Raw genomic sequence first — 111883 nt, forward strand, 5'->3', positions numbered from 1 at the left:
CGCCGGGGCCTCCTGCTGCACGCTCATATCTCCTGCCGTTCCCTGCTCCGAGTGATCCACCCCGGCCACAACTCGAAGCAAGTCGCACGAGCCCTGACGGGTGTTGAACAGTTCGACCTTACAACCGGCTGCTTTCCGATGTTGATGGGTGGGTATTTCCTTGGCGTGAGGGAGTACGCAAGGGTGAAGATCGGACACACCTCTACCGTCTTTGTGATCTAGGGGTTTCAATCACCACCAGCCCAGGTAGGGTCAGGAAGCGTCCAGCTCCCCTTGGAGGAGGTGAGGACCGTGGCAGCCCACGACGACGACATCAACCGCGGCATCCGGCCCGGGCGAGGGTCTGAGGACCCCGCCGGCCAGGTTGCCTATCTCGAGCAGGAAATCGCCGTCCTGCGACGTAAGCTCGCCGACTCTCCGCGGCACGCGAGGATTCTCGAAGAGCGGATCGTCGAGCTCCAGACAAATCTGGCAGGCGTCTCCGCGCAGAACGAACGACTCGCGAATACCCTCCGCGAGGCCCGCGACCAGATCGTGGCCCTCAAGGAGGAAGTCGACCGGCTCGCACAACCGCCGGCCGGCTTCGGTGTCTTCCTCCAGGCGAACGAGGACGGCACCGTCGACATCTTCACCGGCGGCCGCAAGCTCCGCGTGAACGTGAGCCCCAGCGTCGAACCGGAAGGCCTCCGGCGCGGCCAGGAGGTCATGCTCAACGAAGCGCTCAACGTGGTCGAAGCCATGGAATACGAGCGAGCCGGGGACATCGTCACCCTCAAGGAAATCCTCGAGGACGGCGAGCGCGCCCTGGTGGTCGGGCACACCGACGAGGAAAGGGTGGTGAGGCTCGCCGAGCCGCTCCTGGACGTCACCATCCGCCCCGGCGACTCCCTGCTGCTCGAACCCCGCTCCGGCTACGTCTACGAGATCGTCCCCAAGAGCGAGGTCGAAGACCTCACCCTCGAAGAGGTCCCGGACATCGACTACGAGAAGATCGGCGGCCTGGGCGACCAGATCGAGCTGATCCGCGACGCCGTCGAGCTCCCCTACCTCTACCCCGACCTCTTCAAGGAGCACGAACTCCGGCCCCCGAAGGGCATCCTGCTCTACGGCCCCCCCGGCTGCGGCAAGACGCTCATCGCCAAGGCCGTGGCCAACTCCCTTGCCAAGAAGGTCGCCGAGGTGACCGGCCAGCCCGCCGGGAAGTCCTACTTCCTGAACATCAAGGGCCCCGAACTCCTCAACAAGTACGTCGGCGAGACCGAGCGGCACATCCGCCTCGTCTTCCAACGCGCCAGGGAAAAGGCCAGCGAGGGCACCCCCGTCATCGTCTTCTTCGACGAGATGGAATCCCTCTTCCGCACCCGCGGATCCGGCGTCAGCTCGGACGTGGAGAACACCATCGTCCCCCAGCTGCTCGCCGAGATCGACGGCGTGGAAGGCCTGGAGAACGTCATCGTCATCGGCGCCTCCAACCGCGAGGACATGATCGACCCGGCCATCCTGCGCCCCGGCCGGCTCGACGTGAAGATCAAGATCGAGCGCCCCGGCGCCGAGGCGGCCAAGGACATCTTCGCCAAGTACCTCAAGGCCACCCTCCCCCTGCACACGGACGACCTGTCCGAACACCAGGGCTCCACGGCCGAAACCGTCCACAGCATGATCCAGACCGTCGTCGAGCAGATGTACGCCGAAACCGAGGAGAACCGCTTCCTCGAGGTCACGTACGCCAACGGCGACAAGGAAGTCCTCTACTTCAAGGACTTCAACTCCGGCGCGATGATCCAGAACATCGTCGACCGTGCGAAGAAGATGGCCATCAAGGCCTTCCTCGAACAGAACCAGAGGGGCCTGCGCGTCTCCCACCTCCTCCAGGCATGCGTGGACGAGTTCAAGGAGAACGAGGACCTGCCCAACACCACCAACCCCGACGACTGGGCCCGAATCTCCGGCAAGAAGGGCGAGCGGATCGTATTCATCCGCACACTCGTCACCGGAAAGCAAGGCGCGGACACAGGACGCTCCATCGACACGGTGGCGAATACCGGTCAGTACCTCTGACAAAAAGGGGCGGCTGCGGGTGCCCTCACCGGGCATCCGCAGCCGCCCGTTTTACCGCCTGCCCTTTTCGGCCGGTGACAAGGCAAACTCAATGACTGAAATGATCTCCCCACCAGCGCGCAGTGGTTCTAGGCTCTTCCGTACCGCCGGTCGCGCAGTGCGGGGACGGGCACCGCACACGACGCACCGGAGCACCAGCGGTACTTGAGCGCCGCTCCCGAACGGGAGCGCCGCCGGGCAAGGAGGGCCGCATGACCGTACGGCGAGTAATGGGGATCGAGACGGAGTACGGGATCTCCGTTCCGGGACACCCGAACGCCAATGCCATGCTCACCTCGTCCCAGATCGTCAACGCCTACGCGGCGGCGATGCACCGGGCGCGACGCGCCCGCTGGGACTTCGAGGAGGAGAATCCGCTGCGGGACGCCCGCGGCTTCGACCTCGCCCGCGAGGCCGCCGACAACAGCCAGCTGACCGACGAGGACATCGGCCTCGCCAACGTCATCCTCACCAACGGCGCACGGCTCTACGTCGACCACGCGCACCCCGAATACAGCTCACCGGAGATCACCAACCCGCTCGACGCCGTGCTCTGGGACAAAGCCGGCGAACGGATCATGGCCGAAGCCGCCGAACGAGCAGCACAGCTGCCCGGCGCCCAGCCGATCCACCTCTACAAGAACAACACCGACAACAAGGGCGCCTCCTACGGCACGCACGAGAACTACCTGATGAAGCGGGAAACCCCCTTCTCGGAGATCGTGCGCCACCTGACCCCCTTCTTCGTCTCCCGCCAGGTCGTCACCGGCGCCGGCCGCGTCGGCATCGGCCAGGACGGCCGCGAACACGGCTTCCAGATCAGCCAGCGCGCCGACTACTTCGAGGTCGAGGTCGGCCTGGAGACCACCCTCAAGCGCCCCATCATCAACACCCGCGACGAACCCCACTCGGACGCCGAGAAGTACCGCCGCCTCCACGTGATCATCGGCGACGCCAACCTCTCCGAGATCTCCACCTACCTCAAACTCGGCACGACCGCGCTCGTCCTCTCCATGATCGAAGACGGGTTCATCAACGTCGACCTCGCCGTCGACCAGCCCGTCCGCACCCTGCACCACGTCTCCCATGACCCCGACCTCCAGCAGCTCATCACGCTGCGCAGCGGCCGCACCCTGACCGCCGTACAACTCCAGATGGAGTACTTCGAGCTGGCCAGGAAGTACGTGGAGGAGCGGTTCGGCTCCGACGCGGACGACCAGACCAAGGACGTCCTCGCCCGGTGGGAGGACGTGCTGGGTCGGCTGGAGACCGACCCGATGAGCCTGTCGGGGGAGCTGGACTGGATCGCGAAACGGGAGATCCTGGAGGGCTACCGCAGGCGCGACGGGCTGGAGTGGGACGCGGCCCGGCTGCACCTCGTCGACCTGCAGTACTCCGACGTACGGCCCGAGAAGGGCCTCTACAACCGCCTGGTCGCCCGCGGCAAGATGAAGCGGCTCCTGGACGAGCCGGCCGTCGAGCGGGCCGAGAGCAAGCCCCCGGAGGACACCCGGGCCTACTTCCGGGGCCGGTGCCTGGAGCAGTACGCGGACGACGTGGCCGCCGCCTCCTGGGACTCGGTGATCTTCGACCTCCCGGGCCGCGACTCCCTCCAGCGGGTCCCGACCCTGGAACCCCTCCGGGGGACCCGCAACCACGTCAAGGAGCTCCTGGACCGGTGCCGTACGGCCGAGGACCTGGTGCGGGTGCTTTCGGGGCAGTGAAGCGCGCCGAGGGGGCCTGAAATGGCCCCCGGCCGGGAATCATGAAGGAAAGCCGGACGTTGTTCCGGACCACTTGGACAACTACGGGGACGAATTCCGGACCCGCCTTGTAGGGTCCGGCGTAGGGTCTGATCTTGAGAGATCCCGAATCCCGGGGTCTCTCCACGTGAGCGTGCGAACCGAGCGGGGTGAGGTAGTCATGGCGACCAAGGACACCGGCGGCGGACAGCAGAAGGCGACGCGCTCGACCGAGGAGGTCGAGGAGGCCGCGGTCGAGGAATCGACCGACCTCAAGGAGCGCCAGGAAAAGCTCTCCGACGACGTCGACTCCGTACTTGACGAGATTGACGATGTGCTCGAGGAAAATGCCGAGGACTTCGTTCGGAGTTTCGTACAAAAAGGCGGCGAGTAGCCTTCGAATCCAAGGCGGTTCCGCGACTCTCGGTACGTGTCCAACGGAACCAAATGGTGTCGCGGCTGTGACCGTGACGTGCCCCTGAACGGCTTTGCCGCGGACCGTAACCGCGGCGACGGGCTTCAGCCCAGGTGCCGGGAGTGCGTGGCCGCTTACAGCGCTGCGCACTACCGTCGCCGGCAAGCGGCCTTGGGGAAGGTCGTGAAGGAGAGAGTGGAAGTGCCACCGGGGTGGAAGCTCTGCCGTCAGTGTGGTGAGAGCAAGCCGCACAGTGACTGGCACAGGAACGGAACGGCCTCGGATGGCTTGTCGACGCGTTGCAAGGCGTGCAGGGCCATCCAGGGGCGAGCAGGCCACCTCAAGCGGTCCTACGGCATGACCGAGGCCCAACGTGACGAAATGATCGCAGCTCAGGGCGGCCTCTGCCTCATCTGCCTCAAGGCCCCGGCCGTACATGTGGATCATTGCCACTCGACGGGTAGGGTCCGAGGCGTACTGTGCTTCAACTGCAACACGGCCATCGGCAAGTTGGGTGACGATCCCGACGCTGCTCGTCGGGTCGTCTCATACTTGGAGGGACACGAGTGGAAGCCAACAATCGTGGCACAGGGCGTCTACCGGCGGCCTTCCTGACGCCGGGGTCGTCGTCCTTCATGGACTTCCTGGGCGCGCACTCGCCCGACATGCTGCCGGGGAACCGCAAGCTCCCCGATGGTGTCGTCGAGGCGCCGCACGGGACGACCATCGTGGCCACCACCTTCCCCGGCGGGGTCGTCCTCGCCGGTGACCGGCGGGCGACGATGGGGAACATGATCGCGCAGCGGGACATCGAGAAGGTGTTCCCGGCCGACGAGTACTCCGCGGTGGGCATCGCCGGTACGGCCGGCCTGGCCGTGGAGATGGTCAAGCTGTTCCAGCTGGAGCTGGAGCACTTCGAGAAGGTGGAGGGGACGACCCTCTCGCTGGAGGGCAAGGCCAACCGGCTGTCCACCATGATCCGGAGCAATCTGGGCATGGCGATGCAGGGGCTGGCAGTCGTTCCGCTGTTCGCGGGGTACGACGAGGCCAAGGAGAAGGGTCGGATCTTCTCCTACGACGTGACCGGCGGTCGCTCCGAGGAGCACGGTTACGCCGCCACCGGTTCGGGCTCGATCTTCGCCCGCGGTTCCATGAAGAAGCTCTACCGTCCGGACCTGACGGAGGAGCAGGCCACCACGCTGGTCGTGCAGGCGCTGTACGACGCCGCCGACGACGACTCGGCGACCGGTGGGCCGGACCTGTACCGCCACATCTACCCGATCGTCACCGTCATCACGGACGAGGGGTTCCGCAGGTTGACCGACGCCCAGTCGCAGGAACTGGCCCGTACGGTCACCAACCGTCGGCTGGAGCAGCCCGACGGCCCGCGCGCCGCCCTGCTCTGACCATCCGTCGCCCCGTAGGAGCCCAGAAGAAAGGGACGGACAGCCGGTGTCGACTCCGTTCTATGTGTCACCCCAGCAGGCCATGGCCGACCGGGCGGAATACGCCCGGAAGGGCATCGCCCGCGGTCGCAGCCTTGTCGTGCTGCAGTACGCCGACGGCATCGTGTTCGTCGGTGAGAATCCGTCCCGTGCGCTGCACAAGTTCAGCGAGATCTACGACCGGATCGGTTTCGCGGCCGCCGGTAAGTACAACGAGTACGAGAACCTGCGGATCGGTGGTGTGCGGTACGCGGATCTGCGCGGGTACACCTATGACCGTGACGATGTGACGGCCCGTGGGCTGGCGAACGTGTACGCGCAGACGCTCGGCACGATCTTCTCGAGTGCGGGTGAGAAGCCGTACGAGGTGGAGTTGGTCGTCGCGGAGGTGGGTGCGACGGCGGCGGGGGACCAGATCTACCGGTTGCCGCATGACGGTTCGATCGTGGACGAGCACGGTTCGGTCGCGGTCGGTGGCAATGCCGAGCAGATCAGTACGTTCCTCGATCAGCGGCATCGGGACGCGATGACGTTGTCGGAGGCGTTGAAGCTGGCGGTGCAGGCGTTGTCGAGTCAGGCGAACGGTGCCGACAAGGCGATTCCGGCGGAGCGGCTGGAGGTCGCGGTGCTGGACCGGACGCGTGCGCAGCAGCGGAAGTTCAAGCGGATCCGTGGTCGGCAGTTGGCGCGGTTGCTGGAGGCTGATGTTCCGGCGGCGGCGCAGGCGGATGCGGTGTCGAACGACGAGGGGCCGGAGGAGGACGCCGAGTAGGGCGTTCGAGTCGGCTCGGTGGTGCGTGAGCCCCGGTGTGCCCGTGAGGGTGTGCCGGGGCTTCGTCGTGTTCCGGGCTTCGTCGTGTCCCCGGGCTTCGTCGTGTTGCGGGTCTCAGGGGGTGGGGACGGGGCCGGTGGAGTCGCGGACGACGAGGTGGACGGGGAGGTCGGGGGCGGTCCAGGGGGTGCCGTCGAGGACGGCGAGGAGGGCGGTCATGCCGTGTTCTCCGACGTGTTCGGCGGGGAGGGCGACGGTGGTGAGTTCGGGTTCGACGGCGGTGGCGAGGGCGAGGTCGTCGAAGCCGGTGATGGAGAGGTCCTCGGGGATGCGCAGGCCGAGGCGGCGGGCGGCCTTGCAGGCGCCGGCGGCGAGGATGTCGTCGTCGCAGACGATGGCGGTGGGGCGGGGGCCGGGACCGGCGAGAGCGGTTTCGACGGCGCGGCGGCCGCTGTCGACGGTGAGGGGGGCTCTGGTGGTGCGGAGTTCGGCGGTGGGGGTGAGGAGGTCGGCGAGGGCTCGGGCGCGGATGTGGAAGGTCCAGGAGTCGACGGCGGAGGCGAGGTGGAGGAAGCGGCGGTGGCCGTGGTGGAGGAGGTGGTCGGCGATCTGGCGCATGCCGTCGGCCATGGCGAGGTTGACGTGGGCGGCGGCGGGGGAGGCGGGGTCGCTGTCGAGCATGACGAGGGGGAGGTCGTCGCCGCCGATGGCGTCGAGGGCGGCGGCGGCCATGGAGGAGGCGATGACTCCGTCGAGGGCGGCGCGGGCGGAGGCGAAGGGGTCGCGGGCGGGGCCGGTGCCGTCGGGGGAGGGGTAGAGGACGACGCCGAAGCCGTGTTCGGCGGCGATGCGGGCGGCGCCGGTGTAGACGCGGGCGAAGAATTCGTTGGTGAGGGCGGGGACGACGAGGAGGGCGGTGCGGGTGCTGCCGAGGCGGAGGTTGCGGGCGGCGAGGTTGGGGCGGTAGCCGAGGGCGGTGGCGGTTTCGCGGACGAGTGCGGCGGTGCGTTCGGAGACGCGGCCGCGCCATTTGTCGCCGAGGACGAGGGAGACGGTGGCCTGGGAGACCCCGGCGGCGCCGGCGACGTCGCGGCTGGTGGGTCTCGTCACAGGTGGCTCCTGAAGGGCGAGGTGGGAGGGGGTGCGGGGGTCCGTGGGGTGGACCGGGTGACTGCGGCCATGGTACGTATGACCTCGTCAAGTTATACGTATTACTCCGGCGGGGTCCGGGCAGAAGGGGGCGGACATGGCCGCGGGTTACGTGGAGCTGCTCAGGACCCGGCACGCCGCGAGGTTGTTGGTGGGCACGTTGGTGGGGCGGTTGCCGAACGGCATCGCCTCGATCGCGCTGGTGATGTTCGTGCGGGCGGAGGGCGGCAGCTACAGCCTGGCGGGGGCGTTGGCGGCGGCGTACGGGGTGGCGAACGCCGTCGGTCAGCCGTTGCTGGGTCGGGCGGTGGACCTGTACGGGCAGCCGCGGGTGCAGCTGCCGGCGGCGGTGCTGTCGGCGCTGGGCATGGTGTGGCTGGCTTTCGCGGGGATCGGGACGGCGGCCGTGGCGTACGCGGCGGTGGTGGTGGCGGGGTTGTTCACGCCGCCGCTGGAGGGTGGTCTGCGGGCCCTGTGGCCGAGTGTGCTCGGTGGCAAGGAGGAGCGGGTGCACGCCGCGTACGCGATGGACGCGGTGGCACAGGAGGTGATGTTCACGGTCGGGCCGTTGCTGGTGACGGTGTTCGTCTCGTTGTGGTCGCCGGCGGTGGCGTTGGTGGCCCTGAACGTCCTGGGTGTGCTGGGTGCGCTGTCGGTGGTGGTGTCGGAGCCGTCGCGTGCGTGGCGTTCGGCGCCGCGGGAGGCGCACTGGTTGGGCGCGTTGCGTTCGCGGGGTCTGTTGGCGTTGTTGGGCGCGTTCTTCTTCGTGGGTACGGCGTTGGGGTCGATCACGGTGGCGGCGATCGCCTATTCGGACGAGCACGGTGGCGCGGCGGTGTACGGCTGGATGATGGCGGCGCTGGGTCTGGGCGCGTTGGTGGGTGGGGTGACCTATGGCGCGCGGCAGTGGCCGGGGGCTCCGGAGCGGCGGTTGCAGCTGTTGGTGGCGTTGTTGGCCGTGTGTTACCTGCCGCTGATGTTGACGGTGGGGCCGGTGGCGATGACGGCGTTGTCGGCGTTGGCGGGTGTGTTCCTGGCGCCGGCGATCGCGTGTGCGTTCATCGTGGTGGACCGGCATGCTCCGGTGGGCACGGTGACGGAGGCGTTCTCGTGGTTGGTGACGTTCTTCGGGGTGGGTGCGGCGATGGGTACGGCGGCGGCCGGTCCGGCGGTGGAGTCGGGTGGGATCACGGCCGGTTTCGCGGTGGCGGGTGGCGCGGGGTTCGCGGCGTTGTTGGTGTTGACGGCCACTCAGCGGGTGCTGGGGTCGCCCGGGCGCGGTCGTGCGGGTGTGGTGGTGGTGTCGTCGGAGGGGGTCGGCGGGGGTGTCGTGGAGGGGTCCGAGGGGGCTCCTGCCGGGGGTCCGTCGGAGCCGTTCGTGAAAAACTGATCGGAACGCCGCTCTCGAACCCGGTTTCAGAAGAGGGCAGAAGGCGTAATGTTCAGTCATGGACCGCCGCATTTTCGGGCTGGAGAACGAGTACGGCGTCACGTGCACGTTCAGGGGACAGCGCCGACTGTCTCCTGACGAAGTGGCGCGCTACCTCTTCCGCCGTGTTGTGTCATGGGGCCGCAGTAGCAATGTCTTCCTGCGGAACGGCGCCCGTCTGTACCTCGACGTGGGTTCGCATCCGGAATATGCAACACCGGAATGCGACAACCTGATCGAACTGGTCACGCACGACAAGGCAGGCGAGCGCATTCTCGAAGGCCTGCTCGTCGACGCTGAACGTCGCCTGCACGAGGAGGGAATCGCGGGCGACGTCTACCTCTTCAAGAACAACACCGACTCGGCGGGCAATTCGTACGGTTGCCACGAGAACTACCTGGTGGCCCGGCACGGGGAATTCTCCCGCCTGGCGGACATCCTGATTCCGTTCCTCGTCACGCGTCAGCTGATCTGTGGTGCGGGCAAGGTGCTGCAGACTCCTCGGGGCGCGGTGTACTGCGTCAGTCAGCGGGCCGAGCACATCTGGGAGGGTGTCAGTTCCGCCACCACCCGTTCCCGGCCGATCATCAACACCCGTGACGAGCCGCACGCGGATGCCGAGCGTTATCGGCGTCTGCACGTGATCGTCGGGGACTCGAACATGTCCGAGACGACGATGCTCCTCAAGGTCGGTGCCACCGACCTGGTGCTGCGCATGATCGAGGCGGGCACCGTGATGCGGGACCTGACCCTGGAGAACCCGATCCGGGCGATCCGTGAGGTCAGTCATGACATCACCGGTCAGCGCAAGGTGCGGCTGGCGAGTGGTCGGGAGGCTTCGGCGCTGGAGATCCAGCGGGAGTACTACGAGAAGGCGCTGGACTTCGCGGAGCGTCGTGGGATCCGTACCGGGGTCGTGGAGCAGGTCCTGGAGCTGTGGGGTCGTACGCTCGACGCGATCGACGCGGAGGACCTGGATCGGATCGGGACGGAGATCGACTGGGTGATGAAGTACCAGTTGATCGAGCGGTACCGGGCCAAGCACAACATGACCATGTCGAATCCGAGGGTCGCGCAGATAGACCTCGCCTACCACGACATCCATCGGCGGCGGGGTCTGTACTACCTGCTGGAGCGCAAGGGGCAGGCGGCGCGGATCTGCAACGACCTGAAGATCTTCGAGGGCAAGTCGGTGCCTCCGCAGACGACTCGGGCGAGGTTGCGCGGTGACTTCATCCGTCGGGCGCAGGAGCAGCGGCGTGATTTCACGGTCGACTGGGTGCACCTGAAGCTCAATGACCAGGCGCAGCGCACGGTGCTGTGCAAGGACCCGTTCCGTTCGGTCGATGACCGGGTGGAGAAGCTGATCGCCGGGATGTAGCAGAAGTAAAGTGCGACATCTCACTGATCTTGGCCAGGGCCCCGTACGGATCTCGTACGGGGCCCTCGTCACGGCTTAGAGTGGCGGGCGACCGCCAGCCGTCTGAGATCTGAGGAACACGTGCGCCGACTTGCCGGCCTTCTTGTCGTACCGATGCTGCTGCTCACCACGGCGGCCTGCGGGGACGACAGCGGCTCCGACTCCGCCGAGACCAAGAACGGGGTGCCCGCGATCACGAAGGGCGCCAAGTTCGGGGAGACCCCGACCCTGGCCCAGGGCCAGGGCACGCCTCCCAAGGAACTGAAGGTGGAGGTCATCAGCGAGGGCAAGGGCCCGGTGCTGAAGAAGGGTGACATCGCCCAGGTCAACTACTCCGGCCAGGTGTGGGACGGCAAGGAGCCGTTCGACGCCAGCTTCGGCAAGGGCAAGACCTTCGACGTGAACATCGGCGCGGGCGCCGTCATCAAGGGCTGGGACCAGGGCCTGGAGGGTCAGAAGGTCGGCAGCCGCATCGAGCTGGTGATCCCCCCGGAGCTCGGTTACGGGGCCCAGGGCTCGGGCGAGAAGATCAAGCCGAACGCCACGCTGGTGTTCGTCGTGGACATCGTCAAGGGCGCCACCGTTCCGGCCTCGGCCAAGGGCAAGGAAGTCGCGCAGGAGAACAAGGACCTGCCGAAGGTCGGTAGCAACACGGACGGCAAGGAAGTCTCCGTGACCGTCCCGAAGGACACCGAGCCGCCGGCGAAGCTGGTCTCGAACTACGTGATCGAGGGCGACGGTCCGGTGGTCAAGGACACCGACAACGTCGTGGTGAAGTTCAACGGCAAGACGTGGAAGGACGACAAGTCCTTCGAAAGCACGTACGCCACCGACTCGTCGGTGACGTGGCCGATGTCCGAGCTCTCGGTCAAGGGTCTGAAGGAAGGCCTGCTGGGCAAGAAGACCGGCAGCCGGATCCTGCTGGTCATCCCGCCGGCCGACGGCTTCGGCGACAAGGAGCAGGGCACCATCCCGGCCAATTCGACGCTGGTCTTCAGCCTCGACATCCTCGCGGTGATGTAAGACTGTTCCGGTTGACCGGTTCGTACGCATGAGGAGCAGTTCCGTGAGCGACAAGCTCGAAAAGCCCGAGATCGACTTCCCCGAGGGTCCGGTTCCGACCGAACTCGTCATCGAGGACATCTGGGAGGGCGACGGCGCCGAGGCGAAGGCCGGTGCCATGGTCTCGGTCCACTACGTGGGCGTGGCGTTCTCCACCGGTGAGGAGTTCGACGCTTCCTGGAACCGCGGCTCCGCGCTGCAGTTCCCGCTCGGCGCCGGCCGCGTCATCGCCGGCTGGGACCAGGGCATCGCCGGCATGAAGGTCGGTGGCCGTCGCAAGCTGACGATCCCGGCCCACCTCGGCTACGGCGACCGTGGTGCGGGCGCCGCGATCGCGCCGGGCGAAACGTTGATCTTCGTCTGTGACCTGATGGGCGCCTGATCGACCGGTAGCCACGGTGTGGGCCCCCGCCTTCGGGCGGGGGCCCTCGCTTTTGCCCGGGCCCGCCGGGACGGTACGGTCACGGTCACGAGTGCGTGCGCGAAACGGGGGGACGGCATCGATGGCGATCGCCAAGGCCGAGCGGCTGATGAATCTGGCGCTGTGTCTGCTGGGGACCCGTCGTCCCCTCAGCAAGCGCGAGCTGCGCGGCTCCATCGAGGCCTACCTTGAGGCGGGCAACGACGAGTCGTTCAACCGCATGTTCGAGCGGGACAAGGACGATCTGCGTGAACTCGGCCTCGTCATCGAGACGGTGGAGAACATCGAGGGCGAGATCGGTTACCTGGCCCGCCGGGACAGCAACCGGTTGCCGCCCGTCTCCCTGGACGCCGAGGAGGCCGCGGCCCTCGGGCTCGCCGCGAAGGTCTGGCAGCAGGCCCGTCTCGCGGGCGCGGCCAGCGGGGCCCTGCAGAAGTTGCGCGCGGGCGGGATGCCGGAGGCCGGCGACCCGTACGAGGGTCAGCACAGTGCCATCGAACCGCGCATCCCCGTCCACGAGGCGGCCTTCGAGCCGCTGATGCTGGCCTGCCGGGACCGGCGGCCCGTGGTCTTCGAGTACCGCAAGTCCAACGCCGCCCGCCCCGAGCCGCGTCAGGTCGAGCCGTGGGCGCTGGAGTGCTGGCGCGGCCACTGGTACCTGGCCGGCTTCGACCGCGACCGCGGCGCGGAGCGGGTGTTCCGGCTCTCCCGGATCACCGGCAAGGTCCGCTCCCGCGCCGGGAAGTACACCGCCGAGGTGCCCGACGTGGTGACCGTACGGGAGACCGTGGCGAGCTGGGCCGGCGAGGGGGCCGAGCGCTCCGCGCTGATCCGGCTGCGGACCGGCGCCGGATATCCGCTGCGGGCCAAGGCCACCGCGGTGCGCGAGGGCGGGGGCGGGGACGGCTGGGACGAGCTGGAGATCCCCTACGGGCACGGGCTCGACGCCTGGCTCGTGGAGTTCGGACCGGACGTCGTCGTGGTGGAGCCCGCGGACCTGCGCGCCGACGTGGTGGACCGGCTGCGCGCCGTCGCCCGCGCCTGAGCGCGACCGCAGGGTCCCGAGCCCGGAACATCGCTAGCAACGCCCTGAGGGGGAGACGTACCAGCATGGCTGCCAACGCCATCGACCAGACCCGCCGGATGCTGTCCCTGGTGACCTACCTGCGCGAGCGGCCCGGTGCGCACGTCGCCGACGTCGCCCGCGCCTTCGGGATCACCGAGGACGAGCTGATCTCGGACCTCGACGTACTGCCCATGTGCGGGACCAGCTTCCGCGGCGGCGACCTGCTCGACATCGACACCGACGGCGAGCGCATCTGGTGGCGCAACCCCGACGCGTCGGGGGAGTCCACCGCCGAGCCCCTGCGGCTGGCCGCCGACGAGGCGACGGCGCTGCTGGTCGCCGCCCGCGCCGTGGCCACCCTGCCGGGGCTGCGCGAGAGCGACCGGGACGCCCTGCTGCGGGCCACCGCCAAGCTGGAGGCCGCCGCCGGCGAGGCGGCGGGCGCCAGCTCCCGACTGTCGGTGACCTTCGAGTCCGAGGGCGGCGTCTTCGCGGACGTCGACCGGGCCATCGCCGAGCGGCGCCGGCTGTGGCTGCGCTACTACTCGCCGGCGCGCGACGAGCTGACCGAGCGCGTCGTCGACCCGATCCGCCTGTTCGCCGTCGGGCACACCTACCTGGAGGGGTGGTGCCACCTGTCGGAGGCCCGCCGTACCTTCCGGCTGGACCGGGTCGCGGAGATCCGGCTCCTGGACGAACGTTCCGAGCCGCCGGCGATCGAGCCCCGGGACCTGTCGGTGGGGTTGGTGCAACCCGCCGCCGAGGATCCGGAGGTGGTGGTCGACGTCGGCCCCGGCGGTCGTTGGGTCGCCGAGTACTACCCGCACGACAGCGCCGTGGAGCAGCCCGACGGCGGCCTGCGGATCACGCTGCGCAGTCCCGACCCGGCCTCGCTGCGCCGGCTCGCGCTGCGGCTGGGCCGCGACGGGCGGATCGTGTCGCCGGCGGACCTGGCGCACAGCGCCCGCAAGGCCGCGGTGGAGGCACTCGCCGGGTACGGGGAACAGGTCTAGGGAGCGGGGGAGCGATGGCGGCAACATCTGGACCCGTGACCGGATCCCCGACGGGCCGGACCTCCGGTGCGCCGGATCCGGTCGGCGGCGCCGCGGGCGGGCCGGTCACCTTCAAGGCCGCCTGCCCGGAGTGCCGGGCCCGGTTCGAGCTGGCGGCCGGCGCGCTGCGGCTGGCCATCGGCGGCAGCCGGCGCACCACCTTCTATTCCTTCACCTGTCCCGAGTGTGCCGCCCAGGTCCGCAAACCCGCCGGTGAGCGCATCGTGGAGCTGCTGACCGGCGGTGGGGTGAGCACGCTGCGCAGCGTCCGGGGCAGGGGATAGGCTCCTCCCATGCTGTGGCCGATGCTCGCAATTGCCCTGGGCTTCCTCGGGGTGGCCGTCCTGTCCGTACTGGCCGTACGGGTCTTCGTCGAGGTCCGGCGGCTCGCCGGACAGGTGGACGAGGCCAGCCGGCGGATCACCGCGGCCTCGGGGGACCTGGAGCGGGCCGCCGCCGATCTGGCGCGGGCGGGCGGAGCGGCCCGGCCGTAGTCCGGCGGCGGGCGGGCGCCGGGGACCGCACGGGGCCGGCCGATAGGTGGCCGCGCACCCATGGAAAAGGGGCGGTGGGAGCCGTACCGTCTGAGGCGCGCAAATAGCGTGGATACCCCCGGGGATTGCCGGGCGTTAACCCTCGGGGGTTACGATCGATGTCAGAGCGGTAGCGGATCTTGATCCGAAATCCGCCGAGGCCACCACAACCAGCCGTTTCGGTGAGAAGGAAGACACACATGATCGGCAATCTGAAGCCCCTTGAGATCCTTCTGATCATCGCTGTCATCGTGTTGCTGTTCGGCGCCAAGAAGCTCCCCGAGATGGCTCGCTCGCTGGGCAAGTCGGCCCGCATCCTCAAGAGCGAGGCGAAGGCGATGAAGAAGGACGGCGAGGCCGAGGACGCGGCCACCGCCGCCACGGTTGCCGACCCGGCCCCGCAGCCGACCACGGCCCCGCGCACCATCCAGGCCGCCCCCGGTGACGTCACCAGCGCCCGTCCCGTCAGCGAGCCCAACCACACCGCCAAGAGCTGACACCGGCGGTCACCACCGCCGCGCCAGTCATCTGCAACGAGACGAGGGACGTGGGTTGCTCAAGTCTGCCCGCAAGCAGGAGAAAGCGGACAAGGACGCCGAAGGGCGGATGCCTCTTGTCGAGCACCTGCGTGAGCTGAGAAACCGTCTGCTGAAGTCGGTCCTGGCGATCCTCGTGATCACCGTGGTGGCGGCCTTCTTCTACAAGGACCTCATCGACTTCATGCTGAAGCCGATGCTGGATTCCGTCGGCTGTACCGACGGGATCGTCTCGCAGCGCAACGGCCGTCCGTGCGCCGACATGACCGTCAACGGTCTGATCGCGCCGTTCTCGATCGCCCTCAAGGTCTCGCTCATGGCCGGTGTGGTGCTCTCCGCCCCGGTGTGGCTCTACCAGCTGTGGGCGTTCACCGCCCCCGGCCTGCACAGTCACGAGAAGAAGTACGCGATGAGCTTCGTCGCGATCGGCGCGCCGCTGTTCGGCGCCGGCGCGGTCCTCGCGTACCAGGTCCTCCCGCAGACCGCCACGATCCTCCTGGAATTCACCCCCGATCACGCGCGCAACCTGCTGCCGGTCGACGACTACCTCGACCTGGTCACGCGCATGGTCATCGTCTTCGGTCTGGCCTTCGAGCTGCCGCTGCTGCTGATCCTGCTGAACTTCACCGGGGTCCTCACCGGCAAGCGGCTGGCGAGCTGGTGGCGGGCCATGGTCCTCGGCATCACCGTCTTCGCGGCGTTCGCGACCCCGACCGGTGACCCCCTCACCATGCTGTCGCTGGCCGCCCCGATCATCACCCTCTACTTCGTCGCGCTCGCCGTCTGTCTCGTCAACGACCGCCGGCGCGCCCGCAACGACCCCGACGCGGGCCTCGACGACGACGAAGCCGCCGAGCTGGACCTCACGCCGGCGCCGATCGGCGCGATGGAACCCGTCGCCGCCCCGTCCACGCTGCCCGAACAGGCCGTCGGCGGACGCCGCCGGATCAACGGTTACGACGACGCGACCTGACGGGTGGATTCCGTCGGGTGACCGCCGGGATCACCCTCTTCGTCAATCCCACCGCCGGACGCGGCCGGGGCGCGCACGCCGCGCCACCGGCCGCTTCCGCGCCGGCCCGGGCCGTACCGGATCACCCGTCGACGACGGGCCGCCCTTCGAGACCGGGGCCACCATCCGAAGGCGGGCGTCCTCCGGGCCGCCGGGGTCACCCCGGAGGCGGCCGGACCCGGCGCGTACGCGGACGGCGAACCATTCGGAGGCCTTCCGGTGAGCGCCGAGTTTGTCCGCGCGGCCCCGCTCCTGCTCGCGTAAATGATCGCGACTGTTGTCGGAGGCGACGGGTAGGCTCGATACCAAGATGACCGAAGAACTCTCTCCCGCCGAGCGGTACGCCGCTGCCCGGATCCGCGCCGCCGAAGAGGCCACCTCACTGGCACCCTTCCGCGAGATGTACGAATTCGACCTGGATCCGTACCAGGTCGAGGCCTGCAAGGCATTGGAGGCGGGCAAGGGCGTCCTGGTGGCCGCCCCGACCGGCTCGGGCAAGACCATCGTCGGCGAGTTCGCCGTGCACCTGGCGCTCCAACAGGGCCGCAAGTGCTTCTACACGACGCCCATCAAGGCGCTGTCGAACCAGAAGTACGCCGACCTCGTCAAGCGTTACGGCGCCGCCAAGGTGGGCCTGCTGACGGGTGACAACAGCGTCAACTCCGACGCCCCCGTGGTCGTGATGACCACCGAGGTGCTCCGCAACATGCTGTACGCGGGCTCGAAGTCGCTGCTGGGCCTGGGCTACGTCGTGATGGACGAGGTGCACTACCTCTCCGACCGGTTCCGCGGCGCCGTCTGGGAGGAAGTGATCATCCACCTCCCCGAGTCGGTGACCCTCGTCTCGCTGTCCGCGACCGTCTCCAACGCCGAGGAGTTCGGCGACTGGCTCGACACCGTGCGCGGGGACACCGAGGTCATCGTCTCCGAGGAGCGGCCCGTACCGCTGTGGCAGCACGTCATGGCCGGCCGCCGGGTCTACGACCTCTTCGAGGAGGAGTCCGACCACGGAGGCCGCGGCTCCGCCCGCCGCGAGGTCAACCCCGACCTGCTGCGGATGGCCCGCGAGGAGAACAGCCGTACCTACAGCCCCAAGGACCGGCGGCGCGGCAAGATGGTCCGCGAGGCCGATCGCGAGCGCGAGCGCCGTTCCCGCAGCCGGATCTGGACGCCCGCCCGCCCCGAGGTGATCGGCCGGCTGGAGAACGACAACCTGCTGCCCGCCATCAACTTCATCTTCAGCAGGGCCGGCTGTGAGGCCGCCGTCCAGCAGTGCCTGTACGCGGGGCTGCGGCTCAACGACGACTCCGCGCGACTGAAGGTCCGTCAGATCGTCGAGGAGCGGACCGCCTCCATCCCCACCGAGGACCTGCACGTCCTCGGCTACTACGAGTGGCTCGAAGGCCTGGAGCGGGGCATCGCCGCGCACCACGCGGGCATGCTGCCCACCTTCAAGGAGGTCGTCGAGGAGCTGTTCGTCCGCGGCCTCGTCAAGGCCGTGTTCGCCACCGAGACGCTCGCGCTGGGCATCAACATGCCCGCGCGCACGGTCATCCTGGAGAAGCTCGTCAAGTGGAACGGCGAGCAGCACGCCGACATCACCCCCGGCGAGTACACGCAGCTGACCGGCCGGGCCGGCCGGCGCGGCATCGACGTCGAGGGCCACGCGGTGGTGCTGTGGCAGCGCGGCATGGACCCGGTGGCGCTGGCGGGCCTCGCCGGTACCCGTACGTATCCGCTGCGCTCCAGCTTCAAGCCCTCCTACAACATGGCCGTCAACCTGGTCAGCCAGTTCGGCCGGCACCGCTCGCGCGAGCTGCTGGAAACCTCCTTCGCGCAGTTCCAGGCCGACCGTTCCGTCGTGGGCATCTCCAAGCAGGTGCAGCGCAACGAGGAGGGCCTGGAGGGCTACCAGCAGGGCATGACCTGCCACCTGGGCGACTTCGAGGAGTACGCGGGGCTGCGCCGCGGCCTCAAGGACCGCGAGAACGACCTGGCCAAGCAGGGCGCGGCGCAGCGCCGGGTGCAGGCGGCCGGTTCGCTGGAGCGGCTCAAGCCGGGCGACGTCATCCACGTGCCGACCGGCAAGTTCGCCGGGCTGGCGCTCGTCCTGGACCCGGGCGTGCCGGCCGGGCGGGTCAACGGGCACCGCGGGTACGAGTACACCGAGGGTCCGCGCCCGCTCGTCCTCACCGTCGAGCGGCAGGTCAAGCGGCTCGCCGCGATCGACTTCCCGGTCCCGGTCGAGGCCATCGACCGGATGCGGATCCCCAAGACGTTCAACCCCCGGTCGCCGCAGTCCCGCCGGGACCTGGCGTCCGCGCTGCGCGCCAAGGCCGGCCACCACACGCCCGAACGGCACCGGCCGGGTCGGGCCGCGGCGGCCGACGACCGGGAGATCACCCGACTGCGCGCCGCGCTGCGGGCCCACCCCTGCCACGGCTGCGACGAGCGTGAGGACCACGCCCGTTGGGCGGAGCGCTACCACCGGCTCCAGCGCGACACCCAGCAGCTGGAACGGCGCATCGAGGGCCGGACGAACACCATCGCCCGCACCTTCGACCGGATCCACGCGCTGCTCACCGAGCTGGACTACCTGCGCGAGGACGAGGTCACGGTGCACGGCAAGCGGCTCGCCCGGCTCTACGGCGAGCTCGACCTGCTGGCCTCGGAGTGCTTGCGCGAAGGGGTGTGGGAAGGCCTGAGCCCGGCCGAACTGGCCGCCTGCGTATCGGCGTTGGTCTTCGAGTCGCGGCAGTCCGACGACGCGGTGGCGCCGAAGGTGCCGGGCGGCGCGGCGAAGGCGGCGCTGGGCGAGATGGTCCGCATCTGGGGCCGGCTCGACGCGCTGGAGGAGGAGCACCGCATCAACCAGACGGAGGGTGTGGGCCAGCGCGAGCCGGACCTCGGCTTCGCCTGGGCGGCGTACCAGTGGGCCTCCGACAAGAGCCTGGACGAGGTGCTGCGCGAGGCGGAGATGCCGGCCGGTGACTTCGTCCGCTGGTGCAAGCAGGTCATCGACGTGCTGGGGCAGATCGCGGCGGCGGCGCCGTCGTCCTCGGCTCCGCCGTCCTCGGCGGGCGGGAGCACGGTGGCGCGAAATGCCCGTAAGGCCGTGGACGGGCTACTTCGGGGTGTAGTGGCCTACAGCTCGGTCGGCTAGCCGCTTTTGGGGCTTCCTCCTAGACCCGTCCTGGCCGGATCTCATCTCTTGCCATGATCGATTCGCCGTGTCCTGTGCGACGATCGGCGCATGAGTGCGGGAGCGGACGAAGGACCGAGACGGGTCGGTCGGCCACGTGCCGACCAGCTGAGACCGGATACCGGCCGGCCGCCGCGCGAGGAACTCCTGTGCGCGGCGGCCGAGCTGTTCACGGCGCGCGGGTACGGGGCCACCACCACGCGGGCGGTGGCCGAACGGGCCGGGATGCGTCAGGCGACGATGTACCACTACTTCAGTGGCAAGGAGGAACTCCTCGCCGAACTGCTGGAGTCCACGGTCGCACCCTCGCTGGTGCTGTCCCGGCGGCTGCTGGCCGAGACCGGCCGGCCGGCCGCGCGGCGGCTGTGGGAGCTGTGCCGCTCCGACGTCCTGCTGCTGTGCGGCGGCCCGTACAACCTGGGCGCCCTCTACCTGCTGCCCGAACTGCGGGGTTCGCGCTTCGCGCAGTTCCGGCGGATGCGGGCCGAACTGCGCGACACCTACCGGACCTTGCTCAAGGGAACGTCCGTCGGCGCCGAGCTGGCGGGGGACAAGGCCGGACTGACGCTTCGCAACGACCTCGTCTTCGGTCTGATCGAGGGCGTCATGCTGATCCACCGCTCCGACCCGGCCCGCCAGCCCGCCGCGTTCGCCGAGGCCGCGGCCGACGCCGCGCTGCGCATCGCGGGCGTGGCGGAGCCGACCTAGGTCGGCTCCGTCGGGAGCGTCGGTCCCGTTTCCCAGCCGGGTCGGTCGTCCCAGGCCTGGAGGGTGAGGCCGCTCTCCAGGTGGTGGACGAGGCCCGTCACCGGGTCGGTGAAGGCGAGGGTGCGGGCCAGCAGCTGGAGCGGGCGGCGGTGGTCGGTCGGGTCGGCCGGTTCGGCGACCACCGGGTAGACCGGGTCGCCGAGGATGGGCAGGCCGAGGGAGTTCATGTGCACCCGCAGCTGGTGGGTGCGGCCGGTGTGCGGGGTGAGCCGGTAGCGGCCCAGACCGTCGCGGACGTCGGTCAGCTCGACCAGGCTCTCGGCGTTGGGCTCCGCCCCGGGGACCTCGCCGGCGGCCATGACGCCGCGGACCTTCTCGATGTGGCTGCGGACCGTACGGGGCAGTTCGACCGCCGGGTCGTGGACCGCGAGGGCCTCGTACTCCTTGCGGACCAGCCGGTCCTGGAACAGCGACTGGTAGGCGCCGCGGTCCTCCGGGCGGATGCTGAACATGACCAGGCCCGCCGTCATCCGGTCCAGCCGGTGCGCGGGGCTCAGGGTCGGCAGGTCCAGTTCCCGGCGCAGTCGGGCCAGGGCCGTCTGGAAGACGTGGCTGCCGCGCGGGGTGGTCGCCAGGAAGTGCGGCTTGTCCACCACCAACAGGTGCCGGTCCCGGTGGACCACGCCGATCGGGAAGGGCACGGGCGGTTCCGCCGGCATGTCCCGGTGGTAGAAGATCCAGCCACCCGGCTCGTACGCGTCCTGCGGGCGCAGCACGCGGCCGCCCGGGCCCACGACCCGGCCCGCCGACAGCAGCCGCGCCATCGACTCGGCGCCGCGGGTGCCGGCGTAGCGCTCGGTCAGGTACGCGCCGAGGGTCGGCCACTTCTCCTGCGGATCGGGAGGCAGCCGCAGCCGGACCGGGTCGATGCCGGAGAGCTGGGGCAGGGGCGAGGGCGGTACGTGGGATCTGCGGGTCATCAGGGACCAGGGTAGGCGGCTACTCCTGGGTGAAGGTGCCCAGGTGGTTCTCGTCCAGGTACTCCACGCGGACGGTGCCGTCGGCGAAGGTGACCCCGGTGCGGCCGACCGCGTTCTCGCCGGAGGTCACGAAGCTGAAGGTGTCCCCGTCGTAGTGGGTCAGCGGGAAGCGCTTCGGTCCGGGGCCGAGCGAGAGGGTCAGGCTCGTGCCGTCGCCCCGGTCCTCGCCGTCGGCGGTGACGGTGAGCGGGCCGTAGAACGGGTTGGTGTACGTGCCGGTGTAGGCGTTGTCGTCGCGGGCGGGGCGGGCGCCGGCCGGCGCCTTCGCGTAGTCGGTGGGGGAGCGGTTCGCGTTCTCCGCCCGCGCGTACAGGGAGGAGGTCAGCGCCAACCAGTCGGTGGTCGGCCCGCCGTGTTCGGCGGTGTCGAAGAAGTCCAGGGCGACGGCGTCGGCGAGGCCCACGGGGGCGCCGTTGGTCAGGACGACGATGCCGAGCTGTTCCCGGGGCAGCAGGGTGACGTTGGAGTTGGCGCCGAGGGCGAAGGCCCCGGAGTGGCTCAGGCGCAACCGGCCGGCCTGGTCGTAGCCGACGTTCCAGCCGAGGCCGTAGAACTGCGGGGTGCCCTGGGGGGTCTCGGCCTGGGCGACGATCTCGGGCAGGTGGGTGCGGGCGAGGGTGTCGGCGGGGATGACGCGCTTGCCGTCGAGGGTGCCGCCGGAGAGTTGGAGGCGCAGCCAGCGGGCCATGTCGCGGGCCGTGGAACTGACCCCGCCGGCCGGGGCCTGGGCGTCGGCGTCCCGGACGAAGCGGGGGCTCCAGGTGCCGTCGGGGTTCTTGACGTGCCCGTACGCGCGGTCGGGGGCGTTCGCGTAGGCGGCGAACTCGGTGCTGGTGCGGGTCATCCCGGCGGGCCGGAACAGGGTGTCCTCGCTGAGCTTCCGCCAGCTGGTGCCGCGGTCGCGGGCGATGGCCTCGGCGGCGGCGGTGAGACCGAAGTTGGTGTAGGCGTAGCTCGCGCGGAACGGGGTCAGGGGCTCGAAGCGGAGGTGGTCAAGGATGTACGGCCGCTCGTAGCCGAGGTCCTCCAGGAGGTCCCCGGCGTGGTCGGGGAGGCCGGTGCGGTGCGCGAACAGGTCGGCGGTGGTGACGTGGGCGCTGACCCAGGGGTCCTTGAGGGCGAAGCCGGGCAGGGTCGCGCCGAGGGGCCGGTCCCAGGCGTCGGCGGAGGCGAGGGCGCCGGCGACGACGGTGGAGGAGATCGGCTTGGAGAGGGAGGCGAGCTGGAAGACGGTGTCGGGGTCGACGCCCGCCGTCGCGCCGGTCCTGCGGACGCCGTAGCCCTGGAGGTGGACCACCTTGTCGCGGTGGACCACGACCACCGAGACGCCGGGCACGCCGGTGCTCCGCATGCCGTCCCGGACCGTCCGCTCGAGGCGGGCCAGCGCGGTCGAGACGTCGGCGTCGGTGAGGAGCGGCTTGGGGGGCGGGGGTGGTGTCGGGGCCGCCCGCGCCGCCGCCGCGGAACCCGTCGCGACGAGGAGCAACGCGGCCCCGGCCAGCCCGGCCGCGCGGAGCGTACGCATGGGGACATTGTCCCGCCGAACGGGTGACCCCGCCCTCCGGCGGCTGTGGGGGCAGGGTCGGGTGCGTTCGTTCGTGGGCGGGGAAAGGTTCCCTCAGGCGGCGGCGCGGGGGCGGAGGTCCTGTTCGGCCTCCACGCCGGCGTTCCAGTCCCGCTTGATCGCGCGCCAGCCCTCGTCCGTCTCGCCCAGGCGCCAGTAGCCCGAGATCGACAGGCGCTCCCGGGGGACGCCCCGGTCCAGGCGCAGGTGACGGCGGAGTTCCTTCACGAAGCCCGCCTCGCCGTGGACGAAGGCGTGCACGTCGTCGGAGGGGAACGCGAAGGAGGAGATCGCCTCCACCAGGGCGGCGCCCACCGGGCGGTCGCCGCGGTGCAGCCAGACCGGCACGACCCCGTCCGGGGTGGCGAACTTCTGCTCGTCGGCCGGGCCGTCGATCTCCACGAAGGCGTGCACCCGCGCGCCCACCGGCATCCGCTCCATCGCGGCCGCGATGGCCGGCAGGGCGCTCTCGTCACCGGCCAGCAGGTGCCAACCGGCCGTCGGGTCGGGTGCGTACGCGCCGCCGGGACCGAGGAAGTGAACCGGTTCGCCGGGCTGGACGCGGGCCGCCCACGGACCGGCCAGGCCCTCGTCGCCGTGGACGACGAAATCCAGGGTCAGCTCCCGGTGGGCGGGGTCCCAGTGACGGACCGTGTACGCGCGCTGGCGCGGCCAGTACTCGCGGTGGTGCGTGGAGCGGATCCGTTCGAGGTCCCAGGGTTCCGCGTAGCGCACGCCCTCGGGCGCGAACAGCAGCTTCACGTAGTGGTCGGTGTACACACCCGCGTCGAAGCCCGACAGTCCGTCACCGCCCAGCACGATCCTGACCATGTGCGGCGTGAGCCGCTCGGTGCGTACGACCACTGCGGTGCCGACAGTGCGGGCGCGTCCTTCTGCCACGGCGTCTCCCTGAACTCCCCTGAAACTTAGGATTACCTAAGTTAGCACCTCACGCGAGCAGTGCGCTGCTCAGGCGCGAGACGGCTCCGCCGAGACCCCACCGATGGGCGAGTGCGTCGACCACCTCGGGCTGCGCCGGAACCCTTGGCAGCGCCGGGTCGAAGGGCGGAAGCGGGACGTCCGAGGCCACCTGGACGACCTTCGGGGCCACCGCCAGGTACGGCCGGGATTCATCGAGCCGCCTACGCTGTGTGGGGGTCAGTTTCGACTTCGGGTCGTCGATCGCGGCGATGATGCCGGCCAGGTCCCCGTAGGCGTCCAGCAGCTTGGCGGCGGTCTTCTCACCGACTCCGGGAACGCCCGGCAGGCCGTCGCTCGGGTCGCCGCGCAGCAGGGCCAGGTCCGCGTAACCGGCGCCGTCCACGCCGTACTTCTCGCGCAGCCAGGCCTCGTCCGTCAGCTGGAGCATCCCCACGCCCTTGAGCGGGTACAGGACGCGGCGCTGCCGTGCGTCGTCGACCAGCTGGTAGAGGTCCCGGTCGCCGGTGACGATGTCCACCGGGCCGCTCGCGCGGGCGGTGAGCGTGCCGATCACGTCGTCCGCCTCGTACCCGGCGACGCCCACGCGGGCGATGCCGAACGCGTCGAGCGCCGCCTCGATGATCGGCACCTGGGGGGCGAGGGTGTCCGGGGTCTCCTCCACGTCGGGCCCGGATTCCGTCTCCCGGGCGACCCGGTGCGCCTTGTAGGAGGGGATCAGCTCCACCCGCCAGTGGGGCCGCCAGTCGGCGTCCATGCAGGCCACCAGGTCATCGGGGTGGTGGTCGTGGACGAGCCGCCCGATGAAGTCGAGCAGTCCGCGGACGGCGTTGACCGGGGTGCCGTCGGGGGCCTTCACGGAGTCCGGAACGCCGAAGTAGGCGCGGTAGTAGAGGGAAGCGGTGTCGAGGAGCATCAGGCGTCGTGTCGTCACGCTAACGATGATGCCGCACCCGGCCCGGCGGCCCGCGGGTCACCCGCGGTGATCGTTTCGTCACTCCAACAGGTGGCCCGCCGCGCGCATCCGCGATCTTTCCCGGAGGGTGTGACCACTGGCGGGACGTTCTGCCCGCCCGGCCCCCCGGCCGCCCGCCCGTCCGTCGCGCCGGGGCGTGCTCGTCGACGGCGACCGCGTGCTGTGGCGGGCCCCGGCGGCCGCCCCGAGTGACCCGGAGGATACGCGATGTCGCCCGGGGCGGGGTCCGGTACGCCCTTGCACGCGAATCCGGAGGCGGTTGCTGCGTAAGGTGCTTACAGCACACCGATGTGCGACGAGGACAGGGGAGGGCAGCCCCGAAATGAACGGCAAGGAAGACGCAAACATCGCGGACGGCACGGGCGGCAGGGACTGCGGGAACGGTCCCGCCGCCGGAAGCGACAAGGAGAAGGACTCCAAGGAACCGCTGCGGGTGGGAGTGGCCGTCCGCAAGCGGCGCCGTGCCCTGCACCTGACCCTCGCCGCCGTGTCGGCGCGCAGCGGTCTGTCGGTGCCCTTCCTGAGCCAGATAGAGAACGAGCGCGCCCGCCCCAGCATGCGGTCCCTGGAACGGGTCGCCGACGCCCTGGAGACCACCGCGGTCGAGCTGCTGGCCGCCTCCGACACCGCGCGCACCGTGGACCTCGTACGGGCCGGCGACGAGTCCGACCTCACGCCGGTGCCCGGCGTCCGCGCGCTGGTGCGCGGCCACCACCAGCTGCACGCGCTGGAGTTCACCGGGGAGCAGGACGCCGGCCGTGAGTACCAGCACCGCAACGACGAGCTGATGTACGTGGTCTCCGGCGCCTGCCAGGTGGAGGCCGAGGGGCGGGCGTACCGACTGGAGAGCGGCGACGCCCTCTTCCTGTCCGGCGGGGTGCGCCACCGCTGGCGGGCCACCGGTGAGGACACCCGGATCCTGGTCGTCGCGGTCGGTGACCACATCCACGCCACGTCCGAGCCCCCGTCGCCGGGGCACTGAGCCCGTGCGCGTCGTCTCGCTCGTGCCCTCGCTGACCGAGGCGGTCGCGGTGAGTGCCCCCGGTCTGCTGGTCGGCGTCACCGACTGGTGCACGCACCCGGCGGACCTCGGGGACGCCGTACGGATCGGGGGGACGAAGAACCCGGACGTACGGGCCGTGCTGGAGCTGCGCCCGGACCTGGTCATCGCCAACGAGGAGGAGAACCGGGCCCCCGACCTGGCGGCGCTGCGCGCGGCCGGGGTGGAGGTGCTGGTCACGGAGGTACGGGACCTCCCGCAGGCGCTGTCCGAACTGGACCGGGTCCTGGTGGGGGCGTTGGGGCTGGAGCGGCCCGGGTGGTTGGCGGACGCCGAGGAGGCCTGGGCGCGGGCGGAGCCGGTGGGGGAACTCACCGCGTTCGTGCCGATCTGGCGGCGACCCTGGATGGTGCTGGGCCGGGACACCTTCGCCGGGGACCTGCTGGCCCGCCTCGGGGTGCGCAACGCGTACGCCGGGCACCCGGAGCGGTACCCGAGGGTGGCCGCGGCGGAGGCGGCCGGGCTCGGCTGCGACCTGGTGGTGCTGCCCGACGAGCCCTACCGGTTCACCGCCGGGGACGGGCCCGAGGCCTTCCCCGGACTGCCCGCCGCGCTGGTCAGCGGCCGTCACCTGACCTGGTACGGGCCCTCGTTGGTTGAGGCTCCGGCGGTCCTGGCGGCGGCGCTGCGGGCGGCCCTGCGCTGAGCGCCGGCCCACGTCGTACGGAGCGGGGTCAGCGCGGGGCGGCGAGCAGGCGGCCGCCGAACAGGCCGCGCAGGGTGTGCGCGGCGGCGAGCAGCCAGGCGACGAGCAGGCCGACGAAGAGGGCCGCGGCCAGCCAGGAGAACGCGGTCAGGCCGGTGTGGCGGGCCAGTCCGGCGGCGCCGGTGACGCAGGTCCCGACGGGGAAGGTCAGCGCCCACCAGGTCATCGCGAAGGGCATCCCGGCGCGGGCGGCGCGCACCAGCATCGCCGATGCCAGGGCCAGCCACAGCAGGGCGAAGCCCATGACGGGGACCCCGTAGACGACCGCGAAGGCACCGAACGCCCCGGCGTACGGGGCCTGGACGGCGCCCGGAGCCACGTCGGCGAGCTGGTTGACGGCGGTGGCGGACTGGCCGAGGGGACCCAGGACCAGGAACAGGGTGGGGGTCAGCGCCAGCGGCAGCGGGCCGCTGACGATGAGCCGGCCGAGGATCAGGGGGAGCAGCATCAGGGTCGCCAGCAGGCTGACGCCGAACATGGCGTAGCAGGCGAGCAGCATCGCCTCGCGGAGCTGACCGGCGGGCAGGTGGGGTATCAGCAGCGGGCCCACGGCGGCGGAGACCATCGGGGCGACCACGGGCAGCAGCCAGACGGGCGTGGCCTGGGACGCCCGGACCTCGTGGCGGACCACCATCAGGTAGGGCACGACCACGGCCATGACCAGGGCGATCACGGTGCCGGTGGAGAACAGCACGACGTCGGCGGCGAGGGCGGCACGGTCCCCGATCAGGTCCTTGCCGACGATCATCGTGCCCGCGCCGACGGCCAGCAGGGCCATCGACAAACAGCCGTAGAAGGGCGCGACGGCCGGGTCGAGCAGATGGGCCCGGGCCTGGTCGCGGTGGTGGAGCCAGTGCCCGGCGCGGGCGAGGAGCAGGACGAGCAGGGCGACGGCCGACAGTGCCCACACCAGCTGACAGGCCGTGCGCTGGCCGGGCAGCTGGTACGGGAGGGTCGCGCCGGCGTTGGCGATGATGGCCGTACCCATGACGCAGGCGTACCAGTTCGGGCCGAGGTGGCGCAGCGCCGGGGCCCTGTGGGCCCGGGGTGCGGTCGTGGTGCGGGTGCCGGGGGCGGCGGTGGTGGTGCGGGTGGCGCGGGTCGGCGCGAGGGTGGTGGCCATGGGTCCAGCCTGGTCCCGGGGGCCGGGGGTGGGCAGAGGTCGCATCCCTATGAGGCCATAAACTGATGTTATGGGTAATGGCGAGTGGGTTCCGCTGGCGCACCGCGTGCCGGATCTCGGCGCGCTGGAACTGCTGCTCGCGGTCGCCCGCGTCGGCAGCCTGAGCGGCGCGGCACGGCGGATGGGCATCACCCAGCCCGCCGCGAGCAGCCGGATCCGGGCCATGGAGACCCGGCTGGGCGTGGCCCTCGTCGACCGGTCCCCGCGCGGGTCGACCCTGACGGCCGAGGGTGCGCTGGTCACGGACTGGGCCCGACGGGTGGTGGAGGCGGCCGAGGCGCTCGACGCGGGCGCGCAGGCGCTACGGGGCCGTCGCGACTCGCGGCTGCGGGTGGCGGCCAGCATGACCATCGCGGAGTACCTGTTGCCAGGGTGGCTGATCGCCCTGCGCGGGGACCGGCCCGGTACGGCGGTGTCCCTGCACGCGGGGAACTCGGCGGACGTCGCCACGCGGGTCCTCGCGCACGACGCGGACCTGGGCTTCGTGGAGGGGCTGTCCGTGCCGGAGGGGCTGGACTCGGCGGTCATCGCCCAGGACCGGCTCGTCGTCGCGGTGGCGCCCTCGCACCCCTGGGCGCGGCGCACCCGGGCGGTGGCGGCGGCCGAGCTGGCGCGGACCCCGCTGATCCTGCGGGAGCGGGGTTCGGGCACCCGGCAGGTGCTCGACGCGGCGCTGGCGGGGTGCGGGGGACTGGCGGAGCCCCTGCTGGAGCTGGCGTCGACCACGGCCGTGAAGGCGGCGGCCGTCAGCGGCGCCGGGCCCTGCGTGCTGTCGGAGCTCGCGCTGGGGGACGAGCTGGCCGGGCGGCGGCTGGTGGCCGTCCCCGTCGCGGGCGCCGACCTGGCCCGGGCCCTGCGCGCGGTGTGGCCCACCGGCAACCGCCCGGCCGGCCCGGCTCGCGACCTGCTGTCCCTGACGCGGGGCCGGCCGTAGTCGGCGGTGGCCAGGCGGGTGGCCGGGCGGGCCCGGCCGGGGCGGCGGGTCCGGGGTCAGCCGGTCGTGGCGGTCGTGAGGGTGCGCGGGGTCCCGTACGGGGAGCGGACGCCCGCCGCTTCGATCAGGGCCGCCATCACGCGGGTGTCCTTGTCGCGTTCCGGGTGCCACTGGACGCCGACCACCCACGGCGCCGGGTCGGGGAGTTCGATCGCCTCCACCGTGCCGTCCAGGGCGTACGCCGAGACGACCAGGTCCCGGCCCAGCCGGTCCACCGCCTGGTGGTGGTAGGTGGGCACCTCGGCCTCCTCGGGGACGAGCGCCGCGTACCGGGTGCCGGCGACCGGCCGTACCGGATGCCGACCGGCGATCCCCGGGGTGTCGGCGTGGCCGTCGATGTGTTGGACCAGGGTCCCGCCCAGGACGACGTTCAGGGCCTGCATGCCCCGGCAGATGCCCAGCACCGGCGTACCGGAGTCCAGGGCCGCCGCGAGCAGCGCCAGCTCCCACGCGTCGCGGACCGTCGCCGGGGCGCCGGTGCGCGGGTCGCGCTCGGCCCCGTAGTGGACCGGGTCCACGTCGGGTCCGCCCGCCACGACCAGGCCGTCCACCCGCTCCAGCACCTCCGCCGCCCGCCCCGGTTCGTCCGGCGGCAGCAGCACGGCCGCGCCGCCCGCCGCCTGGACGAGCGCGTGGTAGTCGGCGGGGACGAGGGACGTGGGCAGGTCCCACACGCCGTAGCGGGTGGACGCCTCCACGTACGTGGTGATGCCGATGAGCGGCCTGGGCACGGGTGTACCTCCGGTGGTGGTGCCGAACGGTGGTGCTCGGTGAGCGGGCGGGCGGGACGGATCGGGAGCCGTCGGGGCCCAGGGTTTCAGTCCCGGGTCAACTCCGCCTCGGCTTCCGCGAGCGCGGCGAACTCCTCCTCGGGCGCCGAGGCGACCAGCCGGCGCCGGCTGTAGACGGCGAAGTAGGCGAGGGCGACGGCGTAGACGCCGAGCGCGATGAACGCCGCGTCCTTGTCCACCAGGAAGGTCGCGACCAGTGCCGACAGGGCCAGCACGAACGCGACGGACGAGGTCAGCACGCCGCCCGGGGTCCGGTACGGGCGCTCCAGGCCCGGCTCCCGGCGGCGCAGCACGATGTGCGACAGGGCCATCAGGGCGTACGAGATCGTCGCGCCGAACACCGCGATGTTCAGCATCCGGGCGCCGTTGCCGGTGGCCGCCGCGAGGGCGAAGCCGATCGCGCCCGGGATCACCAGACCGAGGTACGGGGCCTTGCGCTTCGAGGTCAGCGACAGGAAGCGCGGCAGGTACCCGGCCCGGGAGAGGGCGAACAGCTGGCGCGAACCGGCGTAGATGAGCGAGAAGAACGAGGCGACCAGGCCCGCCAGCCCCGCGTAGTTGACGAACCGGCTCAGCGCGGTCGGCCCGCCGTCCCCCTCCAGCGCCACGACGAGCGGGTTGCCGGCGCTCCGTACCGCGTCGGCGCCCTGGGCGCCGGTGGCGGCGAAGAAGGTGATCAGGGCGAGCAGGGTCAGGACGCCCATCGAGATGGCGAGGGCCTTCGGCATCGAGCGGACCGGGTCCTTCGCCTCCTCGGCGGCCAGCGGCACGCCCTCGACGCCGAGGAAGAACCACATGCCGAACGGGAAGGCCGCCCAGATGCCGAGGACACCGAACGGCAGCCACGAGCTCGCTCCGAACGCGCTCGTGTCCACCGCGATGTCGTCGAGCGAGGACGCGTCGAACTCGGTGAACGCGCCGACCGCGAAGATCAGCAGCGCGGCCACGGCGATGGCGGTGACGACGAGGCTGAAGCGCAGCGCCTCGCCCACGCCCCACAGGTGGACGCCGATGAAGACGACGAAGCAGCCGAGGTAGACCGGCCAACTGGAGGTCAGGCCGAAGAGGCCCAGTGACTCGACGTAGTCGCCGATGAAGATGACGATCGCCGCCGGGGCCAGGATGTACTCGATCAGGATGGCCGTGCCGGTCAGGAAGCCGCCCCAGGGGCCCAGCGCCCGCCGGGCGAAGCCGTAGCCGCCGCCCGCCGTCGGCAGGATCGTGGACAGCTCGGCGAGGGAGAACACCAGGCAGGCGTACATGACGCCCATCAGGACGGTCGCGATGGCCAGGCCGCCGAAGCCGCCCTTGTCGAGGCCGACGTTCCAGCCGGAGAAGTCCCCGGAGACGACGTACGCGACGCCGAGTCCGGTCAGCAGCAGCCAACCGGCGCTGCCGCGCCGCAGGGTACGTCGGCGCAGGTACTCGGCCTCCGCGCCGCCGGGGGAGCCGCCGCCGGGGGAGCCCGACCCGGCTGGTGTCTTCGCGGTCACGGGTGCGATGTCGTCGGCCATGTGCGCTCCTGCCTAGGGCAATGGTTGTGAGGCGTACCTTTGCGGCAGGGGAGTGGAGCGCGCAAGACCCTTGCGTTAAACAGGGGTTACGAAACCCTCCCGGTCACGACCCGTCACCATCCGTCACGACCCAGCGCCACCGGGCGCTCCTGGTCGCGCCGCTCGCACGCGGCTCGCCCCGCCCCGCGTGTCGTCGCTCCGGCCCCGCCTCACGCGAGGAACCCGCGCAGCAGGGCCGCCGTACCGCAGCAGTGCTCCCGCATGGTCTCGCGCGCCCCGTCGGCGTCGCCCTCCTGGACCGCCTCGACCAGGGCCGAGTGCTGCTGCTGCGAGTGCTCCAGGTTGCGCACCAGCAGCGGTATGCAGTCCAGCAGGTCGTTCACGCTCGCCCGGACGGCCGCGTACTGGGCCGTCAGCGTGGCGGAGCCGGCCAACTCGCACAGGGTCAGGTGGAAGAGGGTGTCCTGGCGGCGGTAGTCGGTGAGCGGGGCGTCGTGGGTGGCGGCCAGGGCGCGCAGCAGCCGTTCGGAGCCCTCCTCGGTCAGCCCCTGCGAGGCGCACAACCCCGCCGCGCCGACCTCCAGCACCTCGCGGAAGCGCAGCGCGTCCTCGATGTCCACCCCGGCGACGCGTCGCCGCAGCTCCTCCTCGGCGCCGCCCGCCGGGGTGTCGGGGCGGGCCAGGACGAAGGTTCCGCCGTACCGGCCGCGCCGCGCCTCGACCAGGCCCTGGTCCTGGAGCACCTTCAGGACCTCGCGCAGGGTGACCCGGCTGATCCCCATCCGCTCCGCGAGTTCCCGCTCCGGCGGGAGCCGTTCGCCCCCCGGCACCAGGCCCAGCCGGACCACCTGGAGGATCTGTTCGAGGGCCTCCTCGAAACCGTTGCCCGCCCGGACCTGCCGCAGCACCGGATTCAGTCGTGCGATCGAGCCACCCTCGCTCGTCGTGTCGGTCATCTCGGCCCCTCCCCTTCCCAAGCAATGGTTCTATTCAATACCTTAGGCCTCCTCGGCTCACCGAAGGAGAGATTCCAGTGGTAGACCGCAAGCCGCCGCTCGCGCCCGAGGAGCTCCGCGCCCTCGTCGCCAGCGGTGAGATCGACACCGTCGTCCTGGCCTTCCCCGACATGCAGGGACGCCTCCAGGGCAAGCGGTTCGCCGCACAGTTCTTCCTCGACGAGGTCCTCGCCCACGGCACCGAGGGCTGCAACTACCTCCTCGCCGTCGACACCGACATGAACACCGTCGACGGCTACGAGATGTCCTCCTGGGACCGGGGCTACGGCGACTTCGCCATGCACCCCGACCTCGACACGCTGCGCCGCATCCCCTGGAACCCCGGCAGCGCCTTCGTCCTCGCCGACCTCGCCTGGAGCGACGGCACGCCCGTCGTCGCCGCGCCCCGACAGATCCTGCGCCACCAGTTGGAGCGGCTCGGCGAACTGGGGTACACCGCGATGGTCGGCACGGAACTGGAGTTCATGGTCTTCCAGGACACCTACGAACAGGCCTGGAACGCCAACTACCGCGGCCTGACCCCCGCCAACCAGTACAACATCGACTACTCCGTCCTCGGCACCGGCCGCGTCGAGCCCCTGTTGCGCCGCATCCGAAACGAGATGCAGGCCGCCGGACTCGTCGTCGAGTCCGCCAAGGGCGAGTGCAACCTCGGCCAGCACGAGATCGTCTTCCGCTACGACGAGGCGCTCACCACCTGCGACCAGCACGCCGTCTACAAGACCGGCGCGAAGGAGATCGCCGCCCAGGAGGGCGTCTCGCTCACCTTCATGGCCAAGTACGACGAGCGCGAGGGCAACTCCTGCCACATCCACCTCTCCCTGGCCGACACCGACGGGCACAACGCGATGGCCGGTGACGGACAAGACGCCGAACACGGAATGTCACCCGTGATGCGGCACTTCCTGGCCGGCCAGCTGGCCGCGCTGCGCGACTTCTCCCTTCTCTACGCCCCGAACATCAACTCGTACAAGCGTTTCCGCCCGGGATCCTTCGCCCCGACCGCCGTCGCCTGGGGCGTGGACAACCGGACCTGCGCCCTGCGCGTGGTCGGTCACGGCCGCTCCATGCGCTTCGAGAACCGCCTCCCCGGCGGCGACGTCAACCCCTACCTCGCCGTCGCCGGCCTGGTCGCGGCCGGGCTGTACGGCATCGAGAACCGCCTGGAACTCCCCGACTCCTGTCCGGGCAACGCCTACACCGCCGACTACGCGCACGTCCCCACGACCCTGCGGGAGGCGGCGGAACTCTGGGAGAACAGCGAGATCGCCAAGGCGGCGTTCGGCCCCGAAGTCGTCGCGCACTACCGGAACATGGCCCGCGTCGAACTCGACGCCCACGACTCCGCCGTCACCGACTGGGAACTGCGCCGCTCCTTCGAACGCCTGTAACCGGCCGCGGCGCACCCGCACGCATCGCACACCGCACCACCCGCCCCGAAGAACCTGAGAGGCACCACGTGTCCGAAGTGCTGGACCCTGTCCGGTTGACAGTGCTGAACCCGGCCACCGAGGAAGTCGTCGCCACCGTCCCGACCGCCACACGGGACGACGTCGACGCCGCCGTCGTACGAGCCGCCGCCGCCCAGCGCGGCTGGGCCGCCGCCGCCCCCGCGGACCGGGCCCGACTCCTGCGCCGCTTCGCCGCGATCGTCGACGCGCACGTCGAGGAACTCGCCCTCCTGGAGGTCCGTGAGGCCGGCCACACCCTCGGCAACGCCCGCTGGGAAGCGGGCAACGTACGCGACCTGCTCGACTTCGCCGCCGGCGGCGTCGAACGCCTCTCCGGCCGACAGATCCCGGTCGCCGGCGGCATCGACGTCACCTTCCTCGAACCCCTCGGCGTCATCGGCGTGATCGCCCCCTGGAACTTCCCGATGCCGATCGCCGCCTGGGGCCTGGCCCCCGCCCTGGCCGCGGGCAACGCCGTCCTCCTCAAACCCGCGGAGACCACCCCGCTCACCGCCCTGCGCCTGGCCGAACTCGCCCTCGAAGCCGGGATCCCCGAGCACCTCTTCCAGGTGCTCCCCGGCCACGGGTCCGTCACCGGCGAAGCGCTCGTCGAACACCCCGGGGTCGCCAAGATCGTCTTCACCGGCTCCACCGGCGTCGGCAAGCGCATCATGGCCAAGTGCGCCGACCGGGTGAAACGGGTCACCCTCGAACTCGGCGGCAAGAGCCCCAACATCGTCTTCGCCGACGCCGACCTCGAAGCCGCCGCGGCCGCCGCCCCCATGGCCTTCCTCGACAACACCGGCCAGGACTGCTGCGCCCGCACCCGGATCCTCGTCCAGCGCTCCGTGTACGACCGGTTCCTCGCCCTCGTCACCCCCGGCATCGAATCGGTCGTCGTCGGCGACCCGCTCGACGAGAAGACGCAGATGGGCCCGCTCATCTCCCGCGCCCAGCTCGACCGCGTCCGCTCCTACGTCACCGACGACCTCACCGCCGTCCGCGGCTCCGCCCCCGAGGGCCCCGGCTTCTGGTACCCGCCCACCCTCGTCACCGACGCCGCCGCCACCGCGCCCGTCGCCGTCGAGGAGGTCTTCGGGCCGGTCGCCGTCGTCCTGCCCTTCGAGGACGAGGAGGACGCCGTACGCCTGGCCAACGCGACCGAGTACGGCCTCTCCGGCTCCCTGTGGACCCGCGACGTCGGCCGCGCCCTGCGGGTCTCGCGCGCCGTCGCCGCGGGCAACCTCTCCGTCAACTCGCACAGCAGCGTCCGCTACTGGACCCCCTTCGGCGGCTACAAACAGTCCGGACTCGGCCGCGAACTCGGCCCGGACGCCCTCACCGCCTTCACCGAAACCAAGAACGTCTTCATCAGCACGGAGGCCTGACCACCATGACCAGCCAGACCAACGAAGAGATCGTCTGCCGCCGCCTGGTCGGCCGCACCGCCGTCATCACCGGGGCCGGCAGCGGCATCGGCCTGGCCACCGCCCGTCGCCTCGCCTCCGAAGGCGCCAACGTCGTCTGCGCCGACATCGACCCGGTCGCCGGCAAGGCCGCCGCCGAAGAGGTCGGCGGCACCTTCGTCCAGGTCGACGTCACCGACAAGGAACAGGTCGACGCCCTGTTCAAGACGGCCCACGACACCTACGGCTCCGTCGACATCGCCTTCAACAACGCCGGCATCTCGCCCCCGGACGACGACTCCATCCTCACCACCGAGCTCGACGCCTGGCGCCGCGTCCAGGACGTCAACCTCACCTCCGTCTACCTCTGCTGCAAGGCCGCCCTGCCCTACATGCGGGCCCAGGGTCGCGGCTCCATCATCAACACCGCCTCCTTCGTGGCCATCATGGGCGCCGCCACCTCCCAGATCTCCTACACCGCCTCCAAGGGCGGCGTCCTCGCCATGACCCGCGAACTCGGCGTCCAGTTCGCCCGCGAGGGCATCCGCGTCAACGCCCTGTGCCCCGGGCCGGTCAACACCCCGCTGCTCCAGGAACTGTTCGCCAAGGACCCCGAGCGCGCCGCCCGCCGCCTCGTGCACATCCCGCTCGGCCGGTTCGCCGAGCCCACCGAGATCGCCGCCGCCGTGGCCTTCCTCGCCAGCGACGACTCCTCCTTCGTCAACGCCACCGACTTCCTCGTCGACGGCGGCATCGCCGGCGCGTACGTCACCCCCCTGTAGCCGACCGGGACGCCGCGCACGTCCACCCGTACCGCACCCTCCCGACAGCCGGGCGTCGCACGACGCCCGGCTGTCGTGTTCCCCGTCCCCCGGGCCCGTGTCCCCCCGGCCCCCGTCCCGACGACCTTCGACCGACCTTCGGAAGACCTTCACCGGAATCAGGAGCGTCCACCCAGTGACCCGAACCGGTACCACCCGGCGCCTGCGGGCCTGCCTCGCCGCCGGTACCGCCGTCTGCGGCCTCCTCGCCGCCGGACCCGCCGCCCACGCGGCCCGCCCCGCAGCGCACTGCGTCACCCCGAAGCTCGCGGCCGGCTGGTACGGGGACAACCGCGCCCGCCTCCAGGAACTCATCGACCGCCACGGCGACTGCGACCCGTACCGCCCCGGCCGCACCAAGCCCGTCGCCGTCTTCGACTGGGACAACACCGTCGTCAAGAACGACGTCGGCGACGCCACCCTGTTCTGGCTGCTGCGCAACGGGAAGATCCGCCAGCCCGCCCGCGGCGACTGGTCCACCACCAGCCGCCACCTCACCCCCGCCGCCGCCCGAGCCCTCGCCGACGCCTGCGGTCCCCTCGCCCGCCCCGGCGACCCCCTGCCCACCGCCGCCGCCCGCGGCGCGGCCTGCGCCGACGAGGTCAAGGCCGTCTACGGCACCTCCGCGACCCGCACCGGCGTCGCCGCCTTCGCGGGCTGGGACCGCCGCACCACCGAACCCGCCTACGCCTGGCTGCCCCAGCTCATGCAGGGCTGGACCGCCCGAGAGGTACGCGGCTTCGCGGCCGCCGCCCGCACCGAGAACCTCGCCGCGCCCATCGGCGCCGAACAACGGGTCGGCACCGGCACGGCCACCGGCTGGGTCCGCTACTACGAGCAGCAGAAGGACCTCATCGCGACGCTGCGCCGGGCCGGCTTCGACGTCTGGATCAGCTCGGCCTCCCCGCAACCCGTCGTCGAGGTCTGGGCTCGGGGCGTCGGCATACCCGCCGACCACGTCATCGGCATCCGCAACACCACCACCCGCGACGGCCGCCTCACCCCGCACCTCCAGGGCTGCGGATCCGTACGCGACGGAGCCGACACGATGATCACCTACATCGACGGCAAGCGCTGCTGGATCAACCAGGAGGTCCTCGGGATCCGCGGCCCGGCCGCCGAACAGGTCCAACCGGCCGCCCGCCGCCAGGTCTTCGCCGCCGGGGACTCCGACACCGACATCTCCTTCCTGCGCGACGCGACCGCCCTGCGCCTGGTGGTCAACCGCAACAAGAACGAGGTCATGTGCCGGGCCTACGACAACAGCGACGGCAAGTGGATCGTGAACCCGATGTTCATCGAACCCAAGCCCCGCAGGAGCGGCCCCTACCCCTGCTCCACCACCGGCTGGACCGGGCCCGACGGAACCCCCGGACCCGTCCGGCGGGGCGACGCGAGCGTCATCCCCGACCAGCCGGACACGGTCTTCCGGCCCTGACCGGCCGCCCCGCGCGCTACAGGAAGGTGCGGCCCTCGCCCCGGTACGTCGGGGCGGTGGCCGTCACCCGGTCGCCCTCGACCAGGTGCAGGGCGTCGAACCGCTCGCACAGCTCACCGGCCTTCGCGTGCCGGAACCACACCCGGTCCCCGATCAACAGGTCGTCCGCCGGACTCCCCAGCAGCGGCGTCTGCACCTCGCCCGCCCCCTCCTGCGGGTCGTAGCGCAACCCCTCCGGCAGGTACGGCACGGGCAGCCGGTCCGCACCCGGCGCACCCGACGCCGGATAGCCCCCGCCGAGGACCGTCACCACGCCCACCCCGGGCCGGCGCACCACCGGCTGCGCGAACAGGGCCGCGGGCCGGCCGCGGAACGAGGTGTAGTTGTCGAAGAGCCGCGGTACGTAGAGCCCCGACCCGGCGGCGATCTCCGTCACCGCGTCCTCGGCGGCCGTCTGCTGCACGCTGCCGGTGCCACCGCCGTTGACGAACTCCAGATCCGGCACCACCGCGCGGACCGCCCGCACCGCCTCGGCCCGCCGGGCCGCCAGCTCCTTGCGGGCCGCGCCCTGCATCAGCCGGATCATCCGCGAGCGCACCGGCCTCCCGGCCAACGCGTCCCCGACACCGGCGACGTGCCCCTCGTAGCCCATCAGCCCCACCACCCGGAACCCCGGCCGCGCCGCCACCGCCCGCGCCAGCGCGGCCAGTTGCTCCGGCTCCCGCAGCGGCGAACGCCGCGCCCCGACCCGTACCCGGCCGCCGAGCAGGTGCAGCGCGGTGTCCAACTCCAGGCAGACGCGGACCTCCTGCGTCCCGCCGTCCCGCGCCCGGTCGATCAGCTCCAGCTGCGCCGGATCGTCCACCATCACCGTCACGGCCTCGGCCAGCTTCGGATCCCCGGCGAGCTCCGCGAAGGCGGCCCGGTCCGCGGACGGGTAGGCGAGCAGGACGTCCTCGAACCCCGAGCGGGCCAACCACAGCGACTCGGCGAGCGTGTACGACATGATCCCGGCGAACCCGGGCCGCGCCAGGACCCGTTCGAGCAGCGCCCGACACCGTACGGACTTGCTGGCGACCCGGACCGGCTTGCCGCCGGCCCGGCGCACGAGATCGTCGGCGTTGGCGTCGAACGCGTCGAGGTCCACGATGGCCAGCGGCGCTTCGAGGTGCGCGGTCGCCCGGTCGTACCGGGCCCGGTCGGAAGTCATGCCCGGCAGCTTGCCAGATGGCCCTACCCGTGGGTAGGCCCCGGAGCGGGCCGCTCCGAGTGCCCCGGCGCGGGGGCGCCGCTCGCGGGCGCGCGCCCGACCCGCGTGCTCCGGGGCGGACGGCCCCGCGCCGGTCACGGCCCCCGCGACCCCGTCCCCACCGGGGCGCGGGCCCCGTAGAGTACGGGGCAGGCAGCCGTACGGAAGCGGGGGGCGGAGCCGCCGGATGACCACGTCGACACCACGGACCGCTCACCTCGGTGAGCCCGTTCCCCCCGCGCCCACCGAACGGCCCGCCCCCGACGGTCGGGCGCCGCGCCGCGCCGGCCGGACCGCCGCCGCCGTCCTGAGCGCCCTCCTCGGCGCCGGCCTGCTCGCCGGGGCCGCCGCCACCGCCTGGAGCGAACACCGCGACGCGCGGCGCCCGTTGCCGCCGGACGCCGCCTACCGGCAGGCCGCCTCGCTCTGGCGGTCCGCCCCCGTGGACAGCCTGCTGCCACCGCAGGTGGACGCCGCCGGGGCCGGCCCCGGCGGAGCCGACCGCAACTGGACCCGGACCGCGCTCGCGCCCGACGCGGACTGCGCCGCCGCCCTCACCGCCGACTGGCGGGCCGCGCTCGCCGCCACCGGCTGCACCCGCGTGCTCCGCGCCACCTACACCGACGCCACCCGCAGCTCGCTGGTCACCGTCGGCCTGGTCTTCACCCCCGCCGACTCCGTCACCATGGACGGGCTCCGCGGCAGGCTGCCCGCCCCGCCCGCCTACGCGTACGCCGACACCCGCCGGGCCGCCTGGAGCACGAGCGTCGTCGCCGGGGCCCCCGTCCTCGTCTACACCGTCTCCGCCTTCGCCGACGGGCGCGCCATGGACGCACCCGCCCCCGCCGAGGAGGCGGCCCACCCGAGCGCCACCGGAGTCGTCACCGAAGCGGGCCTGGGCCACGACGCCACATCCCTCGCCGCCCGCTTCGAACGTGCCCTGTCCACCCTCGCCGCCCCACCCACGGCCTCGGCGCCCCCGCCCACGGAGCCCACCCGATGACCGACCCCCGCCCCGCCGCCGGCCACCCCCGCGCCCGGGGTCGCCGCGAGCGGCCCGCGCGGATCGTCGGAGCCGTCGCGCTGGCCGCCCTGGTCACCCTCACCGCCGTGCACCCCGTCGCCGCCGACACCATCCGCGACCGGCAGTGGGGGCTGCTGACCCTGCGCGCCGAGGAGGCCTGGGGCACCACACAGGGCGACGGGGTCACCGTCGCCGTCCTCGACACCGGCGTCGACGCCGGCCACCCCGACCTCGCCGGACAGGTCCTGGAGGGCAGCGACCTCGTCGGCATGGGCGCCGGCCGCGGCGACCGCTCCTGGGGCCGCCACGGCACCGCGATGGCGAGCATCATCGCGGGCCGCGGCCACGGCCCCCACCGCGGCCAGGGCGTCCTCGGCGTCGCGCCCCAGGCGAAGATCCTGCCGGTCCGGGTGATCCTGGAGGAGGGCGACCCCGGCCGCGACGAGGCCCGCGACGCCAAGTCCGGCGCTCTCGCCGAAGGCATCCGCTGGGCCGCCGACCACGGCGCCGACGTCATCAACCTGTCGCTCGGCGACGACAGCGACTCCGCCCACCACGAGGCCGCCGAGGACGAAGCCGTCCAGTACGCCCTCGGCAAGGGCGTGGTCGTCGTCGCCTCCGCCGGCAACGGCGGCGAACGCGGCGACCGCACCTCCTACCCCGCCGCCTACCCCGGGGTGATCGCCGTCGCGGCCGTCGACCGGCAGGGCCGTAAGGCCCCCTTCTCCACCCAGCACTGGTACGCCACCGTCAGCGCCCCCGGCGTCGACGTCGTCATCGCCGACCCCGACCGCTCCTACTACGAGGGCTGGGGCACCAGCGCCGCCGCCGCCTTCGTGTCCGGAGCCGTCGCCCTCGTCAAGGCCGCCCACCCGGACCTGTCCCCGGCCCAGGTCAAGAAGCTGTTGGAGGACACCGCCGCCGACGGCCCGGTGGGCGGTCGCGACGACGCCCGCGGCCACGGCACCGTCGATCCCGTCGCCGCCCTCCAGGCAGCCGGCGCGCTGCGCCCCGAGGCGCCCGTGCCGTCCCCCGTCCCGGCTGCCGGCCGGTACTTCGGGCCCGGACCCGAACCGGTCCGCCCCACCGAGCGGCCCGCCCGCCTCGGCGCGCCGGCCGCGGCCGTCGCGGGGCTCGCCCTGCTCGGGGTGGCGGGCGTCCTGGCCCGGCGTCCGCGCACCGCACGGCGGGATAGGCTCGGGTAATTGTGGCGACCAAGAACATTCCCGATCCCGGTTTCTCCGACGACGACGGCACCGCCGATCCCCGGCTGAGCGCGGCCCTGGCCGCCTGGGCCGCGGACCGCGCGGCCGAGCCGCAGGTGCTCGCGGCCCTGAAGGACGCCCGCCTGCTGGTGCCCGTCGTGGCGATGCTCGGCGAGGTCGAGACCGACCCCGGGACCGGCCTCCAGCGTGAGAAGACCAGCGACATGGCCGTCCCCACCCTGACGGCCGGCGACCGGCGGGCCCTGCCGGCCTTCACCTCGATCGCCTCGCTCGCCCTGTGGGACCCGGCCGCCCGACCGGTCGCCGTCCCCCTGCACCAGGCCCTCGCCGCCGCCGCGCACGAGAAGGCCGACACGATCGTCGTCGACCTGGCCGGTCCCGTCCCCTACCAGCTCACCGGCTCCGCGCTGCTCGCGCTGGCCGAGGGCCGCACCGAAGCCGGCCCGCTGGCCGACCCCGCCGTACGGGAGGCCGTACGGGCCGTCGTGGCGGCGGACCCCGCCGTGCTCCGCGCCCACCTGGTCCGCTCCGGCGCCGGCTCCGACGGCACCCTCGCCGTGGTGCTCTCCGACGAGGCCGGCCGGGCACCCGAGGCCGCCGCCCGCCGGGTCGCCGAGGCGCTGGCCGCGGACGAGACCCTGCGCGCCAGGCTCGTACGGGGTCTGGACCTGGCGCTGCTCCCGCCGCAGGGCCCGGTCCCGCCGGGGGAGCCCCTCTTCAGCCGCTGACCGGAGCCCGGCCCGGACACGAACGCCGGACACGAACGCCCGACACGAACGCCGGACACGAGCGTCGCGAGCGCGGCGCACGATTGAGGGCCCGGCCCCCTGGAACCTTCCAGGGGGCCGGGCCCTCAATCGTGCGCCGCGCCGGATCAGGCGTAGACGGGACCGGTGAACTTCTCGCCCGGACCCTGTCCCGGCTCGTCCGGCACGATCGAGGCCTCGCGGAAGGCCAGCTGGAGCGACTTCAGGCCGTCGCGCAGCGGGGCCGCGTGGAAGGAGCTGATCTCGGTGGCGCTCGCCGTGACCAGGCCCGCGAGGGCGGTGATCAGCTTGCGGGCCTCGTCGAGGTCCTTGTGCTCCGAGTCCGGCTTGTCCAGGCCCAGGTTGACCGCCGCGGCGCTCAGCAGGTGGACGGCCACCGTCGTGATGACCTCGACGGCGGGGACGTCCGCGATGTCACGGGTCATCTCGTCGTAGTCGGGGGCGCCGGCGGCGTCGGAGGGGCCGGCGGCGGCAGAAGTGGAATCGGAGGGCGTCGCGTCAGTCATACGCCCCACGATATGCCGTGCGGCGGGCTTGCAACGCGGGTGCTAGTATGTACTTCGACCGGCCGGACACCTGTGTGCCCGGCCCACAAGTGGAGGCTCCCTCCCACCTGACCACCCTTCGGGGAGGCAGGTCTTCCGGTCAGGCGGTATCCATCGTTCCGTACGGACGATGGAAAGCTGCCCGAGTTTGCGCCCCGCGGTTCGCACGCGGCGGTGCTCCGGTTGTTTTGGAGCCCCTGCCTGTGCCCGGCGGGGCTTTTTGTTTGTCCGCCGCGGTAGGTCGGACGACAAATGACGTCAGCGGCTGTCTGCCAGGCAGTCGTGTGGTGCTACCTAGGAGGATCCATCAGCACCGAGCCCCGCATCAACGACCGGATTCGCGTTCCCGAGGTTCGACTCGTCGGTCCCAGCGGCGAGCAGGTCGGCATCGTGCCGCTTGCCAAGGCGCTTGAACTGGCGCAGGAGTACGACCTCGACCTGGTCGAGGTCGCGGCGTCCGCACGCCCGCCGGTCTGCAAGCTCATGGACTACGGCAAGTTCAAGTACGAGTCGGCCATGAAGGCCCGTGAGGCGCGCAAGAACCAGGCGCACACGGTCATCAAGGAAATGAAGCTCCGGCCGAAGATCGACCCGCACGACTATGACACCAAGAAGGGTCACGTCGTTCGGTTCCTCAAGCAGGGCGACAAGGTCAAGATCACGATCATGTTCCGTGGTCGCGAGCAGTCCCGGCCGGAACTCGGCTACCGACTGCTGCAGCGGCTGGCTTCGGACGTCGAGGACCTCGGGTTCATCGAGTCGAACCCGAAGCAGGACGGCCGAAACATGATCATGGTTCTCGGTCCGCACAAGAAGAAGACCGAGGCGATGGCCGAAGCCCGCGAGGCGCAGGCCGCCCGCAAGGCCGAGCGCCAGGGTGTCGTCGCAGGCGACGAGGAGGCTCCTTCCGAGGAGACCGCCCCCGTCGAGGCGGAGACCACCGAGGTCGCCTCCGACGAGGCTCCCTCTGCCGAGGCGAACGCCGACGCGAACGCCGAGGCCTGATTCCGGGGCAGCCCGTCCCGGATCACCGACACAACATGACGCTCCCGCAAGCCGGTCCGCGAGGACCGGTGGGAGCGTTACCGACGAGGAGATAACGGCGCTATGCCGAAGAACAAGACGCACAGCGGTTCCAAGAAGCGCTTCAAGATCACCGGCTCCGGCAAGGTGCTCCGTGAGCGCGCCGGCAAGCGCCACCTGCTCGAGCACAAGTCGTCCCGTGTCACCCGGCGCCTGACCGGCACCGCGGAGATGGCCCCCGGCGACGCCGCGAAGATCAAGAAGCTTCTCGGCAAGTGACGTTCGCCGCCCCCTTCCGGGAGCGGAACGTCAAGACCGGGACCCCATCGAATTCGGGCCGTGTGAAGACAACCACGGCCCCGCTACAAGGAGTTAAAAAGTGGCACGCGTCAAGCGGGCAGTAAACGCCCACAAGAAGCGCCGGGCGATCCTCGAGGCGGCCTCCGGCTACCGCGGTCAGCGTTCGCGCCTGTACCGCAAGGCCAAGGAGCAGGTCACCCACTCGCTGGTCTACAACTTCAACGACCGCAAGAAGCGCAAGGGCGACTTCCGTCAGCTGTGGATCCAGCGCATCAACGCCGCTGCCCGCCAGAACGGCATGACGTACAACCGCCTCATCCAGGGTCTGAAGGCCGCCAACATCGAGGTGGACCGCAAGATCCTCGCGGAGCTGGCCGTCAACGACGCCAACGCGTTCGCCGCCCTCGTCGAGGTCGCGCAGAAGGCCCTCCCGGCCGACGTCAACGCGCCGAAGGCCGCTGCCTAAAGCCTCGCCGGCCGCGTCACGCGGCCGGCAACCGCGGACCCGCAGGCTTCTCGCCTGCGGGTCCGCGTGCTTTCCCCGCCCGGACCCCGTAGAGAGAACCGCTGAGACCCATGGGCTACCCCGACGAGCCGATCTCCCCCCGATCCCCGCGGGTGGCCGCGGCCAGGCGCCTGGCGCGGCGCAACTTCCGCACCAAGGAACGCCGGTTCATCGCCGAAGGCCCGCAGGCCGTCCGTGAGGCCGTCGAGCACCGCGGCGCCCAGGGGCCGACCCTGATCGAGCTGTTCGTCACCGTCGAGGCCGCCGAGCGCCACGCCGACATCGTCGAGGCCGCCCTGCTCTCCGGGGCCCGCGTGCACCGCGCCCCCGACGAGGTCCTCGCCGAGGTGTCCCAGACCGTCACCCCGCAGGGCCTCGTCGGCGTCTGCCACTTCCTCGACTCGCCCTTCGAGGAGATCCTCAAGGCCGGACCCAAGCTGGTGGCCGTCCTCGCGCACGTCCGCGACCCCGGCAACGCCGGTACGGTGCTGCGCTGCGCCGACGCCGCCGGGGCCGACGCGGTGGTCCTCACCGACGCCTCCGTGGACCTGTACAACCCCAAGTCCGTACGCGCCTCCGTCGGCTCCCTCTTCCACCTCCCGGTGGCGGTCGGCGTTCCCGTCGAGCAGGCCGTGGACGGACTGCGGGCGGCCGGCGTACGGATCCTCGCGGCCGACGGGGCCGGCGAGGACGACCTCGACGCCGAACTGGACGCGGGCACCATGGGCGGCCCCTCCGCCTGGGTCTTCGGCAACGAGGCCTGGGGCCTGCCGGAGGAGACCCGCGCGCTTGCGGACGCCGTGGTGCGGGTACCGATCCACGGCAAGGCGGAGAGCCTGAACCTCGCGACGGCCGCCGCCGTGTGTCTCTACGCGTCCGCGCGAGCACAGCGGGCGCCCGGAGGGTGCCGCTCCGTGACCCCCAGCTAGTAATGTGACGGCCCGGGGGCCCACTGCGGTACTCGGAGATGTGGGGTACGGGGACATGACCGTCGGTACGAACAGCCTGCCGGGAGCCGCGGCCGGAGCCGGGCAGCGGCCCGGGGACGCCCCCGGCCCGGCCGCCGTCGCCCCCGACGGCCTGCCCGGCGTACCGCACCAGGCGGGCGCCCCGGGGGCCGGCGGCGGCGCCGGGTACGGCCTCGACCCCGACGAACTGCCCGACGGGCTCGTCGTCGCCGACCACGCGGGTCGGGTCATCTGCTTCAACCGGGCCGCCGGCCGGATGACCGCCACCGATCCCCGCCAGGCCCTCGGCAGCCGCATCGACCGCGCGCTGCCCCTGGAGGACCTCGAAGGCCGCCGCTGGTGGGCCCTGACCGACCCCTACGGCGGCCTCGCCACCCGGCGCGGACAGCCCGAACGCAACCTGCTGCTGCCCGGCGGCCGCGAGGTGCTGGTGTCCGCCCGGTACGTGCGCACCCACCCGACCGGCCCGGTCAGCCGCCTCGTCGTCACCCTGCGCGGCACCGAGGCCCGCCGCCGCACCGAGCGCAGCCACGCCGAGCTGATCGCCACCGTCGCCCACGAACTGCGCTCCCCGCTGACCTCCGTGAAGGGGTTCACCGCGACCCTGCTCGCCAAGTGGGAGCGGTTCACCGACGACCAGAAGCGGCTCATGCTGGAGACCGTCGACGCCGACGCCAACCGCGTGACCCGGCTGATCGCCGAGCTCCTCGACATCTCCCGCATCGACTCCGGCCGCCTCGAAGTGCGCCGCCAGCCCGTCGACCTCGCCGCCGCGGTGGGCCGGCACGTCCAGGCCCTCATCGCGAACGGCCAGACCCCCGAGCGGTTCCTCGTGCGGGTCAGCCGTCCCCTGCCCGACCTGTGGGCCGATCCCGACAAGATCGACCAGATCCTCGGCAACCTGCTCGAAAATGCGGTGCGCCACGGTGACGGAACCGTCACCATCGACGTGTCGCCGCACGAGAAGGGAACCGCCGTCACCGTGACCGACGAGGGCCCCGGCATCCCCGAGGAATCGATGGGCCGCGTCTTCACCCGCTTCTGGCGGGGGAGCAAGCGCGGCGGCACCGGCCTGGGCCTGTACATCGTCAAGGGCATCGTGGAGGCCCACGGCGGCACCATCACCGTCGGCCGCGGGCCCGGCGGCGGCGCCCGGTTCCGATTTATCCTGCCCGTCGCCGCACCGGCCTACCTCACGCAGTAATACCGCGCGGGATCTCGCCAGGCGGCCCGCGGGCGCCTCACACCCCCGACGACCTTTAGACTCGTCCTTTGGCACCTTTGTGTCCACGTGCCGATCGCGGCGAGACGTTTCGATCGAGTCGTGCGGGGACCACCAGCCAGCCATCGGAAGTACGGGAAGAGATGTCGGCACCGAACAAGTCGTACGACCCTGTCGAGGTCGAGGCACTGAAACCGGAAGAGATCGAGCGCATGCGGGACGAGGCGCTCGCCGCCTTCGCGTCCGCCGGCGACCTCGACGAGCTCCGCGAGGCGAAGACCGCGCACATGGGCGATCGCTCGCCCCTGGCGCTCGCCAACCGCGAGATCGGCGCCCTGCCGCCCCAGGCCAAGGCCGAGGCGGGCAAGCGCGTCGGTCAGGCCCGTGGCGCCGTGAACAAGGCCTTCGGGGCCCGCACGGTCGAGCTGGAGGCCGAGCGCGACGAGCGGGTGCTGGTCGAGGAGGCGGTGGACGTCACGCTGCCCCACGACCGGATCCCCTCCGGCGCCCGGCACCCCCTGACCACGCTGATGGACCGCATCGCGGACATCTTCGTGGCCATGGGGTACGAGGTCGCCGAGGGCCCCGAGGTCGAGGCGGAGTGGTTCAACTTCGACGCCCTCAACTTCACGCCCGACCACCCCGCGCGCCAGATGCAGGACACCTTCTTCGTCCGGGGGCCGGAAGGCACCGAGGGCGACGAGTCGGGCGTCGTGCTGCGCACCCACACCTCCCCGGTGCAGGCGCGCTCGCTGCTGGAGCGCAAGCCCCCCGTCTACATCGTCTGCCCCGGTCGCGTGTACCGGACCGACGAGCTCGACGCGACGCACACCCCGGTGTTCCACCAGGTCGAGCTGCTCGCCGTCGACGAGGGCCTGACCATGGCGGACCTCAAGGGCACCATGGACCACATGGTCCAGGAGCTGTTCGGCGAGGGCACCACCACGCGCCTGCGCCCGCACTTCTTCCCCTTCACCGAGCCGTCCGCCGAGATGGACATGCAGTGCTACGTGTGTCGCGGCGCGTCGGTGGGCAACCCCGACCGCCCGTGCCGCACCTGCTCCAGCGAGGGCTGGATCGAGCTCGGCGGCTGCGGCATGGTCAACCCCAAGGTGCTGACCGCCTGCGGCGTGGACCCGGAGAAGTACAGCGGGTTCGCCTTCGGGTTCGGCATCGAGCGGATGCTGATGTTCCGTCACAACGTGGAAGACATGCGAGACATGGTCGAGGGCGACGTTCGCTTCACCCGACCGTTCGGGAGTGAGATCTGATGCGCGTCCCGCTTTCCTGGCTGCGGGAGTACGTCGACCTCCCCGCAGGTGCGACCGGCCGCGACGTGGCCGCCAAGCTCGTCGACGCCGGCCTTGAGGTCGAGACCGTCGAGCAGCTCGGCGGCGGCCTCAAGGGCCCCCTCGTCGTCGGCAAGGTCCTGACGATCGAGGAGCTCGAAGGCTTCCGCAAGCCGATCCGGTTCTGCACCGTCGACGTCGGCACCGCCAACGGCACCGGCGCGCCGCAGGAGATCGTCTGCGGTGCCCGGAACTTCGCCGTCGGCGACAAGGTCGTCGTGGTCCTGCCCGGCGCCGTCCTGCCCGGGGACTTCGCGATCGCCTCGCGCAAGACCTACGGCAAGACCTCGCACGGCATGATCTGCTCCGGCGACGAGCTGGGCATGGGCGACGACGGCACGCACGGCATCATCGTGCTGCCGCCCGAGTACGAGGTCGGCACCGACGCGATCGAGCTGCTCCAGCTCGTCGACGAGGTCCTCGACATCGACATCACCCCGGACCGCGGCTACTGCATGTCGATGCGCGGTGTGGCCCGCGAGGCCGCCACCGCCTACGGCCTGCCGCTGCGCGACCCGGCGCTGCTCGACGTCCCGGCGCCCAACTCCTACGGCTACCTGGTCAAGATCGACGACCCGGCCGGCTGCGACCGCTTCACCGCCCGCACGGTGACCGGTCTCGACCCCGAGGCCCGGTCCCCGATCTGGCTCACGCGCCGCCTCCAGAAGGCGGGCATGCGCCCGATCTCGCTCGCCGTCGACGTCACCAACTACGTCATGCTGGAGCTCGGTCAGCCGCTGCACGCCTACGACCGCTCCCGTCTCGACGGCGCCATCGGCGTCCGCCGCGCGGAGCAGGGCGAGAAGTTCACCACCCTCGACGGCGTCAAGCGCACCCTCGACGCCGAGGACCTGGTGATCACCGACAACAGCGGGCCGATCGGGCTCGCCGGCGTCATGGGCGGCGCCAACACCGAGATCGCCGACTCCGTCACCGACCCCGAGACCGGACAGGTCACGGGCACCACGGACGTCGTCATCGAGGCCGCGCACTTCGACGCCATCACGATCTCGCGCACCGCCCGCCGGATGAAGCTCTCCTCGGAGGCCTCCAAGCGCTTCGAGCGGGGCGTCGACCCGCAGGCCGCCGCCGCGGCCGCCCAGCGGACCGTCGACCTGCTCGTGCTCCTCGCGGGCGGCACCGCCGAGGCCGGGGTCACCGAGCTCACCGCACCGGGCGCCCCGCGCACCGTCGCGATGAGCGCCGACCACCCCGACCGCGTCGCGGGCATGGACTACGGCCGCGAGACCGTCGTCCGTCGCCTCCAGGAGATCGGCTGCGACGTCTACGGCCAGGACGAGCTCGTCGTCACGGTCCCCTCGTGGCGGCCCGACCTCGCCGAGCCCAACGACCTCGCCGAGGAGGTCATCCGGCTGGAGGGCTACGGGAACCTCCCGTCCACCCTCCCGCAGGTGCCCTCCGGCCGCGGTCTGACCGCCCGGCAGCAGCTGCACCGCCGGGTCGGCCGCGCGCTGGCCGGCTCCGGCTACGTCGAGGCCCTGAGCTACCCGTTCATCGGCGAGCAGGTCCTGGACCAGCTCCAGTTCCCGGCCCACGACGTCACCCGTCAGGTCGTCAAGCTGGTCAACCCGATCTCCGACGAGGAGCCGGCGCTGCGCACCACGCTGCTGCCGGGTCTGCTCGGCGCGCTGCGCCGCAACGACAGCCGGGGCAGCCACGACCTCGCGCTCTTCGAGACCGGCTCGGTCTTCCGGGCCGACGCGCAGCCGGGCGTCGCCGTGCGACTGCCCGTCGACCGGCGTCCCACCGACGAGGAGATCGAGACCCTGAACGCGGCCCTGCCCGCGCAGCCGCGGTTCGCCGCGGTCGTGCTGGCCGGTGGCCGCGAGCAGGCCGGCTGGTGGGGCAAGGGCCGCCCGGCCGACTGGGCGGACGCGGTCCAGGCCGCCCGGGAGCTGGCCGTCGAGGCCGGCACCGAACTGGTCGTCCGTCAGGGCCGGTACGGCCCGTGGCACCCCGGCCGGTGCGCCGAGCTCGTCGTCACCCTGGACGGGGTGGAGACGGTCATCGGTCACGCCGGCGAGCTGCACCCCCGGGTCGTCAAGGCGATGGGCCTGCCGGCCCGTACCAGCGCCATGGAGCTGGACCTCGACCGCCTCGCGGCGGCCGGTGGCGAGGCCCTCCGGGCGCCCAGGATCTCCACCTTCCCGGTGGCGACCCAGGACGTCGCGCTGATCGTCGACGCGTCCGTGCCGGCCGCCTCCGTGGAGGCCGCGCTGCGCAAGGGCGCGGGTGAACTCCTGGAGTCCCTGCGGCTGTTCGACGTGTTCACCGGCGAGCAGGTCGGCGAGGGCAAGAAGTCGCTGGCCTACGCGCTGCGTTTCCGCGCGCCCGACCGCACGCTGACGGCCGAGGAGTCCACGGCCGCCCGCGACGCGGCGGTGGCGCTGGCCGCGGAGCGGACCGGAGCGGTGCTGCGCGGCGCGTGAGCGCGCCGACGTAGGGGGAACAGGCAGGCAGGGGCACGTCCGGGACACCGGACGTGCCCCTGCGGCTTTCCCGGCGCCTGCGCCTCAGCTCACTCGTTCGGGTGAGAAGCCCGGAGGCCCGTGTCCGGTACGTCTGGAGGTCGACACAATCGTTCCGGCCGCAGGGCCGGAGGGGAGCGACCTACGGATGATCACGCGCGGGAACACGCCCCTGCCCTGCGGGGCGGGCGTCGCGGTGTGCGTCGCGCCCGGGGGTCCGGTCGGGCCCCTCGCGCGGGCGCCGGCGCTCACGCCCGCGCGGCTGGTCGCGGGCGTGCACGCCGCGCCGGCGCGCGACACCGGTGGGCGGCTCGGCGACGACGTCGCCCGGCCGGCGCCGCGCAACGACCGTGACTGAGCGACCCGGCCGTGCCCATCCCCGCCGGCGGGACCGGACCCCGACTTCGCACCGGACCGTTCGCCACCGGCACCGGTGGTGCCGCTCCGCACCGGGCCGGTGGACGGGCCCGGTGCGGATACGGCCCGGCTGCCGGGGCCCGGCGACCAACCGGGGCCCGGAGCAGCCGTGGCGCGCCGCCCGCCTGCCATGGAGTGTCGGGCAGACAGCAAGGCGGGCGGCGCGGTGCCGGGTCGTCGCACTGTACGAGGGGGAGCCGACGACCCGAGCGGCCTCATTGGCGAGGCTCTTCAGTGAAGCGCGCCGGGCCCCCCGCGCGGCAGGGTGCGGATCGCATTTATGCGCGTACTCGATTCGCACCCCGTGTGAATTCGACGCACCGTGCCCCGCGTGAAGTACCCACCCGCTAGCCTGAATTCCGACGAGCCCCTGGAGGGCCCATGCAGCCCAACGCCCTGCTCGATGCCCTCCTCGCCGAGGCGGGCATGTCCCACGCCGGACTCGCCGCGCACGTGAACCAGGCGGGCCGGACCCGGGGACTCGCGCTGCGCTACGAACACACCGCTGTCTCCCGGTGGTTGAAGGGGCAGCGGCCCCGAGGTCAGGTGCCCGACCTGATCTGCGAGGTCCTCGGGGGACGCCTGCACCGCCCGGTGGCGCTCGACGACATCGGACTCGGCCTGCCCGGCCGGCCGGCCCCGCACACGGCCGGACTCAGCGGTTTCGTGGACCGTGCCACCGCCCTGTGGCGCTCCGACGAACCGGGCCGGCCCGGCCGGCTCACCGCCGAGGCGATCACCGGCACCTCGGCCGTGATCCCGGTGTGGGAGTGGGAGAACCCGCCGGAGGACGCGGACGTGTCCCGGCAGGGGCCGCACCGGATCGGCCCCGAGCACATCGAGATCCTGCGCGCCGCCCGCGCGCACTACGAGCTGATGTACCGGCGGGCCGGCGGTGTCGCCACCCGGGACCGGATCGTGCGCTTCCTCGGCAACGAGACGGCTCCGATGCTGCGCGGCGGCTACCCCGACCCGGTCGGACGCCTGTTGTACCGGGCCACCGGCTCCCTGGTGGCGGTGGCGGGGATCTGCGCGTACGACTCCGACGCCCACGGGCTCGCCCAGCGCTACTTCCACCAGGCGCTGCGCCTGGCGAAGGCCAGCGGGGACCGCGGGCTCGGCGCGTACGTGATCGCCCTGCTGGTCAACCAGTCCCTGCACCTGCGCGACCACCGGCAGGCCGTCGCCTTCGCCGAGGCCGCCTTGCGGGCCGCCGGTCGGCACACCACCCCGGCCCTGGCCGCCGACCTGTACGCGATGCAGGCCAAGGCGTACGCCCGACTCGGCGAGACGGCGGCGGCGTTGTCCTGCATCCGGCGCGCCGAGGCCGCGGCGGGCCGGATCCGGCCCGGTACCGAGCCGGACGAGACCGGGTACGTGCAGCCCGGGTTGGTGAACGTACAGGTCGCCGAGGCGCTGCTCAGCCTGGGCGACCTGCGCGCGGCGCACGCGCAGGCGGTCGAGGCCGTGGGCACCCCGGCGCACGATCGGGGCCGGGTGCACCGGTTGGCGATGCTGTGCGAGATCCAGTTGCGGCAGGGCGAGGCGGACGGGGCGGTGGCGGCAGCGGTCGAAATGGCCGAGCGGGCCAAGGGGATGGAGTCGCTGCGGCTGCGGGACCGGCTGCGGACGGTCCGCGCACAGCTGTTGACCAGCGGTTCGGCGGGTGCGGAGGAGACGGCCCAGTTGATCGACGAGGCGTTGCGCGTTCCCCTGTGAGGACGTGAACTGCTGCGATGTTGCCACCAACCGAACCGAAAGGTGGCAAGACCGTGCAGTGGACGAACCTGAGTGAGCAGACCGTGTACAAGAACCGCTGGTTCGACGTGAACCTCGCCGACGTGGAACTCCCCGACGGCCGGCACCTGGACCACTTCGTCATCAGGCTGCGGCCGGTCGCCGTCGCCACCGCTGTCAACGAGGCCAACGAGGTGCTGCTGCTGTGGCGGCACCGGTTCATCACCGACAGCTGGGGCTGGGAACTGCCGGCCGGGGTCGTCGAGGACGGCGAGGACATCGCGTGCGCGGCGGCCCGGGAGATGGAGGAGGAGTCGGGCTGGCGGCCGGGCCCGCTGCGGCACCTGATGACCGTCGAGCCGTCCAACGGCCTGACCGACGCCCGCCACCACCTCTACTGGTCGGACGGCGCGACCTGGACCGGAGACCCGCAGGACGCGTTCGAGTCCTCGCGCCGCGAGTGGGTCCCGCTGAAGCTGGTGCCGGACATGATCGCGCGCGGGGAGATCCCGGCCGCCAACATGGCGGCCGGGCTGCTCCTGCTGCACCACCTGCGGCCGGGGCGCCCGTAGGGAGGGGCGCCGGTCCCGCGCGGGCCGGCCGTCCCGTCCGCCCTAGCCGTACGGGTAGAAGCCCGAGCCGGTCTTGCGGCCGAGCCGGCCGGCGTCGACCATGCGCTGGAGCAGCGGGGGAGCGGCGTACAGCGGCTCCTTGTACTCGGCGTACATCGAGTCGGCGATCGAGGCGATGGTGTCCAGGCCGATCAGGTCGGACAGCTTGAGCGGGCCCATCGGGTGGGCACAGCCCAGTTCCATGCCGTTGTCGATGTCCTCGCGGCTCGCGATGCCGGACTCGAACATCCGGATCGCGGAGAGCAGGTACGGCACGAGCAGCGCGTTGACGACGAAGCCGGAACGGTCCTGGGCGCGGACCGCGTGCTTGCCGAGCACGTCCCGCACCAGGGCCTCGGCCCGTTTGACGGTCTCCTCGCCGGTGGTCAGCGCGGGGATCAGCTCGACGAGCTTCTGCACCGGCGCCGGGTTGAAGAAGTGGATGCCGATGACCTGGTCCGGACGCGAGGTCGCGACGGCCAGCTTCACCAGCGGGATGGAAGAGGTGTTGGAGGCGAGGATCGCGTCCGGGCGGGTGATCACCTGGTCGAGGACCTGGAAGATCTCCGTCTTGACCTGCTCGTTCTCGACGACCGCCTCGATGACGAGGTCGCGGTCGGCGAACTCGCCGAGGTCCGTGGTGAAGCTGAGGCGGGCCAGGGTGTCGTCCCGCTCCTGCTCGCTGATCTTGCCGCGTTCGGCGGCCTTGGTCAGGGAGTTGTGCAGCCTGGTCCGCCCGATCTCCAGCGCCTCGCCGGTGGTCTCGGCGACCATCACCTCAAGACCGCTGCGGGCGCACACCTCGGCGATGCCCGCGCCCATCTGGCCACAGCCCACCACGCCGACCCGGGTGATGTCGGTCGGGAGGGTAGAGAGGTCCGTCACGTCGTGCCTTTCGCTGCTCATCCATCGCGGGTCCCCCGTACTCGACAGTGGTAACTGCGTTCCGACGCCCGCCACGCCCCCCGACGTTACCCCCGACGTTGAGCGATGTGGCGGGCCGGGGCGGGCATGCTGGGCGCACGCAACGCATTGTCACGCAACGGAACGGAGTCGTCACATGACGTACATCGGACGGCGGAAGCTACTGGCCGGAGCGGCGGGGGCGCTGGCCTCCACGGCGGTGGCCGGCCCGGCGGCCGCGGTGCGCGGCAGCGCGACGCCGGCGGAACGGGTGGTGGCGCCCGCGGAGCGGGTGGGGGCGGAAGGGGCGGCGGCCCGGGGGCCGGCCCGCGAGTTCCGCGGCATGTGGATCGCCTCCGTGGAGAACGTGGACTGGCCCTCCAGGAGCGGGCTGTCGGCCACGGCTCAGCGCGCGGAGTTGCTCTCGCTGCTGGACACCGCCGTCGAGCGCCGGCTCAACGCGGTGATCCTCCAGGTCCGGCCCACGGCCGACGCGATGTGGCCCTCGACGCGGGAGCCCTGGTCGCAGTGGTTGACCGGGCAGCAGGGCCGCGACCCGGGCTGGGACCCGCTGGGCACCGCGGTCACCGAGGCGCACGCGCGCGGGCTGGAGCTGCACGCCTGGTTCAACCCGTACCGCGTCGCCAACCACACCGACCCCGGCCGGCTGGTCGCCGCGCACCCCGCGCGCCGCAACCCCGGCTGGACCGTCCCGTACGGCGGCAAGCTCTACTACAACCCCGGGCTGCCGCAGGTGCGTGACTTCGTGCAGCGGGCGATGCTCGAAGCCGTCGAACGCTACCCGGTCGACGGGGTGCACTGGGACGACTACTTCTACCCGTACCCGGTCGCCGGTCAGTACTTCGACGACGACGACGCCTTCGCGCGGTACGGCTCCGGCTTCGCCTCGCGCGCCGACTGGCGGCGGAACAACACCGACACCCTCGTGCGCGAGATGGCGCAGAAGGTGCGCGCCGTACGGCCCGCCGCCCGCTTCGGGGTCAGCCCGTTCGCGGTCTGGCGCAACTCCGACCGGGACCCCCTGGGTTCGCCGACCCGGGCGGGGGTGGCGACGTACGACGACCTCTACGCGGACACCCGCAAGTGGGTCACCGAGGGCTGGCTCCACTACATCGCCCCTCAGGTGTACTGGCACATCGGCCACCCGACCGCCGACTACGCCGCGCTCGTGCCGTGGTGGGCGGAGACCGTCCGCGGCACGGGGGTGGACCTGTACGTGGGGGAGGCGCTGTACCGCTGCGACGCCCGCAGCGCCACGCCGGCCTGGCGGGACCCGGCGGAGCTGTCCCGGCACGTACGGCTGGCCCGGAACCACGCGGAGGTCCGCGGCCACGTCTACTTCTCGGCGAAGCAGGTGGTCGCGGACCCCAACGGAGCGATGGCCGAGGTCATCGCCGACCATTACCCGACGGCCGTGCCGCCGCGCTGAAGCCGGTGCCGCCCGTCAGTGGGCGGGGTCGGCGGGGTGGCGGACCACGCAGTCGGGTCCGGGAGCCATGAGCGCTTCGTGGCCGTCCTGGAAGCGGACCCGGTAGGGCGGGGTTCCGTTCTCCCCCAGGATCTGGGTGATCTCGCCGACCTTGTCGTTCTGTCCGACCACCCTGCCGTGCTGCACGATCTGGTCGCCCTCGGTGGCGTGCATAGTGACCTCCTCGACGGTGGTCCGATCCGATCCGGTGATAGCAGTTTAGGGCGGTTCGGGGCTATTTGACCCGCTGGGTCGCGGTGATGCAGACGAGCACGGCGCAGGCGGCCAGCGGAGTGGCGGGGGACATTTCCTCGCCCAGCAGGACCACCGACCACAGCAGGGTCAGCAGCGGCTGGGCGAGCTGGAGCTGGCTGGCGCGCGGGGCGCCGATCGCGGCCATCCCGCGGTACCAGACGTACAGACCGAGGAAGGTGGACCCGGCCGCCGCCCACACCAGCCCGATCAGCCCGTGGCCGGTGAGGTGCACCGGCTCGTACGCGAGACCGAGCACGGATCCGGCCGCGCTGAGCGGCAGGCACAGCACCAGGGCCCAACCGATGACCTGCCAGCCCGGCAGCGTCCGCGCGAGCCGGGCGCCCTCGGTGTACCCGGCGGCGCACACCAGCAGCGCCCCGAAGAGGTAGGCGTCCCCGACCGATGCGCTGCCGCCGCTCTGGGCGAGGGTGAAGCCCAGCACGATCGCGGCGCCGGCGACGGCCGCCACCCAGAACCGCCGCGAGGGGCGGGCGCCGGTGCGCACGGCGGACAGCGCGGCGGTGGTCAGCGGCAGCAGCCCGACGACGACGGCGGCGTGCGACGTGGTCGAGGTCTGCAGGGCCAGGGTGGTCAGCAGCGGGAAGCCGACCACCACGCCGCCCGCCACGACGGCGAGCCCGACCCAGTGCGCACGGGCGGGCGGCCGGACCCGGCCGGCGAGCAGGAAGACCCCGGCGATGGCCGCGGCGAGGAGACTGCGCAGCGCGACGAGCGACCAGGGGCCGAAGCTCTCCAGGCCCCAGGCGGTGGCGGGGAAGGTCAGCGAGAACGCGACGACTCCGAGCAGGGCGAGCAGCGTGCCCGAGCGGCTGCCGGCGGGGCCGGTGGCGGTGCCGGTCGCGCTCCCCGGGCCGGTGGCGGTGCCGCTTCCCGGGCCGGTGCCGGTCGCGCTCCCCGGGCCGGTGGCGGTGCCGCTCCCCGCGCCCGTCTTCGCGCCGCTTCTCGTGGCCGTACCCGCGTCGGCGCCGGTTCCGGCGGCCCGGCCGGGGCCGGTGGTGGGGCGGACCGCTATCGAGGTGGGGTGAGTAGCGCTATTCTGTGCTGTCATGTACGAGCGTAGCAGTGTGGCGGAACTCGCGGAAAGCTTGAAATCCGAGCTGGACCGCTACCCGGTGGGTGGAAAGCTGCCGTCGAGCCGGGCCCTGGTGGAACGGTTTCGGGTCAGCCCCGTCACGGTGACCCGGGCGCTGGCCCAGCTCGCCGCCGAGGGCTTGGTCGTCACCCGCCCCGGCGCCGGGGCGTTCCGGTCCCGGCCCCGTACGACGGCGCCCGCGCCGGCCGACACCTCCTGGCAGGAGGTCGCCCTGAGCGCCGAGGGCGCGGGGGACGTCGTCCCGCGTTCGGTGGACGCCTCCGGGGTGATGATCTCGCTCGTCACGCCGCCGCCCGGGGTCATCGAGCTCAACGGCGGCTACCTGCACCCCTCGATGCAGCCCGAGCGGGCCATGGCGGCGGCCCTGGCCCGGGCCGGACGCCGGCCCGGGGCGTGGGGGCGCCCGCCGGTGGAGGGGCTGCCGGAGTTGCGCGACTGGTTCGCGCGGGAGATCGGCGGCGCCGCCGGGTCGGTGCGCGCCGCCGACGTGCTGGTCTCGGCGGGCGGGCAGAGCGCCCTCACCACCGCCCTGCGGGCGCTGGCCCCGCCCGGCAGTCCGGTGCTGGTCGAGTCGCCCACCTACCCCGGGTTGCTGGCCATCGCCCGCTCCTCGGGCTGCCGGCCCGTACCGGTCCCGGTCGACGCCGACGGGGTCCGGCCGGAGCTGTTGGCCGCCGCCTTCGAGGCGACGGGCGCGCGGGTCTTCGTGTGCCAGCCGGTGTTCCAGAACCCGACGGGGGCGGTGCTGTCCGCCGCGCGGCGGCCCGAGGTGCTGCGGATCGCGCGCGCCGCCGGTGCCTTCGTGGTGGAGGACGACTACGCCCGCTACCTGGCCCACGACGACAGCGGCCCGCTGCCCGCCACCCTCGCCTCGGAGGACCCGGACGCCGTGGTGGTGCACGTCCGCTCCCTGACGAAGCCGACCTCACCCAGCCTGCGGGTCGGGGCCATCGCCGCCCGCGGCCCCGTACTGGACCGGCTGCGAGCCATTCAGGTCGTGGACAACTTCTTCGTGTCGCGGCCCCTACAGGAAGCCGCCCTCGAACTGGTCGGGGCGCCCGCCTGGCCCCGCCACCTGCGCGCCGTCGCCGCGGAACTGCGGCATCGGCGGGACGTGCTCGCCGGGGCCCTGCGCCGTGAACTGCCCGCCGTCGAGGTGCCCCATCTGCCGTCCGGCGGCTACCAGTTGTGGGCCCGGCCCGGTGGGCCCGGCGACGACGCGGAGTTCGCGGCGACGGCCCTGCGCGCCGGGGTCGCGGTCGCCCCGGGCCGCCCCTACTTCTGCGCGGAGCCGCCGGCCCCGTACGTCCGCCTCAGCTTCTCCGGCGTCCCGGGTTCCGGCGAACTCGTGGAGGCCGTACGGCGGTTGCGGACCGCCCTGGACCGGGGGGCGGGCCCCGCCGATCGCGTCGGTTGAGGTGCCCGGGGCGCTGTCCTGGCCGGAGCGCACGACGTACGACCCGACGGTGACGAGGCGGCGGCCCGGGCCGTCGCGGTCGGCTGGTTTGAACGCGTTCAGTCGAACGGGTTCATTGATGCGGACGGGCGTCCGGGGCGAGGGGGCGGCCGTGGGGGTCGGAGCGGTGACGGGCGGGGGAGCGCACGCCGGATTCGGCCGCGGTGCCCGCCACTGGGCCCACCCGTGGCAGTACGCCCTCGCCGTGTGCGCGCTGCTGTCACCCGTGCCGCCGGCGCTCGAATTCGACCGCTTCGTGGACGGACCCGGTTACATGGTGCTCTGCGCCGGGGTGGCCGGCCTCGTCGCGCTCCCGCTGCTTCTGGGCCGGCGTCGGGTCCCGTTCGTGCGGGCGGCGGGCGTCGTCGGGGCTGTCCTGGTTCCCTGGTCGGTGATCGGCGCCCTCGGCGGGATGATGGTCTTCCTCATGTCGGCCCCGCTGCTGTGCTTGGCCGCCGTCGCCGACCCCCACCGCGACCCGTGGGCGCGGTCGTCGCGGCCGGGGCGGGGGTGTTGCTGGTCGTGGCGATGGTGACCGTTCCCGACTTCTGGTGGCGGCGGGGCTGAGCGGGCGGTGGACGCCCGGCGCCGGTCGGCCGGCGACGGCGTCGAGGTGTTCCCCGGCCTCCATGCGGCGCCGGCGGCGCGCCCCGAACGGGCCCGCCCCGAACGGGGCTGAACCGGCCCGGTCGTGAGCCCGCGCCGGCCCGTCGGCCGGGCCGTCCGCCGTCCGGGCCGGAGGTCCCCCGTCCGCCGCTTCGGCTCAGCCGGCCGGGTCGGGAGCCGGGGCCAGGCCGTCCGCCACCAGGCCGGCGAGGACCGCCCGGCCCAACGTCTGCACGGCGGACTGCGGGCGGACCAAGACGGTGAACTCCTTGATCCGGCCGTCCTCGTCGAACTGGAGGAGGTCGATGCCGTGGATCTGCTTGCCGTCCACCAGGGCCCGGAAGGGCAGGATCACCGACGGGGCCTCCCGTCCGTCCGCGCTCGTCTCGGCGGCGCCGTCCAGGCGCCCGAGGTAGCGCAGTTCCTCGAAGGTGCGCAGCAGGACCCCGAAGAGCCCAAGGACCATCGGCTTGCCCTCGAAGGGCTTGAACTTCACCGGGCTGTAGAGCCGGATGTCGTCCGTGAACAGATCGTCCAGGGCGCCCGGATCACCCTTCTCGACGGCGGCGCGGAAGCGTTCGGCAGTCTCCATGACCCCTCCTCCTACTCATGAATATGACTAATCACTTTCTTGAGTATCATGCGGCTGACGGACCGGAGAAGGGAAGGGGCTGATCCTCGATGGCCTTGCGGCATGCCGTACTCGCGGCACTGCTGGACGACGAGTACAGCGGCTACGAACTGGCGAAGGAGTTCGGCGTCGGCGTGGCCAACTTCTGGCACGCCCTGCCCCAGCAGGTGTACGCCGAGCTCGGCAAGCTGGAGAAGGCCGGCCTCGTCACGGGCCGGGAGGTGGTCCAGGAATCCCGGCCCAACAAGCGCCTGTTCAAGGTCACCGGGGCCGGTCGCGCCGAGCTGGAGGCGTTCGCCGTGGCCGAGGTGAAGAGCTCGGTCATCCGTGACGACCTCCTCGTCAAGGTCCAGGCGTCCGACAGCATCGGGGCCGCCGCGGTGATCGCCCAGTTGGAGGAGCGGGCGGTGGCCGCCGACCGCAAGATCGAGTTCCTCGGCAAACTGCTGCGCAACCTGCGCGGGCAGAGCACCGAGGAGGAGTACCTGCGTACGGGCCCCCGGGCCGGCGCCTATCTGACCTGCCTGCGCGGTCTGGCCTTCGAGCAGGGCCACCGCGACTGGTGCCTGCGGGCGGCTTCCGTCCTGCGGCTGCGTGAAGGGGGAACCACCCGTGCCGAGGACTGAGACCGGGTACGCGCGTTACGTCGCCCTCGGCGACAGCCAGACCGAGGGCGTCGGCGACGGGGACGACGTCGTGGGCCTGCGCGGCTTCGCCGACCGGCTCGCGGAACACCTCGCGGTCGCCAACCCCGGCCTGCTGTACGCCAACCTCGCCGTCCGGGGCCGGCTCGCCGGACAGGTCGTCGCCGAGCAGGTGGAGCAGGCTTTGGCGCTGCGCCCCGATCTGGTGACCGTCATAGCGGGGGTCAACGACCTGCTGCGGCCCGGGTTCGACGCCGCGCGGGTGGCGGGGCAGGTCGAGGAGGCCTTCGCCGCCCTCTCCGCCGCCGGGGCGCAGGTCGCCACCGCGACCTTCCCCGACATCGGGCGGATCGCCCCCGCGGCCCGACCACTGCGGCCCCGCGTGCTCGCGTTCAACGCCCACATCCGGGAGGCCGCCGCCCGGCACGGGGTCGTGGTCGCCGAGACCGCCCTGTCCGACGTGGCCGCCGACCCGCGGTTGTGGGCGGTCGACCGGCTCCACGCGGGCCCGCTGGGCCACGCCAGGATCGCCGCCGCGCTGGCCGAGGCGCTCGGGGTGCCGGGCAGCGACGACAGCTGGTCCCACCCGCTGCCGGCGCGCCCCGATCCGTCCGCCCTGAGGCTCGTCTCGACCGAGGTGGCCTGGGCGGCCGGGTTCCTCGGCCCCTGGCTCGGACGCCGCCTGCGCGGCCGCTCCTCGGGCGACGGCCGCAGCGCGAAGCGCCCCGAACTGCTGCCGGTGCTCCCGGTGGGGGCGGAGTCGGTGCCGCCCGGTGCCGGGGCCGCCGGCCGGGTCGCCGGCGGGCCTGCGGAGCCGGGAGCCTCGTAGGGCGTGGCTCCGGCGCAAGAATGGACGTCCGCCCCCGCCGGTCACCGCTCGGAGGAACGCCTGACCCCACCACCGGCTGACACAACCCGCTGACACAGGCCGCGACGCCACCGCACCGGACCAGGCCCACACCACACCCACCCCCTCCCGGGCTTTGCTTTGCATAAAACTGCGGGGCTACGTATAGTCATGCCATCGATGAGGAGGATCCGATGGTGGTACGTGTAGCGGTGGCCGGTGCGAGCGGATACGCGGGCGGTGAGGTCCTGCGCCTGCTCCTGTCGCACCCCGAGGTGCGGATCGGCGCGCTGACCGGCAACTCCAACGCCGGACAGCCCCTCGGCCTGCTCCAGCCGCACCTCGCGCCGCTCGCCGACCGGATCCTGGAGGCGACGACGCCCGAGGTCCTCGCGGGCCACGACGTGGTGTTCCTCGCGCTGCCGCACGGCCAGTCCGCCGCCGTCGCCGCCCAGCTCGGCGAGGAGGTACTCGTCATCGACATGGGGGCCGACCACCGGCTCAAGGACTCCGCCGACTGGGACGCCTTCTACGGAGCCCCGCACGCCGGAACCTGGCCCTACGGCCTGCCCGAACTCCCCGGCTGCCGCGCCGCCCTGGCGGGCGTCAAGCGCATCGCGGTGCCCGGCTGCTTCCCCACGGCCGTCTCCCTCGCCCTGTACCCCGCCTACCAGGCCGGCCTCGCCGAACCCGAGGCCGTGATCGTCGCCGCCACCGGCACCTCCGGCGCGGGCAAGGCGCTCAAGGCGAACCTGCTCGGCTCCGAGGTCATGGGCACCGCGACCCCGTACGGCGTGGGCGGCGTGCACCGGCACACGCCCGAGATGGTGCAGAACCTCTCGCCGCTGGCCGGACAGCGCGTCAGCGTCTCCTTCACCCCGAACCTCGTGCCCATGCCGCGCGGCATCCTCGCCACCTGCTCGGCCAAGGCCCTCCCCGGCACCACCGCCGAATCGCTGCGCGCCGCCTACGAGAAGGCCTTCGCCGACGAGCCGTTCGTCCGGCTGCTCCCCGAGGGCGGCTGGCCGACCACCAAGGCCGTCACCGGCTCCAACGCCGTCCAGGTCCAGGTCGCCCTCGACGCGTCCGCCGGACGGATCATCGCCATCAGCGCGATCGACAACCTCACGAAGGGCACCGCCGGCGGCGCGGTGCAGAGCATGAACATCGCCCTCGGCCTGCCCGAGGCACTGGGACTTTCCGCCGTCGGAGTCGCACCGTGAGCCACGCCCGCACGGCCGGCCCGACGGGCGACAGCGACACCAGCCGCAGCGGCGGCGGAGCGAACAAGGAGATGCAGTGAGCGTCACGGCAGCACAGGGATTCACGGCGGCGGGCATCGCCGCCGGGATCAAGGCGAACGGCAACCCCGACCTGGCCCTCGTGGTCAACCACGGGCCGCGACTGGCCGCCGCGGGCGTCTTCACCTCCAACCGCGTCAAGGCCGCTCCCGTGCACTGGTCCGAGCAGGTCCTGCGCGGCGGCGCCGTCAGCGCCGTCATCCTCAACTCCGGCGGCGCCAACGCCTGCACCGGCCCCAAGGGCTTCCAGGACACCCACGCCACCGCGGAGAAGACCGCCGAGGTCCTCAACGCCCGGGGGCTCGGCGCCGAGTTCAACGCCGGTGAGATCGCGGTCGCCTCGACCGGCCTGATCGGCGTACTGCTCCCCATGGACAAGCTGCTGCCCGGCATCGACGCGGCCGCGGCCGCCCTCGACGCCGACGGCGGCGAGGCCGCCGCCGTCGCCATCAAGACCACCGACACCGTGCACAAGACGGCCACCGCCGGCCAGGACGGCTGGACCGTCGGCGGCATGGCCAAGGGCGCCGGCATGCTCGCCCCGGGCCTGGCCACCATGCTCGTGGTGCTCACCACCGACGCGGACCTCGACAGCGCCGCCCTGGACGGGGCCCTGCGCGACGCGACCCGCACCACCTTCGACCGGATCGACTCCGACGGTTGCATGTCGACCAACGACACCGTGCTGCTGCTCGCCTCCGGCGCCTCCGGCCTGACCCCCGCCGCCGCGGACTTCGCCCGCGCCGTACGGACCGTCTGCGACGACCTCGCCCGCCAGCTGATCGGGGACGCCGAGGGGGCCAGCAAGGACATCCGCATCGAGGTCGTCGGCGCGGCCACCGAGGACGACGCGGTCGAGGTCGGCCGGTCCATCGCCCGCAACAACCTGCTCAAGTGCGCCATCCACGGCGAGGACCCCAACTGGGGCCGGGTGCTCTCCGCCATCGGCACCACCAAGGCGGCCTTCGACCCGGACCGGCTGAACGTGGCCATCAACGACGTCTGGGTCTGCAAGAACGGCTCCGTCGGCGAGGACCGCGACCTGGTCTCGATGAAGGGCCGCGAGGTCCGCATCACCGCCGACCTGTCCACCGGCACCGAATCCGCGGTCATCTGGGCCAACGACCTGACGGCCGAGTACGTCCACGAGAACAGCGCGTACTCCTCATGAGCGGCGCCACCGGAAGTGCCCGCAAGCACACGGCCCTGCCCAAGGCGGAGATCCTCATCGAGGCCCTGCCCTGGCTCACCCGGCACAACGGCAAGATCGTCGTGATCAAGTTCGGCGGCAACGCCATGATCGACGAGGAGCTGAAGGCCGCCTTCGCCACGGACGTCGTCTTCCTGCGGCAGGCCGGCCTGCGGCCCGTCGTCGTGCACGGCGGGGGCCCCCAGATCAACGCCCAGCTCGACAAGCAGGGCCTGGTCAGCGAGTTCAAGGCGGGCCTGCGCGTCACGACGCCCGAGGCCATGGACGTCGTACGGATGGTGCTGGCCGGTCAGGTCCAGCGCGAGCTGGTCGGGCTGCTCAACCAGCACGGGCCGCTCGCCGTCGGCATGACCGGCGAGGACGCCCACACCATCACCGCGACCCGGCACAGCCCGGAGATCGACGGCGAACTCGTCGACATCGGCCGGGTCGGCGAGATCACCGCGATCGACACCGGAGCAATCGAGGCGCTGCTCGCCGACGGCCGGATCCCGGTCATCTCCTCCATCGCGCGCAGCGCCGACGACCACCACGTGTACAACGTGAACGCCGACACGGCGGCGGCCGCCCTGGCCGCGGCGCTCGGCGCGGAAATCCTGATGGTCCTCACCGACGTCGAGGGCCTCTACGCGGACTGGCCGAACAGCGACGAGGTCATCAGCCGGCTCACCGTCAGCGAGCTGGAGAAACTGCTGCCCGAGCTGTCGAGCGGCATGGTCCCCAAGATGGAGGGCTGCCTGCACGCCGTCCGCGGCGGCGTCGGCACCGCCCGCGTGATCGACGGGCGCGTCCAGCACTCGATCCTGCTGGAGATCTTCACCGACGAGGGCATCGGCACGATGGTCGTGCCCGACGGACACCAGGGCGCACAGTCCGCACGGAACCACGGACCGCAGGGGGGAACGGCATGACGACGGCAACGGGCAACGAGGGCTACGGCGCCCGCTGGCAGGACGCGCTGACCAACAACTACGGCACCCCCGCGCTGGCGCTCGTGCGCGGCGAGGGCGCCCAGGTCCGGGACGCCGACGGCAAGCAGTACACCGACTACGTCGGCGGCATCGCGGTGAACGCCCTCGGGCACGCCCACCCGGCGATCGTCGCGGCGGTCACCCAGCAGATCTCCACCCTCGGCCACGTCTCCAACCTGTACGCCTCCGAGCCGGTCCTCGCGCTCGGCGAGCGGCTCCTCCAGCTCTTCGGCCGCGAAGGCCGGGTTTTCTTCTGCAACTCCGGAGCCGAGGCCGTCGAGGCCGTCTTCAAGCTCGGCCGGCTGACGGGTCGGACCCACATGGTCGCCACCACCGGCGGCTTCCACGGCCGGACCATGGGCGCGCTCGCGCTCACCGGCCAGCCGACCAAGCAGGCCCCCTTCCTGCCGCTGCCCGGCGACGTCACGCACGTCCCGTACGGGGACGTGGAGGCCCTGCGGGCCGCCGTCACCGCGGAGACGGCGCTCGTCCTCATCGAGCCGATCCAGGGCGAGAACGGGGTGGTCGTCCCGCCGGCCGGTTACCTGACGGCCGCCCGCGAGATCACCCGGGCCACCGGCACGCTTCTCGCGCTCGACGAGGTCCAGACCGGCATCGGCCGCTGCGGCCAGTGGTTCGAGCACCAGGCGCACGAGGGCGTCGAGCCCGACCTCGTCACCCTCGCGAAGGGTCTGGGGGGCGGCCTGCCGATCGGCGCCGTCGTCGCCTTCGGCGCGAGCGCCGGTCTCCTCCAGCCCGGCCAGCACGGCACCACCTTCGGCGGGAACCCCGTCGCCTGCGCGGCGGGCCTCGCCGTGATCGACACCATCGCCGCCGACGGACTGCTCGACCGGGTGAAGGAGCGCGGCGAACGACTGCGCTCCGGAATCGAAGGCCTGCTCGACGGAGAAGGCCACCCACTGGTCTCCCACGTCCGGGGCGCCGGCCTCCTGCTGGGTATCGTGCTGACCGAGCCGCTCGCACCGAAGGTGCAGCAGGCGGCTCAGGAAGCCGGATTCCTGGTCAATGCGCCCGCCCCCGACGTCGTACGACTGATGCCGCCGTTCGTCATCACCGAGGCCGAGGTCGACGCGTTCCTCGGGGCCCTGCCCGGCATCCTCGACGCAGCGGGACGATCCGGAGAATGAGACGACGATGAGTCACGCGCAGGAACACGAGCAGAACGGCCAGTCCGTACCGCAGACCCGCACCGCCCGCCACCGCCGGATCGTGGACATCCTCAACCGGCAACCGGTCCGCTCCCAGAGCCAGCTGGCGAAGCTGCTCGCCGACGACGGGCTGAGCGTCACCCAGGCGACGCTCTCCCGGGACCTCGACGAGCTCGGCGCGGTGAAGATCCGCAACACCGGCGGCGAGCTGATCTACGCGGTGCCCAGCGAGGGCGGCTTCCGCACCCCGCAGGCCCCCCTCGGGGAGTCGGCGAAGGAGGAACGGATGCGGCGCCTCTCCGGGGAGCTGCTGATCTCGGCGGAGGCCTCCGCGAACCTCGTGGTCCTGCGCACCCCGCCCGGAGCGGCCCAGTTCCTCGCCTCGGCGATCGACCAGGCCGAACTCCAGGCGATCCTCGGCACCATCGCGGGCGACGACACGCTGATGCTGATCAGCCGCGACCCGGCCGGCGGTCAGGCCCTCGCAGACCACCTCCTGAAACTGGCGCAGAAGGAAAGCTGAGGCCCCGGCGGCATGCCCGCCCGGTCCCGGGCGCCTCAGTACCGCGTCACGTCCAGCGGGCCCGCCCCCGTGCCGATCGCCAGGTGCGGGGCGCGGCGGGGATCGGCCCAGCGGAGGATCCGGCGCATGGCGCCCTCCGGGACGGACACGCAACCGGCCGTGGCGCCCTTGCCGTTCGCGTGCAGGAAGATGCCGGCGCCCCGGCCCCGGACGGGCCGGTCGTAGTTGAAGTCGACCACCAGGGCGTGCGCGTACTGGCGCGCGTACGTCACCAGGTGCTCGGCCTCGCCCGCCGCGCAGTCGGCGGGCAGCGGCTCGACCCAGCGGTTGTAGCTGCCCGAGGCGTTGTCCTGGCACCACCACGAACGGTCCGTCACCCGCCGGTACGCGTACGACGTCCCGGCCGGCGCGGGCGCGATGCCGAAGGCGTAGGGGAGCCCGTACAGGCCCGTCGGGGTGGTGTTCGTGCCCTGGATCCGGGTCGCGCCCTCGGTCAGGCCCCTCGCGCCGAACCGGGCGGGCGCGCTGCCGGCCTCGTACCAGCGGCCCGCGCGCCGGTCCCACCAGGTCAGCACGCCCGTGGTGGATCCGGCGTCGGGCGCGACGGCGGTGATCAGTTGGCTCCCGCCGCCGGTGTCGGCGAGGCGGGCGGGCAACGGCGTCGGGCCGTGGGGGCTCTGCGGGCCGTGCGGGAGCAGGGCGGCGGCGATCAGCGAGCCGGTGACGAGGGCGGTACGCAGCATCCGTCCGACGGTACGGGCGCGAGCGGCGGCGGCGACGCAGGCCGGCCGCCGGACCCCGATCCGGTGCACCCGTACGCCCCACCGGCACCGGCCGGGCCCGTCGCGCCCCTGCTCCGCGGGCGTCCGGCCGGGGATCGTCGTGGCACAGGCCGAGGGGCGGGAGTGGCTGGATGGGCGCGGCCTAGGTCCCCGACACCCCGGCTGACCTCCCCTTGTCGGCTCGATTGACGAAACATACGGAGTAGTGCATAGTTATGCCTGTCGTTGAATGACCTTTCATCCGGCGAACCGCGAAGAAACGCGGACCACCCCGAACGACCCGCGCCGAACCCATCGGTCCGACGCGTACACACCGCATGGAGGCAGCCGTGACCGAGCGCGTCGTACTCGCCTACTCGGGCGGACTGGACACCTCCGTCGCCATCGGCTGGATCGCCGAGGAGACGGGCGCCGAAGTCATCGCCGTCGCGGTGGACGTCGGTCAGGGCGGCGAGGACCTCGACGTCATCCGCAAGCGGGCCCTGGCCTGCGGCGCGGTCGAGGCCGAGGTCGCGGACGCCAAGGACGAGTTCGCCGACGAGTACTGCCTCCCGGCGATCAAGGCGAACGCCCTGTACATGGACCGGTACCCGCTGGTCTCCGCCCTCTCGCGGCCCGCCATCGTCAAGCACCTGGTCGCCGCCGCCCGCAAGCACGGCGCGACGACCGTCGCCCACGGCTGCACCGGCAAGGGCAACGACCAGGTCCGCTTCGAGGCCGGCATCGCCGCCCTCGGCCCCGACCTCACCTGCATCGCCCCGGTCCGTGACTACGCCATGACCCGGGACAAGGCCATCGCCTTCGCCGAGAAGGCGCGGCTGCCGATCGCGACCTCCAAGAAGTCCCCGTACTCGATCGACCAGAACGTCTTCGGACGGGCCGTCGAGACGGGCTTCCTGGAGGACATCTGGAACGCCCCGATCGAGGACGTCTACGAGTACACCGCGAACCCGGCGCTGCCCCGCGAGGCCGACGAGGTCGTCATCAGCTTCGAGGAAGGCGTCCCGGTCGCCCTCGACGGCGAGCCCGTCACCGTCCTCCAGGCCGTTCAGCGGCTCAACGAGCGCGCCGGAGCCCAGGGCGTCGGCCGGATCGACATCGTCGAGGACCGTCTCGTCGGCATCAAGTCCCGCGAGGTGTACGAGGCTCCGGGCGCGATCGCGCTGATCACCGCCCACCAGGAGCTGGAGAACGTCACCGTGGAGCGCGAACTGGCCCGCTACAAGCGGCAGGTCGAGCAGCGCTGGGGCGAGCTGGTCTACGACGGACTGTGGTTCTCGCCGCTCAAACGGGCCCTGGACGGCTTCATCGACGAAGCGAACCGGCACGTCAGCGGTGACGTACGGATGACCCTGCACGGCGGCCGGGCCGTCGTCACCGGCCGCCGGTCGGACGACTCGCTGTACGACTTCAACCTGGCGACCTACGACTCGGGCGACACCTTCGACCAGTCCAAGGCCCAGGGGTTCATCGAGATCTTCGGTCTCTCCTCGAAGATCGCCGCACGCCGCGACCTCGGCTGATCCCGGTCGTTCTCCACCACGCAGTACGAGACGGCCTCCCCGTTACCTCCGCGACGGGGAGGTCGTCGCACCACCACCCTCATGAGGAGCAGTAGCTGTGAGCAGCAACAACGGTGACGTCCGGCTCTGGGGCGGCCGGTTCGCCGACGGTCCCTCCGAAGCCCTCGCGAAGCTTTCCGCGTCGGTCCACTTCGACTGGCGCCTCGCCCCGTACGACATCGCCGGCTCGCGCGCCCACGCCCGCGTCCTGCACAAGGCGGGCCTGCTCACCTCCGAGGAGCTCGGCCGCATGACGGCCGGCCTCGACCAGCTCGAAGCCGCCGTCGCCGACGGCTCCTTCGTGGGCACCGTCGCCGACGAGGACGTCCACACCGCCCTGGAGCGGGGCCTGCTGGAGCGGCTCGGCCCCGACCTCGGCGGCAAGCTGCGGGCCGGCCGTTCCCGCAACGACCAGGTGGCCACCCTCTTCCGGATGTACCTGCGCGACCACGCGCGGATCATCGGCGGCCTGATCGCCGACCTCCAGGACGCGCTGATCGGCCTCGCCGAGGCGCACCCGGACGTGGCGATGCCGGGCCGCACGCACCTCCAGCACGCGCAGCCGGTCCTGTTCGCCCACCACGTACTGGCGCACGTGCAGCCCCTGTCCCGGGACGCCGAGCGGCTGCGGCAGTGGGACACCCGCACCGCCGTCTCCCCGTACGGCTCGGGCGCGCTGGCCGGCTCCTCGCTGGGCCTGGACCCGGAGCAGGTGGCCGCCGACCTGGGCTTCGAGCGGGGCTCGGTCGGCAACTCCATCGACGGCACCGCCTCCCGGGACTTCGTCGCCGAGTTCGCCTTCGTGACCGCGATGATCGGGATCAACCTCTCCCGGATCGCCGAGGAGATCATCCTGTGGAACACGAAGGAATTCTCCTTCGTCACCCTCCACGACGCCTTCTCCACCGGCTCGTCGATCATGCCGCAGAAGAAGAACCCGGACATCGCGGAGCTGGCGCGCGGCAAGTCGGGCCGCCTCATCGGCAACCTGACCGGTCTGCTGGCCACGCTCAAGGCGCTGCCGCTGGCCTACAACCGTGACCTCCAGGAGGACAAGGAGCCGGTCTTCGACTCCTGCGACACCCTGGAAGTCCTGCTGCCCGCCTTCACCGGCATGATGGCGACGCTGACGATCAACCGGGAGCGGATGGAGGAGCTGGCGCCGGCGGGCTTCTCCCTCGCGACCGACATCGCGGAGTGGCTGGTCAAGCAGGGCGTCCCGTTCCGGGTGGCGCACGAGGTGGCCGGCGAGTGCGTCAAGGTCTGTGAGGGCGAGGGCATCGAGCTCGACCAGCTCACCGACGACCAGTTCGCCAAGATCTCGGAGCACCTCACCCCCGAGGTCCGGACCGTCCTCAACGTCAAGGGCGCGCTGGCCTCCCGCAACGGCCGTGGTGGCACCGCCCCGTCGGCCGTCGCCGTCCAGCTCACCGAGTTGAAGGCCGACCTGGTCATCCAGCACGCCTGGGCGATCCACAAGCAGTAGCGGTCCGCGCCCGGAAGGGGGCGGTGGGAGCCGGTCGGCGCCCACCGCCCCCTCACGGCGTCGGGGCTCCCGCCACGGGCCGGCCCGGCGTCCGGTCCTCGGCCCAGGCGGCCAGGGCGTCGAAGTCCTCCCGCAGCAGGCCGAACCGCTCGTCGATCCGCATCAGCAGCGCGTGCGCCGGGTGGCGCGCCCGGACGTACTCGCGGTCCGCGTCGCCGATGTCGTCGTCGATCCAGGCGAACTCCCGCCCGCCCGCGTACTCCAGGACGTACTGCGTCTTCCAGAACGTGCCGTGCGGCGCCCGCCCGTGCATCTGCGGCCAGTCGACGAACGGCAGCCGGGGCAGCCCCAGGGGCGGGCCTATCCAGTCGTTGGCCTCGTCCTTCCAGGTCGTCGCCCAGACCAGTTCGTACGACTCCGCCAGCGCGCGCAGCTCCGCGCCGTGGTCGTGGTTCAGCCAGACCCGCAGCGGCTTGGCGCTCTCGGACTCCCGCCAGCCCGTCGGCCGCATCCGGTGGGTGCTGTAGCCCTCGGGGCGGCGCTGGGGCCGGGCCGCGTACGGGTTCAGCGGGCCGTCGACGTCGATCAGCAACAGTGGTCTCATCACGGAAGGATCCCTCTCGGCCGCCGATCCGGCAGCTCATTTTTGATCATCGATCGAAAGAGAATGAGACGGATGCGTCTCATTCGGGTTATGCTTGTCTCATGGCCATGGATCGTGACCAGGTGCTCCGCTCTGCGGCCGCCCTGCTTTCCCGCAAATCGACCGCGACGATGGACGAGGTCGCCCGCGCCGCCGGAATCGGCCGGGCGACCCTCCACCGGCACTTCGCCGGCCGGGACGCCCTCGTACGGGCCCTGGAGGAACTCGGCATCCACGCGTTCGAGGTCGCCTTCGACAACGCCCGTCTCGACGAGGGCACGGCGGTGGACGCGCTGCGGCGACTGGTCGCCGAGGCCGAGCCGAACGCCCAGCTGCTGGCCTTCCTCGTCACCGAGAACCAGCTCTTCGAGGGTGACCAGGTCAACGAGGGCTGGGCCCGCCTCGACGCCCGCGTCAGCGCGCTCTTCCGGCGCGGACAGCAGGAGGGCGACATCAGGATCGACCTGAGCAGCGCCTGGCTGACCGAGGCCCTCTACGGCCTCATCGGCTCCTGCGCCTGGGCCGTCGTGGACGGCCGGGTCGCCGCCAAGGACTTCCAGTACATGATCATCGAGTTGCTGCTCGGTGGCGCACGACGGAGTGTGGAGTGATGAGCCGTACCGAACAGCTGAACCGGCGGACCGGAGCGGAGGGCGCGGGCCGCGGACGCTGGCTCGCCCTCTCCGTCCTCGTCCTGGCCGTGCTGCTGGTCGCGGTGGACGCCACCGTACTCGGCCTCGCCACTCCTGCCCTGAGCGAGGACCTCAAGCCGTCCGGCACACAGCTGCTCTGGATCGGCGACATCTACTCGTTCGTGATCGCCGGACTGCTCGTCTCCATGGGCTCCCTCGGCGACCGCATCGGGCGCAAGAAACTGCTGCTCGTCGGCGCCACCGCGTTCGGCGCGGTCTCCGTGCTCAACGCCTACGCGACCAGCCCCGAGATGATGATCGTCGCCCGGGCCCTGCTCGGCGTGGCCGGCGCCACCCTGATGCCGTCCACCCTCGCGCTGATCCGCAACATCTTCCACGACCCGAGGGAACGCAGCCTCGCCATCGGCATCTGGGGCGCCACCGCCTCGGCCGGCGCGGCCGTCGGACCGGTCGTCGGCGGAGCCCTGCTCCAGCACTTCTGGTGGGGCTCGGTCTTCCTGATCAACCTGCCGGTGATGATCGCACTGGTGCTCGTCGGCATCAAGCTCCTGCCCGAGTCCAAGAACCCGGTGGCCGGACCCTGGGACCTCGTCAGCGTCGCCCTGTCGCTCATCGGCATCATCGGCGTGGTCTACGCCGTCAAGGAAGTCGCCACCCACGGTCTCACCTGGGGCGTGTGGGCCGCCGCCGTCATCGGCGCGGGCTGCCTCCACGCCTTCGTCCGGCGCCAGTTCACCCTGCCGTCCCCGCTCCTCGACATGCGGCTCTTCAAACACCGCGGCTTCTCCGGCGCGGTCCTCGCCGACCTCCTCACCGTCTTCGGCCTCTCCGGCCTGGTCTTCTTCCTCTCCCAGTTCCTCCAGCTGGTCCAGGGCCGCGACCCCCTGGAGGCGGGCCTGGCCGAACTGCCCGCCGCCATCGGCGCGGTCGTCACCGGCCTCGTCGCCGGCCGCTACGCCCGCAAGTACTCGGTACGGGGCATCGTGGCGGGCGGTCTCGCCGCCATCGGCCTGGCCCTCGCCGCGCTCACCGTGATCCACAAGGAGACCGGCTACCCGTTGCTCGGCGCGGCCCTGCTCGTCGTCGGCCTCGGCGCGGGCTTCTCCTTCACCGTCACCGCCGACGTGATCCTCTCCAGCGTCCCCAAGGAGCAGGCCGGATCCGCCTCGGCCGTCTCCGAGACCGCGTACGAACTCGGCGCCGCGCTCGGCATCGCCCTGCTCGGCTCCATCGTGACCGGCGTCTACCAGAGCTTCACCGCACCGGCCGGCGTCCCCGCCCCCGTCGCGGACGCCGCGCACGAGTCGCTGGGCGGCGCGGTGGAGGCCGCCAAGACCCTGGACCCGCTGACCGCCTCGCAGATGGTCGGCTCCGCCCAGGAGGCCTTCGTCGACGGCCTGCGGCTCGCCTCCGGAGTCGGCGCGGCCGTCCTGCTCGCCACCGCGGTGGCCGCCTGGTTCCTGCTCAGGGGCCAGAAGCTCCAGGACGGCCTGGAACACTGACCCGCCGTCAGCACGCCAAGGGGCGGTGTCCCGCACGTGGTTGACAGCGCGCGGAGCAGCGGGACACCATCCCGGCGATGGAGATCAACGACCTGACCCCGGCCGAACTCCGCGTGTGGCACGCCTTCCCGCGCGGCGCCCGCGTCGATTTCCGGACGGATCCCGAAGAGACCGCAGCCGCCGGGGCGGGCTGGGGTCCCGAGCGGACCATACGCGCCGAGGTGCTCACCGCCCTGCTGCTGAACGGCCCCCGCGTCGAGGGCCGGGTCCCCGGACTCAACCTCAAGGGCGCCCGGATCACGGGCCCGCTGAACCTCAAGTACGCCGTCGTCGACCACCCCGTCCGGCTGCGCGCCTGCTGGTTCGAGCTCCGGCCCGTGCTCTACGGGGCCCAGCTCAAGACCTTCGTCGTCAACGACTCCACCCTCCCCGGCCTGACCGCCGGCATGGCCCGCTTCGACGTCGCGCTCAAACTGTCCTGCTGCCGCCTCACCGGACCGGTCCGGCTCTCCGGAGCCCGGATAGCCGGCGGCCTGTTCCTGTCGAGGTCGGTCATCGGCGTCCGGCCCGGCGAGGGCGACCCGGAGGAGGCCGCGGAACCGCCGCTGCAGTTCAACCACGCCGAGATCGGCACCGACGTCATCGCCGTCGGGGCCACCGTGTACGGCGAACTGCGCGCCAACGGATCCACCGTCGGCGGCCAGATCAACCTCGACGACGCCCGGCTCCTCGCCCCCGGGGACACCGCCCTGCACGCGGAGAACCTCACCGTCGGCAGCGACCTGCGCGCGATGCGCGCGGAGTTCCGGGGCCGGATCAACCTCACCGGCTCCCGCATACCGGGCCAGCTCAACCTCGCCCACACCCGCCTGCGCAACCCCGGCGGAGTCGCGCTGCGCGCCTCCAGCTGCGTGATCGGCGAGGTCTGGCTGCGCGGCTGCCCCACCGTCGAGGGCGCCGTCAACCTGCGCCGCTCCCAGTTCGACCTGCTGCACGTGCCGCCCGGGACCTGGCCGCAGCACCTGCGCATCGACGGCCTCACCTACCGCACGCTCGCCCCGCACCTGCCGGCCGCCGAACGGCTGCCCGCCCTGGAACGGGAGGAGTCGGGCTACCTCCCGTACGCCTACGAGCAACTGGCCGCTGCCTACCGCACGGTCGGCGACGAGGGAGCCGCCCGGACCGTGCAGCTCGCCAAGCTCCGCCGACACCGTCACACCCTGCCCCGGCCCGCGCGGCTGTGGGGACTGCTCCAGGACGTCACCGTCGGGTACGGATTCCGGCCGCTGCGCGCGGCGGGTTGGCTGGCGGCGCTGCTCATGACCGGGGCGATCGCCTACGGACTGCACCCGCCGAGGGCCCTGAAACCGGGGGAGGCCCCCGACTTCAACGCGGTCTTCTACACGATCGACCTGATGGTGCCGATCGTCGGCTTCGGGCAGGAGTCCGCGTACGCGCCGGGCGGCTGGTACCAGTGGCTGTCGTACCTGCTCGTCGTGACCGGCTGGATCCTCGCCACCACGACGGCGGCGGGCGTCAGCCGGTCGCTCCAGCGGCAGTGAACCGGCGCCGGGCGGGCGTCGGACGGGGTCAGGCGGCCTTCGCCTTGGTGGCGTACATGTCCACGTACTCCTGGCCCGACAGCCGCATGACCTCGGCCATCACCGAGTCGGTGACGGCGCGCAGCACGTAGCGGTCGCGGTCCATGCCCTCGTAGCGGGAGAACTCCATCGGCTCGCCGAAGCGGACGGTGACCCGCCCCGGGCGGGGCATGCCCGCGCCACCGGGCTGGAGCTTGTCGGTGCCGATCATCGCGAACGGGACCACCGGGGCGCCGGTCATCAGGGTCAGGCGCGCGATGCCGGTGCGGCCCCGGTACAGCCGGCCGTCGGGGGAGCGGGTGCCCTCGGGGTAGATGCCGAAGATCTTGCCCTCGTCGAGGATGCGTCGACCGGTCATCAGGGCCGCGACCCCGCCGTTCGCACCGTCACGGTCGACGGGGATCATGCCGGAGCCGGTGAAGAACCACGCCATCAGGCGGCCCTTGAGGCCCTTGCCCGTCACGTACTCGTCCTTGCCGATGAAGTGGACCGTACGGTCGCAGACCAGCGGGAGGATCATCGAGTCGATGAAGGTGAGGTGGTTGCCCGCGAGGATCACCGCACCGGTGCCGGGAATGTTCTCGATGCCCTCCACGCGGGTGCGGAACATCAGGCGCATGACCGGTCCGACAGTGGCTTTGATGAGCGCGGTACGGAACAACGTGAGCCCTCCGGCATCGAAAAGCGGTTTGGCACCACACGGCGGTAGTGCAGGTGAGGACGATACTCGCGGGTCAGCCCTGATCGCACATCGGGTTCACGAGGCGGATACGCGATGTTGACGCACGTTTCCGCCATGTTCCGCGGTGGACCGCGTTCCCGACACCCTCCCTTGCCTACCATCGGCACGCCGATTCGGGCCGCAGGACACCCGGAACCCCGGGGGAGCGAGCCCCTTTCAGACCGAGGAGTGCACGGATGACACAGGGTGGGGCAGCGCGGCGCACGGTCCTGGGGGCGGCGGTCCTGGCGGCCGGAACCTCGATCACCGCCCTCGGGGCGGGCACGGCCGCAGCGGCCGACCGCGAGCGGGCCGGCGCACAGGCCGTCGACGGACAGGGCGGGGGCGGCGGCTACCGGGACCTGCCGGTCCCGACCGTGATCGGCCACCGCGGCGCCAGTGGTTACCGGCCCGAGCACACCATGGGCTCCTACCAGCTGGCCCTCGACCTCGGCGCCGACGTGATCGAACAGGACCTCGTCCCCACCAAGGACGGCCACCTGGTCTGCCGCCACGAGAACGAGATCGGCGGCACCACCGACGTCGCCGACCATCCCGCCTTCGCCGCCCGGCGCGCCACCAAGTCCATCGACGGGGTGTCCGTCACCGGCTGGTTCACGGAGGACTTCACCCTCGCCGAACTGAAGACCCTGCGCGCCAAGGAGCGGATCCCGGCGGTCCGCCAGCGCAACACCCTCTACGACGGCCGCTGGGCCGTCCCCACCTTCGAAGAGGTGCTGCGCTGGGCGAACCGGGAGGGCCGGCGGCGCGACAAGCAGGTCTGGCTGCACGTCGAGACCAAGCACCCCACCTACTTCCGCGGCCTGGGACTCGGCCTGGAGGAGCCGCTCGCCCGGCTCCTGCGCCGCTACGGACGCGACGGGCGGGACGCCGCCCTCTTCCTGCAGTCCTTCGAACCCTCCAGCATCCAGCGGCTCTCCCGCCTGGTGTCCGCGCCGCGCGTGGTGCTGCTCTCCGCCGCGAACACCCGGCCCTGGGACTTCGAGGTGGCCAAGGACCCCCGTACCGTCGCCGACCTCGTCAAGCCCGAGGGGCTGAAGTGGATCTCCGGCTTCGCCCAGGGCATCGGCCCCACCCTGGACCTGGTCATCCCGCGCGACGCGGCCGGAAGGCTGGGCACGCCCACCACCCTGGTCAAGGACGCCCACGCCCGCGGTCTGCTCCTGCACCCCTACACCGCGCGCAACGAGAACACCTTCCTGCCCGCCGAATACCGCAGGGGCACCGATCCGGCCGCGTACGGGGACGCCTTCGGCGCGTACGCGAAGTACTTCGAACAGGGCATCGACGGCATCTTCACCGACAACCCGGACACCGGACTGCTCGCCGCGGAGGCCTTCCGCCCGGGCCGCGGCGCCCACCGCTGACGAAGCGGACCGACCGCCGGCGGCGTCAACCGGCAGGCCCCCGTCCCCGTACGGGTGGGCCGGGCCCGGCGGGGAAACCGTACGGACCGGCCCCCGCGTCCCGCCCGGCATGGACCTCCTGAAGGACTCCGACCTCCTGACCGAGCTCGGCCCGCTGCTCTCCGCCGAGGCCGCCGCGGAAGCCCCGGCCGCCGGGGTCGACGCCGCCGACCTGGAACAGGCCGTCTGGGTAAGGCTGCTGGAGCACGGCCCGCGCGACCCCGACCCCACCGGCCGTACCGGCCGGGCCCGCTGGCTGCGCCGGGCGGTGCGGGCCGAGGCCCGGCTCGCGCGGCGCCGGGCCCGGCGCGAGGTTCCGTACGGCGGATCGCCGGCCGACGCCGGAGGGGAGCCGGAAGGCGCCCTGTTGCACGGCGAGGACCACCGGGCCCTGCGCTCGGCGGTGGCCCGGCTCCCCGGACGTTGTCCGGAACTGATGGGAGCACTTCTTTCGCCGAGGGACCTCACTTACCGTGAAATCGCAGGAGAGTTGGGTATCTCACAAGGAAGTTTGGGGCCCGTCCGTTCCCGTTGCCTGGGATGTCTGCGCAGAATGCTCGCTGCAGAGGTTGCGGCTCCTGGCCTGCGGGGAAAGGAGCGGTAGACCAAAGGGCCGGCAGGTGAGCGGGAGGCATGCGCACATGGGCATGAGCGTGACGATTTCGGCGGCGACCGCCGAGGACGCCGAGCAGATCTTCAAGCTGCAGTATCTGGCGTTCCAGCGGGAGGCCGAGCTCTACGGCAACTACCTCATCCAGCCGCTCACCCAGTCCCTGGACTCCCTGAAGGCGGAGCTGGCCACGGACACCGTCCTGGTGGCCCGGCTCGGCGACGAGGTGGTCGGTACGGTGCGCGGCCGCTCCGGCGAGGACGGCACGGCGAGCATCGCCAAACTGTGCGTGCACCCGCGACTCCAGGGCCACGGCCTCGGCGCCCGCCTGCTGCGCGGCGTCGAGCGGGCCCTCGCGGACCGGACGTCCCCGACCCGGTTCCGGCTGCACACGGGCCACAAGAGCGAGTCGAACCTGCGGCTCTACCGCAAGGCGGGCTACCTGGCCGTGGGCAACCGCACCGCCTCCGACGGCGTGGTGCTGGTGATCCTGGAGAAGGAAGCCAAGGGCGCCACCGACTTCGCGGTCAGCGCCTAGACCGCAACCAGAGCATCCCGGTGATCGGCAGGATCACCGGGATGAACAGGTAGCCCATCCCGAAGTCCGACCAGACCGTCGTGTCGGGGAAGGCCCCGGGGTCGACCAGGGTCCAGGTGCCCACGGCCAGCACGCCCGCCAGCTCGACGCCGCAGCACACCAGGGCCGCCCTGCGGGCCCGCTCCCCGCCCCGCACCAGCGAGTACGTGATGAAGGCGTAGGCCAGCGCGGCCGCCCCCGACAGCGAGTACGCCAGCGGGGCCCGGTCGAACTCCGTGGAGATCTGGTAGGCCGAGCGCGAGACGGCGCCGACCACCATCACCCCGTACAGCCAGACCAGCAGCAGCCCCGGTCCGGAGACCAGCCGCCGGCGTCCGGCGGGGTCGGTCGCGGTCGTGCGGGTGTCAGGCACCGGTGCTTCCCCAGATGTCGTAGAGCCGTACTTCGAGCACGGCGAGGACGACCGCGCCCGCGGCCACCGTCACCGAGCCCCACTTCGTCCGCTCGGTCAGCGAGAGCATCCCGGCGGCCGGGACCGCGGCGAACGCGCCCAGCAGGTAGGCCACGAAGATCACCGTGCCCTGTCCGGGCCTCTCCCCCCGGCCCAGCTGGACCAGGCCGATCACCAGCTGGGCCAGGACCAGTACGGTCACCACGGCCATGCCGATGAAGTGCCAGTCCTTGGTCGGCTGGTCCCGCCAGGCGGCGTGGCCGCACCAGGCGGCGAGGGCGAGGGCGGCCGCGCCGATGGCGACCGTCAGGGCGTCGAGCATGCAGCGAGGGTATTACGGGCCGAAAGACCCGATGCGCTCACCCCTGCGCCCGGGCTTTGCTGGAAGGCATGAAGATGCACGCCGAAGCCCTGCTGTTCGACAACGACGGCACCCTGGTGTCGTCCATGGACTCCGTCCACCGCTGCTGGGCCCGCTGGGCCCGGGAGTACGGGATCAACGAGGAGGCCTTCGCCCGGGTCGTGCTGCACGGCCGCCCCGCGACGGAGATCATCGCCGAGCTGCTCCCCGAGGAGGTGCACGCCGAGGCCCTCGCCCGCATCGAGGCCCTGGAGGTGGCGGACGTCCCCGGCGGCGTCGTCCTGCTCCCCGGGACCAAGGAGCTGCTGTCCGCGCTGCCCGCCGGTCGCTGGGCCGTGGTCACCTCCGCGACCCGCCCGCTCGCCCAGGCGCGGCTGCGCGAGGTGGGCATCGACTTCCCCGAGCTGGTGGCCGCCGACGACATCACGCGCGGCAAGCCCGACCCGGAGCCCTTCCTGCTCGCCGCCCGCCGCCTGGGCGTCGATCCGGCCCGCTGCGTCGTCTTCGAGGACGCCCCCGCGGGGCTGGCCGCCGGCCGCGCCGCCGGCATGAGGACCGTGGCCTTGACCACAACGCACCCGGCCGAGGAGCTCGTCGCGGACGTGGTCGTACGGGACCTGTCGGCCGTGTCGGCACTGGTCACCGACACGGGAGTCACCCTTGGGACGGCCGACTGACGCTGACCGGTGTTGTCCGGAATGCGGCCGAAATCCGTCCGCTATACGGACAGTGTTGATCGGTGAGTCGCCATGTCTGCTTTACTTGCATCCATGACCACGACGAGCAGCCGCACCCTTGCGACCGAGGCGACGATGACGCCCGGTGCTCGTTGTATGTGTCGAATGTGCGCCTTCTGAGGGCCCCTTTTCCTGCAGTCCCGCGCCCCGAAGCGAGACAGGCCGAGCCACTCCGCCACCACGCCGGTCCCTGACCGGCCGTACGGATCCGCTCCGCCCGCGCACGCGTCGAAACCATCCTTTTGTGACGGTTGGACCCGTATCGCGTCCCCAGATGTTTGCCCCGTGCCCGGCACCCGCTGCGCCGTGCACTCGACAGCGACGGAATTCCTGTGATCACCACATCGGGCCTCACGAAGGTCTACCAGTCCCGTGGCCGCGAGGTCACCGCCCTGGACGGCGTCGACCTCCACGTCCGCGAGGGCGAGGTGTACGGAGTCATCGGCCAGAGCGGAGCCGGCAAGTCCTCCCTCATCCGCTGCGTGAACCTGCTGGAGCGCCCCACCACCGGCACGGTGAGCGTCGACGGCGTCGACCTCACCGCGCTCGCCGGCCGCGGCCGCCGCGCCGGCAAGGAGCTCCGCGAGGCCCGCAGCCGCATCGGCATGGTGTTCCAGCACTTCAACCTGCTGTCCTCGCGGACCGTGCAGGCCAACATCGAACTGCCGCTGGAGATCCTCGGCGTCTCCGGCCGCGAGCGGTCCCGCAAGGCCGCCGAACTCCTCGACCTTGTCGGCCTCGCCGACAAGTCCAAGGCCTACCCCGCCCAGCTCTCCGGCGGCCAGAAGCAGCGCGTCGGCATCGCCCGCGCCCTGGCCGGCGACCCCAAGGTGCTGCTCTCCGACGAGGCCACCAGCGCCCTGGACCCCGAGACCACCCGCTCGATCCTCCAACTGCTGCGCGACCTCAACCAGCAGCTCGGCCTGACCGTCCTGCTCATCACGCACGAGATGGACGTCGTCAAGGCCGTCTGCGACTCCGCCGCCCTGATGAAGCGGGGCCGGATCATCGAGTCCGGCACCGTCCCCGAACTGCTCGCCACCCCCGGCTCCGAACTCGCCGGGGAGCTCTTCCCGGTCAGCGGCGTCGCCACCGGCCCGGACCGCACCGTCGTCGACGTCACCTTCCACGGCGACGCCGCGACCCAGCCGGTCATCTCCCAGCTGTCGCGGACCTACAACATCGACATCTCGATCCTCGGCGCGGCGATGGACACCGTCGCCGGCCGGCAGGTCGGCCGCATGCGCATCGAACTCCCGGGCCGCTACGAGGACAACGTGGTCCCCGTCGGCTTCCTGCGCGAGCAGGGCCTCCAGGTCGACGTCGTCGACGAAGACCCCACGACGCCGGACGTCGACTCCGAGCTGGCCGCACTGGTCGAGGATGGTGCCAAGTGACCTGGTCCGAGATGCAGCCCCTGCTCACCCAGGGCACCTACGACACCCTCTACATGGTGTTGTGGTCCACCCTGGTGACCGTCCTCGGCGGACTGCCCGTCGGCGTGCTGCTCGTCCTCACGGACAAGGGCGGCCTGTTGCGGAACCAGCCGCTCAACAAGGTCCTCGGCGTGATCGTGAACATAGGCCGCTCGCTGCCGTTCATCATCCTGCTCATCGCCGTGATCCCCTTCACCACCGCGGTCGTCGGCACCTTCATCGGCCCCACCGCCATGATCGTCCCGCTGTCCATCGGAGCCATCCCCTTCTTCGCGCGGCTCGTCGAGACCGCCGTCCGCGAGGTGGACCACGGCCTGGTCGAAGCCGTCGAGTCCATGGGCGGCGGCGTCCCGACCCTGGTCGGCAAGGTCCTGCTGCCGCAGGCCCTGCCCTCGCTGATCGCCGCCGTCACCACCACCCTGATCACCCTGATCGGCTACTCGGCGATGGCCGGCGCCGTCGGCGGCGAAGGGCTCGGATCCAAGGCCATCACCTACGGCTTCCAGCGCTTCGAAACCGGCTTCATGGTCGCCACCGTCGTCATCCTGATCGCCCTCGTGACGGTGATCCAGCTGATCGGCGACGGCGCCGTCCGGGTCCTGTCCCGCAGGGGCCGTACGGCCTGACGCGGCGGGCGCGGGGCGCGGGAACCCCTTTCCCCGAGCGTCCCCGGCGGCCGCGACAGCTCCACCCCACGAGTTTTCCCCAGAAAAGAGAGCCCGCACTTGTCGTGCTTGGGCCACCACCCAGCGGGCACCCCGGTCCCCGCAGCCAGAAAGGCACTCTTCGTGCGCAAGAACATCAAGCTCACCGCTTTCGCCGCCGCCTCCGCCGCGCTCGCCCTCGGCCTCACCGCCTGCGGCAGCTCCTCGGACCCGGGCTCGGCCACGAAGGCCGGCGCCAAGGTCGACGAGAGCAAGCCGCTGGTCATTGCGGCCTCCCCGAGCCCGCACGCCGACATCCTGAACTTCGTCAAGGACAAGCTCGCGGCGAAGGACGGCCTCAAGCTGGAGGTGAAGGAGTTCACGGACTACGTCCTGCCCAACACCGCCACCGAGCAGGGCCAGGTCGACGGCAACTACTTCCAGCACAAGCCGTACCTCGACGACTTCAACAAGAAGAACGGCACGCACATCGTGCCCGTCGTGAACGTGCACCTGGAGCCGCTCGGCCTCTACTCCAAGAAGGTCAAGTCCGTCGCCGACATCAAGGCCGGCCAGACCATCGCGGTCCCGAACGACACCACCAACGAGGGCCGCGCGCTCCAGCTGCTCGCCGCGAACAACCTGATCACCCTCAAGGAAGGTGTCGGCACCAGCGCCAAGCTGTCCGACATCACCGACAAGAAGGGCCTGGAGTTCAAGGAGCTGGAGGCCGCCACGGTCCCGCGCGCCCTGAACGACGTCGACGCCGCGATCATCAACGGCAACTACGCCATCGAGGCCAACCTGTCGCCGGCCAAGGACTCCCTCATCCTGGAGAAGGCCGAGGGCAACCCGTACGCCAACTTCCTGGCGGTCAAGGACGGCAACCAGAACGACCCGCGCGTCCAGAAGCTCGCCAAGCTCCTGAACTCCGACGAGGTCAAGAAGTTCATCGACGAGAAGTACCAGGGCTCGGTCACCCCGGCCTTCGGCGCCCCCGCCGCCTCCTGACGCACCACCCCGCGACGGGATACCGCCCGGTCGACGGCGGGTTTCCGGCCCCGCGCACCCTTCGGGGCGCGCGGGGCCGAACCCGTGGGCGCACGGGGCCCCGGGCTGCCCGCTTCCGGGCAGCCCGGCCCTGCACATCCCCGGGCGGATGCTGCATGCTGTGGCCTACGACCCGCACGAACGGTCCCGCACCACGGTCGCCCCACGGTCTCAGGCATGGAGCTGCGCATGACTACCACCTTCCCGGACGTCACCATCAGCACGGACCGGCTGGTGCTGCGCGCCTTCGAGGAAGAGGACGTCACCGCGCTCGCCGAGATGATGAACGACGAACACATCACCGCCTGGACCTCGGTACCGCACCCCTACACCCACGCCGAGGCCCACGCCTGGGCCACCCGTCACGCCCACGCGGAACGCACCGAGGGCCGGGGCATCGTCTTCGCCGTCACCGAGTTCCTCACCCAGCGACTCGTCGGCATCGTCCACCTCCAGAACACCAACTGGCACACCCGCACCACCGAGGTCGGCTACGTCACCGCACCGTGGGCCCGTGGTGAGGGCTACGCCAGCGAGTCCGTGCTCGCCGTCGCCCAATGGCTCTTCCGCGACCGGAACTTCGAACGCCTCGAACTGCGCACCGCCGCCGACAACACCGCCTCCCAGCAGGTCGCCCAGAAGATCGGCTGCATCAGCGAGGGCGTCCTGCGCAACGCCTGGATAGTGCGCGCCCAGACGGCCGACGGCGGCTGGACCGAGACCCGTACCGACCTCATCGTCTGGAGCCTCGTCCCCGAGGACCTCGACGAGATGGACGACTCCGACGGGTACGACGGATACGAGGTCCACGGGAGCGGTTCGGGCCGCTCCGGACACCCCGGTCGCTCCGGTGACGTGGACCAGTACGCCTACGGCCGGCGGGCCGACGCCGGCGGGTACGCCGTCGGCGCCGACTGGCACTGACCCGTGACCGGGTAGTCTCACCGTGCCCGACCCCGCGACGCAGTTCCGCACACCCCCCACCCCAGGAGACTGACGACGATGGCCGACCGGGTCACGGTGATCGGCTGGGACGGTTCGCCGCTGACCGCGGCCGCCAGGTCCGCCCTCTCCGCCGCCACCCTGGTGGCCGGCGCCGCGCACCACCTCGCGCTCCCCGAGGTCCCGCCCACCGCCGAACGCATCCGCCTCGGCAGCCTCGGCCTCGCCGCCCGCCGCATCGCCGGCCACCGCGGCACCGCCGTGGTCTTCGCCGACGGCGACCCCGGCTTCTTCGGCGTCGTACGCACCCTGCGCGCCCCGGAACACGGCCTGGAGGTCGAGGTCGTCCCCGCGGTGTCCGCCGTCGCCGCCGCCTTCGCCCGCGCCGGCATGCCCTGGGACGACGCCCAGGTCGTCGTCGCCCACCCCCGTACCCTGCGCCGGGCCGTCAACGTCTGCCGGGCCCACGGCAAGGTCGCCGTCCTCACCTCGCCCGGCGCCGGGCCCGTCGAACTCGCCCTGCTGCTCGACGGGGTCCACCGCACCTTCGTCATCTGCGAGGAGCTGGGCACCGACCGGGAACGCGTCACCGTCCTCACCTCCGACAAGGTCGCCGACCACACCTGGCGCGACCCGAACGTCGTCATCGTCATCGGCGGAGCCGGACACTCCGCCGTCCCCGCCGAAGCCGCCTGGCTCCTCGGCAGCCACCCCGGCCTCGTCGGCGGCCGCGGCTGGGCACGCCCCCAGGACCTCCCGGCGGAAGCCGGCACCACCGGCGAGGGCGAGTCGGCGCAGCTGCGCGCCGCGCAACTCGCCCGCCTCGGCCCCCGCACCGGCGACCTCGTCTGGGACATCGGGACCGGCTCCGGCGGCCTCGCCGTGGACGCCGCCGCCCTCGGCGCAGCCGTCATCGCCGTCGACGCCGACCCGCGCGCCTGCGATCGCGCAACCGCCGCCGCCCGCAAGCGCGGTGTCCAACTCCAGGTCCTCGTCGGCCGCGCACCCGTCGTACTGGAGTACCTGCCCGAACCCGACGTCGTCCGCGTCGGCGGCGGGGGAGCGGAAGTCGTCGCCGCGGTCGCCGATCGACGCCCCGAACGGATCGTCAGCCACGCCTCCACGCGCGACGAGGCCGAGGCCATCGGCCGCGCCCTCACCGAACACGGGTACGTCGTCGAGTGCGCGCTCCTCCAGTCCGTCGGCCTCGACACCCGCACCTGGGCCGAACAGGACCGTTCCGTCGTGTTCCTGCTGGCAGCCGAACGCCCCGTGAGCCGCTAGGGCGGAGCCCGGGGTAGGCTGGCCGATCGTCGTACTGCCCTGCGGCACGCTGACGTGGCGCAGTCCACAGCCGGCCGCGCCGGTTTATGGCCGACACGGTGGCCGACGAGCGCGACAATGCTCAGGAGTTGTTGTGCGGGGCGCGGGTGCGGCGAACGGGTCGCACGGCCACCCCGAACGGCAACTCCGCTCGGCGGCCCCTCGGGCCACCGGGCGATCGAAGAGGCGACATCGATGGGCGAGGGGTACGCATGACTGACACCGGCCAGGTTCCGGGCGAGGGCCACCCGGACGACGCGGGCATGGTGGATCAGCAGGGCATCCCCGCTCCGGTCCCGCCCCATCCGCCGCTGCCCCCCGTCCCGCCCCAGGTTCCCGCGGGCTACGCCTTCCAGGACCTCGTGGACGACCCGGCCGAGGCGGAGGACGAGGAACTGCTCCTCATGCCGAGCGGCCAGGGCTCCTGGAGCGACCCGCAGGTGGTCCCGCCGGTGCCGGCCTTCCCCGCCGACTTCCCCGCGGAGCCCGTCTACACCGAGTACCCGCAGCACCCCACGCCGGGCTACCCGCACCCCGGCTACCCCGACGCGCCTTACGCCGACGCCGGCTACCCGCCGCCCGCGCAGCCGGGCACCGGCTTCCCCGAGGGCGAGCCCGGCACCGGCTTCCCCGAGGGCGCCTACGCCGAGGACTCGTTCCCCGAGGGTTCCTTCCCCGAGGGTTCGTCGCCCCACGCCGCCTTCCCCGTGACCGGCTTCCCCGACGCGTACGCCGAGCCCGCCGCCTACAGCGCCGGCGCCCACGAGACCGGCGGCCGCGACTCGGGCGCCCTCGACCTCGGCGGCCTGCTCGTGCCCCCGCCCGCCGCCGCGGCACCGGTCACCCCGGCCCGCCGCCCGCTGCACATGGGCCCGCCCGTGCCCGAGGCCACCGGCGGAGTCGTCCGCTCCCTGGCGGACCGCGGCCCGGCCGCGGCGCCCGTGGCGGCCCCCGCCCAGGTCGTGCCCACGCCCAGCCCGGCGGCCGTGCCGCAGCCCGTGCCCGTACGTCACGCGGGACCGCCGACCACCGGCCCCGAGTACTTCGACTTCGCTCACGCCGAGCCCGCCGCCCAACCGGCCCCGGCCCCGCAGCAGTCCGCCGAGATCCCGGCGCAGGCCGGGACCCCGTGGGCGACGGAGCCCGCCGCCGCCGAGCCGGTACCCGTCGCGGACCCGGTGTCGGACGGCCTGCCGGCCGCCGGCCCCGTCGCGGTTGCCGTTGCCGACGCGGGGGAGCCGTCGCAGGAGCCCGCGGCGGAGCCGGAGCCGGTGGTCGTGCCCGAGGCCGTCGTGCCCGAGGCCGTCGTCGCGCCCGTGCCCGAGGAGCCCGAGGTGGAGGCGGAGGCCCCGGCCGTCCCGTCGCCCGATCCGGCCGCCGAGGTCGCTCCGGAGCAGGTCGTTCCGGAGCCGCGGCCGGAGCAGCCCGCCGAGCCGCGGCCCGAGCAGCCCGCCGAGCCGCGGCCCGAGCCCCTCGCCTCCCCGGAGCCGGCGTCGGAATCCGTACCGGAGCCGGTCGCACAGGCCCCGGCCCCCGAGGTCGAGGCCCCGGAAGCCGTCGTGGCCCCCGAGGCCGTCGTGACCCCCGAGGCCGAGCCGGTCGCGGCGCGGCTCCCGGAGACCACCGACCGGCCCGAGGTGCCCCCGGCCCCCGAAGCGCCGGCCGCCGTCGAGGTCCCGGCCGAGCCGGCGGCCCATGAGGCCCCCGCTCCGGCCGTGGCTCCGCAGGCTCCCGCCGAGCCCGTCGCCGAGGCACCGGTCGAGCCGGCCCCCGCAGAAACGGCGGTCCAGGCCCCCGTCGAGCCGCAGCCCGAGCCCGCCCCGGCCGCTGCGCCCGAGGCGCCGGCCGACGGAGCGGTCCCGGCCGAGGCGCCGGCCGACGTACCGGTGCCGCTCGCCGCGCAGGCCGACGTACCGGCCGAGCCCGCTCCCGCCGACGCCCCCGACGCCGACGCCGTCGCGGAGTCCGCCGGGGCCGTGGAGCAGGCCGCCCCTGACACCGAGGCCGCGCCCGTCGCCGCCCCCGTCACCGTCGCCGTACCGATCGAGGCGGCCGACGCACCCGAGCCGGCCGACGCCCCCGAGGTCGTGGAGCAGCCCGAGCCGGCCGGTCTTCCCGAGGCCGTCGCCGTGTCCGCCGGCGAGGCGGCCCCCGGGTACGCCGACGCCGAGCGCGAGGCCGTCCTGCGCGTCATGCGCGAGCGCCGAGACATCCGCAAGGGTTTCCGTACCGACCCGATCCCGCACGAGGTGCTGCTGCGCGTCCTGGAGGCGGCCCACACCGCCCCCAGCGTCGGCCACTCGCAGCCCTGGGACTTCGTCGTCATCCGGTCGGCCGAGACCCGCCGCACCATGCACGAGCTCGCCCAGCGCCAGCGCGAGGCGTACGCCAAGTCGCTGCCCAAGGGCCGGGCGAAGCAGTTCAAGGAACTCAAGATCGAGGCCATCCTCGACACCCCGGTGAACATCGTCGTCACCGCCGACCCCACCCGCGGCGGCCGGCACACCCTCGGCCGGCACACCCAGCCGCAGATGGCCCCGTACTCCTCCGCCCTCGCCGTCGAGAACCTGTGGCTCGCCGCCCGCGCCGAAGGCCTCGGCGTCGGCTGGGTCAGCTTCTTCGACGAGCGCGAGATGGTCCGCGCCCTCGGCCTGCCGGAGCACCTGGAGGTCGTCGCCTACCTGTGTGTCGGCTACGTCGACGAGTTCCCCGAGGAGCCGGAGCTGGCGCAGGCCGGCTGGTCCCAGCGCCGCCCGCTGGCCTGGGTCGTCCACGAGGAGACGTACGGGCGGCGCGCGCTGCCCGGCGAGGCACCGCACGACCTCCTCTCCGAGACCGTCGCCGGCATCCGCCCGCTCGACGCGAAGGCGCTCGGCGAGGCCTGGGAGCGGCAGAAGCGCATGACCAAGCCCGCCGGGGCGCTGGGCATGCTGGAGATCATCTCCGCCCAACTGTCCGGGCTCTCCCGGGTCTGCCCGCCGCCGATCCCCGAGCCCGCCGCCGTCGCGATCTTCGCCGGTGACCACGGGGTCCACGCCCAGGGCGTCACCCCGTGGCCGCAGGAGGTCACGACCCAGATGGTCGCCAACTTCCTCGGCGGCGGGGCCGTCTGCAACGCCTTCGCCAACCAGGTCGGCGCCGAGGTCTGCGTCATCGACGTCGGCGTGGCCGGGGACCTCCCCGCCACCCCCGGCCTGCTCCCGCGCAAGGTCCGCCCGGGTACGGCCGACCTCTCCGTCGGCCCCGCGATGAGCCGCGAGGAGGCCATCGCGGCCATCGAGGTCGGCATCGAGACGGCCCGCGACCTCGTGGCCGCCGGCAACAAGGCGCTCCTCACCGGCGAGATGGGCATCGCGAACACCACCGTGTCCGCAGCCCTGATCTCGGTGTTCACCGGCGTCGACCCGGCGGAGGTCACCGGTCGTGGCACCGGCATCAACGACGAGACCCACACCCGCAAGGTCGAGGTCGTACGCCGCGCCCTGGAACTCCACCAGCCGGACCCGGCGGACCCGATCGGCGTCCTCGCGGCCGTGGGCGGCCTGGAGCACGCGGCGATCGTCGGCCTGCTCCTGGGCGGCGCCTCCCTGCGCACCCCGGTGATCCTGGACGGCGTCAGCGCCGGCGCGGCCGCCCTGGTGGCCCGCGCCATCGCCCCCGAATCCCTGTCGGCGTGCATCGCCGGTCACCGCAGCGCGGAGCCCGGCCACGTGGCGGCCCTGAACAAGCTCGGCCTGCGCCCGCTGGTCGACCTGGACCTCCGCCTCGGCGAGGGCACGGGCGCCCTCCTGGCCCTCCCGCTGGTCCAGAGCGCCGCCCGCGCGATGCACGAGGTGGCCACCTTCGACTCGGCGGGCGTGACGGAGAAGTAACCCGCCCGTCCCCCACGAGCCCGGTTCCCCCAGGAACCGGGCTCGCCCCATCCCCCCGCACCCCGGGGCACACCCCCTCCACGGCCCCGCGCCCCAGCGCTTCCGTCTCCGACGGAACGACTCCGGCGCCCGTCGTCCGCCCCCGCGCCCGCCCGCCGGATCCGGTTCGGCGATCGCGGACGTCTTCGGCGCCCCCAGCACCGGACCGGCCAACCAATCCCGCTCCGGCTGTCCGTCGTACCCGCCCCACGGCTCCCACCTCAGCCCGCAGGCCCGTCCGGGCCCCCCGCCCGACTCACGTCGCTCCCCGTCCGCCTGCCCGGCCCCGCGGCCCGGCCGCGTACCTCTCCGACCAAGGCACCCGACCCACCCGTCCCGCGCCCACATCTCCGTCCACCTGGGGCACCGGTCCCGCCCGCCCACCCGACCCACCCCCGCCCCGGCGGGCAGGGCACCCGCCCCGCCCGGCCCGACTCACCCGCCCCCGGCGGCAGGGCACCGGTCCCGCCCGGCCCGACTCACCCGCCCCGGCGGGCAGGGCACCGGTCCCGCCCGGCTCGACTCACCCGCCCCGGCGGCAGGGCACCGGTCCCGCCCGGCTCGACTCACCCGCCCCGGCGGCAGGGCACCGGTCCCGCCCGGCTCGACTCACCCGCCCCGGGCGGAGAGGGCACCGGTCCCGTCCACCCCGACTCACCCGCCCCCGGTGGGCAGGGCACCGGTCCCATCCACCCCGACCCACCCGCCCCCCGGCGGGCAGGGCACCCGCCCCGCCCGGCCAGGGCAGCCGCGCCGTAAGGTGGACCCGGACCACAAACCGCACGTCAGTCCCCCCGCCGCTCCAGCGCCGCAGCGGCACGCAACCCCTCCGCCGCATCAGGAGCCGCAACCGCCATGGCAAACCCGGCATACCCCGCCTATCCCGTCGGCCTCCGGCTTGCCGGGCGCCGCGTCGTCGTCATCGGCGGCGGTCAGGTCGCCCAGCGCCGACTGCCCGCGCTGATCGCCGCCGGTGCCGACGTCCTGCTCATCTCCCCGTCCGCGACCCCGTCCGTGGACGCGATGGCCGAGACCGGCGAGATCCGCTGGGAGCGCCGCCGCTACCAGGACGGCGACCTCGCCGGCGCTTGGTACGCCCTGATCGCGACCCAGAACCGGGACGACAACGAGCGCGCGTCCGCCGAGGCCGAACGCGAGCGCGTGTGGTGCGTCCGCGCCGACGACGCCTCCGCCGCCACCGCCTGGACCCCGGCCACCGGCCGCGTCGAGGGCGTCACCGTCGCCGTGCTGACGGGCAACGACCCGCGCCGCTCGGCCGCCGTCCGCGACGCCGTCGTCGAGGGCCTGCGCGACGGCTCCCTCGTCGCGCCCGGCCACCGCCACAAGAGCGCCCCCGGCGTCGCCCTCGTCGGCGGCGGACCCGGCGACCCGGACCTGATCACCGTCCGCGGCCGCCGCCTGCTCGCCGAGGCCGACGTGGTCATCGCCGACCGGCTCGGCCCCCGCGACCTCCTCGACGAACTCCCGCCGCACGTCGAGGTCATCGACGCCGCGAAGATCCCGTACGGCCGCTTCATGGCCCAGGAGGCCATCAACAACGCCCTCATCGAGCACGCCAAGGCCGGCAAGGCCGTGGTCCGCCTCAAGGGCGGCGACCCGTACGTCTTCGGCCGCGGCATGGAGGAACTCCAGGCCCTCGCGGAGGCGGGCATCGCCTGCACCGTCGTCCCCGGCATCTCCAGCTCCATCTCGGTGCCCGGCGCGGCAGGCATCCCGGTCACCCACCGCGGCGTCGCGCACGAGTTCACCGTGGTCAGCGGCCACGTCGGCCCCGACGACGAGCGTTCCCTCGTCGACTGGGCCTCCCTCGCCAAGCTGACCGGCACCCTGGTGATCCTGATGGGCGTCGACAAGATCGGCCTGATCGCCGCCGCCCTGGTCCGACACGGCCGCTCCGCCGACACCCCCGTCGCCGTGATCCAGGAGGGCACCACCGCGACCCAGCGCCGGGTGGACGCCACCCTGGCCACCGTCGGCGAGACCGTCCGCGCCGAGCAGGTCCGCCCGCCCGCGGTCATCGTCATCGGCGAGGTCGTCCGCGTCGGCACCCCCGCGACCCCGGCGACCCCCGCGACCCAGTGACCCCCCGGGTCGGGCCCGACCCGCCCCCGGCTCGGGCCCGACCCGTACTCCCACCGCCGGCGCCTGACAGGCCGTTGGCACCACACCCAGGACAAGGCAGTATCACCCTGTGGCTGATCTCATCACCGTCGAAGACCCCGACGACCCGCGCCTGCGCGACTACACGGGCCTGACCGACGTCGAACTCCGGCGCCGGCGCGAGCCCGCGGAAGGCCTGTTCATCGCCGAGGGCGAAAAGGTCATCAGACGGGCCAAGGACGCCGGGTACGAGATGCGCTCGATGCTGCTCTCCGCCAAGTGGGTCGACGTCATGCGCGACGTCATCGACGAACTCCCCGCCCCGGTCTACGCCGTCAGCCCGGAGCTCGCCGAACGCGTCACCGGCTACCACGTGCACCGCGGCGCCCTCGCCTCCATGCAGCGCAAGCCGCTGCCCACGGCCGAGGAACTGCTGTCCACGGCCCGCCGCGTGGCCGTCATGGAAGCCGTCAACGACCACACCAACATCGGCGCCATCTTCCGCAGCGCCGCCGCCCTCGGCATGGACGCCGTCCTGCTGTCCCCCGACTGCGCGGACCCGCTCTACCGCCGCTCGGTGAAGGTCTCCATGGGCGCGGTGTTCTCCGTCCCGTACGCCCGCCTCGAAGCCTGGCCCAAGAGCCTCGACTCGGTCCGCGAAGCCGGCTTCAAACTGCTCGCCCTCACCCCGCACGAGAAGGCGACGCCGATCGACGGGGCGGCCCCCCGCACCCTGGACCGCGTCGCGCTCATGCTCGGCGCGGAGGGCGACGGCCTGTCCACCCAGGCCCTGGTCGCCGCCGACGAATGGGTCCGCATCCCGATGGCGCACGGCGTCGACTCGCTCAACGTGGGCGCGGCCGCGGCCGTCGCCTTCTACGCGGTGGCCGGCGCCTCGGGGTCGTGACCCCGCCGCACGACACGCACACGTCGGCGGACCGGCCTCGGCCGGTCCGCCGACGCGTTCTCAGAGCCGTTGCGCGAGGGCGATGCCCAGGGCGACGACGAGCGTCACCACGATGAACACGATCAGCCGCTGCCGCAGCAGCTTCGGATCCGGCCGCGACGGCCGCCGCCCCGCCCCGGTGGTCCGCGGCGCCTGCCGCCCACCGGCCGTACGCCCACCCGTGCGCCCCGCCGTCGAACCCGGCTGGTTGCGCGGGGACGAGGGCCGCGAGTGCGGTCCGCTCTGCGGCCCCCGCGCCCGCGGCGTGGGCGTACCGCCCCCCGTACGACGCTCCGTGCGCTGCTCGGCGTACTCGTCGGCGAGCCGCCCCGTCGGCCGCTCCACCCGGGCGCGCTGCGCCGGCGGCCTGCCGTCGCCGAGCCCCTGCGCCTCGCGGGCGGCGATCTCCTTCAACCGCATCGACAGCTGGAGGGTGGTCGGCCGGTCCTCCGGGTCCTTGGCCAGACACGCCGAGACCAGAGGGGCGAGGGCGTCCGGCACCCCCTGGAGGTGCGCCTCCTCGTGCACGACCCGGTACAGCATCACCTCTGAACTGCCGTGCCCGAAGGGCGAGTCGGCGGTCGCCGCGTAGGCGAGGGTGGCGCCCAGCGCGAACACGTCGGTGGCCGGCGTGACGGCGGCGCCGCGCACCTGCTCGGGCGCGAGGAAACCGGGGGAGCCCACGGCGGTGCCCACGTGTGTGAGCGTGCTCGCGCCGGTGGCCCAGGCGATGCCGAAGTCGATGATCCGGGGACCCTTGGGGGAGAGCAGGATGTTCGAGGGCTTCAGGTCCCGGTGGACCACCCCCGCCTCGTGCACGGCGACCAGGCCCTCGGACAGCGCGGCGCCGATCGCGGCGATCTGCGCGGCCGTCAGCGGACCTTCCTCGGCCACCTTGTCGTGCAACGAGGGGCCGGGTACGTACTGCGTCGCGAACCAGGGCCGCTCCGCGTCCAGGTCGGCGGCCACCAGCCGCGCCGTGCACCCGCCGCGGATCCGCCGGGCGGCGGACACCTCGCGCGCGAAGCGCGAACGGAACTCCTGGTCCTCGGCGAGATCGGGCCGGATCACCTTGAGGGCGACGCGCTGTCCGCGCCGGTCGGAGCCCAGGTAGACCACGCCCATGCCGCCCGCACCGAGCCGTCGGTGCAGTCTGAACGAGCCGACGACACGCGGGTCCTCGCGCCGGAGCCGCATCATCGCCATGTCCACCCCGCTGACCGGTCGTCCTGTTGACCTGGCACAGCTTACGGACCATCCGCCATGCGCGCTCAGAGGCCGCGCCCTCGCCGCAGGATTCGATCGTCTGTGCGGAGCAGGCCACTTGGGGGTTGCGCCGCCCGATCGGGCACTCTTTGCCCCGAACCCGTGACATTCCCCAAGAGGCCTCCGCCGCAAGGCGATTGGCCGCCCACCCGCCCGCCCTCACGGGCGGACGCGGCCCGCACCGGGCCGAACGGCCGCAGGGGCGCGTCAACGTCCCGCACGAGGACACGCGTGCGCGGGGAGTGACGGAAGTGAGCGAAGTCACTACCCTCCGGTCATCCCCTCCGGGAAGACCCTCACAACGGGGGAGTCGTCTCCACCCAGGGGAGTAGTCGGGGGCGGGTGCGTCATCCTCCCGGAGGCCGGCAATGGGTACGAGGGCATGAGGCCGGCAGCCGTTCGCCCGCCTAGTGTTGAAGACAAGCGGCGGGTGTCGCACTCGTCCCCCGAGGTCAAGCCCGCCGCTGCCAAACGACAGGGAGAGGACCATGGCGGACATCGCACGGCAGGGACGCAAGGCATTCGCGTTCAACGGCCATGAGTCCGGTACGCGTCACCCGCTGGTGGCCGCGGCGATGGTGCTCCCCCTGGCCGCCGTCCTGCTCTTCCTCTTCGGAGGCTTCGAACAGGTGGTGGCACAGGCGTCGTCCGTGGGCGTGATGCTGGGGCGCTGAGCGGCGCCCCAGGCCCGGGAGAGCGGCCCGGGCCGGGACATCGGCCTGTCGAACCCCGTGGGGACGGGGGCGCGACGGACGGCAGGTGAAGGGTGCTGCCCGTCCGGCTGGGGAGCCGGACGGGCAGCACCCTTTTCAACACCCCCACCCCGCACGGGTCGTACGCCGGCGTTCGCAACCCCGGCCCGTCACCGCGGAAGCGCCCCCGCCCGAGGCCGAACCCGACGCCACGGGCCGGACGACTCACCCCACCCCGGACGCCGCCGCCGTGACCCGTACCGGCGGTGTCGGACGGCCTCCCCTTCGCGCCCCGCCGCCGACCGCACAACCTCCCTCCCCACCGCTGCCGGGTCGCGGACCCGTCCCGTCACCGTGACAGCGGACCGCACGGGAACCTGCCCGGCGCGGAGGAAAGCGGGCCGAAGCCCCGACCCCACCTTCAGGCACCGCCCCGCCCCTCGAACCCCCGTCGGGCCGGCCGGTACCGACCCCACGCTTCGGGCTCCGACCCGCCTGCCCATGTCCCGACCCGCCCTTGGGGCGCCGTTCCGTCCGTCCCGGTACCGATTCCGCCCCTTGGATGCCGACCCGCCTGTCCGTGCACCGACGCCGCCCTTCGGGCACCGGTCCGTCCGGCCCGGTACCGATTCCGCCCCTTCGGGCTGCGACCCGCCTGTCCGTGCACCGATGCCGCCCTTCGGGCACCGGTCCGTCCGGCCCGGTACCGGTCCCGCTCCTTGGGCTGCGACCCGCCTGTCCGTGCACCGACGCCGCCCTTCGGGTACCGGTCCGTCCGACCCGGTACCGACCCGGCCCTTCGGGCAGCGACCGGCCGTCCGGGTGTCGGCCCCACCGTCCGGCCCGGCCGCGGCCCCGCGGCCCCGCGCGGCCGCCCGACCGGGGGAACCTCCCGGGATGTCGCCCCACCCCCGCGGCGACATCCCGGGGGGTTCCCCGCCGCCACCCGGCTCCGGGGCGGGATCGGTCGTACCCTCCTGGTGGGAGAAGGGGGCCGGATGATCCGGGACACCGCGCCGGGCACGACCACACGCGCCGCAGCCGCAGCCGTACGCCCGTACACCGGCACCGGCACCGGCACCGGCACCGGCACCGGCACCGGGGCCGGGACCGCGCCGGCCGGGCCCCCCGACCACCGGCAGGCCGCCCCGTGAGCGCCGTCCTGCCCGCCGCGCTCGCCGCCTGGGGGTCGGGCGGCAGCGGCCACCCGTACGCGCTCCTCGCCGACCGGCACGACGGCACCGTGGTGCGCTGCGGGGACGCCGTCGCCAAGGCGCACGCCCCCGACACCGACCCGGAGGCCCTCGCCCTGCGGCTGCGGATCGCCGGAGCGGGCCCGCTGGCCGGGGTGCTGCTGCCCCCGCTGCGGACCGGTACCGTGCACGGCCGCCCCGTCTCCCTCTGGCCGTACGGGACCCCCGTGGACCCGGAACGCCCCGAGGACGCCCCCTGGGAGGCCGCCGCCCGACTGCTCGCCGCCCTGCACCGCACCCCGCCGGAGGCCCTCCCCGGCCCGGTCCCGCCGATGCGCGGCCCCGCCAAGCTGGCCCGCGCCCTGCGCCGCCTCGCCCGAGCCGTCCCGCCCGGCCCGGGCCACCACCCCCCGGACCCCGCCCACCCGCAGGGCGGCGCGCCCGCCACCGCACCCCACCCCACGGAGCCCCCCGCCCCCGCGCCCCGGCGGCTTCCCCCGCACCTCCCGGGTCCGGCCCCGGGGGCCCGGGCCGTGCGGGCGGCCGCCGCGACCCTGCCCGACTGGGTCCGGGGCGAACGGGCGGCCCCGCTCGGCGGGACGCTGTGCCACGGCGACCTCCACCTAGGGCAGTTGGTGCGGCACCCCGCGCCCGGCGGCCCCTGGCGGCTCATCGACGTGGACGACCTCGGACTCGGCACCCCCGCCTGGGACCTGGCCCGCCCGGCGGCCTGGTACGCGGCCGGGCTGCTCGCCCCGGAGGTGTGGCTGCGCTTCCTGGACGCCTACCGCGCCGCCGGCGGGCCGGCGGCCGGCCCTCCCGGTACCGATCCCTGGCCGGAACTCGACCTGGCCGCGCGGGCGCTGACCGTGCAGGGCGGGGCGCTGGCCCTGGCCAAGGCGGCGGTCGAACGGCGCCCGCTCGACGGTGCGGAACGGCTGATGGTGGATTCCTGTGCCCGAATCGCCGCGATGCCGGCGGAGTTGGAGCCGGGAGCCCCGTCGTAGGGTGAGGGCCCCGTCACCGGGTATGCGTCCGGTGTCGACGCAGACGGCGAGGAGTTGATCGGTTCATGCAGTGTCCGAAGTGTCACGCGATGATGCACACGTACAACCGCAACGGCGTTCAGATAGAGCAGTGCAGCGGCTGCCGCGGCATCTTCCTCGACTACGGGGAGCTGGAGGCGCTGACCCGGCTGGAATCCCAGTACACGGCCCAGCAGTACCCCCAGGTCCCGCCGCCCGCCGCAGCGCCGGCGCCCTACCCGGCCCAGCACGCCGCCCCCGCCCCCGCCTGGGGAGCCCCCCAGCACGGCGGCCACGGGCACCACGGCCACCACGGCCACCACAAGGGCGGCTTCGGCCGGATGTTGTTCTCCTCCTGACGAGCCCGGACCGGCCCGGATCCGGCAACGCGGAAGCCCCGACCGTCTTTCGACGGCCGGGGCTTCCGGGTGGTGCGCGATACTGGGATTGAACCAGTGACCTCTTCCGTGTCAGGGAAGCGCTCTCCCGCTGAGCTAATCGCGCGGGCTCCACGGCTCGCGAGCCGCAGGTCGAACGGTACTACACACGTTGCAGTGAGCTGCGTGCGCGATACTGGGATTGAACCAGTGACCTCTTCCGTGTCAGGGAAGCGCTCTCCCGCTGAGCTAATCGCGCGGGGATCCTTGCGGACCAGTGGACGATACTGGGATTGAACCAGTGACCTCTTCCGTGTCAGGGAAGCGCTCTCCCGCTGAGCTAATCGTCCTTGGAGGTGGAGACGGGATTTGAACCCGTGTAGACGGCTTTGCAGGCCGTTGCCTCGCCTCTCGGCCACTCCACCATGGAGCCGCGGGGGTTATCGGGAAGAAATCCCCCACTTCGAGCGGACGACGAGACTCGAACTCGCGACATCCACCTTGGCAAGGTGGTGCTCTACCAACTGAGCTACGTCCGCAGGTCACCGTGTGTGCTCCGGGGTGTTCCCCCTTCGCTCCCTGGCGACGTGTTGAACTCTAGCGGATTCCCGGGCCAGCTCAAAAACACGTTTCCGCAGCGTGCTGCCGCACGATCACCGCCGGTCACCCGAGCGTCACCTCTCCGGCGCCATCACGTCACCGGTCATAGACTCGCAGCCGTGCACGACCTGCCTCACGACCTGCCTCCCCTGGCCCGCTTCGGCGGCCTCCTCGCGACCGACCTCCGAGACGTCACCAGCGACGCCTCCGCCCTCGACTCCACCGGGTTCTGGGCGGTGGCCGCCGACTTCGAGGGCCGGCTGGTCTGCGCGCGCTTCGGGGACGTGCGTCCCGATCCCGTGCCCCCGCCCGTGCCGGGCGCCTGGTCCGGGCCCGGGCGGGACCAGTGGTCCTCCTCCCTGGACCGGGCCGCGTACGTCGGCGGCGTCCGCCGGATACGCGAGCACATCGCGGCCGGGGAGGTCTACCAGGCCAACCTCTGCCGCGTGCTGTCCGCCCCGCTGCCCGACCCGGACACCGCCGACGTCGACGCCCTGACGAGCCTCCTCGCGCGCGGCAACCCCGCCCCCTACGCAGGAACGATTCGGCTGCCCGCGCACGGCGTGGAGATCGCCACCGCCTCCCCGGAACTGTTCCTGAGCCGCTCCGGGCGCCACGTCGAGTCCGGTCCGATCAAGGGCACCGGCCGTACCGCCGCCGACCTGCTCCCCAAGGACCACGCCGAGAACGTGATGATCGTGGACCTCGTCCGCAACGACCTCGGCCGGGTCTGCGCCACCGGGTCCGTCACGGTTCCCGCGCTGTGCGCGGTGGAGGAGCACCCGGGCCTGGTCCACCTCGTCTCCACGGTCGGCGGCGAACTCGCCGAGGGCGCCGGCTGGCCCGAGCTGCTGGCCGCGACCTTCCCGCCCGGCTCGGTCACGGGCGCGCCCAAGTCCTCCGCGCTGCGGATCATCGAAGCGTTGGAGACCGCCCCGCGCGGCCCCTACTGCGGCGGCATCGGCTGGGTCGACGCCGACCGGCGCACCGCCGGGCTCGCCGTGGGCATCCGGACGTTCTGGATCGACCGCGAGGCACCCGGCGGACCCCGCCTGTGCTTCGGTACCGGCGCCGGGATCACCTGGGGTTCCGACCCCGACCGCGAGTGGGCGGAGACGGAACTCAAGGCCGCCCGGCTGCTCGCTGTAGCGTCGGGCACACACGAGACGCACGATCTGAGTGGAGGGACCGTACGGTGAGGATCTGGCTCGACGGAGCACTGCGGGACGCCGAGGACGCGAAGGTGTCCGTCCTGGACCACGGCCTGACCGTGGGCGACGGCGTCTTCGAGACGCTGAAGGCGCACCACGGCCGCGCCTTCGCCCTCACCCGTCACCTCGACCGACTGACCCGCTCGGCCCGCGGCCTCGGGCTGCCCGACCCCGACCTCGACGAGGTGCGTCGGGCCTGCGCCGCGGTACTGGAGGCCGATCCGGTCCCGCTCGGCCGGCTGCGGATCACCTACACCGGCGGCCTGTCCCCGCTGGGCTCCGACCGCGGCGATACCGGCCCCACCCTGGTCGTCGCCCTCGGCGACACCGTCCGCCGGCCCGACAGCACCGCGGTGATCACCGTCCCCTGGGTCCGCAACGAGCGCTCCCCGCTGACCGGCCTGAAGACCACCTCGTACGCGGAGAACGTGGTCGCCCTGGCCCGGGCGCACCGACAGGACGCGTCCGAGGCGCTCTTCGCCAACACCGTCGGGCAGCTCTGCGAGGGCACCGGCTCCAACGTGTTCGTCGTCCTGGACGGCGAACTGCACACCCCGCCCGTGGCCTCGGGCTGCCTCGCCGGGATCACCCGGGCCCTCGCCGTCGAGTGGACCGGAGCCCGGGAGACCGACCTCCCCTTCGAGGTCCTGGAACGCGCCGACGAGGTGTTCCTCACCTCCAGCCTGCGCGACGTGCAGGCCGTCCACCGCGTCGACGGCCGCACCCTGGGCGCCCCCGGCCCGGTCACCGCGAAGGCCATGCGGGTCTTCGACGAGCGCGCGGCCTCCGACCTCGACCCATAGTCACGGGGCCGCCGGGCGGGTAGAAATCGACGATGACCACCACCCTGCGGCCGAGCGGGCCGCTTCAGCAGAGCGAGGGCGGCGCCCGTTCGCGCCCGTACGAGGTCCGGGTCAACAGCCGGCGCGTCGGGAGGCTCCTGATCGCCGCCGACACGCCCCTCGGGCCGACGGTCGGCGAGATCCGCGACCTGGTCATCGACGAACCGGACCGCCGGCGCGGACGGGCCACCGTCGCCGCGCTCGCCGCCGAGGAGGTCATGCGCGGCTGGGGCTGTCGACGCGTGCGGATCGCCGTACCGGCCGGCTCCGCGGGCGGCCTGCGCCTCGCGGCGGCCCTCGGGTACGTCGAGTACAGCCGCAACATGGCCAAGGAACTGCCCGCCGAACCGCCCGCGCTCTCCGCCGGGGTCCTCGGCCGCCCGATGACGGAGGCCGAGTACGAGCTCTGGAACGCCCGGGCCCGGGAGGCGTACGCCGCGAGCTGGGTCGAGCGGGGCCTGTCGCCCGAGGCGGCCGCCGCGAAGTCGGCCGCTGACCACGACACGCAACTGCCGCGGGGCCTGGACACCCCCGGGGTCGCCCTGCGCGTGCTGGAGGCCGCCGGCGCACCCGTCGGACAGGTGTGGGTGGCCCCGCTCGACGGCAACGCGTACGTCTTCGACGTCGAGGTCGCCGAGGCGCACCGGGGGCGCGGGTACGGGCGCGACCTGATGCTCCTGGCCGAGCGGACCGCCCTCGCCGAGGGCTACCGGGTCCTGGCGCTGCACGTCTTCAGCGCCAACACCCCTGCCGTGCGGCTGTACGAGTCCCTCGGCCACCGGACCACGTCCCACAACCTCGCCAAGGACCTGATCTAGGCCGTCCGCCGGGCCGGGGCCTCAGCCCGCGAGGAGCCGGTCGGCGATCTCCTCGATGCGGGCCCGCAGGCCCTCCTGGCTCTTGCCGCCGTCGAGGCGCTCGCCGTCGATGACGTAGGTCGGGGTGCCGGTCACGCCGATGGCCTTGCCCTCGGCCTGGTCGGCGTCGACGATCAGGATGTGTCGGCCGTCGATCAGGGCGGTGTCGAACTCCTCCACGTCCAGGCCGAGTTCACGCGCAACGTCGAGGAGCACGGCCTCGCCGCGCGAACTCAGCTCGGCGGTCCGCGCCAGCAGGGCCTCCGCGTACGGCCAGCCCTGCCCCTGCTCCACGGCCTCCTCGGCGGCCTGCGCCGCGGCGAAGGCGTGCTTGTGCTTCTCCAGGGGGAAGTGGCGCAGCCGGATGTCCAGCCGGTCGCCGTAGCGGGCCCGCAGGGCGCGTACGTCGTCCAGGGCGCTGTGGCAGTCCGGGCACTGGAGTTCGCACCAGACGTCGAGGATCACGGAATCGGTCATGGGAACAGTCTCCCAGCCCGGTGCCCGCGCACCGACCGGGACCTGGGGAGGAGGCGGGACCCGGAGATGTCCCGGAGATCGGGCGGCGCCGGGCCCGGGGCATGGCCCGGACGGTATCGACCGGTGCAGGATGGAAGGGACGGATCGCCCACCCGCCCGACCACCGCCGGAGGACCGCATGATTGCCGAGACCATATGTTCCGCGGTGTCCGCGGCCGGCCTGGGCCTCGCCGCGGTGACGGCGTACCGCAGGCGGTTCCTGGCGGCCACGCGCATCGCCGCGTACGCGCTGGTGCCGGTCGGCCTGGTGCTGACGGGCGTCGTGGCGTGGGTGTCGGGGATGGTGTTCAAACCGTCGGTCTGGGCGGGCTTCGCACTGCTGGGTGTCGCCTGGCTGCTCTTCATGATCACGCGGACGGTCGAACGCCGTCGCGGGACGAGGGACCCCGAGGCCGGGGCCGCGAAGGCGACCAGGGGCGGCCGGACCCGGGAGGCCGTCGCGCCCTCGGCGTCGGCGCCCTCCCTCGGCGCGGGATCCCGTCCGGCCCCCACCGCCCGGCAGGCTCCGACGGCCCCGGCGGACGACTTCTCCGACATCGAGGCCATCCTCAAGAAGCACGGCATCTGACCGCGCCGGGCGAGGTCCCGCCGTCGCCATAGCGCACCCGCGGCCCCGGGCGGGGCACAAGCCGACGGGAACCACCTGAACTGACGAGCGCGGGCCGACCACCACGGTGATCCTCGCGTGTTGGGAACCGTTCCCGCGACGGCTGCGCGATCATCGCCCCGACATGCTCGAAACATCGCCGGCCGATCCGCCGGCCCCCGCGCCCGTCGCCGAGGCCCCCCTCACCGAGGAGGGGCGAGGCTGCCTCTTCGCCCTCTCCCAACCCCCCTTGATGATCTTCCTAGGGGTGATCGGGACCCTGCTGCTCCTCGCCGCCGTGCACGACCTGTTCCTGCTCTGAGGCCTCGGGGTGGGCGTCCGCCTCCTTGCGGCGCGCCCGGTACGCGGCCACGTGCAACCGGTTCCCGCAGGTCCGGCTGTCGCAGTAGCGCCGCGACCGGTTCCGCGACAGGTCCACGAAGGCCCGCCGGCAGTCCGGCGCCTCGCAGCGGCGCAGCCGCTCCTCCTCGCCGGAGACCACGATGAAGGCCAGCGCCATCCCGCCGTCGGCCGCGAGGTGGTCGCCCACCGAGGCGCCCGGCGCGAAGTAGTGCACGTGCCAGTCGTAGCCGTCGTGGTCCGTCAGCTGGGGCGTGGTGCCGGCGGTGGCCACCAGCTCGTTGATCAGCACGGACGCCGCGCGGGAGTTCGGGGCCGCGAAGACCTGGGCGAACTTGCCGCGCACGGTGCGGACCCCGGCGAGGTCGCGGGCGCTGAGCTCGCCCACGTCGCTGATCGCGTACTCCTGGACGAAGCCGCGCAGCGCCCCGATGTCGGAGAGTCCGTCCGGCTGGTCCGGTTCGGCCGCGGTGTTCACCAGCGCGACGACGACGTCGAGCGCGCGACGGGTGTCGTGGGGGATCTGCACGGGGTCGCTCCCTGAAGGCCGGGCCTGCGGCGACGATCGGCTGTCGCCGCTGGTGGCCGACTCTAGCGCCTCCCCGCAAGGGGTTACCCGTGGGAGCGGGGCGGCGCCCGGGCCTCAAGCACACCGGCGCCGTCCTCGCGGTTGGCTTCCGCGAGAACAGCGCCGGCACGTGCGTATGTGGTTGTCCGACCCGCACCGTCGCCCCGAGTCGGACGGTGTCGAGCGGCGGTAGGCCTGGCTCAGCTTTCGGCCAGGATGTGGGAGAGCTCCTTGTCGAGGTCGAAGTGCCGGTGCTCGGTCCCGGGTGGAACCGCGGCGTCCGTCCGCTTGAGGAACGATTCGAGTGCTCGGGCGGGTGCTTCGAGCAGTGCTTCTCCCTCCGGTGAGCTCAGGGCGATGCAGACGACGCCCTGACCGTGGCTGCGGGACGGCCAGACGCGGACGTCGCCGGTACCGGTGGGCCGGTGCAGGCCCTCCGCGAGGAGGTCACGGGCGAATACCCATTCGACCGTCTCCTCGGCGCCGGTGTGGAAGGTGGCGTGCACGGCGTAGGGGTCGGCCGTGTCATACCGCAGGCCCGCGGGAACAGGCAGTGAGGACTCGCTCGACACAACGAGGCGCAGGTGCAGCTCGCAGCTGACCGTGGTGTTCATAAGCGCCAGGGCCTTTCGCTCAGTGTGCGCTCGGGGATTCGCACGTCGGCGAAATCGACATGCCACCTACGGTGGCGTTGTAAACCCCTCTGACCGTTTTGCGGACCTCTGGGTCCCTCGGACGGCGGATCCAAACCGGCGTTCACGTGTGCTTCGGGCTCCGGTAGATTCAGTGGCATGAATACGGGGAGTGACCGCGAGACCAACGAGTCCGCCGGCGGCGGGGCGCCCGCCGGGGAAACGCCGCACGTGTCGAAGGCGCCCGCCTTCATCAAGGCCAACCGCAGCCTCCACCTGAGCTGGCAGGTCGGCGTCTTCATCGTCGGGCTGGCCGTCATCGGGGCCGGCATCGCCATGCTCGTCCTGCCCGGCCCCGGCTGGGTGGCCATCTTCGCCGGCCTGGCGATCTGGGCCACCGAGTTCGCCTGGGCCCACCTCGTCCTGCGCTGGACCAAGCGCAAGGTGAGCGAGGCCGCGCAGAAGGCGCTCGACCCCAGGGTCCGGCGCCGCAACATCATCCTGACCAGCGTGGGACTCGTCGTCGCGGGCGCGCTGATCGGCTTCTACCTGTGGAAGTACGGGCTCGTCCTGCCCTGGGACATCAAGGACCAGTAGGCCGCCGCGGCTGGTCACGGAGCACCGCTGACATGCGGTAATGTTTGCGGTGCGTCCGGGCGATTAGCTCAGTGGGAGAGCACTTCGTTCACACCGAAGGGGTCACTGGTTCGAACCCAGTATCGCCCACCCGGACCGAGGGCCCGGAGACTCCGCGAGAGTCTCCGGGCCCTCGTCGTTCCCGCCGCCGGCCGGCTCAGCGGAGCCGGCCGAGCGCCTGCCGCAGCCGCCGGGCGTCGCGCAGCCGCTTCTCGTACGTCGCCCCCACCACCAACAGCAGCAGGCCCGCCAGGGCCGGCGGCAGCCACCGGGGGAGCGCCCCCGCCACCTGCGCCACGTACGGGGCCAGCTCGTGCAGGGCCACCGCCGCCAGCGTCACGCCGCCCAGCAGCAGCGGGGCCGCGAGGCGCCGGTGCGCGCCCGCCAGGGTCAGGGCCAGCGCCGCCAGGCCCAGCAGCAGCGGCCGCAGCCAGTGCGCGTCGCCCCAGGCGGCCACCAGGCTCGGCAGCAGCGTCGCCCCCAGCCCCGGCCCGTACGCCGGCCAGGAGGAGACCGTCGGGTCCTTGCGGCGGGACAGGAACCCGACCGCCAGGGCCAGTACCGACACGGGCAGCGCGTACGCCTCCGGCACCGTCACCCCCGAGGCGCCCAGGCGGACCCACGTCGCCGCCACGAACAGCGCGCCCGCCGCCCAACCGCAGCGCCGCCGGTCCGGCCGCAGCGCCGCCGCCGCGCACACCACCCCGACCAGGGCGAGCACCAGCGCCAGCACCGGCGGATCACCGACCGCGAGCGCCACCGCCACCGCCGCCGCCACGGCCGCCGCGCACTCCGCCGGGATCCGCACCGGGCCGAGCCGCGCCGCCAGGGCCACCACCACCGCCGGAGCCACCAGCGCCGCCACCCCCGACCAGGCCGGCGCGAGTCCGGCCAACGCCGCGAGCGCCACCGCGAGCGCCGTCGCGTACCCGACGGCCGCCGCCGCCCCACCGGCCCGTACGGCCACCCGGGCGGGCCCGTACGCCGCTGCGAACGCGGCACCGGCCCCCAGCAGCCCGAACACCGCGAACGTCGCCACACGGCCGTCCAGCGCCCCCAGCGACACGGTCAGCGCGCCCACCGCCGCGCACACCGCGGCCGTCGGACCGGCGGCCCGGCGGGACGCCCGCAGCGCGAGCAGCCCGGCAGCCACCGTCACCGCCGTCTGCGCCGCCAGGACCGCCGCCACGGGCAGCCCCAGCAGCACCGGGGCCGTGAACGACCCCGCCCAGCCGGCCACCACCGCCACCACCGCCGGCTCCGGGCGCCGCAGCTCCCGGGCCGCCCACCAGCCGGCACCCGCCACCAGCAGCAGCGCCACCGGGACCGCCGCCCCCGCGCCGGAGCCGGCCGCCGCGGGGGACGTCGACGCCCACACCTCGCCGAGCACCCCGACCCGGGACGCCGCCGCCAGGGCGACCGTCGGCGCCGCGGTCAGGGCCGCCAGGGCGGCCACCCCGGCTGCCGCCCGCAGCAGGCCGCGCCGGACCTGCGCCGGCAGCGCGGACGCCCGTACGACGGCCAGCAGGGGGAGCGCCGCCACCAGGTGCACCACCACCGGCCACATGTCCCCCCGGGCCGCGTGCCCGGCCGGGACCAGCGCTCCGACCGCCGCCACCGCGGCCAGGCCGCCCACCAGCGCCGCCGCCGACGCCCGCGGCTCGCGCCAGGCCACCGCCACGCCCAGGGCGGCCCCCGCCGCCAGCAGCAGCGCCGGACCGGCCGACCCGGGACCGTCCAGGGACAGCGCCAGGGCCGCCGACAGCGCGAGCCCGCCCGTCGACGAAGCCGCCACCCACGCCGTCACCCGCACCGACCGCCGCGCCACCGCCACCGCGAGCGCGGCGTCCGCCGCGGCCGTCACCAGCACCGCCCAAGCGACGCCCGACGGCCCGGCCCCCGCCGCGACCGCGGCCAGCGGCAACGGCACCTGCGCGACCAGCACCGCGACCGGCAGCGGCAGCCGCAGCCGGGGCAGCGCCGCGCCGTAGCCGGCCCAGAGCGCGGCCAGCGCCGCCGCGGCCCCCGCCGCGTACGCGGTCCCGTCGACCCCGGGCAGCCCGACCGCGTGCAGCGCGTACGCGTCCAGCACCGTCAGCAACAGCCCCACCGCCCCCACCGACTCCGCTGTGGACCGCAGCCCCCGCCGCAGCAGGCCCGCGGGAGCCGCCAGCGCGGCACCCGTCACGGCGGCCAGCACCAACGAACGCCCGGCGATCCCCAACGAGCCCCAGCTCACCAGGGTGAAGGCCAGCGCGGCCACGGCCAGCAGCACCGCACCCAGCGTCAGCAACACGTTCTGCGCGCCGCGCGCCGGCGCCGCCGCGGGCCCCACCGGCCGCGGGGGACCGGCCACGGCGGGCGCGGGATGCGCGAGGAGGCCGATCAGCCAGTTCCGCCGGGACAGCAAGTAGTGCCGCCGGGCGTCGAGTTGGATCAGCTCGCGGTCGATGAGCGCCAGCTCCTCGGCCGGCGGCAGTGCCGGGGCCACCGGCGGGAAGGGGGTGTTCATACGCGGAGTGTGGCGCCCGTCACCGCATCAGGACATGGGCGGGCGTACTCAGATCGCCCCTGAGTACCTCCGGGGAACGGGGTCCGCCGAACCGCCCACGCGAGGCCGTCCGACGAGCCAGACTGGAGCCATGCACCGCTGGACGCACTACCGCTTCCGCAGCGTGTGGGACCTGCCGGCCCCGCCCGCTCTCGTCTTCTCCCTGCTGGAGGACCCGGGGCAGTACCCCGCCTGGTGGCCCCAGGTCCGCCGGGTCGAGCCCGTCGGGGAGGACGGTGGCAACGCCCTGATCCGCTCGGTCCTCCCGTACGGCATCCACGTCGGCCTCACCGGACTGCTGCGCGACCCCGCCCGGGGCGTGCTGGAGGTCGCCCTGCGCGGCGACATCGAGGGCTGGGCCCGGTGGACCGTACGCCCGCGCGGCGGCCCCGGAGCCGGCCGCACCCGCGCCCTGTACGAGCAGGAGGTCGACGTCCGGGCACCGTTGCTGCGCCGACTCTCGGTGCCCGCCCGGCCGCTGTTCCGGCTCAACCACGCCCTGATGATGCGGGCCGGCCGGCGCGGTCTCGCGGCCCGGCTGACGGCCGGGCCGGAAGCGGTTTGAACAGACCCCGGGCCTCTTGTATTGTTCAGTCCGTTCCCGGGCGATTAGCTCAGCGGGAGAGCACTTCGTTCACACCGAAGGGGTCACTGGTTCGATCCCAGTATCGCCCACCGGGACAGGCCGGTCCGTCAGATGACGGACCGGCCTTCCGCATGTACGGCGCCGTCGCGCCGGGCCCGCGACCCGGCTACGCGGCCTGGTTCAGCTCCGGCCGCAGCGGCCAGTGCGGATCCACCGACTCCGGCGTCCCCTGACGCGCGAACCACGCCTGCAGACCACGCGCCTGCGCCGCGTGCCACACCGCCTGCAACGTGTGCAGCTCGGCCGGCGTCAACCGCTCCAGCCTCCCCGCGAACCGGCGCCCCACCGCCCGTACGAGCTCCAGCGACGCCAGCGCGTCCGCCGACGCGTCGTGCGCGCCCTCCAGCTCTATCCCGTAGTGCGCGCACAGGTCGGTCAACGTGCGACGGCCCTTGCGGTAGCGGTCCAGGTGCTTGTCCAGGACCCGCGGATCCAGCACCGTCAACGGCCTGCTGTCCAGGTAGCGGGACAACGAGGACGCCCGGTGCCGGCGCAACTCCCGGTCCAGCAGCGTCAGATCGAACGGCGCGTTCATGACCACCACCGGGCGCCCCGCGACCTGCTGCTCGCCCAGGGCGCGGGCTATCTCCTCCACCACCGGCGCCGGCCAACGGCCGTGGCGCTGGAGGTGCTCATCGGTCAGGCCGTGCACTTCCGTGGCTCCCGGAGGAACCGGGATGCCGGGATTGACCAGCCAACGGGTGGTGCGGACCCGGCCGCCCGCACACTCCTGCACGACGAGCGCGGCGGACACGATCCGGTCCTGCTCGACGTCAACTCCGGTCGTCTCCGTGTCGAATGAGGCCAGCGGGCCTTCGTACCAGCGCGTCATGGCGAACTCCTCGTCCCCGGTCGGCAGATGGGGAGCACCCGGACGCCGTCGTCTCGGAGCGTGCCACCCCCGCCCGCATCGGTGATACCCGGGCTGTTTGCCCCGTACGCCGTTTGCGGCCCCCCGGGTGCGGAGACAACTGAACTGGGGGACCGCGCACATGACCGGTCATCACCCCGACACCACTCACGGCAGGGCCCGGAAGGCATGGGGAGCCGGCCATGGCGCTCGCACAGCCCGAACCGGGCGGGGTGCTGCAGGCACGGACCGGTCCCGCGACCGGACCGCTGCGCGGCACGCTCGCCACCACCGCCTGCATGGAGACGCTCCAGGTGGGCTACCTCCACGCCGTCGCCGCCGCTGCCGGTTGCTCGTTGTCCCAGCCCTTTCCGGACAACGGCATCGACTGGCACGTCAGCCACGGCGCACCCGAACACGTCGTCGACGACGAAGTGACCGTCAAGGTGCAACTGAAGGCCACCTACCAGGTGCCGCCGAGGCCGGCGGGCGAGACCTTCGGGTTCACCCTCGACAACGAACACCTGGTGAAGCTGGCCCGCACACCGGTCGCCGTCCACAAGATCCTCGTCGTCATGCTCGTACCGCGCGAGCGCGACCAGTGGATCGGCGCCGGCCACGAGCGGCTGGACCTGCGGCACTGCTGCTACTGGACCAACCTCGCCGGACACCCCGTGACCGGCCGGCGCCGGACCACCGTACGGATCCCGACCACGCGGATCTTCGACGACCGGGCGCTGTGCGAGATCATGACCCGGGTCGGGTCGGGAGGGACACCTTGATGAACCGGCAGCCACCGCACCTCGAACCGCTGTCTTCCCCGGAGCCGGAACCGGGTGCGCCCGATCCCGCCCAGGTCGACCCCCAGGTGCTCGGTGCGCTGCTGCACCGCCACGGCTGGCTCCGGCGGGGCGGCGCGGCGGGCCGCTACGGCCGCTGGACCCCGCCGCCCGGCCGGCCGACGGGCGGCGCCGCCAGCCTGCTCGTCCCCGAGAACCGCGCCTTCCCGGACTGTTCCGACCTGCTGGAGGAGGCGTTGACGGCGCTCTCCCGCAGCGGCCTCCCGTCGGCCCGGGAGGTCCTGTTCGGGCTGAGCGTCCCCAGCGACGAGGTCCGCTGGGAGCGGGAGATCATCCCCGAGGGCCCCTACGGCCGCCAGGGCGAGGCCCTCTGGACCGTGCAGGAACAGCTGCGCTCGGCGGCCCGGCGGATGCTGCTGGCCGGGGCCCTCGCCGACCGCGCCCGGGCCGGCTACTACGGAGCCCGCCACCGCGCGCAGGCCGAACGCACCCTGGCCGGCGTCCTGGTGGGCCCCTCCCCGGGCGGCCGCCGGCTCACCGCGTACGTCCCGGTCGGCGGCGGACGCGGCCCGGTGACCCGGCTGCACCACGCCCTGCACGCGGCCCGCGAAGCGGTGGACTACCGACGGGCCACCGGCGGCATGGAGGCCTTCGACGCGGCCGTCGCCGCCGGGGTCAGCCGGGAACTCGCCGACGCGCTCATCGCGCTGGTGCGGGGCTCGGAGGGGGTCCGCATCGCACTGGCCTGGGCGCCCGCCGCCGGAGTGCCCGCCGGGTGCGCCGCCCGGCCCGAGCCGGTCGAGTTCTCGCCCGGAGACCTGCCCGTGCTGCGCGAGGCCGCCGACCGCTACACCCGGGACGAGCCGGCCGTCGCCGTCCGCGTCACCGGGGCGGTGGTGCGGATGCGCCGCTCGGCCGCCGGCGGAGGGGGCACCGTACGGTTGCGGGTGTTGGCGGGCGCGGAGGTGCCGTACGTACGGGCCGCCCTCGACGAGGAGGCGTACCGCATCGCGGGCCACGCCCACCTGGTCGGACTGCCCGTCCGGGTCAGCGGCCGACTGCAACGCCGCGGTGGCTTCCGAAGGCTCACCGGGGCCACCGACGTGACGCCCGTCCCGCTGGACGAGGTCGAGCGGGACCGGCTGATGAAGTCCCTGGACGCGGCCTTCGACCCGCAGGACGTGCTGCCTTCGGATGAGTAGCGCGGACGAGTAGCGCGGACGTGGCGCGGGCGACCGTCAGGGCGCGGGCCGGGTGAACTGTGCCATCAGCAGGTCCGGGACCGGGGCGAAGTCCGCGCCCCGGACCATGCCGAGGCCCTCGTACAGGGCCACGGCCGGGGCGTTCGCCGCACCCGTGCACACCTCGACCGTGTGGTCCGGGAACGCCTCCGTCAGCAGGTGGCGCATCAGCCGGGAGGCGATCCCCCGGCGGAACCACGTCGGGTCCACGCACAGCCGGTCGACCCCGATGACCGCGTCGTACTCCGGCGCCCAGGCGAGGAAGCCCGCGATCGAGCCGTCGTCGGACACGGCCCCCAGCCAGTGCAGCGGACGCTCCCGCATCTCCCGCAGGCTCTCGCGCAGCGCCGGGATGCCGTCGAAGCCGATCAGGTCGGCCTCCACCGCGTAGGAGGCGCGGCCGATGCGGTGGACGGAGGCGGCGGTGGCCTCGTCGGCCAGGTCCAGCGCACGGACGAGCGGGTTCGGCATGCGGGGTCGGGTTCCCTTCGGAGGCGGGCGGGACGGGATGCGGGCGGCCCCCACGCTACCCAGGGCCGCCGCCCGAGGGCGCCGGCGACCCCGGCGGGGGCCGCCCGCCGCGTACGCCCCGTTAACCGTTTCGCTGCGCGGGCACTCGGCTCGGTACGATTCAGGCGCGCAGTGTTCGCTCGCGCACCCCCTGAGTCAGGAGAGACCGGTGTCAGACGTCCGTGTGATCATCCAACGCGATTCCGAGCGGGACGAGCGCGTGGTGGCCACGGGCACTACGGCGGCGGAGCTCTTCGCCGGCGAGCGCACCATCGTGGCCGCGCGCATCGCCGGTGAGCTGAAGGACCTCGCGTACGAGGTGAAGGACGGCGAGACCGTCGAGCCGGTGGAGATCTCCTCCGAGGACGGCCTCAACATCCTGCGCCACTCGACCGCGCACGTCATGGCGCAGGCCGTGCAGGAGCTGTTCCCCGAGGCCAAGCTGGGCATCGGCCCGCCGGTCCGGGACGGCTTCTACTACGACTTCGACGTAGCGAAGCCCTTCACCCCCGAGGACCTCAAGGTCATCGAGAAGAAGATGCAGGAGATCCAGAAGCGCGGGCAGAAGTTCGCCCGCCGCGTGGTCTCCGACGAGGCGGCCCGCGAGGAGCTCGCCGACGAGCCGTACAAGCTGGAGCTCATCGGCATCAAGGGTTCGGCGTCGACCGACGACGGCGCGAACGTCGAGGTGGGCGGCGGCGAGCTGACCATCTACGACAACCTCGACGCCAAGACCGGCGAGCTGTGTTGGAAGGACCTCTGCCGCGGTCCCCACCTGCCCACCACCCGCACCATCCCGGCGTTCAAGCTGATGCGCAACGCCGCCGCCTACTGGCGCGGCAGCGAGAAGAACCCGATGCTCCAGCGCATCTACGGCACCGCCTGGCCGTCGAAGGAGGAACTGAAGGCCCACCTCGAATTCCTCGCCGAGGCCGAGAAGCGCGACCACCGCAAGCTCGGCAACGAGCTCGACCTCTTCTCCGTCCCGGACGAGATCGGCTCCGGCCTCGCCGTCTTCCACCCGCGCGGCGGCATCATCCGCCGGACCATGGAGGACTACTCGCGCCGCCGGCACGAGGAGGAGGGCTACGAGTTCGTCTACACCCCGCACGCCACCAAGGGCGCCCTCTTCGAGAAGAGCGGCCACCTGGACTGGTACGCGGAGGGCATGTACCCCCCCATGCAGCTCGACGGTGGTACCGACTACTACCTCAAGCCCATGAACTGCCCGATGCACAACCTGATCTTCGATGCGCGCGGCCGCTCCTACCGCGAACTGCCGCTGCGCCTCTTCGAGTTCGGCACCGTGTACCGGTACGAGAAGTCGGGCGTCGTGCACGGCCTGACCCGCGCCCGGGGCTTCACCCAGGACGACGCGCACATCTACTGCACCCGTGAGCAGATGGCGGAGGAGCTCGACCGCACGCTCACCTTCGTGCTGAACCTGCTCCGCGACTACGGCCTGACCGACTTCTACCTGGAGCTGTCCACCAAGGACCCGGAGAAGTTCGTCGGCTCGGACGACGCCTGGGAGGAGGCCACCGCCGTCCTCCAGCAGGTCGCCGAGAAGCAGGGCCTGCCCCTGGTCCCGGACCCGGGCGGCGCCGCGTTCTACGGCCCGAAGATCTCCGTCCAGTGCCGTGACGCCATCGGCCGCACCTGGCAGATGTCGACCGTCCAGCTCGACTTCAACCTGCCGGAGCGCTTCGACCTGGAGTACACCGGCCCGGACGGCTCGCGCCAGCGCCCGGTCATGATCCACCGCGCGCTGTTCGGCTCGATCGAGCGGTTCTTCGCGGTCCTGCTGGAGCACTACGCGGGCGCCATGCCGCCGTGGCTCGCCCCGGTCCAGGCCGTCGGCATCCCGATCGGCGACGGGCACGTGGACTACCTGCGGGAATTCGCCGCGGAGGCGAAGAAGCAGGGCCTGCGGGTCGAGGTGGACGCCTCCTCCGACCGCATGCAGAAGAAGATCCGCAACCATCAGAAGCTCAAGGTCCCGTTCATGGTCATCGTCGGTGACGAGGACATGGCCGCGGGCACCGTCTCCTTCCGCTACCGCGACGGTTCGCAGGAGAACGGCATCGCCAAGGACGAGGCGCTGGCCAAGCTGGCCAAGGTCGTCGCCGACCGCGTCCAGGTCTGATCCACGGCGCGAAGGCACCGAAGGCCCCCGGGAAGTGATCACTTTCCGGGGGCCTTCCTCGTACGTGCGGGCGAGGTCATATGCTGCATCCCATGACGATTGAGCCGGAGCAGCAGGGCGGAGTGGGCACGCAGGACGCGTTCCAGCGTCTGTGGACGCCTCACCGGATGGCCTACATCCAAGGGGAGAACAAGCCGACCGGCCCGGAGGCCGGGGACGGCTGTCCCTTCTGCGGGTTGCCGGCGATGTCCGACCAGGACGGGCTGATCGTGGCGCGGGGGGAGCACGTGTACGCCGTGCTGAACCTGTACCCCTACAACGGCGGCCACCTGCTGGTCGTCCCGTACCGGCACGTCGCCGACTACACGGAGCTCGACGGCCCCGAGACGGCCGAGCTGGGGGACCTGACGAAGCGGGCCATGACGGCGCTGCGCAAGGCCTCCGGGGCGCACGGGTTCAACATCGGCATGAACCAGGGAGCCGCCGCCGGCGCCGGCATCGCGGCGCACCTGCACCAGCACGTCGTGCCGCGCTGGGGCGGGGACGCGAACTTCATGCCGATCGTGGGGCACACCCGGGTGCTGCCGCAACTCCTCGCGGACACCCGGCAGATGCTCGCGGACGCCTGGCCGGTCGACTAGCCGACGGCAGCGGTACGAAGGGGGCGGGCCCGGCGGGGGCATCCGCGGGGCCGCCGCGATCTTCTCGTCGACCTCCGTCAGGACCGTCCCTGCCTGCCCCTCGGGCCGGGCCGCGCGGGTCGCCGCCGGCGTACTTACTCGTACACGTCCGCCTTGCG

At 72.7% G+C, this 111883-nt stretch carries 109 protein-coding genes and 7 tRNA genes (2 of these 116 running past the window's edge); 82 read left to right on the forward strand and 34 right to left on the reverse strand.

Annotated features, from left to right (window positions below):
• A protein-coding gene (locus tag ACZ4XJ_RS21480; RefSeq protein ID WP_362882556.1) for a ferredoxin crosses the window boundary here: on the reverse strand, positions 1-27 show its start. The gene continues 294 nt to the left of window position 1, outside the view; only the first 27 of its 321 coding nucleotides appear in the window; the start codon lies at positions 25-27; its stop codon lies beyond the left edge, outside the window.
• Between the two features lie 264 nt (positions 28-291).
• Between ACZ4XJ_RS21480 and arc the strand changes: the two genes are divergently transcribed.
• From arc to prcA, 6 genes are all read left to right on the forward strand, one after another.
• Positions 292-2058, forward strand: coding sequence for a proteasome ATPase (arc, locus tag ACZ4XJ_RS21485; RefSeq protein ID WP_362882555.1), 1767 nt, complete (start codon positions 292-294; stop codon positions 2056-2058).
• Positions 2059-2309: 251 nt separating this feature from the next.
• On the forward strand, positions 2310-3821 hold the full coding sequence (gene dop, locus ACZ4XJ_RS21490) for a depupylase/deamidase Dop (RefSeq protein ID WP_362882554.1): 1512 nt from the start codon (positions 2310-2312) through the stop codon (positions 3819-3821).
• Between the two features lie 199 nt (positions 3822-4020).
• Positions 4021-4233 (forward strand): ubiquitin-like protein Pup, encoded by a 213-nt coding sequence (locus ACZ4XJ_RS21495; protein ID WP_030233608.1) that lies wholly within the window; start codon positions 4021-4023, stop codon positions 4231-4233.
• Positions 4234-4635: 402 nt separating this feature from the next.
• Positions 4636-4869, forward strand: a complete 234-nt coding sequence (locus ACZ4XJ_RS21500) for an endonuclease VII domain-containing protein (RefSeq protein ID WP_468497045.1) — start codon at positions 4636-4638, stop codon at positions 4867-4869.
• The gene (gene prcB, locus ACZ4XJ_RS21505) at positions 4821-5660 is read left to right on the forward strand and encodes a proteasome subunit beta (protein WP_468497046.1); all 840 of its coding nucleotides are present in this window, start codon (positions 4821-4823) and stop codon (positions 5658-5660) included. The genes ACZ4XJ_RS21500 and prcB overlap by 49 nt, the downstream gene beginning before the upstream one ends.
• A gap of 46 nt (positions 5661-5706) precedes the next feature.
• Positions 5707-6471, forward strand: a complete 765-nt coding sequence (prcA, locus tag ACZ4XJ_RS21510; RefSeq protein ID WP_468497047.1) for a proteasome subunit alpha — start codon at positions 5707-5709, stop codon at positions 6469-6471.
• Between the two features lie 114 nt (positions 6472-6585).
• On the opposite strand, the gene ACZ4XJ_RS21515 is transcribed toward prcA, so the two are convergent.
• On the reverse strand, positions 6586-7581 hold the full coding sequence (locus tag ACZ4XJ_RS21515) for a LacI family DNA-binding transcriptional regulator (RefSeq protein ID WP_468497048.1): 996 nt from the start codon (positions 7579-7581) through the stop codon (positions 6586-6588).
• Between the two features lie 136 nt (positions 7582-7717).
• On the opposite strand from ACZ4XJ_RS21515, the gene ACZ4XJ_RS21520 reads away from it, so the two are divergent.
• From ACZ4XJ_RS21520 to ACZ4XJ_RS21575, 12 genes are all read left to right on the forward strand, one after another.
• Positions 7718-9010, forward strand: a complete 1293-nt coding sequence (locus ACZ4XJ_RS21520; protein ID WP_362882549.1) for an MFS transporter — start codon at positions 7718-7720, stop codon at positions 9008-9010.
• Between the two features lie 58 nt (positions 9011-9068).
• On the forward strand, positions 9069-10430 hold the full coding sequence (gene pafA / locus ACZ4XJ_RS21525; RefSeq protein ID WP_281206880.1) for a Pup--protein ligase: 1362 nt from the start codon (positions 9069-9071) through the stop codon (positions 10428-10430).
• Between the two features lie 120 nt (positions 10431-10550).
• Complete coding sequence (locus ACZ4XJ_RS21530; RefSeq protein WP_468497049.1) at positions 10551-11492, forward strand: FKBP-type peptidyl-prolyl cis-trans isomerase; 942 nt, start codon at positions 10551-10553, stop codon at positions 11490-11492.
• A 28-nt stretch (positions 11493-11520) separates the two neighbouring features.
• Positions 11521-11913: an FKBP-type peptidyl-prolyl cis-trans isomerase gene (locus tag ACZ4XJ_RS21535; protein ID WP_362882546.1), complete on the forward strand. Its 393-nt coding sequence runs from the start codon at positions 11521-11523 to the stop codon at positions 11911-11913.
• Positions 11914-12034: 121 nt separating this feature from the next.
• Positions 12035-12997 (forward strand): helix-turn-helix transcriptional regulator, encoded by a 963-nt coding sequence (locus tag ACZ4XJ_RS21540; protein ID WP_362882545.1) that lies wholly within the window; start codon positions 12035-12037, stop codon positions 12995-12997.
• Between the two features lie 65 nt (positions 12998-13062).
• A complete protein-coding gene (locus tag ACZ4XJ_RS21545) occupies positions 13063-14031 on the forward strand; it encodes a helix-turn-helix transcriptional regulator (RefSeq protein WP_468497050.1) in 969 nt (322 codons plus the stop codon).
• 14 nt (positions 14032-14045) lie between these two features.
• Positions 14046-14354: a hypothetical protein gene (locus tag ACZ4XJ_RS21550; protein WP_468497051.1), complete on the forward strand. Its 309-nt coding sequence runs from the start codon at positions 14046-14048 to the stop codon at positions 14352-14354.
• A 9-nt stretch (positions 14355-14363) separates the two neighbouring features.
• Complete coding sequence (locus ACZ4XJ_RS21555; protein ID WP_362882542.1) at positions 14364-14564, forward strand: hypothetical protein; 201 nt, start codon at positions 14364-14366, stop codon at positions 14562-14564.
• 239 nt (positions 14565-14803) lie between these two features.
• On the forward strand, positions 14804-15100 hold the full coding sequence (gene tatA, locus ACZ4XJ_RS21560) for a Sec-independent protein translocase subunit TatA (RefSeq protein ID WP_362882541.1): 297 nt from the start codon (positions 14804-14806) through the stop codon (positions 15098-15100).
• A 55-nt stretch (positions 15101-15155) separates the two neighbouring features.
• Positions 15156-16112 (forward strand): twin-arginine translocase subunit TatC, encoded by a 957-nt coding sequence (tatC, locus tag ACZ4XJ_RS21565; protein ID WP_468497052.1) that lies wholly within the window; start codon positions 15156-15158, stop codon positions 16110-16112.
• Between the two features lie 349 nt (positions 16113-16461).
• Positions 16462-19314 (forward strand): DEAD/DEAH box helicase, encoded by a 2853-nt coding sequence (locus tag ACZ4XJ_RS21570; protein ID WP_362882539.1) that lies wholly within the window; start codon positions 16462-16464, stop codon positions 19312-19314.
• A 90-nt stretch (positions 19315-19404) separates the two neighbouring features.
• Positions 19405-20061: a TetR/AcrR family transcriptional regulator gene (locus ACZ4XJ_RS21575; protein ID WP_362882538.1), complete on the forward strand. Its 657-nt coding sequence runs from the start codon at positions 19405-19407 to the stop codon at positions 20059-20061.
• Here ACZ4XJ_RS21575 and ACZ4XJ_RS21580 read toward each other — a convergent pair.
• From ACZ4XJ_RS21580 to ACZ4XJ_RS21595, 4 genes are all read right to left on the reverse strand, one after another.
• The gene (locus ACZ4XJ_RS21580) at positions 20058-21041 is read right to left on the reverse strand and encodes a pseudouridine synthase (protein WP_384002155.1); all 984 of its coding nucleotides are present in this window, start codon (positions 21039-21041) and stop codon (positions 20058-20060) included. The genes ACZ4XJ_RS21575 and ACZ4XJ_RS21580 overlap by 4 nt on opposite strands.
• Before the next feature lie 19 nt (positions 21042-21060).
• On the reverse strand, positions 21061-22626 hold the full coding sequence (locus tag ACZ4XJ_RS21585; RefSeq protein WP_468497053.1) for a serine hydrolase: 1566 nt from the start codon (positions 22624-22626) through the stop codon (positions 21061-21063).
• Between the two features lie 93 nt (positions 22627-22719).
• On the reverse strand, positions 22720-23565 hold the full coding sequence (locus ACZ4XJ_RS21590; RefSeq protein WP_468497054.1) for a siderophore-interacting protein: 846 nt from the start codon (positions 23563-23565) through the stop codon (positions 22720-22722).
• Positions 23566-23614: 49 nt separating this feature from the next.
• Positions 23615-24520: a 5'-3' exonuclease gene (locus tag ACZ4XJ_RS21595; RefSeq protein ID WP_362882569.1), complete on the reverse strand. Its 906-nt coding sequence runs from the start codon at positions 24518-24520 to the stop codon at positions 23615-23617.
• 493 nt (positions 24521-25013) lie between these two features.
• Between ACZ4XJ_RS21595 and ACZ4XJ_RS21600 the strand changes: the two genes are divergently transcribed.
• Both ACZ4XJ_RS21600 and ACZ4XJ_RS21605 read left to right on the forward strand, forming a co-directional pair.
• On the forward strand, positions 25014-25562 hold the full coding sequence (locus ACZ4XJ_RS21600) for a helix-turn-helix domain-containing protein (RefSeq protein WP_362882567.1): 549 nt from the start codon (positions 25014-25016) through the stop codon (positions 25560-25562).
• A gap of 4 nt (positions 25563-25566) precedes the next feature.
• A complete protein-coding gene (locus ACZ4XJ_RS21605) occupies positions 25567-26286 on the forward strand; it encodes a helical backbone metal receptor (protein WP_468497055.1) in 720 nt (239 codons plus the stop codon).
• A gap of 28 nt (positions 26287-26314) precedes the next feature.
• Here ACZ4XJ_RS21605 and ACZ4XJ_RS21610 read toward each other — a convergent pair whose 3' ends face one another.
• Complete coding sequence (locus tag ACZ4XJ_RS21610; RefSeq protein ID WP_362882533.1) at positions 26315-27469, reverse strand: TDT family transporter; 1155 nt, start codon at positions 27467-27469, stop codon at positions 26315-26317.
• Positions 27470-27539: 70 nt separating this feature from the next.
• Between ACZ4XJ_RS21610 and ACZ4XJ_RS21615 the strand changes: the two genes are divergently transcribed.
• A complete protein-coding gene (locus ACZ4XJ_RS21615; RefSeq protein WP_468497056.1) occupies positions 27540-28463 on the forward strand; it encodes a LysR family transcriptional regulator in 924 nt (307 codons plus the stop codon).
• A gap of 56 nt (positions 28464-28519) precedes the next feature.
• On the opposite strand, the gene ACZ4XJ_RS21620 is transcribed toward ACZ4XJ_RS21615, so the two are convergent.
• From ACZ4XJ_RS21620 to ACZ4XJ_RS21630, 3 genes are all read right to left on the reverse strand, one after another.
• Complete coding sequence (locus ACZ4XJ_RS21620; protein ID WP_468497057.1) at positions 28520-29254, reverse strand: gamma-glutamyl-gamma-aminobutyrate hydrolase family protein; 735 nt, start codon at positions 29252-29254, stop codon at positions 28520-28522.
• Between the two features lie 86 nt (positions 29255-29340).
• Positions 29341-30828: an ethanolamine permease gene (eat, locus tag ACZ4XJ_RS21625; RefSeq protein ID WP_468497058.1), complete on the reverse strand. Its 1488-nt coding sequence runs from the start codon at positions 30826-30828 to the stop codon at positions 29341-29343.
• A 209-nt stretch (positions 30829-31037) separates the two neighbouring features.
• The gene (locus ACZ4XJ_RS21630) at positions 31038-31784 is read right to left on the reverse strand and encodes a FadR/GntR family transcriptional regulator (RefSeq protein ID WP_468497059.1); all 747 of its coding nucleotides are present in this window, start codon (positions 31782-31784) and stop codon (positions 31038-31040) included.
• A 77-nt stretch (positions 31785-31861) separates the two neighbouring features.
• On the opposite strand from ACZ4XJ_RS21630, the gene ACZ4XJ_RS21635 reads away from it, so the two are divergent.
• From ACZ4XJ_RS21635 to ACZ4XJ_RS21650, 4 genes are all read left to right on the forward strand, one after another.
• The gene (locus ACZ4XJ_RS21635) at positions 31862-33235 is read left to right on the forward strand and encodes a glutamine synthetase family protein (protein ID WP_468497060.1); all 1374 of its coding nucleotides are present in this window, start codon (positions 31862-31864) and stop codon (positions 33233-33235) included.
• 95 nt (positions 33236-33330) lie between these two features.
• A complete protein-coding gene (locus ACZ4XJ_RS21640; RefSeq protein ID WP_468497061.1) occupies positions 33331-34683 on the forward strand; it encodes an aldehyde dehydrogenase family protein in 1353 nt (450 codons plus the stop codon).
• A 5-nt stretch (positions 34684-34688) separates the two neighbouring features.
• Positions 34689-35483: a 3-oxoacyl-ACP reductase gene (locus ACZ4XJ_RS21645; protein ID WP_468497062.1), complete on the forward strand. Its 795-nt coding sequence runs from the start codon at positions 34689-34691 to the stop codon at positions 35481-35483.
• A 175-nt stretch (positions 35484-35658) separates the two neighbouring features.
• The gene (locus ACZ4XJ_RS21650) at positions 35659-36960 is read left to right on the forward strand and encodes a haloacid dehalogenase-like hydrolase (protein ID WP_468497063.1); all 1302 of its coding nucleotides are present in this window, start codon (positions 35659-35661) and stop codon (positions 36958-36960) included.
• A gap of 16 nt (positions 36961-36976) precedes the next feature.
• Here the strand turns inward: ACZ4XJ_RS21650 and ACZ4XJ_RS21655 are convergent, their stop codons facing one another.
• Positions 36977-38170 (reverse strand): amino acid deaminase/aldolase, encoded by a 1194-nt coding sequence (locus tag ACZ4XJ_RS21655; protein WP_384002191.1) that lies wholly within the window; start codon positions 38168-38170, stop codon positions 36977-36979.
• A 226-nt stretch (positions 38171-38396) separates the two neighbouring features.
• Between ACZ4XJ_RS21655 and ACZ4XJ_RS21660 the strand changes: the two genes are divergently transcribed.
• Genes ACZ4XJ_RS21660 through ACZ4XJ_RS21670 form a run of 3 tightly spaced genes read left to right on the forward strand, consistent with a single transcriptional unit; the run spans position 38397 to position 41187 of the window.
• Positions 38397-39212 carry a hypothetical protein gene (locus ACZ4XJ_RS21660; RefSeq protein WP_468497064.1) on the forward strand — a complete coding sequence of 272 codons (816 nt, stop codon included), beginning with the start codon at positions 38397-38399 and terminating at the stop codon, positions 39210-39212.
• On the forward strand, positions 39209-40438 hold the full coding sequence (mycP, locus tag ACZ4XJ_RS21665; RefSeq protein ID WP_468497065.1) for a type VII secretion-associated serine protease mycosin: 1230 nt from the start codon (positions 39209-39211) through the stop codon (positions 40436-40438). Before ACZ4XJ_RS21660 ends, mycP begins: the two co-directional genes overlap by 4 nt.
• Positions 40439-40440: 2 nt before the next feature.
• Entirely contained in the window at positions 40441-41187 is a 747-nt protein-coding gene (locus ACZ4XJ_RS21670; protein WP_362882518.1) for an SseB family protein, read from the forward strand.
• A gap of 146 nt (positions 41188-41333) precedes the next feature.
• Here the strand turns inward: ACZ4XJ_RS21670 and ACZ4XJ_RS21675 are convergent, their stop codons facing one another.
• On the reverse strand, positions 41334-41732 hold the full coding sequence (locus tag ACZ4XJ_RS21675) for a DUF1844 domain-containing protein (RefSeq protein WP_362884742.1): 399 nt from the start codon (positions 41730-41732) through the stop codon (positions 41334-41336).
• Between the two features lie 321 nt (positions 41733-42053).
• Here ACZ4XJ_RS21675 and infC point away from each other — a divergent pair, with 321 nt between their 5' ends.
• From infC to ACZ4XJ_RS21725, 10 genes are all read left to right on the forward strand, one after another.
• Entirely contained in the window at positions 42054-42776 is a 723-nt protein-coding gene (infC, locus tag ACZ4XJ_RS21680) for a translation initiation factor IF-3 (RefSeq protein WP_362884743.1), read from the forward strand.
• 102 nt (positions 42777-42878) lie between these two features.
• Positions 42879-43073: a 50S ribosomal protein L35 gene (gene rpmI / locus ACZ4XJ_RS21685; RefSeq protein WP_030387121.1), complete on the forward strand. Its 195-nt coding sequence runs from the start codon at positions 42879-42881 to the stop codon at positions 43071-43073.
• 100 nt (positions 43074-43173) lie between these two features.
• Positions 43174-43560 carry a 50S ribosomal protein L20 gene (gene rplT / locus ACZ4XJ_RS21690; RefSeq protein ID WP_007263143.1) on the forward strand — a complete coding sequence of 129 codons (387 nt, stop codon included), beginning with the start codon at positions 43174-43176 and terminating at the stop codon, positions 43558-43560.
• Between the two features lie 110 nt (positions 43561-43670).
• Positions 43671-44528 carry a TrmH family RNA methyltransferase gene (locus ACZ4XJ_RS21695; RefSeq protein ID WP_362880093.1) on the forward strand — a complete coding sequence of 286 codons (858 nt, stop codon included), beginning with the start codon at positions 43671-43673 and terminating at the stop codon, positions 44526-44528.
• Positions 44529-44583: 55 nt separating this feature from the next.
• Positions 44584-45771, forward strand: a complete 1188-nt coding sequence (locus ACZ4XJ_RS21700; RefSeq protein WP_362880094.1) for a sensor histidine kinase — start codon at positions 44584-44586, stop codon at positions 45769-45771.
• Positions 45772-45932: 161 nt separating this feature from the next.
• Positions 45933-47060, forward strand: coding sequence for a phenylalanine--tRNA ligase subunit alpha (gene pheS, locus ACZ4XJ_RS21705; RefSeq protein ID WP_362880096.1), 1128 nt, complete (start codon positions 45933-45935; stop codon positions 47058-47060).
• Positions 47060-49588 carry a phenylalanine--tRNA ligase subunit beta gene (pheT, locus tag ACZ4XJ_RS21710; RefSeq protein WP_362880098.1) on the forward strand — a complete coding sequence of 843 codons (2529 nt, stop codon included), beginning with the start codon at positions 47060-47062 and terminating at the stop codon, positions 49586-49588. The genes pheS and pheT overlap by 1 nt, the downstream gene beginning before the upstream one ends.
• A 187-nt stretch (positions 49589-49775) precedes the next feature.
• Positions 49776-49985, forward strand: coding sequence for a hypothetical protein (locus ACZ4XJ_RS21715; RefSeq protein ID WP_468497066.1), 210 nt, complete (start codon positions 49776-49778; stop codon positions 49983-49985).
• A 440-nt stretch (positions 49986-50425) separates the two neighbouring features.
• A complete protein-coding gene (locus ACZ4XJ_RS21720; RefSeq protein WP_362880102.1) occupies positions 50426-51763 on the forward strand; it encodes a transcriptional regulator in 1338 nt (445 codons plus the stop codon).
• Between the two features lie 53 nt (positions 51764-51816).
• Positions 51817-52353, forward strand: a complete 537-nt coding sequence (locus tag ACZ4XJ_RS21725; RefSeq protein WP_362880103.1) for an NUDIX hydrolase — start codon at positions 51817-51819, stop codon at positions 52351-52353.
• Positions 52354-52395: 42 nt separating this feature from the next.
• Here ACZ4XJ_RS21725 and ACZ4XJ_RS21730 read toward each other — a convergent pair whose 3' ends face one another.
• A complete protein-coding gene (locus ACZ4XJ_RS21730) occupies positions 52396-53298 on the reverse strand; it encodes a 3-hydroxybutyryl-CoA dehydrogenase (RefSeq protein WP_362880105.1) in 903 nt (300 codons plus the stop codon).
• 154 nt (positions 53299-53452) lie between these two features.
• Between ACZ4XJ_RS21730 and ACZ4XJ_RS21735 the strand changes: the two genes are divergently transcribed.
• Entirely contained in the window at positions 53453-54745 is a 1293-nt protein-coding gene (locus tag ACZ4XJ_RS21735; RefSeq protein ID WP_362880106.1) for a glycoside hydrolase family 10-like protein, read from the forward strand.
• Positions 54746-54760: 15 nt separating this feature from the next.
• Here the strand turns inward: ACZ4XJ_RS21735 and ACZ4XJ_RS21740 are convergent, their stop codons facing one another.
• Positions 54761-54958 (reverse strand): DUF1918 domain-containing protein, encoded by a 198-nt coding sequence (locus ACZ4XJ_RS21740; protein ID WP_281209903.1) that lies wholly within the window; start codon positions 54956-54958, stop codon positions 54761-54763.
• A gap of 61 nt (positions 54959-55019) precedes the next feature.
• Positions 55020-56108 carry a DMT family transporter gene (locus tag ACZ4XJ_RS21745; protein ID WP_468497067.1) on the reverse strand — a complete coding sequence of 363 codons (1089 nt, stop codon included), beginning with the start codon at positions 56106-56108 and terminating at the stop codon, positions 55020-55022.
• Here ACZ4XJ_RS21745 and ACZ4XJ_RS21750 point away from each other — a divergent pair.
• Positions 56107-57570 carry an aminotransferase-like domain-containing protein gene (locus ACZ4XJ_RS21750; protein ID WP_468497068.1) on the forward strand — a complete coding sequence of 488 codons (1464 nt, stop codon included), beginning with the start codon at positions 56107-56109 and terminating at the stop codon, positions 57568-57570. The two genes, ACZ4XJ_RS21745 and ACZ4XJ_RS21750, sit on opposite strands and share 2 nt — an antisense overlap.
• 151 nt (positions 57571-57721) lie before the next feature.
• On the forward strand, positions 57722-58144 hold the full coding sequence (locus tag ACZ4XJ_RS21755; RefSeq protein WP_468497069.1) for a hypothetical protein: 423 nt from the start codon (positions 57722-57724) through the stop codon (positions 58142-58144).
• 228 nt (positions 58145-58372) lie between these two features.
• On the opposite strand, the gene ACZ4XJ_RS21760 is transcribed toward ACZ4XJ_RS21755, so the two are convergent.
• Complete coding sequence (locus tag ACZ4XJ_RS21760) at positions 58373-58807, reverse strand: nuclear transport factor 2 family protein (protein ID WP_468497070.1); 435 nt, start codon at positions 58805-58807, stop codon at positions 58373-58375.
• Between the two features lie 89 nt (positions 58808-58896).
• On the opposite strand from ACZ4XJ_RS21760, the gene ACZ4XJ_RS21765 reads away from it, so the two are divergent.
• The 7 genes from ACZ4XJ_RS21765 to ACZ4XJ_RS21795 all read left to right on the forward strand — a co-directional run bounded on the left by ACZ4XJ_RS21765 (position 58897) and on the right by ACZ4XJ_RS21795 (position 65511).
• Positions 58897-59472, forward strand: coding sequence for a PadR family transcriptional regulator (locus ACZ4XJ_RS21765; protein ID WP_384002777.1), 576 nt, complete (start codon positions 58897-58899; stop codon positions 59470-59472).
• Complete coding sequence (locus ACZ4XJ_RS21770; protein WP_468497071.1) at positions 59459-60319, forward strand: SGNH/GDSL hydrolase family protein; 861 nt, start codon at positions 59459-59461, stop codon at positions 60317-60319. Before ACZ4XJ_RS21765 ends, ACZ4XJ_RS21770 begins: the two co-directional genes overlap by 14 nt.
• A 212-nt stretch (positions 60320-60531) precedes the next feature.
• Complete coding sequence (gene argC / locus ACZ4XJ_RS21775; RefSeq protein ID WP_384002782.1) at positions 60532-61560, forward strand: N-acetyl-gamma-glutamyl-phosphate reductase; 1029 nt, start codon at positions 60532-60534, stop codon at positions 61558-61560.
• A gap of 76 nt (positions 61561-61636) precedes the next feature.
• Positions 61637-62809: a bifunctional glutamate N-acetyltransferase/amino-acid acetyltransferase ArgJ gene (gene argJ / locus ACZ4XJ_RS21780; protein WP_468497072.1), complete on the forward strand. Its 1173-nt coding sequence runs from the start codon at positions 61637-61639 to the stop codon at positions 62807-62809.
• A complete protein-coding gene (gene argB / locus ACZ4XJ_RS21785; protein ID WP_362880121.1) occupies positions 62806-63759 on the forward strand; it encodes an acetylglutamate kinase in 954 nt (317 codons plus the stop codon). The genes argJ and argB overlap by 4 nt, the downstream gene beginning before the upstream one ends.
• The gene (locus ACZ4XJ_RS21790; RefSeq protein ID WP_362880123.1) at positions 63756-64967 is read left to right on the forward strand and encodes an acetylornithine transaminase; all 1212 of its coding nucleotides are present in this window, start codon (positions 63756-63758) and stop codon (positions 64965-64967) included. Before argB ends, ACZ4XJ_RS21790 begins: the two co-directional genes overlap by 4 nt.
• 7 nt (positions 64968-64974) lie before the next feature.
• A complete protein-coding gene (locus ACZ4XJ_RS21795; RefSeq protein WP_384002794.1) occupies positions 64975-65511 on the forward strand; it encodes an arginine repressor in 537 nt (178 codons plus the stop codon).
• A 35-nt stretch (positions 65512-65546) separates the two neighbouring features.
• On the opposite strand, the gene ACZ4XJ_RS21800 is transcribed toward ACZ4XJ_RS21795, so the two are convergent.
• On the reverse strand, positions 65547-66254 hold the full coding sequence (locus ACZ4XJ_RS21800; RefSeq protein ID WP_468497073.1) for a L,D-transpeptidase family protein: 708 nt from the start codon (positions 66252-66254) through the stop codon (positions 65547-65549).
• Positions 66255-66622: 368 nt separating this feature from the next.
• Here ACZ4XJ_RS21800 and ACZ4XJ_RS21805 point away from each other — a divergent pair, with 368 nt between their 5' ends.
• Positions 66623-67816 (forward strand): argininosuccinate synthase, encoded by a 1194-nt coding sequence (locus tag ACZ4XJ_RS21805; RefSeq protein ID WP_468497074.1) that lies wholly within the window; start codon positions 66623-66625, stop codon positions 67814-67816.
• 97 nt (positions 67817-67913) lie between these two features.
• Entirely contained in the window at positions 67914-69341 is a 1428-nt protein-coding gene (argH, locus tag ACZ4XJ_RS21810; RefSeq protein WP_468497075.1) for an argininosuccinate lyase, read from the forward strand.
• Positions 69342-69393: 52 nt separating this feature from the next.
• Here argH and ACZ4XJ_RS21815 read toward each other — a convergent pair whose 3' ends face one another.
• Entirely contained in the window at positions 69394-69945 is a 552-nt protein-coding gene (locus tag ACZ4XJ_RS21815; protein WP_468497076.1) for an HAD domain-containing protein, read from the reverse strand.
• Between the two features lie 101 nt (positions 69946-70046).
• Here ACZ4XJ_RS21815 and ACZ4XJ_RS21820 point away from each other — a divergent pair, with 101 nt between their 5' ends.
• The 3 genes from ACZ4XJ_RS21820 to ACZ4XJ_RS21830 all read left to right on the forward strand — a co-directional run bounded on the left by ACZ4XJ_RS21820 (position 70047) and on the right by ACZ4XJ_RS21830 (position 73701).
• Positions 70047-70595 carry a TetR/AcrR family transcriptional regulator gene (locus ACZ4XJ_RS21820; RefSeq protein ID WP_384004556.1) on the forward strand — a complete coding sequence of 183 codons (549 nt, stop codon included), beginning with the start codon at positions 70047-70049 and terminating at the stop codon, positions 70593-70595.
• Positions 70595-72139, forward strand: coding sequence for an MFS transporter (locus ACZ4XJ_RS21825; protein ID WP_468497077.1), 1545 nt, complete (start codon positions 70595-70597; stop codon positions 72137-72139). The genes ACZ4XJ_RS21820 and ACZ4XJ_RS21825 overlap by 1 nt, the downstream gene beginning before the upstream one ends.
• A gap of 77 nt (positions 72140-72216) precedes the next feature.
• Entirely contained in the window at positions 72217-73701 is a 1485-nt protein-coding gene (locus ACZ4XJ_RS21830; RefSeq protein WP_468497078.1) for a membrane-associated oxidoreductase, read from the forward strand.
• Between the two features lie 28 nt (positions 73702-73729).
• Here ACZ4XJ_RS21830 and ACZ4XJ_RS21835 read toward each other — a convergent pair whose 3' ends face one another.
• Complete coding sequence (locus tag ACZ4XJ_RS21835; RefSeq protein ID WP_468497079.1) at positions 73730-74359, reverse strand: lysophospholipid acyltransferase family protein; 630 nt, start codon at positions 74357-74359, stop codon at positions 73730-73732.
• 299 nt (positions 74360-74658) lie between these two features.
• Here ACZ4XJ_RS21835 and ACZ4XJ_RS21840 point away from each other — a divergent pair, with 299 nt between their 5' ends.
• The 3 genes from ACZ4XJ_RS21840 (at position 74659) to ACZ4XJ_RS21850 (ending at position 77036) form a co-directional block, all read left to right on the forward strand.
• Positions 74659-75849, forward strand: coding sequence for a glycerophosphodiester phosphodiesterase (locus ACZ4XJ_RS21840; RefSeq protein WP_468497080.1), 1191 nt, complete (start codon positions 74659-74661; stop codon positions 75847-75849).
• Between the two features lie 109 nt (positions 75850-75958).
• Positions 75959-76492 (forward strand): sigma-70 RNA polymerase sigma factor region 4 domain-containing protein, encoded by a 534-nt coding sequence (locus ACZ4XJ_RS21845; RefSeq protein ID WP_362880141.1) that lies wholly within the window; start codon positions 75959-75961, stop codon positions 76490-76492.
• Between the two features lie 37 nt (positions 76493-76529).
• The gene (locus ACZ4XJ_RS21850; RefSeq protein WP_468497152.1) at positions 76530-77036 is read left to right on the forward strand and encodes a GNAT family N-acetyltransferase; all 507 of its coding nucleotides are present in this window, start codon (positions 76530-76532) and stop codon (positions 77034-77036) included.
• On the opposite strand, the gene ACZ4XJ_RS21855 is transcribed toward ACZ4XJ_RS21850, so the two are convergent.
• A complete protein-coding gene (locus tag ACZ4XJ_RS21855) occupies positions 77026-77448 on the reverse strand; it encodes a hypothetical protein (RefSeq protein WP_468497081.1) in 423 nt (140 codons plus the stop codon). The genes ACZ4XJ_RS21850 and ACZ4XJ_RS21855 overlap by 11 nt on opposite strands.
• The gene (locus tag ACZ4XJ_RS21860) at positions 77441-77809 is read right to left on the reverse strand and encodes a hypothetical protein (protein ID WP_362880144.1); all 369 of its coding nucleotides are present in this window, start codon (positions 77807-77809) and stop codon (positions 77441-77443) included. The genes ACZ4XJ_RS21855 and ACZ4XJ_RS21860 overlap by 8 nt, the downstream gene beginning before the upstream one ends.
• A 68-nt stretch (positions 77810-77877) precedes the next feature.
• On the opposite strand from ACZ4XJ_RS21860, the gene ACZ4XJ_RS21865 reads away from it, so the two are divergent.
• From ACZ4XJ_RS21865 to ACZ4XJ_RS21905, 9 genes are all read left to right on the forward strand, one after another.
• Positions 77878-78525: an HAD-IA family hydrolase gene (locus tag ACZ4XJ_RS21865; protein WP_468497082.1), complete on the forward strand. Its 648-nt coding sequence runs from the start codon at positions 77878-77880 to the stop codon at positions 78523-78525.
• Between the two features lie 392 nt (positions 78526-78917).
• Positions 78918-79982, forward strand: a complete 1065-nt coding sequence (locus tag ACZ4XJ_RS21870; RefSeq protein ID WP_468497083.1) for a methionine ABC transporter ATP-binding protein — start codon at positions 78918-78920, stop codon at positions 79980-79982.
• Positions 79979-80647, forward strand: a complete 669-nt coding sequence (locus ACZ4XJ_RS21875) for a methionine ABC transporter permease (protein WP_362880150.1) — start codon at positions 79979-79981, stop codon at positions 80645-80647. The genes ACZ4XJ_RS21870 and ACZ4XJ_RS21875 overlap by 4 nt, the downstream gene beginning before the upstream one ends.
• 162 nt (positions 80648-80809) lie before the next feature.
• Positions 80810-81676, forward strand: coding sequence for a MetQ/NlpA family ABC transporter substrate-binding protein (locus ACZ4XJ_RS21880; RefSeq protein WP_362880151.1), 867 nt, complete (start codon positions 80810-80812; stop codon positions 81674-81676).
• A gap of 228 nt (positions 81677-81904) precedes the next feature.
• Positions 81905-82639 carry a GNAT family N-acetyltransferase gene (locus ACZ4XJ_RS21885; protein WP_468497084.1) on the forward strand — a complete coding sequence of 245 codons (735 nt, stop codon included), beginning with the start codon at positions 81905-81907 and terminating at the stop codon, positions 82637-82639.
• Between the two features lie 78 nt (positions 82640-82717).
• Positions 82718-83941, forward strand: a complete 1224-nt coding sequence (gene cbiE, locus ACZ4XJ_RS21890; RefSeq protein ID WP_468497085.1) for a precorrin-6y C5,15-methyltransferase (decarboxylating) subunit CbiE — start codon at positions 82718-82720, stop codon at positions 83939-83941.
• Positions 83942-84192: 251 nt separating this feature from the next.
• Positions 84193-87852, forward strand: coding sequence for a nicotinate-nucleotide--dimethylbenzimidazole phosphoribosyltransferase (gene cobT, locus ACZ4XJ_RS21895; protein WP_468497086.1), 3660 nt, complete (start codon positions 84193-84195; stop codon positions 87850-87852).
• Positions 87853-88746: 894 nt separating this feature from the next.
• Positions 88747-89994: a uroporphyrinogen-III C-methyltransferase gene (gene cobA, locus ACZ4XJ_RS21900; RefSeq protein ID WP_362880157.1), complete on the forward strand. Its 1248-nt coding sequence runs from the start codon at positions 88747-88749 to the stop codon at positions 89992-89994.
• 109 nt (positions 89995-90103) lie between these two features.
• Positions 90104-90919 carry a TrmH family RNA methyltransferase gene (locus ACZ4XJ_RS21905; RefSeq protein ID WP_362880158.1) on the forward strand — a complete coding sequence of 272 codons (816 nt, stop codon included), beginning with the start codon at positions 90104-90106 and terminating at the stop codon, positions 90917-90919.
• 60 nt (positions 90920-90979) lie between these two features.
• Here ACZ4XJ_RS21905 and ACZ4XJ_RS21910 read toward each other — a convergent pair whose 3' ends face one another.
• Positions 90980-92170 (reverse strand): serine/threonine-protein kinase, encoded by a 1191-nt coding sequence (locus tag ACZ4XJ_RS21910; RefSeq protein ID WP_468497087.1) that lies wholly within the window; start codon positions 92168-92170, stop codon positions 90980-90982.
• A 542-nt stretch (positions 92171-92712) separates the two neighbouring features.
• On the opposite strand from ACZ4XJ_RS21910, the gene ACZ4XJ_RS21915 reads away from it, so the two are divergent.
• The 4 genes from ACZ4XJ_RS21915 (at position 92713) to ACZ4XJ_RS21930 (ending at position 95493) form a co-directional block, all read left to right on the forward strand.
• A complete protein-coding gene (locus tag ACZ4XJ_RS21915) occupies positions 92713-92898 on the forward strand; it encodes a hypothetical protein (protein ID WP_362880161.1) in 186 nt (61 codons plus the stop codon).
• A gap of 1016 nt (positions 92899-93914) precedes the next feature.
• On the forward strand, positions 93915-94070 hold the full coding sequence (locus ACZ4XJ_RS21920) for a hypothetical protein (RefSeq protein ID WP_468497088.1): 156 nt from the start codon (positions 93915-93917) through the stop codon (positions 94068-94070).
• A complete protein-coding gene (locus tag ACZ4XJ_RS21925) occupies positions 94067-95116 on the forward strand; it encodes a phosphotransferase family protein (protein WP_468497089.1) in 1050 nt (349 codons plus the stop codon). The genes ACZ4XJ_RS21920 and ACZ4XJ_RS21925 overlap by 4 nt, the downstream gene beginning before the upstream one ends.
• Positions 95117-95181: 65 nt before the next feature.
• Positions 95182-95493 (forward strand): TFIIB-type zinc ribbon-containing protein, encoded by a 312-nt coding sequence (locus ACZ4XJ_RS21930; protein WP_468497090.1) that lies wholly within the window; start codon positions 95182-95184, stop codon positions 95491-95493.
• Between the two features lie 70 nt (positions 95494-95563).
• Here the strand turns inward: ACZ4XJ_RS21930 and ACZ4XJ_RS21935 are convergent.
• From ACZ4XJ_RS21935 to ACZ4XJ_RS21955, 5 genes are all read right to left on the reverse strand, one after another.
• Positions 95564-95638, reverse strand: a tRNA-Val gene (locus ACZ4XJ_RS21935).
• A gap of 60 nt (positions 95639-95698) precedes the next feature.
• Positions 95699-95770: transfer RNA gene (locus tag ACZ4XJ_RS21940), tRNA-Val, on the reverse strand.
• A gap of 19 nt (positions 95771-95789) precedes the next feature.
• A tRNA-Val gene (locus tag ACZ4XJ_RS21945) sits at positions 95790-95861 on the reverse strand.
• Between the two features lies 1 nt (position 95862).
• Positions 95863-95936, reverse strand: a tRNA-Cys gene (locus tag ACZ4XJ_RS21950).
• A gap of 41 nt (positions 95937-95977) precedes the next feature.
• Positions 95978-96050, reverse strand: a tRNA-Gly gene (locus tag ACZ4XJ_RS21955).
• A 180-nt stretch (positions 96051-96230) separates the two neighbouring features.
• Between ACZ4XJ_RS21955 and ACZ4XJ_RS21960 the strand changes: the two genes are divergently transcribed.
• The 3 genes from ACZ4XJ_RS21960 to ACZ4XJ_RS21970 are packed head-to-tail and all read left to right on the forward strand — an operon-like array spanning position 96231 to position 98982.
• Positions 96231-97310 (forward strand): chorismate-binding protein, encoded by a 1080-nt coding sequence (locus tag ACZ4XJ_RS21960; protein WP_362880165.1) that lies wholly within the window; start codon positions 96231-96233, stop codon positions 97308-97310.
• Positions 97307-98125, forward strand: coding sequence for an aminotransferase class IV (locus tag ACZ4XJ_RS21965; RefSeq protein WP_362880166.1), 819 nt, complete (start codon positions 97307-97309; stop codon positions 98123-98125). The genes ACZ4XJ_RS21960 and ACZ4XJ_RS21965 overlap by 4 nt, the downstream gene beginning before the upstream one ends.
• Before the next feature lie 32 nt (positions 98126-98157).
• Positions 98158-98982, forward strand: coding sequence for a GNAT family N-acetyltransferase (locus tag ACZ4XJ_RS21970; RefSeq protein ID WP_468497091.1), 825 nt, complete (start codon positions 98158-98160; stop codon positions 98980-98982).
• 21 nt (positions 98983-99003) lie between these two features.
• Here the strand turns inward: ACZ4XJ_RS21970 and ACZ4XJ_RS21975 are convergent, their stop codons facing one another.
• Positions 99004-99498 carry a DsbA family protein gene (locus ACZ4XJ_RS21975; protein ID WP_384000396.1) on the reverse strand — a complete coding sequence of 165 codons (495 nt, stop codon included), beginning with the start codon at positions 99496-99498 and terminating at the stop codon, positions 99004-99006.
• A 178-nt stretch (positions 99499-99676) separates the two neighbouring features.
• Between ACZ4XJ_RS21975 and ACZ4XJ_RS21980 the strand changes: the two genes are divergently transcribed.
• Together ACZ4XJ_RS21980 and ACZ4XJ_RS21985 are read left to right on the forward strand one after the other, a co-directional pair.
• Positions 99677-100126: a hypothetical protein gene (locus ACZ4XJ_RS21980; protein WP_362880171.1), complete on the forward strand. Its 450-nt coding sequence runs from the start codon at positions 99677-99679 to the stop codon at positions 100124-100126.
• Positions 100127-100289: 163 nt separating this feature from the next.
• Positions 100290-100466: a hypothetical protein gene (locus ACZ4XJ_RS21985; RefSeq protein ID WP_362880173.1), complete on the forward strand. Its 177-nt coding sequence runs from the start codon at positions 100290-100292 to the stop codon at positions 100464-100466.
• Here ACZ4XJ_RS21985 and ACZ4XJ_RS21990 read toward each other — a convergent pair.
• Complete coding sequence (locus ACZ4XJ_RS21990) at positions 100407-101033, reverse strand: CGNR zinc finger domain-containing protein (protein WP_362880174.1); 627 nt, start codon at positions 101031-101033, stop codon at positions 100407-100409. The two genes, ACZ4XJ_RS21985 and ACZ4XJ_RS21990, sit on opposite strands and share 60 nt — an antisense overlap.
• Before the next feature lie 239 nt (positions 101034-101272).
• The gene (locus ACZ4XJ_RS21995) at positions 101273-101686 is read right to left on the reverse strand and encodes an SsgA family sporulation/cell division regulator (RefSeq protein WP_030011909.1); all 414 of its coding nucleotides are present in this window, start codon (positions 101684-101686) and stop codon (positions 101273-101275) included.
• A 177-nt stretch (positions 101687-101863) separates the two neighbouring features.
• Between ACZ4XJ_RS21995 and ACZ4XJ_RS22000 the strand changes: the two genes are divergently transcribed.
• A complete protein-coding gene (locus ACZ4XJ_RS22000; protein WP_362880176.1) occupies positions 101864-102301 on the forward strand; it encodes a TIGR02611 family protein in 438 nt (145 codons plus the stop codon).
• A 57-nt stretch (positions 102302-102358) separates the two neighbouring features.
• Positions 102359-102430, forward strand: a tRNA-Val gene (locus tag ACZ4XJ_RS22005).
• 67 nt (positions 102431-102497) lie between these two features.
• Here ACZ4XJ_RS22005 and ACZ4XJ_RS22010 read toward each other — a convergent pair.
• Positions 102498-104852, reverse strand: coding sequence for an SCO7613 C-terminal domain-containing membrane protein (locus tag ACZ4XJ_RS22010; RefSeq protein ID WP_468497092.1), 2355 nt, complete (start codon positions 104850-104852; stop codon positions 102498-102500).
• Between the two features lie 130 nt (positions 104853-104982).
• Between ACZ4XJ_RS22010 and ACZ4XJ_RS22015 the strand changes: the two genes are divergently transcribed.
• Complete coding sequence (locus ACZ4XJ_RS22015) at positions 104983-105456, forward strand: SRPBCC family protein (RefSeq protein WP_362880179.1); 474 nt, start codon at positions 104983-104985, stop codon at positions 105454-105456.
• A gap of 38 nt (positions 105457-105494) precedes the next feature.
• Positions 105495-105566: transfer RNA gene (locus ACZ4XJ_RS22020), tRNA-Val, on the forward strand.
• A gap of 77 nt (positions 105567-105643) precedes the next feature.
• Here the strand turns inward: ACZ4XJ_RS22020 and ACZ4XJ_RS22025 are convergent.
• Complete coding sequence (locus tag ACZ4XJ_RS22025) at positions 105644-106369, reverse strand: 3'-5' exonuclease (protein ID WP_362880181.1); 726 nt, start codon at positions 106367-106369, stop codon at positions 105644-105646.
• A gap of 221 nt (positions 106370-106590) precedes the next feature.
• Between ACZ4XJ_RS22025 and ACZ4XJ_RS22030 the strand changes: the two genes are divergently transcribed.
• Together ACZ4XJ_RS22030 and ACZ4XJ_RS22035 are read left to right on the forward strand one after the other, a co-directional pair.
• The gene (locus ACZ4XJ_RS22030; protein WP_468497093.1) at positions 106591-107169 is read left to right on the forward strand and encodes a DUF4365 domain-containing protein; all 579 of its coding nucleotides are present in this window, start codon (positions 106591-106593) and stop codon (positions 107167-107169) included.
• Positions 107169-108389, forward strand: a complete 1221-nt coding sequence (locus tag ACZ4XJ_RS22035; RefSeq protein ID WP_468497094.1) for a hypothetical protein — start codon at positions 107169-107171, stop codon at positions 108387-108389. The genes ACZ4XJ_RS22030 and ACZ4XJ_RS22035 overlap by 1 nt, the downstream gene beginning before the upstream one ends.
• 36 nt (positions 108390-108425) lie before the next feature.
• Here the strand turns inward: ACZ4XJ_RS22035 and ACZ4XJ_RS22040 are convergent, their stop codons facing one another.
• Positions 108426-108899, reverse strand: a complete 474-nt coding sequence (locus tag ACZ4XJ_RS22040) for a GNAT family N-acetyltransferase (protein WP_468497095.1) — start codon at positions 108897-108899, stop codon at positions 108426-108428.
• 208 nt (positions 108900-109107) lie between these two features.
• On the opposite strand from ACZ4XJ_RS22040, the gene thrS reads away from it, so the two are divergent.
• Positions 109108-111084, forward strand: a complete 1977-nt coding sequence (gene thrS, locus ACZ4XJ_RS22045) for a threonine--tRNA ligase (RefSeq protein ID WP_468497096.1) — start codon at positions 109108-109110, stop codon at positions 111082-111084.
• 80 nt (positions 111085-111164) lie between these two features.
• Entirely contained in the window at positions 111165-111725 is a 561-nt protein-coding gene (locus ACZ4XJ_RS22050; RefSeq protein ID WP_362880188.1) for an HIT family protein, read from the forward strand.
• A gap of 134 nt (positions 111726-111859) precedes the next feature.
• Here ACZ4XJ_RS22050 and ACZ4XJ_RS22055 read toward each other — a convergent pair whose 3' ends face one another.
• Positions 111860-111883, reverse strand: partial view of a hypothetical protein gene (locus ACZ4XJ_RS22055; protein WP_468497097.1) — the 3' end only. 1650 nt of this gene lie beyond the right edge of the window; the window shows 24 of its 1674 coding nt (coding positions 1651-1674); its start codon lies beyond the right edge, outside the window; its stop codon occupies positions 111860-111862.

The organism is Streptomyces sp. NPDC029836, assembly GCF_055574495.1.

Coding starts and splice junctions, on each gene's coding strand:
- dop (WP_362882554.1), top strand. CDS start 2,310: ATGACCGTACGGCGAGTAATGGGGATCGAGACGGAGTACGGGATCTCC.
- ACZ4XJ_RS21495 (WP_030233608.1), top strand. CDS start 4,021: ATGGCGACCAAGGACACCGGCGGCGGACAGCAGAAGGCGACGCGCTCG.
- ACZ4XJ_RS21500 (WP_468497045.1), top strand. CDS start 4,636: ATGATCGCAGCTCAGGGCGGCCTCTGCCTCATCTGCCTCAAGGCCCCG.
- ACZ4XJ_RS21520 (WP_362882549.1), top strand. CDS start 7,718: ATGGCCGCGGGTTACGTGGAGCTGCTCAGGACCCGGCACGCCGCGAGG.
- pafA (WP_281206880.1), top strand. CDS start 9,069: ATGGACCGCCGCATTTTCGGGCTGGAGAACGAGTACGGCGTCACGTGC.
- ACZ4XJ_RS21535 (WP_362882546.1), top strand. CDS start 11,521: ATGAGGAGCAGTTCCGTGAGCGACAAGCTCGAAAAGCCCGAGATCGAC.
- ACZ4XJ_RS21540 (WP_362882545.1), top strand. CDS start 12,035: ATGGCGATCGCCAAGGCCGAGCGGCTGATGAATCTGGCGCTGTGTCTG.
- ACZ4XJ_RS21545 (WP_468497050.1), top strand. CDS start 13,063: ATGGCTGCCAACGCCATCGACCAGACCCGCCGGATGCTGTCCCTGGTG.
- ACZ4XJ_RS21550 (WP_468497051.1), top strand. CDS start 14,046: ATGGCGGCAACATCTGGACCCGTGACCGGATCCCCGACGGGCCGGACC.
- ACZ4XJ_RS21555 (WP_362882542.1), top strand. CDS start 14,364: ATGCTGTGGCCGATGCTCGCAATTGCCCTGGGCTTCCTCGGGGTGGCC.
- tatA (WP_362882541.1), top strand. CDS start 14,804: ATGATCGGCAATCTGAAGCCCCTTGAGATCCTTCTGATCATCGCTGTC.
- ACZ4XJ_RS21570 (WP_362882539.1), top strand. CDS start 16,462: ATGACCGAAGAACTCTCTCCCGCCGAGCGGTACGCCGCTGCCCGGATC.
- ACZ4XJ_RS21575 (WP_362882538.1), top strand. CDS start 19,405: ATGAGTGCGGGAGCGGACGAAGGACCGAGACGGGTCGGTCGGCCACGT.
- ACZ4XJ_RS21580 (WP_384002155.1), bottom strand. CDS start 21,041: ATGACCCGCAGATCCCACGTACCGCCCTCGCCCCTGCCCCAGCTCTCC.
- ACZ4XJ_RS21585 (WP_468497053.1), bottom strand. CDS start 22,626: ATGCGTACGCTCCGCGCGGCCGGGCTGGCCGGGGCCGCGTTGCTCCTC.
- ACZ4XJ_RS21595 (WP_362882569.1), bottom strand. CDS start 24,520: ATGCTCCTCGACACCGCTTCCCTCTACTACCGCGCCTACTTCGGCGTT.
- ACZ4XJ_RS21610 (WP_362882533.1), bottom strand. CDS start 27,469: ATGGCCACCACCCTCGCGCCGACCCGCGCCACCCGCACCACCACCGCC.
- ACZ4XJ_RS21615 (WP_468497056.1), top strand. CDS start 27,540: ATGGGTAATGGCGAGTGGGTTCCGCTGGCGCACCGCGTGCCGGATCTC.
- eat (WP_468497058.1), bottom strand. CDS start 30,828: ATGGCCGACGACATCGCACCCGTGACCGCGAAGACACCAGCCGGGTCG.
- ACZ4XJ_RS21630 (WP_468497059.1), bottom strand. CDS start 31,784: ATGACCGACACGACGAGCGAGGGTGGCTCGATCGCACGACTGAATCCG.
- ACZ4XJ_RS21645 (WP_468497062.1), top strand. CDS start 34,689: ATGACCAGCCAGACCAACGAAGAGATCGTCTGCCGCCGCCTGGTCGGC.
- ACZ4XJ_RS21655 (WP_384002191.1), bottom strand. CDS start 38,170: ATGACTTCCGACCGGGCCCGGTACGACCGGGCGACCGCGCACCTCGAA.
- ACZ4XJ_RS21660 (WP_468497064.1), top strand. CDS start 38,397: ATGACCACGTCGACACCACGGACCGCTCACCTCGGTGAGCCCGTTCCC.
- mycP (WP_468497065.1), top strand. CDS start 39,209: ATGACCGACCCCCGCCCCGCCGCCGGCCACCCCCGCGCCCGGGGTCGC.
- ACZ4XJ_RS21675 (WP_362884742.1), bottom strand. CDS start 41,732: ATGACTGACGCGACGCCCTCCGATTCCACTTCTGCCGCCGCCGGCCCC.
- rpmI (WP_030387121.1), top strand. CDS start 42,879: ATGCCGAAGAACAAGACGCACAGCGGTTCCAAGAAGCGCTTCAAGATC.
- ACZ4XJ_RS21695 (WP_362880093.1), top strand. CDS start 43,671: ATGGGCTACCCCGACGAGCCGATCTCCCCCCGATCCCCGCGGGTGGCC.
- ACZ4XJ_RS21700 (WP_362880094.1), top strand. CDS start 44,584: ATGACCGTCGGTACGAACAGCCTGCCGGGAGCCGCGGCCGGAGCCGGG.
- pheS (WP_362880096.1), top strand. CDS start 45,933: ATGTCGGCACCGAACAAGTCGTACGACCCTGTCGAGGTCGAGGCACTG.
- pheT (WP_362880098.1), top strand. CDS start 47,060: ATGCGCGTCCCGCTTTCCTGGCTGCGGGAGTACGTCGACCTCCCCGCA.
- ACZ4XJ_RS21715 (WP_468497066.1), top strand. CDS start 49,776: ATGATCACGCGCGGGAACACGCCCCTGCCCTGCGGGGCGGGCGTCGCG.
- ACZ4XJ_RS21720 (WP_362880102.1), top strand. CDS start 50,426: ATGCAGCCCAACGCCCTGCTCGATGCCCTCCTCGCCGAGGCGGGCATG.
- ACZ4XJ_RS21730 (WP_362880105.1), bottom strand. CDS start 53,298: ATGAGCAGCGAAAGGCACGACGTGACGGACCTCTCTACCCTCCCGACC.
- ACZ4XJ_RS21735 (WP_362880106.1), top strand. CDS start 53,453: ATGACGTACATCGGACGGCGGAAGCTACTGGCCGGAGCGGCGGGGGCG.
- ACZ4XJ_RS21740 (WP_281209903.1), bottom strand. CDS start 54,958: ATGCACGCCACCGAGGGCGACCAGATCGTGCAGCACGGCAGGGTGGTC.
- ACZ4XJ_RS21750 (WP_468497068.1), top strand. CDS start 56,107: ATGTACGAGCGTAGCAGTGTGGCGGAACTCGCGGAAAGCTTGAAATCC.
- ACZ4XJ_RS21745 (WP_468497067.1), bottom strand. CDS start 56,108: ATGACAGCACAGAATAGCGCTACTCACCCCACCTCGATAGCGGTCCGC.
- ACZ4XJ_RS21760 (WP_468497070.1), bottom strand. CDS start 58,807: ATGGAGACTGCCGAACGCTTCCGCGCCGCCGTCGAGAAGGGTGATCCG.
- ACZ4XJ_RS21765 (WP_384002777.1), top strand. CDS start 58,897: ATGGCCTTGCGGCATGCCGTACTCGCGGCACTGCTGGACGACGAGTAC.
- argC (WP_384002782.1), top strand. CDS start 60,532: ATGGTGGTACGTGTAGCGGTGGCCGGTGCGAGCGGATACGCGGGCGGT.
- argB (WP_362880121.1), top strand. CDS start 62,806: ATGAGCGGCGCCACCGGAAGTGCCCGCAAGCACACGGCCCTGCCCAAG.
- ACZ4XJ_RS21790 (WP_362880123.1), top strand. CDS start 63,756: ATGACGACGGCAACGGGCAACGAGGGCTACGGCGCCCGCTGGCAGGAC.
- ACZ4XJ_RS21795 (WP_384002794.1), top strand. CDS start 64,975: ATGAGTCACGCGCAGGAACACGAGCAGAACGGCCAGTCCGTACCGCAG.
- ACZ4XJ_RS21800 (WP_468497073.1), bottom strand. CDS start 66,254: ATGCTGCGTACCGCCCTCGTCACCGGCTCGCTGATCGCCGCCGCCCTG.
- ACZ4XJ_RS21815 (WP_468497076.1), bottom strand. CDS start 69,945: ATGAGACCACTGTTGCTGATCGACGTCGACGGCCCGCTGAACCCGTAC.
- ACZ4XJ_RS21820 (WP_384004556.1), top strand. CDS start 70,047: ATGGCCATGGATCGTGACCAGGTGCTCCGCTCTGCGGCCGCCCTGCTT.
- ACZ4XJ_RS21825 (WP_468497077.1), top strand. CDS start 70,595: ATGAGCCGTACCGAACAGCTGAACCGGCGGACCGGAGCGGAGGGCGCG.
- ACZ4XJ_RS21830 (WP_468497078.1), top strand. CDS start 72,217: ATGGAGATCAACGACCTGACCCCGGCCGAACTCCGCGTGTGGCACGCC.
- ACZ4XJ_RS21835 (WP_468497079.1), bottom strand. CDS start 74,359: ATGCGCCTGATGTTCCGCACCCGCGTGGAGGGCATCGAGAACATTCCC.
- ACZ4XJ_RS21840 (WP_468497080.1), top strand. CDS start 74,659: ATGACACAGGGTGGGGCAGCGCGGCGCACGGTCCTGGGGGCGGCGGTC.
- ACZ4XJ_RS21845 (WP_362880141.1), top strand. CDS start 75,959: ATGGACCTCCTGAAGGACTCCGACCTCCTGACCGAGCTCGGCCCGCTG.
- ACZ4XJ_RS21850 (WP_468497152.1), top strand. CDS start 76,530: ATGGGCATGAGCGTGACGATTTCGGCGGCGACCGCCGAGGACGCCGAG.
- ACZ4XJ_RS21860 (WP_362880144.1), bottom strand. CDS start 77,809: ATGCTCGACGCCCTGACGGTCGCCATCGGCGCGGCCGCCCTCGCCCTC.
- ACZ4XJ_RS21865 (WP_468497082.1), top strand. CDS start 77,878: ATGAAGATGCACGCCGAAGCCCTGCTGTTCGACAACGACGGCACCCTG.
- ACZ4XJ_RS21885 (WP_468497084.1), top strand. CDS start 81,905: ATGACTACCACCTTCCCGGACGTCACCATCAGCACGGACCGGCTGGTG.
- cbiE (WP_468497085.1), top strand. CDS start 82,718: ATGGCCGACCGGGTCACGGTGATCGGCTGGGACGGTTCGCCGCTGACC.
- cobT (WP_468497086.1), top strand. CDS start 84,193: ATGACTGACACCGGCCAGGTTCCGGGCGAGGGCCACCCGGACGACGCG.
- cobA (WP_362880157.1), top strand. CDS start 88,747: ATGGCAAACCCGGCATACCCCGCCTATCCCGTCGGCCTCCGGCTTGCC.
- ACZ4XJ_RS21915 (WP_362880161.1), top strand. CDS start 92,713: ATGGCGGACATCGCACGGCAGGGACGCAAGGCATTCGCGTTCAACGGC.
- ACZ4XJ_RS21920 (WP_468497088.1), top strand. CDS start 93,915: ATGATCCGGGACACCGCGCCGGGCACGACCACACGCGCCGCAGCCGCA.
- ACZ4XJ_RS21930 (WP_468497090.1), top strand. CDS start 95,182: ATGCAGTGTCCGAAGTGTCACGCGATGATGCACACGTACAACCGCAAC.
- ACZ4XJ_RS21970 (WP_468497091.1), top strand. CDS start 98,158: ATGACCACCACCCTGCGGCCGAGCGGGCCGCTTCAGCAGAGCGAGGGC.
- ACZ4XJ_RS21975 (WP_384000396.1), bottom strand. CDS start 99,498: ATGACCGATTCCGTGATCCTCGACGTCTGGTGCGAACTCCAGTGCCCG.
- ACZ4XJ_RS21980 (WP_362880171.1), top strand. CDS start 99,677: ATGATTGCCGAGACCATATGTTCCGCGGTGTCCGCGGCCGGCCTGGGC.
- ACZ4XJ_RS21985 (WP_362880173.1), top strand. CDS start 100,290: ATGCTCGAAACATCGCCGGCCGATCCGCCGGCCCCCGCGCCCGTCGCC.
- ACZ4XJ_RS21995 (WP_030011909.1), bottom strand. CDS start 101,686: ATGAACACCACGGTCAGCTGCGAGCTGCACCTGCGCCTCGTTGTGTCG.
- ACZ4XJ_RS22000 (WP_362880176.1), top strand. CDS start 101,864: ATGAATACGGGGAGTGACCGCGAGACCAACGAGTCCGCCGGCGGCGGG.
- ACZ4XJ_RS22010 (WP_468497092.1), bottom strand. CDS start 104,852: ATGAACACCCCCTTCCCGCCGGTGGCCCCGGCACTGCCGCCGGCCGAG.
- ACZ4XJ_RS22015 (WP_362880179.1), top strand. CDS start 104,983: ATGCACCGCTGGACGCACTACCGCTTCCGCAGCGTGTGGGACCTGCCG.
- ACZ4XJ_RS22025 (WP_362880181.1), bottom strand. CDS start 106,369: ATGACGCGCTGGTACGAAGGCCCGCTGGCCTCATTCGACACGGAGACG.
- ACZ4XJ_RS22030 (WP_468497093.1), top strand. CDS start 106,591: ATGGCGCTCGCACAGCCCGAACCGGGCGGGGTGCTGCAGGCACGGACC.
- ACZ4XJ_RS22035 (WP_468497094.1), top strand. CDS start 107,169: ATGAACCGGCAGCCACCGCACCTCGAACCGCTGTCTTCCCCGGAGCCG.
- ACZ4XJ_RS22040 (WP_468497095.1), bottom strand. CDS start 108,899: ATGCCGAACCCGCTCGTCCGTGCGCTGGACCTGGCCGACGAGGCCACC.
- ACZ4XJ_RS22050 (WP_362880188.1), top strand. CDS start 111,165: ATGCTGCATCCCATGACGATTGAGCCGGAGCAGCAGGGCGGAGTGGGC.